This window comes from Phytohabitans rumicis (assembly GCF_011764445.1).
Taxonomy (GTDB): Bacteria; Actinomycetota; Actinomycetes; order Mycobacteriales; family Micromonosporaceae; genus Phytohabitans; species Phytohabitans rumicis.
The window spans coordinates 5,156,265-5,271,607 of record NZ_BLPG01000001.1 but is presented as its reverse complement, the minus strand read 5'-3'; the positions used below and the strand labels follow the sequence as shown (position 1 = coordinate 5,271,607).

General features: G+C 71.2%; 98 protein-coding genes and 13 pseudogenes. 47 read left to right on the top strand and 64 right to left on the bottom strand.

The features are described 5' to 3' along the window. Window positions 1-68: 68 nt before the first annotated feature. From Prum_RS23870 to mca, 3 genes and pseudogenes are all read right to left on the bottom strand, one after another. A pseudogene (locus Prum_RS23870) lies at window positions 69-2,584 on the bottom strand (putative bifunctional diguanylate cyclase/phosphodiesterase). Window positions 2,585-2,851: 267 nt separating this feature from the next. Beyond that, window positions 2,852-3,097, bottom strand: coding sequence for a hypothetical protein (locus Prum_RS23865; RefSeq protein ID WP_173072762.1), 246 nt, complete (start codon window positions 3,095-3,097; stop codon window positions 2,852-2,854). 2 nt (window positions 3,098-3,099) lie between these two features. Beyond that, entirely contained in the window at window positions 3,100-3,984 is an 885-nt protein-coding gene (gene mca / locus Prum_RS23860; protein ID WP_173078514.1) for a mycothiol conjugate amidase Mca, read from the bottom strand. Window positions 3,985-4,105: 121 nt separating this feature from the next. Here mca and Prum_RS23855 point away from each other — a divergent pair, with 121 nt between their 5' ends. Then, on the top strand, window positions 4,106-4,537 hold the full coding sequence (locus Prum_RS23855; RefSeq protein WP_173078513.1) for a DUF4307 domain-containing protein: 432 nt from the start codon (window positions 4,106-4,108) through the stop codon (window positions 4,535-4,537). A 118-nt stretch (window positions 4,538-4,655) separates the two neighbouring features. Then, a complete protein-coding gene (gene greA / locus Prum_RS23850) occupies window positions 4,656-5,156 on the top strand; it encodes a transcription elongation factor GreA (protein ID WP_173078512.1) in 501 nt (166 codons plus the stop codon). Window positions 5,157-5,162: 6 nt separating this feature from the next. On the opposite strand, the gene ilvA is transcribed toward greA, so the two are convergent. The 4 genes and pseudogenes from ilvA to Prum_RS23830 form a co-directional block, all read right to left on the bottom strand. Next, window positions 5,163-6,374, bottom strand: a complete 1,212-nt coding sequence (ilvA, locus tag Prum_RS23845) for a threonine ammonia-lyase (protein WP_173078511.1) — start codon at window positions 6,372-6,374, stop codon at window positions 5,163-5,165. Continuing rightward, window positions 6,371-7,759, bottom strand: coding sequence for an amidase (locus Prum_RS23840; protein WP_371871257.1), 1,389 nt, complete (start codon window positions 7,757-7,759; stop codon window positions 6,371-6,373). The genes ilvA and Prum_RS23840 overlap by 4 nt, the downstream gene beginning before the upstream one ends. A gap of 24 nt (window positions 7,760-7,783) precedes the next feature. Then, window positions 7,784-8,922, bottom strand: a pseudogene (locus Prum_RS23835) (cystathionine gamma-synthase). Window positions 8,923-9,246: 324 nt separating this feature from the next. Beyond that, the gene (locus Prum_RS23830) at window positions 9,247-9,777 is read right to left on the bottom strand and encodes a M48 metallopeptidase family protein (protein ID WP_173078510.1); all 531 of its coding nucleotides are present in this window, start codon (window positions 9,775-9,777) and stop codon (window positions 9,247-9,249) included. 447 nt (window positions 9,778-10,224) lie between these two features. Here Prum_RS23830 and Prum_RS23825 point away from each other — a divergent pair, with 447 nt between their 5' ends. The 3 genes from Prum_RS23825 to Prum_RS23815 all read left to right on the top strand — a co-directional run bounded on the left by Prum_RS23825 (window position 10,225) and on the right by Prum_RS23815 (window position 12,995). Beyond that, window positions 10,225-10,389 (top strand): DUF5679 domain-containing protein, encoded by a 165-nt coding sequence (locus Prum_RS23825; RefSeq protein WP_173057968.1) that lies wholly within the window; start codon window positions 10,225-10,227, stop codon window positions 10,387-10,389. A 199-nt stretch (window positions 10,390-10,588) separates the two neighbouring features. Then, the gene (locus Prum_RS23820) at window positions 10,589-11,665 is read left to right on the top strand and encodes a TOMM precursor leader peptide-binding protein (RefSeq protein WP_173078509.1); all 1,077 of its coding nucleotides are present in this window, start codon (window positions 10,589-10,591) and stop codon (window positions 11,663-11,665) included. A gap of 10 nt (window positions 11,666-11,675) precedes the next feature. Continuing rightward, the gene (locus Prum_RS23815) at window positions 11,676-12,995 is read left to right on the top strand and encodes an ABC1 kinase family protein (RefSeq protein WP_173078508.1); all 1,320 of its coding nucleotides are present in this window, start codon (window positions 11,676-11,678) and stop codon (window positions 12,993-12,995) included. 234 nt (window positions 12,996-13,229) lie between these two features. Here Prum_RS23815 and Prum_RS23810 read toward each other — a convergent pair whose 3' ends face one another. From Prum_RS23810 to Prum_RS23800, 3 genes and pseudogenes are all read right to left on the bottom strand, one after another. Then, on the bottom strand, window positions 13,230-13,595 hold the full coding sequence (locus Prum_RS23810; RefSeq protein ID WP_173078507.1) for a WhiB family transcriptional regulator: 366 nt from the start codon (window positions 13,593-13,595) through the stop codon (window positions 13,230-13,232). Window positions 13,596-13,722: 127 nt separating this feature from the next. Further along, window positions 13,723-13,986, bottom strand: a complete 264-nt coding sequence (locus Prum_RS23805) for a hypothetical protein (protein ID WP_173078506.1) — start codon at window positions 13,984-13,986, stop codon at window positions 13,723-13,725. A gap of 143 nt (window positions 13,987-14,129) precedes the next feature. Next, window positions 14,130-16,234: pseudogene (locus Prum_RS23800) on the bottom strand (ATP-dependent DNA helicase UvrD2). A 75-nt stretch (window positions 16,235-16,309) separates the two neighbouring features. On the opposite strand from Prum_RS23800, the gene Prum_RS23795 reads away from it, so the two are divergent. From Prum_RS23795 to Prum_RS23785, 3 genes and pseudogenes are all read left to right on the top strand, one after another. Next, window positions 16,310-16,552: a mycoredoxin gene (locus tag Prum_RS23795; RefSeq protein WP_173078505.1), complete on the top strand. Its 243-nt coding sequence runs from the start codon at window positions 16,310-16,312 to the stop codon at window positions 16,550-16,552. A 148-nt stretch (window positions 16,553-16,700) separates the two neighbouring features. After that, window positions 16,701-17,665: pseudogene (locus tag Prum_RS23790) on the top strand (helix-turn-helix domain-containing protein). A gap of 38 nt (window positions 17,666-17,703) precedes the next feature. Further along, window positions 17,704-17,901: a DUF397 domain-containing protein gene (locus Prum_RS23785; protein WP_173078504.1), complete on the top strand. Its 198-nt coding sequence runs from the start codon at window positions 17,704-17,706 to the stop codon at window positions 17,899-17,901. A gap of 206 nt (window positions 17,902-18,107) precedes the next feature. Here the strand turns inward: Prum_RS23785 and nudC are convergent, their stop codons facing one another. From nudC to Prum_RS23765, 4 genes and pseudogenes are all read right to left on the bottom strand, one after another. Beyond that, the gene (gene nudC / locus Prum_RS23780; protein ID WP_173078503.1) at window positions 18,108-19,019 is read right to left on the bottom strand and encodes an NAD(+) diphosphatase; all 912 of its coding nucleotides are present in this window, start codon (window positions 19,017-19,019) and stop codon (window positions 18,108-18,110) included. Continuing rightward, complete coding sequence (locus Prum_RS23775) at window positions 19,016-20,323, bottom strand: M16 family metallopeptidase (RefSeq protein WP_173078502.1); 1,308 nt, start codon at window positions 20,321-20,323, stop codon at window positions 19,016-19,018. Before Prum_RS23775 ends, nudC begins: the two co-directional genes overlap by 4 nt. Beyond that, window positions 20,320-21,608 (bottom strand): annotated as a pseudogene (locus tag Prum_RS23770) (M16 family metallopeptidase). The gene Prum_RS23775 and the pseudogene Prum_RS23770 overlap by 4 nt, the downstream one beginning before the upstream one ends. Window positions 21,609-21,635: 27 nt before the next feature. Continuing rightward, window positions 21,636-22,439, bottom strand: coding sequence for a hypothetical protein (locus Prum_RS23765; protein WP_173078501.1), 804 nt, complete (start codon window positions 22,437-22,439; stop codon window positions 21,636-21,638). Window positions 22,440-22,553: 114 nt separating this feature from the next. Between Prum_RS23765 and Prum_RS23760 the strand changes: the two genes are divergently transcribed. From Prum_RS23760 to Prum_RS23740, 5 genes are read left to right on the top strand one after another with little or no spacing between them, the layout of a single operon-like run. Then, window positions 22,554-23,618, top strand: a complete 1,065-nt coding sequence (locus tag Prum_RS23760; protein ID WP_173078500.1) for an ABC transporter substrate-binding protein — start codon at window positions 22,554-22,556, stop codon at window positions 23,616-23,618. Continuing rightward, window positions 23,615-24,349, top strand: a complete 735-nt coding sequence (locus Prum_RS23755; RefSeq protein ID WP_246278050.1) for an ABC transporter ATP-binding protein — start codon at window positions 23,615-23,617, stop codon at window positions 24,347-24,349. Before Prum_RS23760 ends, Prum_RS23755 begins: the two co-directional genes overlap by 4 nt. A 30-nt stretch (window positions 24,350-24,379) precedes the next feature. Continuing rightward, window positions 24,380-25,261, top strand: a complete 882-nt coding sequence (locus Prum_RS23750) for an ABC transporter permease (RefSeq protein ID WP_173078499.1) — start codon at window positions 24,380-24,382, stop codon at window positions 25,259-25,261. 21 nt (window positions 25,262-25,282) lie between these two features. Next, window positions 25,283-25,702 (top strand): RrF2 family transcriptional regulator, encoded by a 420-nt coding sequence (locus Prum_RS23745; RefSeq protein WP_173078498.1) that lies wholly within the window; start codon window positions 25,283-25,285, stop codon window positions 25,700-25,702. Then, window positions 25,612-26,460 (top strand): sulfite exporter TauE/SafE family protein, encoded by an 849-nt coding sequence (locus Prum_RS23740; protein WP_173078497.1) that lies wholly within the window; start codon window positions 25,612-25,614, stop codon window positions 26,458-26,460. Before Prum_RS23745 ends, Prum_RS23740 begins: the two co-directional genes overlap by 91 nt. 8 nt (window positions 26,461-26,468) lie before the next feature. On the opposite strand, the gene Prum_RS23735 is transcribed toward Prum_RS23740, so the two are convergent. The 5 genes from Prum_RS23735 to Prum_RS23715 all read right to left on the bottom strand — a co-directional run bounded on the left by Prum_RS23735 (window position 26,469) and on the right by Prum_RS23715 (window position 30,419). After that, entirely contained in the window at window positions 26,469-26,987 is a 519-nt protein-coding gene (locus Prum_RS23735) for a helix-turn-helix transcriptional regulator (RefSeq protein WP_173078496.1), read from the bottom strand. 376 nt (window positions 26,988-27,363) lie between these two features. Continuing rightward, complete coding sequence (locus Prum_RS23730; protein ID WP_173078495.1) at window positions 27,364-28,215, bottom strand: hypothetical protein; 852 nt, start codon at window positions 28,213-28,215, stop codon at window positions 27,364-27,366. 25 nt (window positions 28,216-28,240) lie between these two features. After that, the gene (locus tag Prum_RS23725; protein ID WP_173078494.1) at window positions 28,241-28,444 is read right to left on the bottom strand and encodes a hypothetical protein; all 204 of its coding nucleotides are present in this window, start codon (window positions 28,442-28,444) and stop codon (window positions 28,241-28,243) included. Window positions 28,445-28,530: 86 nt separating this feature from the next. Beyond that, a complete protein-coding gene (locus Prum_RS23720; RefSeq protein WP_173078493.1) occupies window positions 28,531-29,832 on the bottom strand; it encodes an MFS transporter in 1,302 nt (433 codons plus the stop codon). Then, window positions 29,832-30,419 carry a winged helix-turn-helix domain-containing protein gene (locus tag Prum_RS23715; protein WP_173078492.1) on the bottom strand — a complete coding sequence of 196 codons (588 nt, stop codon included), beginning with the start codon at window positions 30,417-30,419 and terminating at the stop codon, window positions 29,832-29,834. Before Prum_RS23715 ends, Prum_RS23720 begins: the two co-directional genes overlap by 1 nt. A 582-nt stretch (window positions 30,420-31,001) precedes the next feature. Between Prum_RS23715 and Prum_RS23710 the strand changes: the two genes are divergently transcribed. Then, on the top strand, window positions 31,002-31,415 hold the full coding sequence (locus tag Prum_RS23710) for a pilus assembly protein CpaE (protein WP_173078491.1): 414 nt from the start codon (window positions 31,002-31,004) through the stop codon (window positions 31,413-31,415). Window positions 31,416-31,511: 96 nt separating this feature from the next. Here Prum_RS23710 and Prum_RS23705 read toward each other — a convergent pair whose 3' ends face one another. The 7 genes and pseudogenes from Prum_RS23705 to Prum_RS23675 form a co-directional block, all read right to left on the bottom strand. Next, a complete protein-coding gene (locus Prum_RS23705) occupies window positions 31,512-32,732 on the bottom strand; it encodes a winged helix DNA-binding domain-containing protein (RefSeq protein ID WP_218577310.1) in 1,221 nt (406 codons plus the stop codon). Beyond that, window positions 32,729-35,976 (bottom strand): annotated as a pseudogene (locus tag Prum_RS23700) (ATP-dependent helicase). The gene Prum_RS23705 and the pseudogene Prum_RS23700 overlap by 4 nt, the downstream one beginning before the upstream one ends. Further along, a complete protein-coding gene (locus Prum_RS23695) occupies window positions 35,973-38,765 on the bottom strand; it encodes an ATP-dependent helicase (protein WP_371871383.1) in 2,793 nt (930 codons plus the stop codon). Before Prum_RS23695 ends, Prum_RS23700 begins: the two are co-directional and overlap by 4 nt. A 280-nt stretch (window positions 38,766-39,045) precedes the next feature. Continuing rightward, window positions 39,046-39,318, bottom strand: a pseudogene (locus tag Prum_RS55155) (UvrD-helicase domain-containing protein); the annotation flags it as partial. 27 nt (window positions 39,319-39,345) lie between these two features. Then, complete coding sequence (locus tag Prum_RS23685; RefSeq protein WP_173078490.1) at window positions 39,346-39,804, bottom strand: lamin tail domain-containing protein; 459 nt, start codon at window positions 39,802-39,804, stop codon at window positions 39,346-39,348. A gap of 497 nt (window positions 39,805-40,301) precedes the next feature. After that, the gene (locus Prum_RS23680; RefSeq protein WP_173078489.1) at window positions 40,302-40,850 is read right to left on the bottom strand and encodes an LOG family protein; all 549 of its coding nucleotides are present in this window, start codon (window positions 40,848-40,850) and stop codon (window positions 40,302-40,304) included. 1 nt (window position 40,851) lies between these two features. After that, window positions 40,852-41,670 carry an LOG family protein gene (locus Prum_RS23675; protein WP_173078488.1) on the bottom strand — a complete coding sequence of 273 codons (819 nt, stop codon included), beginning with the start codon at window positions 41,668-41,670 and terminating at the stop codon, window positions 40,852-40,854. Between the two features lie 113 nt (window positions 41,671-41,783). Here Prum_RS23675 and Prum_RS23670 point away from each other — a divergent pair, with 113 nt between their 5' ends. Then, complete coding sequence (locus Prum_RS23670; RefSeq protein ID WP_173072760.1) at window positions 41,784-41,930, top strand: hypothetical protein; 147 nt, start codon at window positions 41,784-41,786, stop codon at window positions 41,928-41,930. Here Prum_RS23670 and dapE read toward each other — a convergent pair whose 3' ends face one another. Then, on the bottom strand, window positions 41,931-43,001 hold the full coding sequence (gene dapE, locus Prum_RS23665) for a succinyl-diaminopimelate desuccinylase (RefSeq protein WP_173078487.1): 1,071 nt from the start codon (window positions 42,999-43,001) through the stop codon (window positions 41,931-41,933). A gap of 23 nt (window positions 43,002-43,024) precedes the next feature. Between dapE and dapD the strand changes: the two are divergent. Beyond that, window positions 43,025-43,953: pseudogene (gene dapD / locus Prum_RS23660) on the top strand (2,3,4,5-tetrahydropyridine-2,6-dicarboxylate N-succinyltransferase). Between the two features lie 58 nt (window positions 43,954-44,011). Here dapD and Prum_RS23655 read toward each other — a convergent pair. The 5 genes and pseudogenes from Prum_RS23655 to fdxA all read right to left on the bottom strand — a co-directional run bounded on the left by Prum_RS23655 (window position 44,012) and on the right by fdxA (window position 52,177). After that, a complete protein-coding gene (locus Prum_RS23655; protein WP_173078486.1) occupies window positions 44,012-47,296 on the bottom strand; it encodes a S8 family serine peptidase in 3,285 nt (1,094 codons plus the stop codon). A 175-nt stretch (window positions 47,297-47,471) separates the two neighbouring features. Beyond that, window positions 47,472-50,285, bottom strand: a complete 2,814-nt coding sequence (locus Prum_RS23650) for a putative bifunctional diguanylate cyclase/phosphodiesterase (protein WP_173078485.1) — start codon at window positions 50,283-50,285, stop codon at window positions 47,472-47,474. Continuing rightward, a complete protein-coding gene (locus Prum_RS23645; protein ID WP_173078484.1) occupies window positions 50,285-50,536 on the bottom strand; it encodes a hypothetical protein in 252 nt (83 codons plus the stop codon). Before Prum_RS23645 ends, Prum_RS23650 begins: the two co-directional genes overlap by 1 nt. Window positions 50,537-50,757: 221 nt before the next feature. Next, window positions 50,758-51,855, bottom strand: a complete 1,098-nt coding sequence (gene dapC, locus Prum_RS23640; RefSeq protein WP_218577739.1) for a succinyldiaminopimelate transaminase — start codon at window positions 51,853-51,855, stop codon at window positions 50,758-50,760. Then, window positions 51,852-52,177: pseudogene (fdxA, locus tag Prum_RS23635) on the bottom strand (ferredoxin). Before fdxA ends, dapC begins: the two are co-directional and overlap by 4 nt. An 80-nt stretch (window positions 52,178-52,257) precedes the next feature. Between fdxA and Prum_RS23630 the strand changes: the two are divergent. Then, on the top strand, window positions 52,258-53,214 hold the full coding sequence (locus Prum_RS23630; RefSeq protein ID WP_173078483.1) for a GNAT family N-acetyltransferase: 957 nt from the start codon (window positions 52,258-52,260) through the stop codon (window positions 53,212-53,214). A gap of 161 nt (window positions 53,215-53,375) precedes the next feature. Here the strand turns inward: Prum_RS23630 and Prum_RS23625 are convergent, their stop codons facing one another. Genes Prum_RS23625 through mshB form a run of 3 tightly spaced genes read right to left on the bottom strand, consistent with a single transcriptional unit; the run spans window position 53,376 to window position 55,188 of the window. Continuing rightward, complete coding sequence (locus Prum_RS23625; protein ID WP_173078482.1) at window positions 53,376-53,840, bottom strand: hypothetical protein; 465 nt, start codon at window positions 53,838-53,840, stop codon at window positions 53,376-53,378. 15 nt (window positions 53,841-53,855) lie between these two features. Next, window positions 53,856-54,326 carry a hypothetical protein gene (locus Prum_RS23620; RefSeq protein ID WP_246278049.1) on the bottom strand — a complete coding sequence of 157 codons (471 nt, stop codon included), beginning with the start codon at window positions 54,324-54,326 and terminating at the stop codon, window positions 53,856-53,858. Window positions 54,327-54,330: 4 nt separating this feature from the next. Next, window positions 54,331-55,188, bottom strand: a complete 858-nt coding sequence (gene mshB, locus Prum_RS23615) for an N-acetyl-1-D-myo-inositol-2-amino-2-deoxy-alpha-D-glucopyranoside deacetylase (protein WP_173084085.1) — start codon at window positions 55,186-55,188, stop codon at window positions 54,331-54,333. A gap of 124 nt (window positions 55,189-55,312) precedes the next feature. Between mshB and Prum_RS23610 the strand changes: the two genes are divergently transcribed. Further along, complete coding sequence (locus tag Prum_RS23610) at window positions 55,313-57,424, top strand: S9 family peptidase (RefSeq protein WP_173078480.1); 2,112 nt, start codon at window positions 55,313-55,315, stop codon at window positions 57,422-57,424. A gap of 96 nt (window positions 57,425-57,520) precedes the next feature. Here Prum_RS23610 and Prum_RS23605 read toward each other — a convergent pair whose 3' ends face one another. From Prum_RS23605 to Prum_RS23585, 5 genes are all read right to left on the bottom strand, one after another. Further along, window positions 57,521-59,137, bottom strand: a complete 1,617-nt coding sequence (locus Prum_RS23605) for an ABC transporter substrate-binding protein (protein WP_246278048.1) — start codon at window positions 59,135-59,137, stop codon at window positions 57,521-57,523. A gap of 171 nt (window positions 59,138-59,308) precedes the next feature. Continuing rightward, complete coding sequence (locus Prum_RS23600) at window positions 59,309-60,295, bottom strand: ABC transporter permease (RefSeq protein WP_173078478.1); 987 nt, start codon at window positions 60,293-60,295, stop codon at window positions 59,309-59,311. Between the two features lie 7 nt (window positions 60,296-60,302). Next, window positions 60,303-61,250 carry an ABC transporter permease gene (locus Prum_RS23595; RefSeq protein WP_246278047.1) on the bottom strand — a complete coding sequence of 316 codons (948 nt, stop codon included), beginning with the start codon at window positions 61,248-61,250 and terminating at the stop codon, window positions 60,303-60,305. Further along, window positions 61,234-62,205, bottom strand: coding sequence for an ABC transporter ATP-binding protein (locus tag Prum_RS23590; protein ID WP_173078477.1), 972 nt, complete (start codon window positions 62,203-62,205; stop codon window positions 61,234-61,236). The genes Prum_RS23595 and Prum_RS23590 overlap by 17 nt, the downstream gene beginning before the upstream one ends. After that, window positions 62,195-63,190 carry an ABC transporter ATP-binding protein gene (locus Prum_RS23585; protein WP_173078476.1) on the bottom strand — a complete coding sequence of 332 codons (996 nt, stop codon included), beginning with the start codon at window positions 63,188-63,190 and terminating at the stop codon, window positions 62,195-62,197. Before Prum_RS23585 ends, Prum_RS23590 begins: the two co-directional genes overlap by 11 nt. Window positions 63,191-63,288: 98 nt before the next feature. On the opposite strand from Prum_RS23585, the gene Prum_RS23580 reads away from it, so the two are divergent. The 8 genes from Prum_RS23580 to Prum_RS23545 all read left to right on the top strand — a co-directional run bounded on the left by Prum_RS23580 (window position 63,289) and on the right by Prum_RS23545 (window position 72,620). Next, window positions 63,289-64,344 (top strand): carcinine hydrolase/isopenicillin-N N-acyltransferase family protein, encoded by a 1,056-nt coding sequence (locus Prum_RS23580; RefSeq protein WP_173078475.1) that lies wholly within the window; start codon window positions 63,289-63,291, stop codon window positions 64,342-64,344. A gap of 80 nt (window positions 64,345-64,424) precedes the next feature. Then, window positions 64,425-65,861 carry a TldD/PmbA family protein gene (locus Prum_RS23575; RefSeq protein ID WP_173078474.1) on the top strand — a complete coding sequence of 479 codons (1,437 nt, stop codon included), beginning with the start codon at window positions 64,425-64,427 and terminating at the stop codon, window positions 65,859-65,861. Beyond that, window positions 65,858-67,219, top strand: coding sequence for a TldD/PmbA family protein (locus Prum_RS23570; RefSeq protein WP_173078473.1), 1,362 nt, complete (start codon window positions 65,858-65,860; stop codon window positions 67,217-67,219). Before Prum_RS23575 ends, Prum_RS23570 begins: the two co-directional genes overlap by 4 nt. 86 nt (window positions 67,220-67,305) lie before the next feature. Then, window positions 67,306-67,884, top strand: a complete 579-nt coding sequence (locus Prum_RS23565; RefSeq protein ID WP_173078472.1) for a hypothetical protein — start codon at window positions 67,306-67,308, stop codon at window positions 67,882-67,884. Window positions 67,885-68,024: 140 nt separating this feature from the next. After that, window positions 68,025-68,831 (top strand): succinate dehydrogenase subunit SdhC, encoded by an 807-nt coding sequence (sdhC, locus tag Prum_RS23560; RefSeq protein ID WP_173078471.1) that lies wholly within the window; start codon window positions 68,025-68,027, stop codon window positions 68,829-68,831. A 10-nt stretch (window positions 68,832-68,841) separates the two neighbouring features. Further along, complete coding sequence (locus tag Prum_RS23555) at window positions 68,842-70,728, top strand: fumarate reductase/succinate dehydrogenase flavoprotein subunit (protein ID WP_173078470.1); 1,887 nt, start codon at window positions 68,842-68,844, stop codon at window positions 70,726-70,728. Then, entirely contained in the window at window positions 70,728-71,690 is a 963-nt protein-coding gene (locus Prum_RS23550; protein WP_173078469.1) for a succinate dehydrogenase/fumarate reductase iron-sulfur subunit, read from the top strand. Before Prum_RS23555 ends, Prum_RS23550 begins: the two co-directional genes overlap by 1 nt. Before the next feature lie 135 nt (window positions 71,691-71,825). Beyond that, on the top strand, window positions 71,826-72,620 hold the full coding sequence (locus Prum_RS23545; RefSeq protein WP_173078468.1) for a GH12 family glycosyl hydrolase domain-containing protein: 795 nt from the start codon (window positions 71,826-71,828) through the stop codon (window positions 72,618-72,620). Here Prum_RS23545 and Prum_RS23540 read toward each other — a convergent pair. Beyond that, window positions 72,562-72,972, bottom strand: coding sequence for a (deoxy)nucleoside triphosphate pyrophosphohydrolase (locus Prum_RS23540; protein WP_173084083.1), 411 nt, complete (start codon window positions 72,970-72,972; stop codon window positions 72,562-72,564). The genes Prum_RS23545 and Prum_RS23540 overlap by 59 nt on opposite strands. Before the next feature lie 202 nt (window positions 72,973-73,174). Here Prum_RS23540 and Prum_RS23535 point away from each other — a divergent pair, with 202 nt between their 5' ends. Further along, window positions 73,175-73,495: a 4a-hydroxytetrahydrobiopterin dehydratase gene (locus tag Prum_RS23535; RefSeq protein ID WP_371871382.1), complete on the top strand. Its 321-nt coding sequence runs from the start codon at window positions 73,175-73,177 to the stop codon at window positions 73,493-73,495. A gap of 11 nt (window positions 73,496-73,506) precedes the next feature. On the opposite strand, the gene ychF is transcribed toward Prum_RS23535, so the two are convergent. Beyond that, complete coding sequence (ychF, locus tag Prum_RS23530) at window positions 73,507-74,592, bottom strand: redox-regulated ATPase YchF (protein ID WP_173078467.1); 1,086 nt, start codon at window positions 74,590-74,592, stop codon at window positions 73,507-73,509. 98 nt (window positions 74,593-74,690) lie between these two features. Here ychF and Prum_RS23525 point away from each other — a divergent pair, with 98 nt between their 5' ends. The 5 genes from Prum_RS23525 to valS all read left to right on the top strand — a co-directional run bounded on the left by Prum_RS23525 (window position 74,691) and on the right by valS (window position 82,873). After that, window positions 74,691-76,145 carry a DNA-3-methyladenine glycosylase 2 family protein gene (locus Prum_RS23525; protein ID WP_173078466.1) on the top strand — a complete coding sequence of 485 codons (1,455 nt, stop codon included), beginning with the start codon at window positions 74,691-74,693 and terminating at the stop codon, window positions 76,143-76,145. Further along, window positions 76,142-76,642, top strand: coding sequence for a methylated-DNA--[protein]-cysteine S-methyltransferase (locus tag Prum_RS23520; RefSeq protein ID WP_371871255.1), 501 nt, complete (start codon window positions 76,142-76,144; stop codon window positions 76,640-76,642). The genes Prum_RS23525 and Prum_RS23520 overlap by 4 nt, the downstream gene beginning before the upstream one ends. A 110-nt stretch (window positions 76,643-76,752) precedes the next feature. Further along, the gene (locus Prum_RS23515; RefSeq protein ID WP_173078465.1) at window positions 76,753-78,435 is read left to right on the top strand and encodes an ABC transporter ATP-binding protein; all 1,683 of its coding nucleotides are present in this window, start codon (window positions 76,753-76,755) and stop codon (window positions 78,433-78,435) included. Further along, on the top strand, window positions 78,416-80,248 hold the full coding sequence (locus Prum_RS23510; protein WP_173078464.1) for an ABC transporter ATP-binding protein: 1,833 nt from the start codon (window positions 78,416-78,418) through the stop codon (window positions 80,246-80,248). The genes Prum_RS23515 and Prum_RS23510 overlap by 20 nt, the downstream gene beginning before the upstream one ends. A 39-nt stretch (window positions 80,249-80,287) precedes the next feature. Continuing rightward, complete coding sequence (gene valS, locus Prum_RS23505) at window positions 80,288-82,873, top strand: valine--tRNA ligase (RefSeq protein WP_173078463.1); 2,586 nt, start codon at window positions 80,288-80,290, stop codon at window positions 82,871-82,873. 31 nt (window positions 82,874-82,904) lie between these two features. On the opposite strand, the gene Prum_RS23500 is transcribed toward valS, so the two are convergent. After that, a complete protein-coding gene (locus Prum_RS23500) occupies window positions 82,905-83,549 on the bottom strand; it encodes a hypothetical protein (RefSeq protein ID WP_173078462.1) in 645 nt (214 codons plus the stop codon). A gap of 68 nt (window positions 83,550-83,617) precedes the next feature. Then, entirely contained in the window at window positions 83,618-84,397 is a 780-nt protein-coding gene (locus Prum_RS23495) for a hypothetical protein (RefSeq protein ID WP_173078461.1), read from the bottom strand. 54 nt (window positions 84,398-84,451) lie between these two features. On the opposite strand from Prum_RS23495, the pseudogene Prum_RS23490 reads away from it, so the two are divergent. After that, window positions 84,452-85,590, top strand: a pseudogene (locus tag Prum_RS23490) (DNA recombination protein RmuC). Here Prum_RS23490 and Prum_RS23485 read toward each other — a convergent pair. Continuing rightward, window positions 85,587-86,552 carry a 4-hydroxy-3-methylbut-2-enyl diphosphate reductase gene (locus tag Prum_RS23485; protein WP_173078460.1) on the bottom strand — a complete coding sequence of 322 codons (966 nt, stop codon included), beginning with the start codon at window positions 86,550-86,552 and terminating at the stop codon, window positions 85,587-85,589. The pseudogene Prum_RS23490 and the gene Prum_RS23485 sit on opposite strands and share 4 nt — an antisense overlap. Window positions 86,553-86,608: 56 nt before the next feature. On the opposite strand from Prum_RS23485, the gene xseA reads away from it, so the two are divergent. Together xseA and Prum_RS23475 are read left to right on the top strand one after the other, a co-directional pair. After that, window positions 86,609-87,841 (top strand): exodeoxyribonuclease VII large subunit, encoded by a 1,233-nt coding sequence (gene xseA, locus Prum_RS23480; protein WP_173078459.1) that lies wholly within the window; start codon window positions 86,609-86,611, stop codon window positions 87,839-87,841. 132 nt (window positions 87,842-87,973) lie between these two features. Next, window positions 87,974-88,186, top strand: a complete 213-nt coding sequence (locus Prum_RS23475; protein WP_173078458.1) for an exodeoxyribonuclease VII small subunit — start codon at window positions 87,974-87,976, stop codon at window positions 88,184-88,186. Between the two features lie 208 nt (window positions 88,187-88,394). Here Prum_RS23475 and Prum_RS23470 read toward each other — a convergent pair whose 3' ends face one another. After that, entirely contained in the window at window positions 88,395-88,934 is a 540-nt protein-coding gene (locus Prum_RS23470; RefSeq protein WP_246278046.1) for a DUF4245 domain-containing protein, read from the bottom strand. A gap of 102 nt (window positions 88,935-89,036) precedes the next feature. Here Prum_RS23470 and glpX point away from each other — a divergent pair, with 102 nt between their 5' ends. Further along, complete coding sequence (gene glpX / locus Prum_RS23465) at window positions 89,037-90,062, top strand: class II fructose-bisphosphatase (protein WP_173078457.1); 1,026 nt, start codon at window positions 89,037-89,039, stop codon at window positions 90,060-90,062. 148 nt (window positions 90,063-90,210) lie between these two features. Here glpX and Prum_RS23460 read toward each other — a convergent pair whose 3' ends face one another. From Prum_RS23460 to Prum_RS23420, 9 genes and pseudogenes are all read right to left on the bottom strand, one after another. After that, a complete protein-coding gene (locus tag Prum_RS23460) occupies window positions 90,211-90,930 on the bottom strand; it encodes a LytR/AlgR family response regulator transcription factor (RefSeq protein ID WP_173078456.1) in 720 nt (239 codons plus the stop codon). After that, window positions 90,927-91,982: a sensor histidine kinase gene (locus tag Prum_RS23455; protein WP_173078455.1), complete on the bottom strand. Its 1,056-nt coding sequence runs from the start codon at window positions 91,980-91,982 to the stop codon at window positions 90,927-90,929. Before Prum_RS23455 ends, Prum_RS23460 begins: the two co-directional genes overlap by 4 nt. A gap of 5 nt (window positions 91,983-91,987) precedes the next feature. Further along, window positions 91,988-92,956, bottom strand: a complete 969-nt coding sequence (locus tag Prum_RS23450; RefSeq protein WP_173078454.1) for an NAD(P)/FAD-dependent oxidoreductase — start codon at window positions 92,954-92,956, stop codon at window positions 91,988-91,990. Between the two features lie 84 nt (window positions 92,957-93,040). Further along, entirely contained in the window at window positions 93,041-93,700 is a 660-nt protein-coding gene (locus Prum_RS23445) for a rhomboid family intramembrane serine protease (RefSeq protein ID WP_246278045.1), read from the bottom strand. Between the two features lie 16 nt (window positions 93,701-93,716). Beyond that, window positions 93,717-94,514, bottom strand: coding sequence for a serine protease (locus Prum_RS23440; protein WP_173078453.1), 798 nt, complete (start codon window positions 94,512-94,514; stop codon window positions 93,717-93,719). Between the two features lie 75 nt (window positions 94,515-94,589). Then, window positions 94,590-95,272, bottom strand: a pseudogene (locus Prum_RS23435) (aggregation-promoting factor C-terminal-like domain-containing protein). Window positions 95,273-95,487: 215 nt separating this feature from the next. After that, a complete protein-coding gene (gene phoH2 / locus Prum_RS23430; protein WP_173084071.1) occupies window positions 95,488-96,831 on the bottom strand; it encodes an RNA 5'-3' helicase PhoH2 in 1,344 nt (447 codons plus the stop codon). Between the two features lie 360 nt (window positions 96,832-97,191). After that, window positions 97,192-97,494 carry a hypothetical protein gene (locus Prum_RS23425; RefSeq protein WP_173078452.1) on the bottom strand — a complete coding sequence of 101 codons (303 nt, stop codon included), beginning with the start codon at window positions 97,492-97,494 and terminating at the stop codon, window positions 97,192-97,194. Then, window positions 97,491-97,817, bottom strand: coding sequence for a hypothetical protein (locus Prum_RS23420; protein ID WP_173078451.1), 327 nt, complete (start codon window positions 97,815-97,817; stop codon window positions 97,491-97,493). Before Prum_RS23420 ends, Prum_RS23425 begins: the two co-directional genes overlap by 4 nt. Before the next feature lie 243 nt (window positions 97,818-98,060). On the opposite strand from Prum_RS23420, the gene Prum_RS23415 reads away from it, so the two are divergent. The 3 genes from Prum_RS23415 to otsB all read left to right on the top strand — a co-directional run bounded on the left by Prum_RS23415 (window position 98,061) and on the right by otsB (window position 99,939). Beyond that, on the top strand, window positions 98,061-98,501 hold the full coding sequence (locus Prum_RS23415) for a helix-turn-helix domain-containing protein (RefSeq protein WP_173078450.1): 441 nt from the start codon (window positions 98,061-98,063) through the stop codon (window positions 98,499-98,501). Between the two features lie 168 nt (window positions 98,502-98,669). Beyond that, entirely contained in the window at window positions 98,670-99,038 is a 369-nt protein-coding gene (locus Prum_RS23410) for a hypothetical protein (RefSeq protein WP_173078449.1), read from the top strand. Between the two features lie 64 nt (window positions 99,039-99,102). After that, window positions 99,103-99,939 carry a trehalose-phosphatase gene (gene otsB / locus Prum_RS23405; protein ID WP_173078448.1) on the top strand — a complete coding sequence of 279 codons (837 nt, stop codon included), beginning with the start codon at window positions 99,103-99,105 and terminating at the stop codon, window positions 99,937-99,939. Between the two features lie 183 nt (window positions 99,940-100,122). Here the strand turns inward: otsB and Prum_RS23400 are convergent, their stop codons facing one another. The 3 genes from Prum_RS23400 to Prum_RS23390 form a co-directional block, all read right to left on the bottom strand. Further along, complete coding sequence (locus tag Prum_RS23400) at window positions 100,123-100,893, bottom strand: isoprenyl transferase (RefSeq protein ID WP_173078447.1); 771 nt, start codon at window positions 100,891-100,893, stop codon at window positions 100,123-100,125. 33 nt (window positions 100,894-100,926) lie between these two features. Next, a complete protein-coding gene (locus tag Prum_RS23395; RefSeq protein ID WP_173078446.1) occupies window positions 100,927-102,033 on the bottom strand; it encodes a geranylgeranyl reductase family protein in 1,107 nt (368 codons plus the stop codon). A 68-nt stretch (window positions 102,034-102,101) separates the two neighbouring features. Then, window positions 102,102-103,934 carry a phosphoenolpyruvate carboxykinase (GTP) gene (locus Prum_RS23390; RefSeq protein ID WP_173078445.1) on the bottom strand — a complete coding sequence of 611 codons (1,833 nt, stop codon included), beginning with the start codon at window positions 103,932-103,934 and terminating at the stop codon, window positions 102,102-102,104. A gap of 324 nt (window positions 103,935-104,258) precedes the next feature. On the opposite strand from Prum_RS23390, the gene Prum_RS23385 reads away from it, so the two are divergent. The 4 genes from Prum_RS23385 (at window position 104,259) to Prum_RS23370 (ending at window position 106,607) form a co-directional block, all read left to right on the top strand. After that, the gene (locus Prum_RS23385; protein ID WP_246278044.1) at window positions 104,259-104,819 is read left to right on the top strand and encodes an RNA polymerase sigma factor; all 561 of its coding nucleotides are present in this window, start codon (window positions 104,259-104,261) and stop codon (window positions 104,817-104,819) included. Next, window positions 104,816-105,379, top strand: a complete 564-nt coding sequence (locus Prum_RS23380; RefSeq protein ID WP_173078443.1) for a GtrA family protein — start codon at window positions 104,816-104,818, stop codon at window positions 105,377-105,379. Before Prum_RS23385 ends, Prum_RS23380 begins: the two co-directional genes overlap by 4 nt. A gap of 71 nt (window positions 105,380-105,450) precedes the next feature. Further along, on the top strand, window positions 105,451-106,101 hold the full coding sequence (locus Prum_RS23375; RefSeq protein ID WP_173078442.1) for a GtrA family protein: 651 nt from the start codon (window positions 105,451-105,453) through the stop codon (window positions 106,099-106,101). 8 nt (window positions 106,102-106,109) lie between these two features. After that, a complete protein-coding gene (locus tag Prum_RS23370) occupies window positions 106,110-106,607 on the top strand; it encodes a MaoC/PaaZ C-terminal domain-containing protein (RefSeq protein ID WP_173078441.1) in 498 nt (165 codons plus the stop codon). Window positions 106,608-106,610: 3 nt separating this feature from the next. Here the strand turns inward: Prum_RS23370 and Prum_RS23365 are convergent, their stop codons facing one another. From Prum_RS23365 to Prum_RS23355, 3 genes are read right to left on the bottom strand one after another with little or no spacing between them, the layout of a single operon-like run. After that, on the bottom strand, window positions 106,611-107,168 hold the full coding sequence (locus tag Prum_RS23365; protein WP_173078440.1) for a PH domain-containing protein: 558 nt from the start codon (window positions 107,166-107,168) through the stop codon (window positions 106,611-106,613). A gap of 44 nt (window positions 107,169-107,212) precedes the next feature. Continuing rightward, a complete protein-coding gene (locus tag Prum_RS23360) occupies window positions 107,213-108,067 on the bottom strand; it encodes a biotin--[acetyl-CoA-carboxylase] ligase (protein ID WP_173078439.1) in 855 nt (284 codons plus the stop codon). Window positions 108,068-108,076: 9 nt separating this feature from the next. Further along, window positions 108,077-108,256 carry a hypothetical protein gene (locus Prum_RS23355; RefSeq protein ID WP_173078438.1) on the bottom strand — a complete coding sequence of 60 codons (180 nt, stop codon included), beginning with the start codon at window positions 108,254-108,256 and terminating at the stop codon, window positions 108,077-108,079. Between the two features lie 61 nt (window positions 108,257-108,317). On the opposite strand from Prum_RS23355, the gene Prum_RS23350 reads away from it, so the two are divergent. Continuing rightward, entirely contained in the window at window positions 108,318-109,931 is a 1,614-nt protein-coding gene (locus Prum_RS23350) for an acyl-CoA carboxylase subunit beta (RefSeq protein WP_173078437.1), read from the top strand. Here the strand turns inward: Prum_RS23350 and Prum_RS23345 are convergent. From Prum_RS23345 to Prum_RS55150, 3 genes and pseudogenes are all read right to left on the bottom strand, one after another. Then, the gene (locus Prum_RS23345) at window positions 109,926-110,648 is read right to left on the bottom strand and encodes a M50 family metallopeptidase (RefSeq protein ID WP_173078436.1); all 723 of its coding nucleotides are present in this window, start codon (window positions 110,646-110,648) and stop codon (window positions 109,926-109,928) included. The genes Prum_RS23350 and Prum_RS23345 overlap by 6 nt on opposite strands. A gap of 126 nt (window positions 110,649-110,774) precedes the next feature. Beyond that, window positions 110,775-111,674, bottom strand: coding sequence for a hypothetical protein (locus tag Prum_RS23340; protein ID WP_173078435.1), 900 nt, complete (start codon window positions 111,672-111,674; stop codon window positions 110,775-110,777). Window positions 111,675-111,973: 299 nt separating this feature from the next. Beyond that, a pseudogene (locus Prum_RS55150) lies at window positions 111,974-113,740 on the bottom strand (serine/threonine-protein kinase). Between the two features lie 22 nt (window positions 113,741-113,762). Here Prum_RS55150 and Prum_RS51770 point away from each other — a divergent pair. From Prum_RS51770 to Prum_RS23320, 3 genes and pseudogenes are all read left to right on the top strand, one after another. After that, window positions 113,763-113,960, top strand: a pseudogene (locus Prum_RS51770) (acyl-CoA carboxylase subunit epsilon); the annotation flags it as partial. A 61-nt stretch (window positions 113,961-114,021) separates the two neighbouring features. Then, window positions 114,022-114,426: a hypothetical protein gene (locus tag Prum_RS51765; protein ID WP_246278720.1), complete on the top strand. Its 405-nt coding sequence runs from the start codon at window positions 114,022-114,024 to the stop codon at window positions 114,424-114,426. A 2-nt stretch (window positions 114,427-114,428) separates the two neighbouring features. After that, window positions 114,429-115,019 (top strand): hypothetical protein, encoded by a 591-nt coding sequence (locus tag Prum_RS23320; RefSeq protein WP_173078432.1) that lies wholly within the window; start codon window positions 114,429-114,431, stop codon window positions 115,017-115,019. The last annotated feature ends 324 nt before the right edge of the window (window positions 115,020-115,343 follow it).

Here is a 115,343-nt window from a genome sequence, read left to right as displayed (position 1 = left end):
CCCTTGATCGACGCGGAAGTCCTTGATCGATGCGCGCAGGAGGCGGGAGAGGTCGGAGGTGCGCCGGGTTAGGAGGCGCCGTCGGCGCGGAGGGGTAGATCTGGGCCTGGGCCGAGTCGAGCAGGGACCGCAGCACCGCCGCGATCTTGTCGGCGGGCATGGGCTTGAAGAAGTGGTAGCCCTGGGCGGCGCTGCATCCGAGCGCCGCGAGGGCGGCCCGCTGGTCCGCCGTCTCCACGCCCTCGGCCACCACGCGCAGGCCGAGCTGGTGTCCAAGCGCCACGGTGGTGTGCACGATCGCCGCCGCCGCGTGCGAGTCGGCCATCGTACGGACGAAGGACCGGTCGATCTTGACCTCGTCGACCGTGACCCGGGTCAGGAACGTGAACGAGGAGAACCCGGTGCCGAAGTCGTCGACGGACAGCTGTACGCCCAGGTCGCGGAGCGCGGCGAGCACCTCGTCGATCACCTCGAGCTCGCTGAGCACCACGGTCTCGGTGATCTCCAAGACCAGCCGCCGGGCAGGTACGCGGTGCCGGCGCAGCAGCTCGGCGATGTCGGCCGGCAAGTGGGGATCAAGCAAACTGCGGGCCGAGAGGTTGACCGAGATCGGCACGTCCAGGCCCTGGTTGGCCCACTCGGAGGCCACAAACAGCGCCTGGTCGACCACGTACCGGGTGAAGCGCGCCAGCAGGTCGCTGCCCTCGACCGCGCGGACGAAGTCGCCCGGGGTGAGCGTGCCGCGCCGGGGGTGGCGCCAGCGGATCAGCGCCTCGACGCCGGTCGGCGCGCCGGTGCTCAGGTCGACGGCGGGCTGGAGCGCGAGGACGAGCTGGTCGTCGGTGTCGAGCGCCTCGTGCAGCTCGGCGATCAGGGCGAGCCGGTCGGTGCTGGCCTCGTCCTTGGCGCTGTCGTACCAGGCGAGGTTGCCGCCGCCCTCCTTCGCCTGGTACATGGCGTTTTCGGCGCGGCGTACCAGCTCGGCCATGTCGGCGGAGCCGGCCGGCGCGACGACCACGCCGATCGACGCCTCGACCGACATCAGTACGCCGGCCACCTCGGTCGGGGTCGCCAGCCGCTCGATGATCTCGCGGGCCCGGCGCAGCGCCACCGGCATCGGCGACGACCGGTCGCCACCGTCTCCCAGCTCGGTCACCAGCAGCGCGAACTCGTCGCCGTCGAGCCGCGCCAACAGCTCGCCGTCTTCGGTCAGCGCACCCAGCCGGGCCGCCGTCGCCTGCAACAGCTCGTCGCCGGCGGCGTGGCCGAGGGTGTCGTTGACCTCCTTGAAGTGGTCGATGTCGAGCAGCAGCAGGGCGACCGGCGTCTCGCGCTCCACCCGGCGCAGCGCGGCGTCACCCTTGAAGAGCAGCGCGGTGCGGTTGACCAGCTTGGTCAGCGGGTCGTGGACCGCCTCGTACGTCGAGCGGTCCGTCAGGATCTGGAGCTGGCGGTGCGTCGCGGCGTCGTGCAGGGCGGACGCCAGCGCGTCGGCGAAGGCGGAGAGCGCCATCTGGTCGCGGGTGCCCGGCTCGACCGACCGCGGGAACCGCACCCGCAGCTCGCCGACCAGCACCCCGGCGACCGCCAGCGAGCGGACCCCGGCCTGCTCGCCGCCGTCCGACTCGGCGCGCGCCGGGGGCTCGCTGAGGTCGGTCTCGGCGAGCGGCCCTACCGAGTCGCGGTGGTAACGCCGGCGGATCCCGTCGGGGCGCTGCACGTCGACCTCGACACGCTCGGCACCGAAAAGGGCCAGCGCCCCGCTGACCCCCGCCGCCGCCACCGCGCGCTCGTCAAGCCGATTGAGCTCCTTGGTGGCCCCCGCGAACCGCTCCCACAGGCGCCGCTCCTCGTCGGCGCGGAGCCGGTGGCCGTACGTCTGCTGGAGCAGCCAGAGCACCGGGGGCAGGAGCAGCAGCCAGCGCAGATCCCGGTCGATCATCGTGACGACGACCAGCCCCACGAACACGTTGCCCACGAACATCAGCAGCTTGCCGCGCAGGGCGCGCAGGAAAAGCGGGCCCAGCGGGCGGCCCTGTCGCAGCGACAGCGTCAGCGCCGCGAGCCATCCGGTCACCAGGAGGTACGTCAGGGAGCCGAGCGCCAGCGCGCCGGCCAGGATCGGGGTGAGCCGGGCCTCGAACGGGTCACCGACCATCGTGGTGACGCTGACCGCGACCGCCACGGCGGCGGTGAGCGAGCCGGCGATGTGGACTATCTCCAACGACGTACGCCGGTCGGAGAAGACCGACAGCAGGACCCAGGCCGCCAGGGCGCCGGCGAAGGTCGCGGCCGGGAGCCACGCGGCAGGCGCCAGGTAGAGCCCGATGATCAACGCGGCCTCGCCCCAGGAGACGCTGACCGTGCCCGCCGCCACCCGGAAGCGCAGCCGGGCCAGCTGGGCCACGGCGAGCACGCCGGTGGCGATGCCGAGCCGGGCCAGCGGCGACAGCTGATCGTCGGCGGGCACGGCGGCCGGCTGGAACAGGCCGACGACCGCGGCCGAGAGCGCCGCCAGGAGTACGACGAGGGTAAGCACGCGGACCCGGCCCGGAGTGGCGCCGAACCCACGCGGGCCCGTCACGGGTATCCTCCAACCGCCGCCGGCCGGAAGATCACGGCGGACCGGGGGGACAAGCTCGACCGGAGCAAAAGGGAGAAACCGCAGCGAGTATGCATCTGCGCCCCCTTCAGCCCGCGGCCCTTGGGGACAATGGCCCCCCGGCGAGGCTAAGCCAAACCGGTTAGCCGCAACAGGGGGTGCCGGGTCGGTTTCGCCATGAACTGGCAACACCCGCCAACAAAGGCGGCCGATCCGGACACTGGGAGCGCTCTACGCCTAACAACACGGTCAGGCGTGGTCCCCGCGATCTGTCGGATCTTGGACAGTTTCCCGGGACTCAGGAGTCGAGCCCTCTGGATCTTGCCCCGGAAACTTGCCGGGGAGCCGCCGGAGGCGAGTGTTCATGTTGCGGATGAGCAAGACCGTCGCGATCCCCAGCAGCACGATGATGAAGAGCCCCATCGGCCCGGCCAGGCCACCGGAGCGGGTGTCGCCGAAGTTGTTCTCCGCGAGCACCTGTGCAGCCGTGAACATAACTACACCGTACGCCCGGCCTCCCGCACGCCCGCGAAGAGGTCGGTCTCCGGAAGCGAGCCGTCGACCAGCGACCTGGCGAGCTCGAAGTCCTCGGTCGGCCAGACCTTCCGCTGCACGTCCAGCGGCGCCCGAAACCACGGCCCGTCCGGGTCGACCTGCGTGGCGTGCGCCCGCAAAGCGTCGTCGCGCACCGCGAAATAGTCCGCGCACTCGACCCGCGTCGTGATCCGGTGCCCCATGTCGGTGCCCTCGTCGGTCCAGCTGTTGAGCATCTCCTCGTACGGCGATTCGAGGCCGGCGGCGACCATGCCCTCGTGCAGAGCCCGGAACTTCGCCCGGGTGAACGAGTGCTGGTAGTAGAGCTTGAGCGGCTGCCACGGTTCGCCCAGCCCGGGGTACTGCTCGGCGTCGGCGGCCCCGTCGAACGCCACCACGCTGATCTTGTGGCACATGATGTGGTCGGGGTGCGGGTAGCCGCCGTTCTCGTCGTACGTCAGCACGACGTGCGGCCGGAACTCCCGGATCAGCCGCACCAGCGGGCCGGCGGCGGCCTGCACGTCCTGGAGCGCGAAGCAGCCATCCGGCAGCGGCGGCAGCGGGTCGCCCTCGGGTAGCCCGGAGTCGACATACCCCAACCACGCCTGGTCGACGCCCAGGATCGCCCGGGCCGCGGCCATCTCCGCCTTGCGGATCTCCGCGATGTTGTCCCAGACGTCCGGGCGGTCCATCTTCGGGTTGAGCACGCTGCCGCGCTCCCCACCCGTACACGTCGCGACCAAGACCTGGACGCCGTCGGCCGCGTATTTGGCCATGGTCGCCGCGCCCTTGCTGGACTCGTCATCGGGATGGGCGTGGACCGCCATCAGACGAAGCTGCTCTGCCACGTAAAAATCTCCCCCGCCACCTGCCGGACCTCGAAATCGCGCCGGCTGCGAAGATGGTTACCGAACGGACTAAGCCATTCTGGCCGATGGCTACGACAACAACCGTAGGAGACCGCGCCCGGTGACCGAGACGCACGCCACAACCACGCCCGGCGCGCCGGTGTTCCCGCCCGGCCGCTACGGCCGCCGGCGGGCCCCGCACCGCCGCCGCCCATGGGTGTTGGCGCTGCTCGTCGTCGGGGCCCTGGCCGCCGGCGGCGCGCTGGCCGCGCGCCTCTACAGCCAGTACGGCGACCCGACGTACGACGCGCAGGTGCTCACCTACACCGACATCACCGACGCCCAGGTCGTCATCGAGTTCCGGGTGAACGTCCCGGCCGGCGAGGAGGCCATCTGCGTCCTGCGGGCCCGGTCCCGGGACGGTGCGGAGGTCGGCAAGCAGGAGGTCCGGGTGTCGGCGGCACCCGGCGAGACCCGGCCGGTACGGACGCAAACGCTGGCCACAAGCGCCCGCCCGGTGAGTGGCGAAGTGCTCCGTTGTCGGGCCGCTTAGACCGAAAAGGCTGATCCGGTTCAGTCCCGCAAAACTCGGTTAATTTCCGTGGTGTCGTCCGCTGGTAAGTTGGTAGTTCTACCTTGTTCGCCCATTAGCCCCACGGAGGAGATCGTCTGTGTCCAGCACCGACCGCGAGGCGCCCGCCACCTGGCTGTCTCAGGACGCGTACGACCGCCTGCAGGCCGAGCTCAACGAGCTGATCGCGGCCCGTCCGGCGATGGCCGCCGAAATCAACGCGCGGCGTGAAGAGGGCGACCTGCGCGAGAATGGCGGCTATCACGCCGCCCGCGAAGAGCAGGGAAAGGCCGAAATGCGGATCCGGCAACTCCAGGAGTTGCTGCGCACCGCGCAGGTGGGCGAGGCGCCCAACGCCGACAAGGTCGCGCCCGGCACCGTCGTCACGATCCACTTTGACGACGACACGGACGACACCGAGACGTTCCTGCTCGGGTCGCGCGAGATCGCCGCCACCACAGACCTGACCGTCTACAGCCCCGAATCCGCCCTCGGCCAGGCAATTCTCGGCGCCGGCACCGGGCAGACGGTCACCTACACCGCGCCGAGCGGCGCCGACATCAAGGTCACGGTGGTGGGCTTCGAGCCGTACGGCGGCTAGGGCGCCTTAAGGGAAACGCACGGGGTAACCGCTGGCCCGTAGCGCCTCGACGAGTTTGTCGGAGTGCTCCGGGCCGCGCGTCTCGATGGACAGCGCCACCTCGACCTCGCCCAGCCGCAGGCGCGGGTTCTGCCGGGTGTGCAGGACGTCGATGACGTTCACGCGGTGCTCGGCGATCTGCGCCAGCAGCAGCGCGAGCTGGCCCGGCCGGTCCGGGCAGCGCACGGTGAAGCGCAGGTAGCGACCGGCTGCCGTGAGCCCGTGCTCGATCACCCGAAGCAGCAGGAGCGGGTCGATGTTTCCGCCGGACAGCACCGCGACGACCGGCGGCTCGACCCGTACCGCGCCGGACATCAGCGCCGCCACGCCCACCGCCCCGGCCGGCTCGACCACCAGCTTGCACCGCTCCAGCAGCATCAGCAGCGCCCGCGAGATGTCTTCGTCGGTGACCGTCACGACGTCGTCGACCAGCTTGCTGACGTGCGCGAACGTGATGTCGCCCGGGCAGCCGACGGCGATCCCGTCCGCGATCGTGCTCAGCTCCGGCAGCCGGACCGGCGAGCCGGCCGCCAGCGACGGCGGATAGGCCGCGGCGCCCGTCGCCTGCACCCCGATCACGCGTACGTCGGGCCGGATCGCCTTCGCGGCGACCGCGATCCCGGACAGCAGCCCGCCGCCGCCCAGCCCGGCGACGATCGTCCGCACGTCCGGGCACTGCTCCAGGATCTCCAACGCGACGGTGCCCTGCCCCGCTATCACGTCCGGGTGGTCGAACGGGTGGATCAGCACCGCACCGGTCCGCTCCGCGAACTCCTTCGCCGCGACCAGCGAGTCGTCCACTGTGTTCCCGGCGAACTCGATGTGGGCGCCGTACCCCTTGGTGGCCGACACCTTCGGGATGGGCGCGCCCACCGGCATGAACACGGTCGACGCGGCGCCGAGCAGGCCGGCGGCGAGCGCCACCCCCTGGGCGTGGTTGCCGGCGCTGGCGGCGACCACGCCGCGGGCGCGCTCCTCGGGCGAGAGCCGGGCGATGCGCACGTAGGCGCCGCGGACCTTGTAGGAGCCGGCGCGCTGGAGGTTTTCGCACTTGAGCCACGCTGGGCCGCCGAGCGCCGCGGACAGCGGGCGCGACGGCTCCAGCGGGGTGGTGCGCACGACGTCGCCGAGCAGCTCCCGGGCCGCCTGGACGTCGGCGAGACTTAGCAGGTCACTCACTGGTCGATCGTCGCACCCGCACGGGGCCAGGTCGGAGCGTGTCGCCGCCACGGTGCCGCCATCTCGAACTGCCCCGCGACCGCGAGCTGCAGCAGCTCCGACCCGGGCGGGCCGACCAGCTGCACGCACACCGGCAGCCCGTCCGGGCGCAGCCCCACCGGCACGACCAGGGCGGGCAGGCCGGCGATGTTCCACGGCGCGGCGTACGGGGCGTACCGGATATTGGCGATCATGTTCGCCCGCCAGGACCGGCGCGACCAGCCGTCCGCGCGCGGCGGCACGCTCGCCAGCGCGGGCGTGAGCATCAGGTCGACGCCGTGGTCGCTGAAGAAGCCGATCGACCGCTCGCGCCACGCCGTGCGGTCGGCCTCCCGGACGTACCCGCGGCGTAGTGCCCACGCGCCGAGCGCGACGTGCCGGCGGCTGCGCGGCTGCAGCGTGGCCCGGTCGAGGCCGGCGGCCTCGGCGTCGCGGCACGCGGCCGCGAACCACGTGGCCAGGCCGCGCAGCCCCAGCGACGTCGGATAGACCGGGTCCGCGGCCACGGCGTCATGGCCCGCGGCCACCAGCAGCCGCGACGCCGCTGCGACAGCGTCGCGGTTGGGCTTGTCCAACCGCGTTCCGAGTACGGGGGACCGCAGTGACACCGCGACCTTGAGGCGCTGGGGCTCGACCAGCTTTTCCGGGCGGCGACCGGCGAGCACCGCCAACCCGACGGCGGCGTCGGCGACGGTGGTGGCGAGGATGCCCTGCTCGGTGAGGCCGTACCAGTCGTCGGCGCCGAGCTGGCACGGCACCACGCCCCGGCCCGGCTTGATCCCGACCAGGCCGCAGCAGGCGGCCGGGATGCGGATCGAGCCGAGCCCGTCGTTGCCGTGCGCGAACGGCACCATGCCGGACGCGACCGCCGCCGCCGCGCCGCCCGACGACCCGCCCGGCGTGCGGTCGGTGCGCCACGGGTTGCGGGTCGCGGCGGTCTCGTCGTCCGTCGTCGCCCACAGCCCCAGCTCGGGCATGCGCGTCACGCCGACGACGACCGCGCCCGCACCGCGCAGCCGGCGTACGACCTCGTGGTCCTCCTCGGCGACCGGGCCGCGGGCCGCTGCCGAGCCGTTCCACGTCGGTACGCCGGCGAGCGCGGTGTTCTCCTTGACCGCGACCGGCACGCCGGCCAGCGGCAGGTTGGCCAGGTCCTCTTCCTCGTCGACCTTTTCCGCCTCGACGATCGCCTCGCCCCCGCGCACCACGCGGAACGCGGACAGCACGGGATCAGCGGCCGCGATGTGATCGAGGTGGTCGGCCACGACCTGCGTCGCGGACGTGTCGCCGCGGCGTACGGCGCGGGCGATCTGCTTGGCGGTCGCGCCGACCCACGTCTCCTGCACGGCCCCTCCTGCGTCTATTTCGGATCAGCCGAGAGCCTGCTCCAGATCCGCGAGTAGGTCGTCGGCCGTCTCGATGCCGACAGACAGTCGCACGAGATCCGAGGGAACTTCAAGCGGCGAGCCGGCGGCGCTCGCGTGTGTCATCTGACCGGGGTGCTCGATCAGGGATTCCACCCCGCCGAGCGACTCGGCGAGCGTGAAGAGCTTCGCCCGGTTGCAGATCTCCACGGCGTGCTGCTCCCCGCCCGCGGCGGCGAACGACACCATCCCGCCGAACCGGCGCATCTGCTTCGCCGCGGTCTCGTGGCCGGGGTGTTCGGGCAGGCCCGGGTAGTAGACCCGGCGCACCTTCGGGTGGCTGTGCAGGTACGCCGCGATCCGCTCGGCGTTGTCGCAGTGCCGGTCCATGCGTACGCCGAGGGTGCGCACCCCGCGCATGGTCAGCCAGGCGTCGAACGGGCCGGCGATGGCGCCCATGGCGTTCTGGTGGAACTTGAGCTCGTCACCGAGGCCCGGGTCGGCGACGACGAGCGCCCCGCCGATCACGTCCGAGTGGCCACCGACGTACTTGGTGGTGGAGTGGACGACCACGTCGGCGCCCAGGGCGAGCGGCTGCTGCAGGTACGGCGACGCGAACGTGTTGTCGACGACGAGCAGCGCCCGCTTCTCCCGGGCCAGCCCGGCCAGCCCCGCGATGTCGGCGATGTTGAGCAGCGGGTTGGTCGGCGTCTCCACCCAGATGATCTTCGTCTGGTCGGTGACCGCCTGGCGGACAGCGTCGACGTCCGAGATCCGCGCCGCCGTCCAACTCAGCCCCCAGCGCTCGGCGACCTTGGCGAACAGCCGGTACGTCCCGCCGTACGCGTCGTCGGGGATCACTACGTGGTCGCCCGGCCGGCACACCGTACGCACGACGGTGTCCTCGGCGGCCAGCCCTGACGCGAACGCCAGCCCGCGGCGCCCCCTTCGAGGGCGGCGAGGCACTCCTGCAGGGCGTCCCGGGTGGGGTTGCCCGAACGGGCGTACTCATACCCCTCCCGCGGCGCCCCGACGGCGTCCTGCGCGAAGGTGCTGGTCTGGAAGATCGGCGGAATGACGGCACCGGTCCGCGCCTCAGGCTCCTGGCCGGCGTGGATGGCGAGCGTCTCAAACCCGTACGTCATTACGCCGAGGCTAGTCCCCCACACCCCCACTCGCCCTGCCCCGCGCCGAGACCCCGCCGATCGGCCCCCTCCCCGCCGATCAACGCCTCGCCCGCCGATCAAGGCCCTGCCCGCCGATCAAGGCCCTGCCCGCCGATCAAGGGCAAACGGCCGTGCTTTGATCTCCAATCCACGACCATCTGCCCTTGATCGACGCAAAAGTCCTTGATCGACGCGGGCCAAGAGCGCGGCCCGGCGCGCGGTCGGACCGCGCGGCAGGCGCGGGCGGCCCCAGCGCGGGCGGATGGGGTGAGTGAGCGGTAACGGGGCGGCCGGGAGGGCGGCTCAGTCGGCCAGGACGACGCCGGTGGCGGCGGCGATGCCCTCCAGGTAGCCGCGGGCGCGCTCGGCCTTCGGGTAGCGGCACACAAGCTCCCAGAAGCGGGCGTTGTGGCTCGGCACCACGAGGTGGGTGAGCTCGTGCAACAGCACGTAGTCGATCACCCAGTCGGGCATCTCCTGGATGCGGTGCGAGATCCTGATCGTGCGGTCGGCCGGGGTGCAGGAGCCCCAGCGGCCGCTCTGGTTGGTCACCCAGCGCACGCTGGCGGGGACGACGATCCGGGTGTGCTCGGCGAGGTAGCGGCCGATCAGCCGGCGGGCCCGGACCAGCAGCTCGTCGTCGGAGCGGCTGAGCCGCTCCTCGCGGGCGGCGAGCCGGGCGAGCATCTTGTCGACCCACTCGGTCTCTTCGGCCCGGGAGAACTGGTCGGGGATGAGGACGACCACGCGCTCGCCGTCGCGATACGCGGACACCGTGCGTCGCCGGCGCTGGCTGCGCCGTACCTCGACGACTGGCTTGCGCGCCCCAGCCATTACTGGCCCGCGCAGCCCCGGGCAACGTTCACGATGGCACGCTAATGCGTACGTGCCAGGTGGCCGCAAGAGCCAACACGGCGGGGTGCGCCGGAAACCTTCTCTTTAGTGGCTTTATGTCCAGAAAATTTCTTCCCCGAGAGGGCTCCCCCGCTACCGAAGGTGATCATTTAGGGGTCCTAACAAGCGTTACTTCTGACCGGTTCCTCCGGCGTGTCCCGGCGAACCTGACTTATCCGGTAGATTCCGGCATGCACACTCACGTCGTCGGCTTCCTCACAATGTCGACGCGTCGTTGACATGGAACTGCCCGGACCTGGGTAGGGTCCGGCGGGAGCGGCGGTCACACGCGTGGCCGCGGAGGAGTCTCAAAGCCGGCGTCTGCGGGCGTCGACCGGGGGACGCGCCGGATTCTCGAACCGGCACATGAGTACGAGGAGGGGCACCGTGGCCACCAAGACCCAGACCTACAACGGCTACTGCGTCAAGTGCAAGGAGAAGCGGGACTTCGAGGGCACCGTCGAGGTGTCGAAGACCGGGATGAACATGGCAAAGGGGAAGTGTCCCGTCTGCGGCACGACGGTCAACCGGATCCTCGGCAAGGCCAAGTAACGCGACGCTATGGCGAGGGGGCGGCCGGTTTCGGCCGCCCCCTCGCCGTTTGACGCCCGGTGATGTCCAGCCGCCGACACCCGCGCGACCCACGCTGTGGATAACCCACCAAAGGCTGTGGATAACCCTGGGTGGGGCGGTATTCACCTGTGGACAACGAACGACGGAACGCAAGGCAACGGTGACAGCGTGTCATTCCATGACGGCCATCCCGCGCCCCACGCTCCTGCCCGGCCTGCACCGCCTCTGGCGTGACCGGCACACCCTCCAGCTCGGCCTCGACCCGGCTCGGGCGGTGTTGCTGGAGGTGGCCAACCCCAGCGCCGTACGGCTGCTCGACCTCCTCGACGGGACCCGACCCGAGCGGGCGGTCATCGACCACGCTCCCAAGATCGGCGTCACCCGCGAGGACGCCCGGCTCCTGCTGGAGACCCTCCGCGCCGCGGGCCTGATCGTCAGCGGGCACAGCCTGCTGCCGGCCACCCTCCCCGAGCCGGTACGCCGGCGGCTGTCGGCCGAGGCGGCCGCCCTCGCCCTGCGCGGCACCGACGTGCCCGCCACGCCGGCCCAGATCCTGCGCCGCCGGGCCGCGGCGCGGGTGCTGGTCGCGGGGCGCAGCCGGCTGGCGGCGCCGCTCGCCGTCACGCTGGCCCAGGCCGGCGTGGGCCACGTGCAGCCCGCGCTGACCGGGCTGGTCGACCCGGTGGACGCCGCGGGCGTACCGCTGGTCGCCAGCGACGTACGGCGTACCCGCACCGCGGCGGTGATCGACGCGATCGAGCGCAGCGCCCCTGGCACGGAGACCCGCCCGATCCCGCGCGGCCGGGCGTCGCTGGTCGTCCAGGCCGGCTCCGACCGTCCCGCCGCGCTCCTGGCGGCCGGCTTCGCCCAGCGGCGGCAGGCCCACCTCCTGATCGGCGTACGGGACGGCGTGGCGGTGGTGGGCCCCCTCGTACGCCCCGGCGGCGCGCCCTGCCTGAACTGCCTGGAGCTGCACCGCCAGGATCGCGACCCGCAGTGGCCGGCCCTAGCCGCCCAGCTCGCCGGCGAGGGGCAGCCGGAGCCGTGCAGCGCGCCGACCCTGCTGGCCGCGGCGGCGTACGCGGCCGGTGAGGCCCTGGTCTACCTCGACGGGCAGGAGCCGGACACGCTCGGCGCGGCGATCGAAATCAGTGCACCCGGCCGGCTGCGTCGCCGCGCCTGGCCACCCCATCCGGCGTGCGGATGTGCGCGATCCCGAACATTCACAGCCGTCAGATCCTCGGGGCGTCGGTAACAATGATCCGGTGACCGATATCCCGCGCCGGGCAGTTACCCGGACCGCCAGGCTCGCCGCACTGCCGCTCGGGTTCGCCGGGCGGACCGTCCTCGGCCTGGGCAAGCGGGTCACCGGGCTCGCCTCCGAAGTCATCTCCGCCGATATCCAGCAGCGCACGGCCGAGCAGCTTTTCAGCGTGTTGGGCCAGCTCAAGGGCGGCGCGATGAAGTTCGGCCAGGCGCTGTCGGTGTTCGAGGCGGCGCTGCCGGACGAGCTGGCCGGGCCGTACCGGCAGGCGCTGACCAAGCTGCAGGAGGCCGCGCCGCCGCTGCCGGCCGCCAGCGTGCACAAGGTCCTGGCCGCCCAGCTCGGCGGGGACTGGCGGGCGAAGTTCCTGGAGTTCGACGACACCCCCGCCGCGGCCGCCAGCATCGGGCAGGTGCACCGGGCGGTCTGGAAGAAGGGCCGCCGGCCGGTCGCGGTGAAGGTGCAGTACCCCGGCGCGGGCGATGCCCTGATCTCCGACCTCAAGCAGCTTTCCCGGCTGGGCAGCATGTTCCGGGTGATCCAACCGGGTCTCGACATCAAGCCGCTGCTCGCCGAGCTGCGCGACCGGATCACCGAAGAGCTGGACTACGAGCTGGAGGCCGAGTCCCAGCGCGCCTTCGCGAAGGCGTACGCGGACGACGACGAGATCTTCGTGCCGGACGTGGTCGCCGCCGCCCCGCGGGTGCTGGTCACCGACTGGGTGGACGGCACACCGCTCTCCAAGATCATTAGTGACGGTACCGAGGACGAGCGCGACCAGGCCGGGCGGTTGATGGCCACGCTGCACTTCTCGGCGCCGGAACGGGTGGGTCTGCTGCACGCCGACCCGCATCCGGGCAACTTCCGGCTGCTGGCGGACGGCCGCCTGGGCGTGATCGACTTCGGCGCGGTGGCGAGGCTGCCCGGGGGCCACCCGGAGCCGGTCGGCCGGCTGGCCCGGCTCGCGCTCGCCGGCGACGCCGAGGGAGTGCTGGCCGGACTCCGGGACGAGGGCTTCATCAAGCTGGACGACGCCATCGACGCGCAGGCCGTGCTGGACTTCCTGCTGCCGATGCTGGCACCGCTGGCCGAGGAGGAGTTTCGCTTCACCCGGCCCTGGCTGCGGGCGGAGGCGGCCCGGCTGGGCAGCCCGAAGAGCCCGGCCTACCAGCTCAGCCGGCATCTCAACCTGCCGCCGAGCTACCTGCTCATCCATCGGGTGACGCTCGGGTCGATCGGCGTCCTGTGCCAGCTCAACGCCAGGGCGCCGTACCGCGCGATCGTGGAGAGGTGGCTACCGGGGTTCGCCCCGGTCCCCTGACGAGGACCGGGGCGACATTTCCCTAGGTAGCGGGCTTATTGCGTGCCCAGCTCGCGGGCCGCCTGGCGGCGGGCCTGCATCGCGATGCGGTGGGCGGATCGGGTTGCCTCAGAGCTCGTGGTCGTGCCGGCCTGAGGCCGACGCATTCGAGCCCGGGACAACGCTTCGTGGAGTAGCTGATGCATTTCGGTTGCTCCAATTCGGGAAGGTACGTGTGCGCTGATCGGGTTCATGTCAGGCCGCCAGCCGGACCGTGTTGCGCGACTCGGCGAGCCCGTTGGCCGCCATCCGCGCCTCGACCTCGACCCGCAGGGCCGCGTCCCGGGCGACGTCCTCCTTGCGCGGACGGCCGCGGGGCCGCTTGCGCGGAACGACCGCGCCACGCTCGAAGATCTCGCCGCCCCAGACACCCCAGGGCTCGGCCCGCTCGACCGCACCGGCCAGGCACTCGACGCGCAGCGGGCAGTCCCCGCACAGCGACTTGGCCAGCTCCAGCTCGGTCGGCGACTCCGAGAACCACAGGTCTGGGTCGAACTTCCGACAGGGCAGGTTCGCCTCCAGCTCGACGCGGTCGTCGAGTGGGGCCAACGCCAGACTCATCTCCCGGTCACCTCTCTCTCGCTCGTTGCTTCTTCTGCTTGTGGCGGCAGCTTGTGGCGGAAATGACAGAGGCCGCGGATCCCGGTTACGGGTTCCGCGGCCTCGAGGTGAGCCGGTGGTCTGTTTGTCAGACCGGCCTTCCTCGAGGTGGAACACCGCGAACATCCCGCTTCGTCTTGTCGACGGCCGAAACGTCCTTAACCGCGAACCCACTGATCCCGTAGTCGCCGTCGATCCACGCCTCGGTCTGGGCCGGCTGCGCGGCCTGGACCTGGTGCACCTGCGGAAGCTGCGGGAAGCCGGGAGCCATCAGGCCGAGGGCCCAGGCTCCGGACACCGGAGCGCAGACAGCAGGCAGCGCCGACGGTCGCGTGATCAGATTGATCCTCACCGGGCCCACCTCCTGCCTGTCTCGTCGTCAGATCGGTCTCGGTGTCTCTCTCGCCCACCTCGCGAGCAGCGTTAACGCCGCCGCGCGCGTGGTGTGTTCTGAGGCTATGCCTCAGCCCGGGGCGAGGGCAAACGGTTTTACGGCTATGTTGCGGAACTTTTTTCCGGCGCAAGATCATCAACGGTCGCGCCCCCCACCAGGGCGATGACGGCGTCGCCGTACAGGCCGAGCTTGCGCGGGCCGATCCCGGCGATCGCGAGCAGCTCGTCGGGCCGGGTCGGCTGGCGCTCCGCCAGTGCGGTCAGCGTGGCATCGGTAAAGACCACGTACGCAGGGACTTTTTGCGCCGCGGCCACCCGAACCCGCCACGCGCTCAGCCGCGCCAGGAGGTCTTCGTCCAAATCGGACGGACAGGTCGGGCAGCGGCCCAACTTGCGGTCCGCGCCCGCCAACAACGTCGCTCCACACACCCGGCAGGAAACCACCTGGGTACGACGACGGTCGGCTTTACGACTCAGTCCCGCCACCCCGCCGCGGTCCCCGCCACCCCGCTCGAACTGCGGCAGAAACCGACATGGCCGCCGCACCCGGCCGCCCGGCGAGCGGGCCTGGCTGTATGACAACCACAGCCACTGCCTGGCCCTCGTCACGCCGACGTAGAGCAGCCGCCGCTCCTCTTCCAGCGCCTCGGCCGTCCGGGCGTACGTCGTCGGGAGCGTGCCGTCGGACAGACCCACCACGAATACGGCATCCCACTCCAGGCCCTTCGCGGAGTGAAGTGAGGCGAGCGTCACACCCTCCATCGTGGGCGCGTACTGCTGGGCCGCCCGCCGCTGCAACTCCTCGATAAACCCGGCGAGCGACCGGTCCGCGTACTCCTCAGCGAGAGTGACCAGTGCAGCGAGCGCCTCCCAGCGCTCGCGTGCGGCGCCGCCCGATGGGGTTTGTCGGGTTGCCAGCCGGTTGCGGTGAGCGCCTCCGCGACGGCCGGCACCAGCGGCGCGTCTTCCGGCGTCGACCGGGTCGCCGCCCGCAGCGCCACGATGGCCTGCCGGATCTCGACCCGGTCGAAGAATCGCGCGGCGCCCTGTACCACGTACGGCACTTCGGCGTCGGCCAGCGCCTCCTCGTACGCCTCGGATTGGGCGTTGGTGCGGAACAGCACCGCGATCTCGCGCGCCGGTGTGCCCGCCGCGATCAACTGCTTGCACCGGGCGGCGACGCCGGCCGCCTCGGCCGGCTCGTCGGCGAAGATCCGCAGATCGGGCTCGGGCCCGGCCGGGCGCTGCCCGACGAGCTCCAGCCGCAGCCGCGCCTCGGCGCCCCGGGCCTGCCGGATGACCGCGTTGGCGAGGCCCACCACCTGCGGCGTCGAGCGGTAGTCGCGGACCAGGCGGACCACCACCGCCCCGCGCCGCAGGCGGGGAAAGTCGATCAGGTAGCCCGAGGTGGCCCCGGTGAACGAGTAGATCGTCTGGCTGGCGTCCCCGACCACGGTCAGGTCGTCGCGGCCGCCGAGCCAGGCGTCGAGCAGGCGCTGCTGCAACGGGTTGACGTCCTGGTACTCGTCGACCACGAAGTGCCGGTACTGCGCGCGGATCTGCTCGGCGACGTCCGGGTGCTCCTCGATGCCCCACACGGCGGCGCGCAGCATGTCTTCGAAGTCGATCACGCCGTTGGAGCGCTTGACCTGCTCGTACGCGGCGAAGACGGCCGCCACCTTGGCCGGCTCGTACGGCGGCTCGCGCGTCGCCTTGGCCGCGGCCACCGCGTACTCGGACGGCTCGATCAGCGACGACTTGGCCCACTCGATCTCGCTGGCCAGGTCGCGGGCGGCGGTGCGGTCGGCCCGTACGCCGGCGCGCGCGGCCGCGAGCGTGACCAGCCGGGCCTTGCTCTCCAGCAGTTCGGGCATGGCCCGGCCCTCGAGCAGCCGGGCGGCGAAGTAGCGGACCTGGCGCAGCGCGGCGGCGTGGAACGTGCGGGCCTGCACCCCGCCCACGCCGAGCGCGGCGAGCCGGGCGCGCATCTCGGCGGCGGCCCGCGCGGTGAACGTCACGGCGAGCACGTGCCGGGCCACGATCTGCTCGGTGAGCGCCCGGTAGGCGATCCGGTGCGTGATCGCCCGCGTCTTGCCGGTGCCGGCGCCGGCCAGGATGCAGACCGGTCCGGCCGGCGCGGTCACCGCGGTGCTCTGCTCCGGATCGAGCCCGGCCAGCACCCGATCCGCTGCTGAGTTACCCGCCACAGCTAGGAATCATGGCACCCACCACCGACGTTGCCCCGCATGGTGACACCCCCACCGACGAAAGGACCACCCAACATGCTCACGATGTACTCCACGACGTGGTGCGGCTACTGCCACCGGCTCAAGTCGCAACTGGATCGGGAAAGCATCGGGTACGTCGTGGTCGACATCGAGCAGGACCTGATCGCCGCGGAGTACGTGATGAGCGTCAATGGCGGCAACCAGACGGTCCCGACCGTCCGATTTCCGGACGGGTCCGCGATGACGAACCCGTCTATCGTCGAGGTCAAGAACCGCTTGGCCGCGATCACGACCTGATCCTGGGCGAGTCGCGGACGACTCGCGGGGCAGCCCCAAACCTTTTGCGAAACACGCCCACGGTCGAGAACATCATCGGGTCACAATCGGTCCAGACTTCTGGTTCGCCACGACCGAGGAATGCACGACCGAGGGAGGGAGGATTGGGGTGCCTCCTGCGCCTAGTCCGATGGTGCGCCGCCGGCGGCTCGGCGCCGAGTTGCGCCGGCTGCGCGAGGCCGCCGGCCTGACCGGCGACCAGGTCATCGCGCGGGTCGGATGGGCATCGGCGTCCAAGCTGTCCCGCCTGGAAAACGGCCGTAGCCGTCCCGATCTGGGCGACGTGCTCGACCTGCTCGACCTGTACGACGTCACCGGGAGCACCCGCGAGGACCTGATCGCGGTCACCCGGGACGCCGGCAACACCCGGGGCTGGCTGCGGTCGTACCCGGTGATGACCCAGCGCCAGCGCGGCTACGCCGAGCTGGAGGCCGGCTGCGCCGAGATCTTCGAGTACGGCCCGGTGATCCTGCCGGGCCTGCTCCAGACCGCTGAATACACGCGGGTACGGCTGCTGTCCTCGCGCGAGCTGATCCCCCGGAGGACGCCGAAGACCCGGAGACGGAGATCGCCGCCCGAGCCGCCCGCCAGTCCACGCTGAGCCGCGACGCCGACGCCGCCCGATACGAGGCGGTGCTCGAAGAGGCCGCGCTCGGTCCCCGGGGCGGCCCGCCCGAGGTGATGGCCGGGCAGCTGCATCACCTGTCCCGCCTCGGCGAGCTGCCCAACGTCACCCTGTGGGTGCTGCCGGCCCAGGCCAAGGTCTCCGACTGGTACCTGCCGGAGACCGCGTTCTCGATCTATCGTTTCGCCGACCCGGACGACCCCGACGCCGTCGCGGTGGAAGCCCTCGCCGCCGACCTGATCCTCACCGAGGAGGCCATGCTCGCGCGGTACGTGCGAGTCTTCGACTGGCTCCGCGAGGCCGCGCTCTCCCCGGACGCCTCCCTGGCCTGGATCACCGAGGCGGCCACCGCCCTCGGCCCACCCCCCGACGTTGGGGCGGTACCGCTGCCGCCCTCATCGACGCCCCCGGTTCAGCGCCGGCGCCGCACCCAGCAGCGCTCGTCGTAGAGGACGGACGTACCGCCCAAACCGATTGGAGTCGCGTCATGGAGGCAGGCCCACACATCCATTGGAAGACCAGTTCGCGCAGCCAGAACACGAATTGCGTCGAAGTGGCGGACAGCGGCTCAACAGTGGCAATGCGGGACAGCAAGGACCGCGGCGGGCCGATCCTGATCTTCGCGAAAGAACGATGGCTAGACTTCGTCGCGGGTGCTAAAGACGGCGAATTTGATTTAAACTGACCGAATGTCTTGCCGTGCAGGCGGAATTCGGCAAACATTAGATGGAACTTCCACGCGTGGATATTCCTCAGGATGGGCACCAGCTGACACCGTCGTGACCGGCTTCGGCTCCCCCGCCGCGTTGCTCGCCTCTCGCCGGCCACGACGGCATCGGTCTCGGTTCGTGGCCGCCGCGGCAACGACGGTCGCGGACCGAGACCAAAACCTCAGCCCAGCCAGCGTTTGATCAGGTACAGCGCGATCGACGACGGCGGCGGCAGGCCGACCCGTGCGTCGTCGCCGGCGTCCACCACCTCGCCCGCCAGCACGGCCGCCACCTCGCGCCGGGTAAACCAGCGCGCGTCGGCGATCTCGGTCGGGTCGACGCGTACCGGCTGGCTCGCGTCGGCCTGCGCGGTGAAGCCCAGCATCAGCGAGCCCGGAAACGGCCATGCCTGGCTGCCCTCGTACTCGATCCGCTGGACCGCGACGCCGACCTCCTCGGCCACCTCCCGGACCACCGCGGCCTCCGCGGACTCCCCGGGCTCGACGTAGCCCGCCAGGCAGGAGAACCGGCGCACCGGCTGGCCACTGCCCCAGGCCGCGTTGTTGCCCAGCAGGCACCGGCCCTCGGGGCCGGAGACGCCGTCGTGCACCAGCACGATCATGGCGGGATCGGTCCGCGGCCAGGTCTGCGTCCCGCCCTCGTCGACCCGCGTCCAGCCCGCCTCGTCCACCGTCGTGGGCCGGCCCGTCGTCGAGGAGTACGGGTGACCGGCGTGCCAGTGCGCCAGCGCGATCGCCGTGGTGAACAGGCCCGCGTCCCGGTCGCTGAGCCGGTGACCCACCAGGCGCAGGTCGACCGCCCGGGTGCCCGGCTGCTCGCCGAGCGGCGCGTCGACGGCGAAGATGGGCGTCCCGTCCGGCTCCACGCCGAGGAAGAGCCGGTCGCCCGCGGGCGCCTCCTTCGCCTCCAGCAACACCAGCTCGTTGCCGTCGTCGACGAGCGCCTTGCCGCCCCCGACGGTGTCCACGACCAGCACCCGCGCCCGCGTCCACGCCGCCGCCAGCCACTCCGGATCCCGGCGCCGGTGCGCCGCCCGGTCCAGCGTCGTACGAGCGAGCGGCGGGAGACTCACGCTTTGTCGACCGCTGTCAGGGCGCGCAACGGGGACTCGATCTTCTCGGCGTCGCCCAGCACCACCGTGATCGCCCGGCTGGGCGCGAGGTAGCGGGCGGCCGCCGCGGCCACGTCGTCGCGGGTGGCGCCGGCCAGCCGGGCGGCGTGCTCGGCGAGGAAGCCGAGGCGCAGCCCGAACCCCGCGTACGTGCTGGCCAGCCCGGCCAGCCCGGCCTGCGTGGACATGCCGAGCTGGAGCGTGCCGAGCGCGTACTGGCGGGCCTGCTCCAGCTCGTCCTCCTTGGGCGGGAGCGACGCCAGCCGGCCCAGCTCGTAGTACGTCTCCAGCAGCGCCGGCCCGGTCACCGCGGTGGCCACCTCGGCGGCGGCCACGAACGCCGAGCCGGCCTCGGCGTGCTCGATCAGCGAGTGCGGCCCGTACGTGTAGCCCTTGTCCTCGCGGATGTTCTCCACCCAGCGGGAGGAGAAGTAGCCGCCGAACAGCAGGTTGGCCAGTTGCAGCGCGGCGTGGTCCTCGTGCGTACGCCCGACCGCCGGCAGCGCCAGCCGCAGCGAGGACTGCACCGCCCCGGGCCGGTCGACCAGCACCAGCGGGCCGGGCTCCAGTTCCGGCGTGCGCGGCAGGTCGGCCTGCTTGCCGCCGCCGTTCCAGGTGCCCAGCGCGCGCTCGGCCGCGTCCAGCGCCTTGTCCGGCGTGATGTCGCCGACGAGCACCAGCGTCGCGCCGGCCGGGTGGAGGCGCTCGGCGTGCAGCGCCCGCACCTGGGCCGGCCGCACCGCCCGCACCTGCTCGACCTCGGGCGTCTGTACGGCGTACGGGTGCTTGCCGTACATCCGCTTGAGCAGCGCGACGCGGGCTAGGTGGGACGGCTGGCTCTGGGCGACCTGGATCCGGTCGATCAGCCGGTCGCGCTCGGTGGTGACCTCCTCCACCGGGTACGCCGCACCGGTCAGCACCTCGGCGAGCAGCTCCAGGATCCGGTCCAGCCCGGTGACCAGCCCGTTGCCGGAGACCATCAGCCGGTCCGGGTCGACCCCGGCGGACAGCCCGCCGCCGACCTTCTGCAGCTCGGCGGCGATCTCCACCGTGGACAGTTCGGCGGTGCCGGAGAAGAGCGTCTGGGACAGCAGCGCGGCCCGCGACAGGTGGGTACGCGCGAACGGCACCCGCAGCCGCACCTCCACCAGCGGCACGGCCGGCCGGCGGATCGCGATGACGGTCAGCCCGTTGGGCAGCTTGCGCTCGACCTCTTTGGGCAGCTTCAGCTTCTTGGTGGGGCCGAGATCGGGAAGTGCCTTCACCGGTTGCCTCCCGCGATGACCTCGACCGTGGCGCGGCGCTGCGGCACCAGCGTCGCCGCCGCCTTGCGGATCTGCTCCTCGGTGACCTCGCCGACCAACCGGGGCAGGTCGTTGAGCAGTTCCGGCGTGCCGCGCTGCTGCTCGAGCACCGCCATTCGCAGCGCCCGGCCGAGCGCCGCGTCGGTGTCGCGCAGCAGGTGGGTGGCCATCCGCGCCTGGGTACGGGCCAGCTCGCCGTCGGCCAGGCCCTCGGTGGCCATCTTGTCCAGCTCCTCGTCGACCGTGCGCAGCACCTTGTCGACGTCGCCGCCGGGCGGCAGGTGGGCCTGGAGCAGCAGCGCCGTGGGGTCGCGCACCTCCCACGGCTCGCCCATGAAGCCCAGGTAGCCGCCGACGCTGGTCACCGTCCGGTCGCGCAGCACCAGCCGCTCCACGAGGCGGGACGCGTCGCCGTCGGTGAGCACCTCGGCCAGTACGACGTACGGCAGGTAGGCGGCGAAGTCGTCGAGCGGGTCCGGCACCCGCCACGCGCTCGCCACGGCGGGCAGCGGCGCCAGCGGATCCTCGTACGACTCCCGGCGCTCGCCGGTCAGGTCCGGCTCGGCGAAGGCCGGCCGCGCCGGCGCCGGACGCGCGGGCACGTCGCCGAAGTGCCGCTCGACCAGCGCGGTCGTCTCGGCCACGTCCAGGTCGCCGGCCACCGTCAGGACGGCGTTGCCGCTTGCGTAGTAGCGCTGGAAGAACTCGGCCGCGTCCGCGACCGTGGCGCTCTCCAGGTCGTCGAACGACCCGTACCCGTCATGGGCGTTGGGGAACGTGTCGAACATGACCGGCGGCAGCTTCAGCCAGGGAAACCCGCCGTACGGCCGGTTGAGCACGTTGACCCGGATCTCCTCCTTGACCACGTCGACCTGGTTGCGCAGGTTCTCCTCGGTCAGCCGAGGGCCGCGCATCCGGTCGGCCTCCAGGAAGAGCGCCCGCTCGAGCGCGTTGCTCGGCAGCGTCTCGTAGTAGTCCGTGTAGTCCAGGTGGGTCGAGCCGTTGAACGTGCCCCCGAGCCCTGGACGTGCCGGAAGTGTGCCAGCTTCTCCAGGTTTTCCGATCCCTGAAACATCAGGTGCTCGAAGAGGTGGGCAAATCCCGTTCGGCCCTCCGGCTCGGACCGGATACCGACGTCATAGACGACCGCCACACCGATCACCGGCGCGCTGCGGTCCGGCGCGAGCACCACCCGCAGGCCGTTGTCGAGCGTCAGCCGCTCGACCGGATACTTCGTCGCTGGAATCCTGGATCTCCGCGCCACACGGCGACACTAGCGCGTCACCTGCCCAAGCCGCCCCAGAGGCTCGGCCGGCGTCCCAGTCCGCAGGCAGCCGATCGCCACGGCCGCCGCGCCGGCGAGTTGGAGGGCCGCCGGCACCGCCGGGTGCGCGGCCGGCCCGGCCCCCGCCACCATGAGGCCCGTCGTGTAGAAGACACCGTCGGGGCTGAAGCGGATCTGGTCGAGCGCGGTACCGACCTCGGACAGCGCCGCCAGCCCGATCAGCACCGCGCCGGCGGCTGCCACGGGACGCGGCGACCGCCCAGCCGCGACGACCGCGAGCACGGCCAGCGCCGTCGCCGGCAGGGCCACCGCCACGCGCGACGCGCCGCCGCCCCGGCTCCACACCTCCAGCACCGCGTAACCGGCGGCCACCGCCGCGCCCACCGCCGCGACGATCACGCCCCATCGGGTACGGCGTCCGCCCGGCTGCGCGAGCACGGCGATCGCCAGGAGGAGATACGCGAGCAGGAGCGGCGCCGAGTCCCGCAGGATCTCCAGCGGGGCGGGCGACGGGGGCGGCGGCCCGTAGACGAAGTAGCCGGCGTCGGTGGTGCCGCCCGACGCGGCGAGCAGGTCGGCGGCGCCCAGCAGGCCGAGGATCAGCAGGCCGGCCGCCAGGGTCAGCCACACCGTGCGCGGAGCGCCCCGACCGGCGAGGACGGCGTACCCGCAGAGCGCGGCCCAGGCCAGCACCCCGGCCGAGGGAAGCAGCGGCGATCTGAAGAGCTCACCGGCGACGTGGGCCGTACCGAAGACACCGACCGCGATCAGGAACCCGCCATGGATCGACACGGACGTATGGTGCCAGGCCGTGATTCTCACCATCCGAACAACCCCTTGACCCACATGTTCGATCTAACCCATGATTCCTATCAATCAGATAGGTTAAACTTGGATTGGATCTCGATGAAACGGCTTCCGTACTACCGGCTGCGAACCCTCGCGACCGTCGCGGTGATCGCTACCGCGACCCTCGGTGCCGCCGCGGCGTGCGGCGACGACAGTGACAGCGGCTCGGGTAGCTCCGGGCCCGTGACGCTGCGGCTCGGCTACTTCCCCAACATCACCCACGCCCCCGCGATCGTCGGGGTGGAGAAGGGCATCTTCGCCGAGAAGCTCGGCAGCAACGTCAAGCTCGAGACCAAGACCTTCAACGCCGGCCCGGCGGCGGTCGAGGCGATCTTCTCGGGCGCGCTCGACGCGACGTACATCGGTCCCAACCCGACGGTCAACGCGTTCTCCAAGTCCAAGGGCGAGGCGGTGCGCGTCATCTCCGGCGCGGCCTCCGGCGGCGTCGCGCTGGTGGTCAAGCCCGAGATCAACAGCGTCGAGGACCTCAGGGGCAAGAAGATCGCCACCCCGCAGCTCGGCAACACGCAGGACGTCGCGATCCGGTACTGGCTCAAGGAGAAGGGCCTGGCCACCACCAAGGAGGGTGGCGGCGACGTCAGCATCGTCCCGCAGGAGAACGCGCAGACGATCGAGACGTTCACCAGCGGCGCGATCCAGGGCGCGTGGGTGCCGGAGCCGTTCGTGTCCCGGCTGGTCAACGCCGGCGGCAAGGTGCTCGTCGACGAGCGCGACCTGTGGCCGGACGGCAAGTTCGTCATCACCAACCTGATCGTCAGCAAGAAGTTCCTCGACGCGCACCCGGACGTGGTGCAGAAGCTGGTCGACGGCCAGGTCGCGGCGAACGACTTCGTGAACCAGAAGCCCGACGAGACCCAGCAGGCCATCTCGGACCACATCGGCAAGCTCACCGGCAAGCCGCTGGACCTCAAGCTGATCAAGCAGGCGTGGCCGACGCTGACGTTCCTCAACGACCCGATCGCGACCTCGCTCAAGGCCGGGCTGGACCACGCCGTCGCGGTCGGCCTGACCGAACCGGTCGACCTCAACGGGTTGTACGACCTGAAGTACCTCAACACGGCCCTCAAGGCCGCCGGCGAACCCGAGGTAACTCAACCATGACGTCTGCAACGACGTTGCCGAAGAGCGCGACCGGCTCGGTCGCGCTCTCCGGCGTCACCAAGGTGTACGGCCGTGGCCAGCACGCCGTACTGGCCCTCGACCAGGTGTCGCTGACCGTGGCGCCCGGCGAGTTCGTGTGTCTGGTCGGCGCGTCCGGCTGTGGCAAGAGCACGCTGCTCAACCTCGTCGCCGGCCTCGACACGATCAGCGGCGGGACGGTGGACGTCGGCGGCGTGAACCCGGCGCTGATGTTTCAGGAGCCCGCCCTCTTCCCGTGGCTGACCGTCGGCGCCAACGTGGAGCTGCCGCTGAAGCTGGCCGGCCTCCCCCGCGCCGAACGCCGCGACCGGGTGGCCGAGCTGCTCAAGGTCGTCCACCTCACCGAGTTCGCCCGGCGCCAGCCGCACGAGCTGTCCGGCGGCATGCGGCAGCGGGTCGCGCTCGCCCGCACGCTGGCCCTGGACACGCCGGTGCTGCTGATGGACGAGCCGTTCGGCGCGCTGGACGCCATGACCCGCGACATCCTGCACGACGAGTTGGAACGGATCTGGACCGAGCGCAAGCTGACCGTCCTCTTCGTGACGCACAACGTGCGCGAGGCGGCCCGGCTGGCCGACCGGATCGTGCTCCTGTCCAGCCGGCCCGGCCGGATCATCTACGAGACCCGGGTCGACGTGCCCCGCCCCGCCGGATCGACTCCCCCGAGGTGTCGTCCATCGCGGCGCAGGTGACCGACCGACTGCGTACGGAGGTGGGCCGCCATGGCCAATGATCTGCTCGCCGCCAAGGCGGAGGCCAAGACGCTCTCCGGCCTCGACGCGCTGGAGATCGCCTCGCAGCAGAAGGTGACGACCCGCGCCGGCCGGATCTGGGCCAACCTCTGGCCGAAGTTCGCCGCCATCGGATTGGTCATCCTCGTCTGGCAGATCCTCGTGTGGTTCGAGTGGAAGCCGACGTACTCGCTCCCGTCGCCCGCCATGGTCTTCGGCGATCTGGGCGAGTACGTCACCCAGGAGGCGTTCTGGAGCGGCCTCGCCACCACCGGCCGCCGGGCCGCTGTGGGCTTCGGCGCCGCGCTCACCATCGGGCTCCTGCTCGGCCTCGCGGTCGCCCGCATCCGGATCCTGCGGGCCGCCATCGGCTCCATGATCACTGCGATGCAGACCATGCCGTCGATCGCCTGGTTCCCACTCGCGATCCTGCTCTTCCAGCTCAGCGAGCAGGCGATCTTCTTCGTGGTGGTGCTCGGCGCCGCGCCGTCCATCGCCAACGGGGTGATCTACGGGCTGGACTACATCCCGCCGCTGCTGCTGCGCGCCGGCCGCAACGTCGGCGCCCGTGGTCTCAGCCTCTACCGGTACGTCATCGTGCCGGCCGCGCTGCCGGCGATCATCGCGGGACTCAAGCAGGGCTGGGCGTTCGCCTGGCGCAGCCTGATGGCGGGCGAACTGCTGGTCGTGATCGCAAGCAAGACCTCGATCGGCTTCCAGCTCACCGCCGCGCGGGAACTGGCCGACGCGGAGCGGCTGATGTCCATCATGATCGAGATCCTGGTGCTCGGCATCCTCGTGGACGCCGCGTTCGGTGCGGCAGACCGGGCGGTACGGCGCCGCTGGGGCGTGCTCGACCGGGCCAATTCGTGAGGACTCCTGGGGAGGTTTCCGGTGTACGTCTCGGCCCGCAGTGACTACGCCGTCCGCGCGATGCTCGCGATCGCCGCGGACGGCAACAATGACCTGGTCAAGGCGGCCTCGCTCGCCGCGACCCAGGACATCCCGCTCAGCTTCCTGCAGGGCATCCTGCTCGACCTGCGCCGGGCCGGCCTGCTGCACAGCCACCGCGGCGTCGAGGGCGGGTACGCCCTGTCCCGGCCCGCCGCCGACATCACCATCGGCGACGTGCTCCGCGCGGTGAGCGGGTCGCTGACGACGGTACGTGGGCTGCCGGCCGACTACGCCACGTACCACGGGGTGGCGACCGGGCTGCGCGACGTGTGGCTCGCCGTGCACTCGGCCATCGAGGACGTCGTCGATCAGACCAGCCTCGCCGACCTGCTGGCCACGCCGCGGAGCGTCGCGCGCTGAACGGCGCGGATCTGGCGCTGGCCGCCCTACTGGGCGCGCTGGCGGCGGCCGTCGGCACCCCGACCGGCGTCTCCGGCGGCCTGCTCCTGCTGCCCGTGCTGCTCACCGTCTTCGGGCAGGGTGGCACCGTGGCCAGCGCCACCAACCTGCTCTACAACGCCGTGTCGACGCCGGCCGGGATCGCCCGCCATCCGCACATCGACTGGCGGCTCACCCGTACGCTCGCCGGCTCCGCCGTACCGGCCGCGGTCGGCGGGGCCCTGGTCAACGTCTTTCTGCTCGGCGACTCGCCGGCCTTCCGGCTGCTGGTCGCCGCCCTGCTGCTGGTGGTCGCCGCCACCCTGGCGCTGCCCCGCCCGGCACGGTCGGCCGGGCTACGCGGGACCACCCTCCTGTACGTCGTCGGGGCCGCCAGCGGAGCGCTGGGCGGCTTCTACGGGCTGGGCGGGGCCGTGCTCGCCGCCCCGGCGACGCTGCTGCTGACCGGCTGGCCGGTGGCCCGCGTCTCCGGTGCCGCCCTGGTCACCACGCTGACCGTCTCGGTGACCGGGCTTGCCACGTACGCCGCCCTGGACCTGGCCGGCCACACCGCCGTGACCACCCCGAACTGGCCCCTCGGCCTGGCCCTCGGAGCGGGAGGCGTGGCCGGCGGCTACCTCGGCGCCCGCCTCGCCGGACGCCTGCCGGATCGCCTGCTGCGCGTGGGATTGGCGACGCTCGTCTCCGCCGGCGCCCTCCGCCTCGTGCTGGTGACGTGACCGTCTAGCTAGACGGAGAGCAGGTCGGTCAACGCGGACATATGTGGCACGTGCTCCCGGTGCAGCCTCGTCTGGAGCACGAGGTTGGCGACCACAAAGACCAGGTCCACCTTGGGCAGATCGATGTCGAGGTGATCGCGGAGCCACGGCGCCACCTCGCTCCACCGGTAGAAAACCGTGCCCTCCCGAGCCGGGTTGACGGGAGCCGGAAATCCACCGGGACCGCGCGTGCCGGCCGCGTAGCGCCGCACCGCCTCGCGGCTGCGACCGATCCGGTCGGCGATGTCCGCCAGCGTCAGTAGATCCTGGTCGAGCAGCCGGCGGGCGGTGACACCGATGGAGTCGAGGTCGCGCACGGCCGAGGCGATCGCGTCCGCCGCCATCGGTGCGCTGCGGTCGAAGTCGGCGACGGGCAACCCGTCCTCGACGCCAAACGTCACGTCGTCGCAGCCGGTGTCGAACAGCGTCGCCAACTCCTCATCCGACGGTCGGCGGTCAAGAATCAGCGTGAACGTATGCACGGGCATGACGGCCCCTCCGCTATGACGCCTCCCGCCGGTCGGCCGGCTCCGGGTGAATGTGGTCCCGGATGAAGCGGTCGAGCTGCTTCGCGTGTGTGCCCGGGTCCCTCGGTGTCGAGTAGCCATCGCGACTGGCCTGACATGGTATGCACACCAACTCTCCCCAGCGATGGCCGCGGTGGATCTCACGTACCGTAAGGCTGGCCGTCTGTCCACGGCGCAACGCATCGGCGATCTCTTTCTTCGGGTGCCGTCCCGGGCTGACCATGTACGACTCCTGCGTCGGCAGATCTGATCATGGCGGTCGCTCCCTCCACAGCGTGGTGCAATAGTACACCGCACCCGGTGCACAAGTACACCACCAGTGCGGCACGCGAGGATCTCAGGCGGGGCGGACGGAGTCCAGGACCTCGTCGACCACGTAGTCGAACTGGCGGTGCGTGCCGGGGATCGACACGTACAGCACCGCCGCGGTCGGCTTGCCCACGTCGATGACCGCGACCCCGGCCAGCTCGTCGGTGGCCTTGAGCCCGGATCGGTCGAAGTGCAGCCGGAACACCGTGACCCACGCCGGCCGTCCGCCAAGGACGGTGCGCTCGTCGCGGTGCAGGTCCATTGTGGTCGGCTGCGGGTAGTACTCGGCGCGTACGTCGGCCGCGACTTGCCGGCCCACGCACTCCAGGTTGATCGCCACGGCGTCGTTGTCGGCGGCCGGGACGGCGGCGGACAGGATCGAGGCGTGGTAGGTACCACCGCTGTAGATCTCGGTGACGAAATGCTGCCCGGCCTTGTACGGCACCTGGAGCGTGCCGGCGTTCCACACGGTGCGCCACGGCTCCCACGGTGCGCCGTACGCCGCGTACGAGATGCCGGCCTCGGTGTCGACCGTGCGCGCGCCGCTGGGCGGTGGGCCCGGGTCGACCGGCTGCGGCTCCACCGTCGAGGTCGGCGCCGGGCACGCTCGGGCCAGCGGCGGCCGTACGTCTGAAGGGCCGGCCGGTTTGCTCCCGAACGGGTCGGGGTTGCCGGACAGCGTCATCACCAGCACCAGGACGAGACCGATCAGCAGCATGCCGCCCGCCGCACCGGCGTACCACAGCAGCCGGCGCCGCTCCTGGCCCGGCTCCCGCGGCGGCGTCACCGGGGCCGGCGCGCCCGGTGGCGGCAGCACCGGCGTGCCGGCCTTGGTCACCATGCCCGCACCCCACGGCCGCGGATCAGTGTTGGCAGGCATGCTCTCCAGTGAACACCACGCCGGCTCAGCCCGCGTCGACGGCCACGCCCCCGGTGTCGCTGCCGGGCAGTGCCGGAGCGTGCATCTCGACCACCTGCGTGCCACCGGCGTCCGCGGGCGTGGCGTACCACGGCGCGAACGCGGCGATCACCGCGAGTAGCAGGCCGACCAGAGCGAGCGCCAGCACGACGAGGAACTCACGTACCACTCCGGTCCCGGCTTCGGTCATGATCAGCCTCACCCCAATCCCCCCATAGGACAGGATCCGGCAAGGCGCGTCTCGATACAGTCGCCCATCGGACGCAAACGGGTGAACTACTGGCGTCCCGCGGCGACCACCTCGGTGGGCGGGACGGCGACGGGGAGCCGGCTCGCCCGCTGCGCACCCACCGTGACCAGGGCCGCGACCGTCAGAGCCAGGGTGGCGGCCACCCAGCCGTACGCGTAACCGGCCCACGCGGCCAGCCAGGACACCCCGAGCGAACCGACGAACCCGCCCAACTGCAACGCCAGCGACGCGACCGAGACCAGCGTGGCCCGCTCCCCCGCGCCCACCCGGTTGTGCAGCGCCTCGGCCGCGAGCGGGCCAGACGGTCCAGCCAGGACGTACGTGGCGAGGTAGGCCACCGCGGCCAGCGCGAACCCGCCGACGCCGGCCGCGGACAGCGCCAGCGCGCCGAGCGCCACTGTGGACAGTCCAGTCCCGATCGCCGCGACCGAGAGCGGCTCCGACGAACGGATGCGGCACAGCGCCGGCGCCGCCGCCGACCCGGCCGCCGTGCCGAGAAACGCGCCGGCGGCCAGCAACCCGTACGCCGTGGCGCCGCGTTCGGCTCCGCCGAGCAGGTCGGCGAACTGCAGAGGTGACAGGGTCTCCAGCGTGTTGATGGCCAACCCGACCGCGGCGGTGCGCACGACCAGCCGGCGGATCACCGGGTCGCGGCCGGCGAGGCGTACCCCGTGAGCGATCTGGCCGGGCACGGCCCGCGCCGCCGCACGGGCACTGCCCGCCGCGGACCTGCGGGTTTCCGTCATGAGCGCGGCGTGCGCGACCAGGCTGACGGCCGCGACGGCGGCGGCTGCCAGCGCGGGTACGGAGAACGGCGTGAGCACGCCGTCGCCGCGCAGGCCGCCGAAGAACTGCGGAACGGCGCCACCCACGATCGCGAAGAGCCCGAGCCCCAGGCACTCCACCGCCCAACCCCACGAGATCCCCGTACGCAGCGAGGCGGTGCTGTCGGCGGCGCGGACCGTGTCGACGTACCAGGCTTCGACCGGGCCGGAGCCCAGCGCCCGGCCGATGGCCGACGCCACCGAGACCAGCGCGAAATGCCACCACACCTGGGCGAACGCCGCGATCAGCGGCGACGCGACCAGGAAGACCGAGGCGAGCAGCATGGTGCGGCGCCGGCCGAGCTGGTCGGCGAGGCCGCCGGTGGGCAGCTCGAGCGCGACCACGAGACCGGAGTAGAGGGCCATGAGCAGGCCGATGGTCGGCAGGTCGATGCCGCGGGCGGCGAAGAGCAGCACCTGCACCGGAAGGACCAGGCCGACGGAGGACCAGCGCAGTCCGGTGAGTACGAGGTAGCGGAACTGGGCCTGCTTAACGGTGATCATTACAGCGGCGATTCTTCGAAGGCGAGCAGCTGCTGGTAGACGGCCACGTGCCGGACCGGCTCGCCGGGCTCGGCCGGCGGCGGGTCGGTGCGGTAGCGGTCGTAGACGGCCATCAGCTCGGCGTCCAGCGCGCCGAGCTGGGACGGCGTGAGGCGCAGCAGGTTGTCGAAGATGCCGCCGGTCGAGTGCCAGCGCGGGTCGAGGCGCTCCTCGCTGGCGAACCAGCGCTGGAACTCGTCGACCGCCTTGAGAATCTGGCGGCGCTCCAGGGCGTCGCTGATCTGCCGCCACTCCGGATCGTCGGTCAGCTCGGCGCGCCGCCAACTCGTGACGACGTGCGCGGCCCGCCACCGCTTGTCGCGCCGGTTGGGCTGGTCCGGGTCCTCCTCGACGAACCCGTACCGCGCGAGCTGCCGCAGGTGGTAACTGGTCGAGCCGCTCGACTCGTCGAGCCGCCGCCCCAACTCGGAGGCGGTGGCGGGCCCTTCGTAGCGGAGCAACCCCAGGATCTTCGACCGGATCGGGTGCGCGACGGCCCGCAGCGTCTCGGTGTCCCGCACGTTCGGCTCGTAGTACGGCTCCTTCACACCCTCACCCTACGACCCCAAAGACTTTTTTGCAAAACTCTCTTTGCAATCGCTCCCCCCACGCCTCGCCTCCCCACGCCGTGCCTCGCCGTGCCTCGCCTCGCCGCGCCGATCAAGGGCTCTCCCCGTCGATCAAGGGCATATGGTCGTGCTTTGATCTCTAAACCACGACCGTTTGCCCTTGATCGACGCGTAAGTCCTTGATCGGCGAGGGAGCCGGAGCGCGGTTGGCCGGGCACGGACCGGGAGGCAAGACGGCCCGGCCCGGCGAACGCGGACTGAGGCGCGCAGTGGCCGGCCGTTCGGTCCAGGCACACAGCCGGGCCACCCTCAGGTCCGGTGCGCTCCACGGCGAACGCCCACGACAGACTCACGACCCCCGTCGATCAAGGAATTCCCCGTCGATCAAGGACAAATGGTCGCGGAAAAGAGATCAAACCACGACCGTTTGCCCTTGATCGACGCAGAAAGAGGGGCTGCGAGCGGGACCGGCGCAGAAAGAGGGGCGCCCAGCGGGATCGGCGTAGAGGGGGAGCGCGGAGCGTGGCTCAGGGCGGGGACGGTGGGTGGGACCATGGGACGGTGATTTCGCTCGATCAGGCTGGCCGGCTGCGGGAGGCTGGGCTGGCGTGGAAGCCGGCCGCCGGGGACCGGTTCGCCATCCCGGACCGCGACCTGGACGACGACGTGTTCGTGCTCAGCAACATGACCATCGAGGTGCACGAGCTGCCCGAGGGACAGATCATCGGGTTCAACGGCACCACCGAGTGGGCGCTTGACGACGTGGAGAAGGACGAGGCGGTTTGGCTGCCGCGCGAGGACCAGCTCCGCGAGCTCCTGGGCGGCACGTTTCGCCGGCTGGACCGGACCCCCGGCGGTTACCAGGTGACGATCGAGCTGCTCGGCTCCACGTACGACTTCGACGCCGCCGAGCCGGCCGAGGCGTACGGGGAGGCCCTGCTCCACCTCGTCAAAAGTGTCGGTGGGCCCATCTAGAATTCGTACATGCGTACGAACAGCGGGGACAACGACTGGTCCAGGTTCGCTTCGTCGGGAGTGCCCCGGCGCTGGTAGGCGCCGTGGCACTCCCTCCTAGGAAACCAACTCACGCTCCAACGGGGTCCGGAAGCGCGGGGTAACCCGCACCGGCCCGATCCACTCGGTCAGCCGGCCGGCGGTCGCGTCCACCGCGGCCGCCGTGTCGGCGCCGACGTCCTCCAGCAGCCGGTAGACGACCTCGCCGTCGGGCCGTTGCGCCCAGCCGCCGACGATGCGGCCGTCGCTCCACACGGTCGGGCCGACGTTGCCGGACCGGTCGAAGAGCACCTGCCCGTGCGGCCCGAGATACCAGGAGCGGTCCGACCAGCCCATCGGCGTGGGGTCGAGCGCGGGCAGGAAGGCGACCCAGGGATCGACAGGAGAGATCGGCGCCACGTCGTCGGGCAGCACCAGCCCGGTGCCGCTCTCCGTCTCGACCTCGACCGGCTTGATCGCGGCCAGCGCCTGCTTGACGTGGCCGACGGTCCATCCGGTCCACCACTTGATCTCGGCCGGCGTGCCGGGGCCGAACGCGCCGAGCCAGCGCCGGACCAGCTCGGCTCGGGCCACGTCCGCTTCTACCGAGGCCATCCCGCCCGGCAGCCACGACTCCACCGGCGACCAGCGGTACTGGCTGCTGACCCAGGTGCCACGCGGCCGCCCGCGCACGATCCGGCCCTCGGCGGCGAGCAGGAAGAGCACCCACGTGGTGATGTTGGCGCGCCGCTCGTAGTTCTTGCCCTCGGCCATCAGCACCTGCGTGCGCAGCCGCGGCTCGTCGGCCGACAGCTCCGCGCCGGTGGCCTCGCCCCGGGCGGCGAGCACCCGCGCGGTGCCCTCCTCGACCTCCTTGAGCCAGCCGCCGTCGCCGACGCCGGCCTTGACGATGATCTGCGTGTACGTCCGGCGCTGCACCGCCGCGATCGCGTCGGTGGTGGACGCCTGGATCACCGGCGCCAGCTCGGTCGGCACCACGAAGATCGTCCGGCGCATGCCGAGCATCCGGATCAGCGATCGGTCCTCGTACAGGGCGCGCTCGATCGCCTCGACCGTCGCGGGGGCGGTGCGGGCCCACACGGACAGGAACACCGACGCCGGGTCGGTGGAGTGCAGGGCCACGACGCCCTCGGTCGCCGCCGCCGGGGTCGCCGCCCGCGCGGCCGGGCCAGGTGATGGCGTACGGCGAGCCGGGCCCGCCGCTGCGCGTTGTCGATGCGAATCATGGGTCACCTTCCAGTTCCGCTGGGAGCCGGGGTCGCTCACGACGGCGCTCAACCGGAGTTCCGCTCAAGGCTCTCCACGGGTACGGCGCTCAGCAGCGCGGTCAGCCCCGCCGCGTCGAGCAGGTCGGCGGGGCGCACGGTCACACCCTCGCGCACGTAGTGGAACGCGGCCCGCACGTGCTCGACCGGCACCCCGGTCAGCTCCGCCCACGCCACCCGGTACGCGGCGAGCTGCACCGCGGCGGCGGTCGCCTCCACACCGGACGGTTGGCGGCCGGTCTTCCAGTCGACCACGTCGTACCGCCGGCCCGGGTCGGCGAAGACCGCGTCCATCCGCCCTCGTACGACCACGCCGGCGATCACCGTGGCGAACGGCACCTCGACCTCGACCGGCGTACGGTCTGCCCACTCGCTGGCCAGGAACCGCTCCTGCAGCTCGGCGAGCGCATCGTCGGGTGCCGCGTCCTCGTCGGCGGCGCCGGGCAACTCGTCGACGTCGAGCAGCCGCTCGGCGCCGAAGCGCTGCTCCAGCCACAGGTGAAACGCGGTGCCCCGGCGGGAGTACGGGTCGGGGCGGGCCGGCATCGGGCGGCGCAGCGACCGGGCCAGCGACTGCGGGTCGCGGCGCAGCGTGACGAGCTGCGACACGGACAGGTGGCCGGGCAGGGCGATCCGCTTCGGCCCGTCGTGCCGGGCCTGGCGGTCCCGCTCGGCGAGCAGCATGTCGACCTCGTGCCGCCAAGCCGTGTCATCCGACGAAGAAGGGGCGGCCATCATCCCGCGTACCAGTGCCGCCGCCTCGGTGATCGCGGGGCGCCGCGGACCCAGCGGATCGGCGGGCCACTCCGCGGTGGCCACCACCTCGGTCGTGGGGTTGCCGGCGTCCGGCAGCGGCTCGGGCTCCCACGCCACCACGGCACCGCTGCCCGCCAGGCACTGGTCGCGGATCTCGGTGAGGAAGACGGACGGCCCGCGCGGCTTCTTCACCCCCTCGCCCCACCAGTACCCGGAGCACAGCAGCAGCCGGCGCGGGCGGGTGACCGCCACGTACGCCAGGCGCCGCTCCTCCCGCTCGTCGTGCGCGGCCCAGTCCTCGGCGAACGCCTCCACCGCCTGCGCCACCCCGCGCTGATCTTCGGCGTCGTCGAGCACGAGGTGGGGCAGCCCGTCCGCGTCGCCGCGCAGCGGGAACGGCAGCACGCCCAGCCCTTTCAGGTAGTGGTCGGAGGCGCGCACCGGCCCCGGCCACACGCCCCGCGTCAGGCCGGCGACCGCGACCACATCCCACTCCAGGCCCTTGGCCGCGTGGGCGGTGAGGATCTGCACCGCGCCCTCGACCACGTCGACTTCGCCCGGGGAGAGCCCGCGCTCCTCGTCTTCGGCCGCGGCGAGGAACGCCAGGAAGCCGCCCAGCGTGCCGCCGTCGGTGTCGCGCGCGAACCGGGCCGCCACGTCACCCAGCGCGTCGAGGTGCCCGCGGGCGAGCCCGGCGTCGGCGCCGGCGCGCACGGCCACCTCGACGTCGAGGCCGGTGGTGCGCTCCACGTCCGCGATGAGGTCGGGCAGGGCTGGTCGAGCCGGTGCCGCAGGAGGGCCAGCTCCCGTCCGTACGCCCGCAGCCGCGCGTACCCCTCCGCCGAGTACGACGGCGCGGGCCCCGGGTCGGCCAGCGCTTCCACCAGGCTGGACTCGTCCAGCCGGTCGGGCACGATCTCCGGCTCCTCCGGCACCGGCGCCAACCCCCGGCGGGCGGCCGCGATGGCCCGCGACCGCCGGTAGAGGGCGACCAGGTCGCGCGGGCCGATCCGCCAGCGGGCGCCGGTCAGCAGCCGCAGCAGCGACGCGCCGTCGGTCGGGTCGGCGAGCACCCGCAGCGTGCAGACGACGTCGCGTACCTCCGGGGTGTCCAGCAGGCCGCCGAGGCCGACCACCTCGACCGGCACCCCGCGCTCGCGCAGCGCCGCCTCGATCGCCGGGATCTGGCTGCGCAGCCGCACCAGCACGGCGCTGGTCGGCCGCTGCTCGATCGGGACCTGCTCGGGCAGGGCATCCGGCAGGTCCGCCGCGACCAGCCACGCCTTGACCATGCTGTCCGCGATCCAGGCCGCCTCGTCCGCGTACGTCTCCAGCAGTGCACAGTGGACGGCGGCGCCCCCGATGCGGGCGTCCACGCGGGCGGCTGCGGTGAGCTCGGCGACCCGCGCCCCGGCGGCCCGCAGCGGCGTGGACAGCGCGTTGGCCACGCCCAGCACTTCGGGCCGGTTGCGCCAGCTAGTGGTGAGAGTGCGCTCGGCCGCGCCGCCGAACTCGGCCGGAAAGCGGTCGAGCGTGCCCGCGCTCGCCCCGCGCCAGCCGTAGATGGACTGGCACGGGTCGCCGACCGCCGCCACCGGATGCCCCTGCCCGAACAGTGACCTCAGCAGCACGACCTGGGCATGGCTGGTGTCCTGGTACTCGTCGAGCAGCACCACCTTGAAGCGCTCCCGCTCGATCGCGCCGACCTCGGGATGGTCGCGGGCGACCCGGGCCGCGCGGGCCATCTGGTCGCCGAAGTCCATCGCCTCGTAGTCGTTCTTGCGCACCTCGTACGCCCGTACCAGCGGCAGCAGCTTCAACCGCACCTGCTGGCGGGCCAGCGCGTCCCGCACCGCCGCGGCGACCTTGCCCGGCCGGGACTGCACGTCGGCGAAGAACCGGCCGGTCCACGCCGCCAGCTCGTCGGTGGTGACCAGGTGCTCGGCCATGTCGCCGGCCAGCGCCAGCACCGCGTCGGTCACAGTGGACGGTGCGAAGTGGACGTCCGTCATGTCGCCGGTGTAGTTGCGCACCAGCAGGTCGACGATCTGCCACCGGGACGCCTCGGTGAGCAGCCGCGCGGACGGCTCGTATCCGGCGCGCAGGCCGTGCTCCACGACGATGCGGGCCGCGTACGAGTGGTAGGTGGCCACGGTGGGCTCGCCGGCCAGCAGCTCCTCGCGGCCGAGCCGGCGGACCAGCTGGCCGAGCCGGGTGCGCACCCGGTGGGCCAGCTCGCCGGCCGCCTTGCGGGTGAACGTGAGGCCCAGCACCTGCTCGGGGCTGGCATATCCGTTGGCGACCAGCCACAGCACCCGCGCCGCCATCGTCTCGGTCTTGCCCGACCCGGCGCCGGCCACCACGAGCAGCGGCTCCACCGGCGCCGAGATGATCGCGGCCTGCTCCGGCGTCGGCGGGTGCAGCCGCAGCATCGAGGCCAGCTCGTGCGGCGTGTACCGCGGCCCGGCCTCGGCGTGGGCCGTGGAAAACAGCTCGATCATGGCTCGACCACCTGCCGGCCCTTGCCAGAGATCGGGCAGCTACTGCGCACCGGGCACACCCGGCAACGGGAGTTGGCCACCGCGTGGAAGGTCGAGGCCGCCATCGTCTCGGCGGTACGCCGTACCAGTGCGCCGGCCCAGCCCGGCTCCTCGCCCTCGCCGACGGCGGCCTGGGCCTGCTCCTTGGCCTCCTTCGCGGTGGTGCCGAGCTGCACCAGCGACGCCCCGCCGGTCTCGTCGCCGTGCTCGGCGAACGCCCCCGCCTCGACCGCCGCCTGGTACGCCCCGAGCTGCGGATGCTCGGCGAGCTCCGCCTCGGTGACCGACGTGGTCTTGCCGGTCTTGAGGTCGACGACGACGAGCCGGCCGTCGGCGTCCAGCTCCAGCCGGTCGACCCGGCCGGTCAGGTCGACCGGGCGCAGCGGGTCGGCCAGCCGCACCGCGAACTCGTGCTCGATCGCGAGCAGCCGCCGCGGGTTGGTCGCCAGCCAGCGCAGCAGCTTGTCGACCATCGCCTCGGCGCGGGCCCGCTCGGCGCCGGCCATCCACTGGGCGGCCAGCTCGATCGCGTCGAACCGCCCCGCGATGTACTCCAGCAGCTGCCCCCGGTCGACCGTGGCGTCTTCGGCGAGCATCGCCGCGGCGTGCACGAGGTTGCCCACGCCCTGCGCCGCGCTGGCCGGCGGGCTGCCGCCGTGCCGCTCCAGCAGCCAGCGCAGGCTGCACCGCAGCGCACTCTCCATCGTGGACGGCGTTACCTTGACCGGCTCGCCCTCGTCGACCAGCGGCCGGTCGTCGGACAGCTCGCGCAGGCCCCACCAGTCGTTCGGGTGCGCGCCGGGCACGCCCGCGAGGGCCAGCCGGGCCAGCTCGGCCGCCGCCGCGCGCTTGCGCTCCGCGGGCGAGGCCGGGTCGGTCACCGCGGTACGCAGCTCGGCCACCAACGCGGGCAGCGTCAGCGCGCGGGGCAGCCGCCCGACGGGCAACTCGTCGGCGTCCTCATCGGACTCGGACACCGGCATCAGCTCGTGCAGGAACCGGCTCGGCTGCTCCTCGTGGTCGCTGCCGCCCACCGCCGCGGACGCGACCGCGGTCACCAGCAGCCGCCGCCGCGCCCGGGTGGTGGCCACGTAGAACAGCCGCCGCTCCTCGTCGAGCAGCGCCGACGTCTGGCCCACCAGCGACGCGGCGACGCCGGCCGCGTCGGCCCGGCCGGCGAGCACGTCGACCAGGCGCTCCGAGCCGAGCAGGCTGCCACGCAGGCGCAGATCGGGCCAGATCCCTTCCTGTACGCCGGCGACCACCACGACGTCCCACTCCAGGCCCTTGGCGGCGTGGGCGGTCAGCAGCCGTACGGCCTCGCCGCGGTCGGCGCTCGGCGCGATCGAGTCGGCCGGCAGCTCCTGGCCGAAGACGTGGTCGAGGAAGATCTCGGTCCGCGCGCCGGGGAGCCGGTCGACGAAGCGCGCCGCGGTGTCGAAGAGCGCCACGACCGCGTCGAGGTCGCGGTCGGCCGCCACGCCCCGCCACTGCAGGCCCCGCTCCTCACCGGCGTCGCCGACCGGCCCGCCGCGGGCGGTCAGGCCGTACCACCGCTCGGCCAGCCCACTGGCCCGCCACACCGCCCACAGCACGTCTTCCACCGTCGCGCCGGGATTCGCCGCCGCCTCCTTCGCGGTGGCGATGAGGGCCGCGATGGCCTTCGCGGGCGCGGCCCAGCGGCGCTCGACCGCGGCCAGCTCCGCCGGATCGCGCAGCGCGTCGACCAGCAGCTCACCGGATGGGCGCGGGTCGCCACCGGCCAGCGCGAGCGCCCGCAGCCCCTGACGCAGCCGGCGCTCGCCGAGCGGGTCCGCCCCGCCCAGCGGCGAGTGCAGCAGCGAGACCGCCGCCTCCTCGTCCAGCCGGTCCGGCTCCAGCGCACAGCGCAGGAGCAGCAGCAGCGGCGCCACCGCCGGCTGCAGGTGCAGCGGCAGATCTTCGGCCTGGGTCACCGTCGGCACGCCGGCCGCGTGCAACGCCCGCTGCAACGACGCGAGCTGCAAGACCGTCGACCGCACGAGTACGGCCATGCGCGACCACGGCACCCCGTCCAGCAGATGGGCCTGGCGGAGCACGTGTGCGACGTACCCGGACTCGCTGGTGCCGGTCCGGAAGGTCCGCACCTCGACGGCGCTGGTGACCTCGGCGGCCGGGGTCTGTGCGCGGTGGCCGGCCGGCCCGCGCAGCCGGCGTGCGACGCGCCCGGTCGCGGCGAGCAGCTCGCCGCCGGTGCGGTAGTTGGTGTGCAGGTTGACGGCTGGCGCGACCGCGCCCGAGGCGGTACGGAAGCGGTGCGTGAACGTGCCGACGGCGGTCGGGTCGGCGCCGCGGAACGCGTACGTCGACGAGTCCGGGTCGGCGAACGCCACCACCCGCTTGCCGCCACCGGCCACAAGGGACAGCAGCCCCATCTGGGCCGGGTCGGTGTCGGCCAGCTCGTCGACGTAGACGTGCTCCAGCCGGCGCCGCTCCTGCGCCAGCAGCTCCGGATCGTCGCTGAGCAGCCCGGCGGCGGCGCGGACCAGCTCGGCGTTGTCGTAGGCCACCGAGCCCCGGGTGGTGGCGTCGCGCAGGGCCAGCACCGCGACGTACTCGTGCAGGAAGCGCGCGGCGGCCCGCCAGTCGGCGCGGCCCAGCCGGTCGCCCAGCCGGGCCAGCTCGGCCGGGCTGACCCCGCGCTCGGCGGCGCGCAGCAGCAGGTCGCGCAGCTGCCCGGCGAACGCCCGCGTGGGTAGCGCCGGCCGCAGCCCCGGCGGCCAGTCGTCGTCCGCGGCCTGCAGCAGCTCGCGGATGACCAGATCCTGCTCGGGCCCGGTGAGCAGCCGGGCGAGGGCTCACCACGCTCGGCGGCCGCGCGGCGGAGCAGACCGAAGGCGTACGCGTGGAAGGTGCGCACGAGCGGCTCGTGCACGACGCGGCCGTTACCGCTCTGCCAGCTGGCGGTCGCTCCGCTCCCGCTCGGCCCTCGGGCCGGCTCGGTCCGGACTCGTCGCTTCGCTTATCGTCTCGGACCGAGCCGGCCCGAGGGCCGGCCACCCGCGCCTCGATCCGGTGGCGCAGCGCGGTTGCGGAGCGCCGCCCGAACGTGAGCACCAGGATCCGCTCCGGATCGGTGCCCTCGTCGACGCGGGCGGCGACCGCCTCGACCAGCGTGTCCGTCTTACCGGTGCCGGGACCGCCGATGACCAGCAGCGGCCCGTCGGTGTGCCCGATGACGTGCCGCTGCAAGGGGTCGTCGAGTCGCTCCGGCGCGGCGTCGGCCGGCCGGCGGACCAGCCGGTACGCCTGCACGCCGCCCATCACACCACGCCCGTACGACGACCGCGGTCAGCAGCCCACCCAGGAGCGTCCCTTCTTGTACGCCCAGGCGCAGGAGTCGACCTGCTTGCCGGCGGCGTTGCGCAGGTAGGCGGTGTCCCCGTTGTTGTTCCAGATGTACGCCTTGCTGCCCCAGTAGCGGTTCTTGGCGTCGTTCTTGCCGGAACCGGTGTGCAGCCAGATCCGGCCGCCCTTCGCGGCGATCGTGACGCTGCCGAACTTGTACACGTGCCCGGCCTTGTCCCGGATCGTGTACCCGTTGAGGTTCACCGCTTTGGCACCGGTGTTGACGAGCGAGACCCACTCGGCGTTGAGGCTCGCGTTGGTGCGGTTGTCCGTGCCGGGCGAGTCGTACTGCGCGCCGTGGAAGCGCAGGCTCGGCGTGGCCGCGCTGGCCGGCGCCACGCCCGCGAGCGAGAGGGCCGCGCCGAACAGCGCCGCCGCCAGGATCCCAACCGTCTTCTTCACGTGCCCCTCCATCGTGTTTTCCGATGCCCGTGGGTGGCGACCGGAGCACAGATTGTGTCCACAGTCGGGGGTGCGGCGTGTCCGGAATCACGAGGCGTGTCGGGTCAAATCCCGCCGATGATCGGCGCCCCACCGACCCGTCCGGCCCGCCACGGGCCGCCGCGCGGCCGCCCGCCACGTCCGCCCGGCCCGCCACGGGCCTCCGCGCGGCGCTCCGCGGGCCGCGCGCTCCGCGGGCCGCGCGCTCCGCGGGCCGCGCGCTGCGCGCGCCTGCGCGGCGCGTCGATCAAGGACTCTCTCGCCGATCAAGGGCATACGGTCGTGGATCGGAGATCAAAGCACGGCCATATGCCCTTGATCGACGCGCAATCCCTTGATCGACGCGCCGCGCAGGCGCGCGGGCCACGCGGGGCGCGCGGACAGCGGGCGCGCGGACAGCGGGCGCGCGGACAGCGGGCGCGCGGACAGCGGGCGCGCGGACAGCGGGCGCGCGGGCGTCAGTGGGCGACGCGGGACTCGACGGCGTCCAGGGCGGCGGGTACGGAGTCGGCGACGATCAGCAGGTCGAGGGCGTCCGAGCGGGCGAACGACGTACGGGCCAGACCACCCAGCCAGTCGACCAGGCCGGCGTAGAAGCCGTCCGCGTCGACGAGCACGATGGGCTTGCGGTGCATGCCCAGCATCCCGGTCGTCCACACCTCGAAGAGCTCGTCGAGCGTGCCCAGTCCGCCGGGCAGGGTGATGAACGCGTCCGACTTCTCGATCATCAGGGCCTTGCGGCTGAGCATGCCGTCGGTGACCACCAGCTCGTCCGCGTCGGTGTCGGCGATCTCGCGGTCGACCAGGGTCTGCGGCATCACCCCGAGGGTGAACGCGCCGCCGGCCCGGGCACCCTCGGCGACCGCGCCCATCATCCCGACGCGACCGCCGCCGGAGACCAGGGTGTGCCCGCGCCGGGCGATCTCCCGGCCGGTCTCGTGGGCCAGGTCCAGCCAGCGCTGGTCCAGCGTGCGCGAGGAGGCGCAGAAGACGCAGATCGCGGCCACGTCAGCGCCCCGTCTCGGGGGACGAGGAAGACTGGGCGGACGACTTGAGGGCCTCCTGCTCCGCGGCCAGCGCGGCGTCGGCCTGCACGATGTGCCGCACGGCCTCGTCGACGTCGTCGGTGACCAGCATCAGTTCGAGGTCGGCCGGGCCGATCTTGCTTTCGGCCGCCATCGTCTCGCGCAGCCAGGCCAGCAGGCCGCGCCAGTACGCCGACCCCATGAGTACGACCGGGAACCGGGTGACCTTGCCGGTCTGCACCAGCGTGAGCGCCTCGAAGAGCTCGTCCATCGTCCCGAAGCCGCCGGGCAGTACGACGAACGCCTGCGCGTACTTGACGAACATGGTCTTGCGGGCGAAGAAGTAGCGGAAGTCGATGCCCATGTCGACCCACTCGTTGATGCCCTGCTCGAACGGCAGCTCGATGCCGAGCCCCACCGACAGCCCGCCGGCCTCGTTGGCGCCCTTGTTGGCCGCCTCCATCACGCCTGGCCCGCCGCCGGTGATCACGGCGTACCCGGCGTGCGCGAGGGCGGCGCCGAGCCGCTCCGCCATCTCGCACTCGGGGCTGTCCACCTTGCTGCGGGCCGAACCGAAGACACTGACCGCGGGCGGCAGATCCGCCAGCGTGTCGAACCCCTCGACGAACTCGGACAGGATCCGCAGTGCCCGCCACGCGTCCTTCGTCTTCCACTCCGCCCGCTGCCGGGAGTCGAGCAACCGCTCGTCAGCCGTACTCCCCGGGATCGCTTCGCGACGCAGCGTGACCGCCCCACGGTGACGCTCGGGACCTGGAATGCGGCCGCGGTTTATGTGGTTCATGGAATCAACCGTAGTGCGGGGCTACTCCTGAGATGGAGGCAACCAAACCGGCGCGTCATGCGTCTTAGATTTCACATACTGGGTATACACGGAGCGGGGAGGGGACGACCGTGATGACCCGAAACGAGATGATCCGCCAGCGTCGGCAGATGCAGCGCCGGATCCGCGAGGTGGTGGCCGAGCGAAGGATGGCCGCCAACCAGGGCGACAACGCCACGCTCGCACCGCGGCGCGAGCCGCAGACCGGCACGGCGGCCTAGCTAGGAGGCCAACCAGCGGTGCAGGGTCGCCGCACCGTCGCGGATCTTCCCGATCTCCACATGCTCGTCGGGGGCGTGGGCGAGGTTGGGATCGCCGGGGCCAAAGTTGAGCGCCGGGATGCCCATGGCGGCAAACCGGGACACATCAGTCCAACCCAGCTTGGCCACCGGCGCCTCGCCGACGGCGGCCAGGAATTCGCGGGCGGGTGGGGCGGTGAGGCCCGGCAGGGCGCCGCCCGCCGAGTCGGTCACCTCGATCTCGAAGCCGGCGAAGATCTCCCGTACGTGGGCGTGCGCCTCGGCCTCGCTCCGGTCGGGTGCGAAGCGGTAGTTGACATCCACCTCGCACCGGTCGGGGATGACGTTGCCGGCGACCCCGCCGTTGATGCGCACCGCGTTGAGCCCTTCGCGGTACGTGCAACCGTCGATCGTGACCGTGCGCGGCTCGTACGCCTTCAGCCTGTTGAGCACCTCGCCCGCGGCGTGGATCGCGTTGACGCCCCGCCACGAGCGCGCCGAGTGGGCCCGCCGGCCGGTCGAGACGACCCGCGCCCGCATGGTGCCCTGGCAGCCCGCCTCCACCACCCCGTACGTCGGTTCGAGCAACAGCGCGAAGTCCGCCGCCAGCCACTCCGGGTGGGCCGCCGCGACCAGGTAGAGCCCGTTGTACTGGGCCTCGATCTCCTCGGCCTCGTAGAAGAAGTACGTCACGTCGAACCGCGGCTGCGGCACCGTCACGGCCAGGTGCAGGGCGAACGCGACCCCCGACTTCATGTCCGCGGTGCCGCACCCGAAGATCAGGTCGTCCTGGATGGTGGCCGGGAAGTTGTCGTTGTGCGGCACCGTGTCGAGGTGTCCGGCGAGCACGACGCGCTCGCTGCGGCCGACGTCGGTACGCGCCATGACCGTGTTGCCGTACCGCTGGACGGACAGGTGCGGCGCGGCCTGGAGCACCTCCTCCACGCAGTCCGCGATCTCCTTCTCGTTGAGAGAGACCGACTCGATGTCGACCAGCGCGCGGGTGAGCGCCACCGGGTCGGCCATAACCTCGGGGGTCAGCGGGTTCGCCATGCCAGGCACGGTACCTTTTCGTCATGCAGAGTTTGCCGGCCTGGGGCCTCGGACTTGCCACCGTGACGACCGATGACCAGGTGCTGGACGCCTGGTATCCGGCCGGCAAGCTCGGGCTGGGGGTCGCCCCGGCCGACGAGGTGCCCGTCACGGTCGTCGGCGAACGGTCGCTCCCGCTCCTGCGTACCGTCGCCGTGCGCACCGAGATCGGGTCGCTGGAGGACCCGCCCAAGGACGCCGCCGACGCGTACCTGCGGCTGCACCTGCTCTCGCACCGCCAGGTGCGGCCGGGCGACATCAACCTCGACGGCGTCTTCGGCGTCCTGGCCAACGTCGCCTGGACCTCGGCCGGGCCGTGCCCGCCGGACTGGGTCGACGAGCTGCGCCTCATCGAGCGCTCCCGGGCCGGCACCTGACCATCTACGGCATCGACAAGTTCCCGCGCATGGTCGACTACGTGGTGCCGGGCGGGGTGCGGATCGCCGACGCCGACCGGGTCCGCCTCGGCGCCCACCTGGCGGCCGGCACGACGGTTATGCACGAGGGCTTCGTGAACTTCAACGCCGGCACGCTCGGCGCCTCGATGGTCGAGGGCCGGATCAGCGCGGGCGTCGTCGTCGGCGACGGGTCCGACGTGGGCGGCGGCGCATCCATCATGGGTACGCTCTCCGGCGGCGGCAGGGAGCGCATCCAGATCGGCGAGCGGTGCCTGATCGGCGCGAACGCCGGCATCGGCATCTCGCTCGGCGACGACTGCGTGGTCGAGGCCGGCTGCTACGTGACCGCCGGCTCCAAGATCACTCTCCCGACCGGCGAGATCGTCAAGGCGGCGGCCCTGTCCGGCCGGTCCGGCCTGCTCTTCCTGCGCAACTCGGTGACCGGCGCCCTGGAGGCCCGCCCCCGGCGAGGCACCGGCGTAGAACTGAACGCCGCCCTACACGCCAACGACTGAGGCGTTAGGAAGGGCCCCTTGTTATTCAAAAAGCGATAACAAGGGGCCCTTCCTTGCATCACTTCAGGCGGTACGCGTGGATGACGGTCTGGGTGACCGTGTTGCCTAGCGTGTCCCGGGCAGCCGCCCGCAGCGACACGAAGCCGCCACCGCGCGGGTGCTTCACCTTGGCGACCCAGCCGTCCTTGGTCTTTCGCAAGGACGCCTTCTGCCAGGTCTTACCGTCGTCGTACGAGACCTCGACGGTCAGCGTCTTCACGCGGCCGCCCGGCGCGCCCGGCTGCCGCTGGACGGTCACCGGGATCTCGTACGCCTTGCCGGCCGGAGCCGCGTTGTTGACGTCCAACCTCGGCGCGAACCGCACCACGGAGACCGGCAACTTGGCGAACCGCTCCCCGCCGACGTGCGCGGACCGGAACGTCCACACGCCGCTGACCTTGGTGGTCAGGTCGCCGACGCTGCGCGTGTCCGCCGCCTCCAACCGGTAGACGGCCTGGCCCGGCGGCACCTCGAAAGCGCCACAGGCCGAGCACTCGAACTCGCCGACCAGCTTGCCGTTGCGGTACAGCGCGGTGCGCGACGTGTCGGTCAACGAGTAACCCTGGTGGCCGGCCCGGTCGCCGTAGAACGACATGTCCACGTAGATCTGGTCACCCTGCCGACTGACCCACTGGAAGTCCCAGCGCGGCGTCCCGAGCACCGGGCCGAACGGTCCGGTGTTCCACGCGTCCCGGTGGACCGTGCCCGCCCGGTACGCCACGGGCGTCTGCACGAGCACCGCCTGCGCATTCAGCCAGCCCTCTTCGTCCACGACGCCGAACCACATCTCGGGCGCCCACTTGACGCCCTTCGTGCTGAAGTACTCGGTCCGGCGACCGGGGAGGTCGGTGGGGAGGACGATCGCCGACGCGCCCAGGTTCTCGGACAACTCCGGGAAGATGAAGCGTTCGGCGGTCAGCCCGGCCGGTGCGACCCCGAACTCCTGGCGCACGGTGGCCAGGTCTCGGGCCTGGTAGTGCTTGGTGTATCCGGTCGGCAGCCGCCCGGGGAAGCTCTCCGCCACGCCGTAGAAGTACGGAGAGTCGGCGAAGCTGCCCTCCGCGTCCGGCTTGGCCCACTGGCTCGCCACGTACGAGACGAACTCGCTCGCCGGCGGTGCCGCGCCGATCTGCGCCGTGGTCACCTGGTCCCAGGCGTCCGCCCACACCCCGATGCTGAAGCTCCAGCCGTAGGAGGTGAAGTGGACGAACGAGATGTCGATCAGCGCCGGCACGGCCGACCGCTCCGGGATCGTGGTCAGCACCGGCTTGCCCTGGCGCGCGTCCAGCGTGACCGCGGTGTCCTTGGTCACGTTGACCAGGGGCTGCACCACCAGCGTGGTCTCGAAATCGTCCTCGCCGCGCCGCGTGTCGAGGAACGCCGAGAGGCTGTACCGCCCCTTCGGCACGCGCCGGGTGGCGGTGCCCTCCTCGTTGAACACGTCGCCGAGGTAGAACGAGTCGAGGCCGATGATCAGGCCCAGGTAGCGCTCCGGCGTGGCGCCGTTGCGGTCCAGGTACGTGACCGTGACGTTGTAGCTCTCGACCTCCTTGTTGACGCCCAGCGCGGTCTGCACCACGCTCGACCCGCCGGTGGCGACCAGCTGGCCCGAGTAGAGCCCGTCCGGCCCGGCCACCCGGGTGTTGGCGGTGACGGTCACCTGTGCCTGGCCGCCGGCCGGCACGGTGATTTGCGTGGCGCTCGGGGTGAACATCCCGGCCGGCGCGGGCGCGCCGTCCGGCCCGTTGATGGCGACCCCCAGGTCCAGCGTCACGGCCGCCGTGCCGCCGTTGCGGTAGGTGACGGTCCGGGCGATCGGCTCGTCGTCATTGTGCGGCCACAGCGGCCGTCCAAAGGAGACACCGACCGGATCGGTGGTCACCGTCTGCGTGATAGCGCGAGCCACGTCGACGCGGCCAGCACCTTGCTGGTACGCCGTGAGCGACGGATTCGGCTTCGCCGCTGCCGTCAGCGTGGCCTTGAGCTGACCCGCCTTCCAGTCCGGGTGCTGCTCGGCGAGCAGGGCGACCGCGCCGACCACGTGCGGCGTGGCCATCGAGGTGCCGGACGCCGAGACGTACTGGCCGTCAACCGTTTCGCCCATCTCGGTGCCGGCCGCCTTCGCCGCGACGATGTCGACGCCGGGCGCGGTGATGTCGGGCTTCATCCCGTCGTCGCCGACCCGCGGGCCGCGGCTGGAGAACTCCGCCAACTCGTCGGACTTGTCGACCGCGCCGACCGTGAGCGCCGCGTCAGCGCTGCCCGGCGAGTCGATCGTCCCATCGCCGGAACCACTGTTGCCCGCGGCGATCACGAAGAGCGTGCCGGTCTCGGCGGTCAGCCTGTCGACCGCCTCCTCCAGCGGGTCGATCTCCGGGGTGTCTCCGCCGCCGAGGCTGAGGTTGATGGCCGTGGCGTGCTTTTCCGCGGCGGCCCACTCCATGCCGGCCAGGATCGCGGACTCGGTGCAGAAGGTGGACTCGCACACCTTGCCGCTCAGCAGCGTGGCGTCAGGCGCCACACCCTTGTACTTGCCACCGGACGCCGCGCCGCTGCCGGCGATCGTCGAGGCGACGTGCGTGCCGTGGCCGATGATGTCCCGGTTCTCCGGGTCCTCGGTGAAGTTGCGCGACTCGGCCACCTTGCCGGCCAGGTCGGGATGCGTCGTGTCGATGCCGGTGTCCAGCACCGCGACGGTGATGCCCTCGCCCGTGTAACCGGCCTGCCACGCGGCCGGGGCGCCGATCTGCGGCACGCTCTTGTCCAGCGAGACCCGGCGCTTGCCGTCCAGCCAGATCTTCTTGACGCTGGTCTGCGCGGTCACGGCCGCCCAGATCTCGGCGGCCCGGTCCTTCTTGGCGGCGAGCGCCGCGCCACCGACCGGCGCCAGCTGGCGGGTGACCTTCGCACCCGCGGCGGACAGCGTCGCACCGGCCCGCTGGGCGGCGGCACCCTGTCCATACTGGACGATCAGCGGCAGGCTGTCGCGGACCGCGTCGTGGTAACCGGCCCGGATCAGCCCCCGTACGTCAAAGAGGCGCTTGTCCAGCTTTCCGGCCTGCACGAGCGGCTGGGCGTCAGCCGGGATCACATACAGCGCGTCGCGGCTGCGGTAGGTGGCGAACCGTACCCCTTGGCGGTTTTTCCCCGGCCGCACCGCGACGGAGTCGGCGTCGGCCGACGCGAGCAGGATCTGGTCGCCGGTCAGCAGCGTCACCGCGATGCCCCGGCTGCCTGTCGCGGTGCCCGCCGATGCGGCGTCCGCGCCCGGTGCCGCCCAGCCAGCCTGGGCCGTGCCGAGCACGAGTCCAGTGGCGAGAGCGGTGGCTAATAACTTCCCTCGGAGTTGCAACGCAACCTCCTCTACTGGCGTCTATATAGACGCCGGCCCCGTTCGAATGGGACCAGCATTGCATACCGAGTATGTATCCCGCAGCCCCAAACCAGACACTGAAGTTTTCGGGAAGTCGACAAGGGACTCAGTTGATCGCGGCGACCTCGGCACCAGCGGTGTCGCGCTCAAAGCGCAGCCAACCGTCGATGTCGTCGGGGTCGAGGGGGTGCGAGTAGAGGTATCCCTGGCCGTACGGGCAACGGATGTCGCGCAGCAGGTCGCGGTCGGCCGCGGTCTCGATGCCCTCGGCGACGACGTCCAGGCTGAGGGTCTGGGCGAGCCGCACGATGCCGTCCACAATGGCCTGTTGCCGGGCGGACGACGCCACGGTGGCGGTGAACGACTTGTCGATCTTCAGAATGTCGATCGGCACCTGTTGCAGATAGCTGAGCGAGGAAAAGCCGGTGCCGAAGTCGTCGATGGCGATCCGCACGCCCAGCTCACGCAGGCCGGTCAGGTCGAGCCACACCTGCTCGTCGTCGCGCAGCAGCAGCCGTTCGGTGATCTCCAGCACGAGCCGGGTCGGCGCCAGGTTGGCCGCGAGCAACTCCTTGCGGACGTTCTCCACGAAGCCGGGCGCCCGGAACTGGCGGGCGGACACGTTGACGCTGACGTACGGCGTGCCGGGCCACCGGGTGGCCGCGGCGATCGCCTGCTGCAGCACCCAGTCCCCGATCGGCTCGATGAGACCGGTCTCCTCGGCGACGTCGATGAACTCGTCCGGCGAGACCAGCCCGAGCGTCGGGTGGCGCCAGCGCACCAGCGCCTCGAAGCCCACCGTCGCATCGCTTTCCACCCCCACGATCGGCTGGTACGCCACCGTGAAGTCGAGGTCGGCGACCGCCTGCTCCAGCGCGGCGCGCAGCTCGATCCGCTGGAGCACCGCCGCGTGTACGGCGGGCTGGTAGCGCCGCCAGCGACCCTTGCCCGCGCCCTTGGCCAGCCGCAGTGCCAGGTCGGCCTGGCGCAGCAGATCGTCCGGGCCGGACGCGTCGGCGGTCGTGGCCAGCCCGACGCTCGCCAGGGCGCTCACCACCGTGTCGCCGAGCCGGAACGACTGGGTCAGCGCCGCCACCACCGCGGCGGCGATCTGCTCGGCCGCGGTGGGATCGGCGACCTCGTCGAGGATCGCGCCGAACTCGTCGCCGCCCACCCGCGCCACGGTGGCCTGCTCGCCCAGCACCTGGGCCAGCGTGGCCGAGATCCGCTGGCCCACCGCGGTCAGCAGCTCGTCGCCGACGGTGTGGCCGGAGGTGTCGTTGACCATCGTGAAGTCGTCGATGTCCACCAGCAGGACCGCGGCGCACCCGCCGCCCACCGCCGCCTGCCGGGCCGCCTCGTCGACGCGGTCCCGGAAGAGGGCGCGGTTGGGCAGGCCGGTGAGCGCGTCGTGCAGGGCCTGGTGGCTGAGCTGCCGCTCCAGCTGGCGGCGCGCGGTCACGTCGCGCATGGTGATCACGAGCCCGCGTACGGCCCGGTCGCGGCGCAGGTCGAGGCAGCTCACCTCGACGTGCACCGGGCGGCCGTCCGGGTGCTGCAGGCTCCACTGTGTCCAGTCGGTGGGCTCCAGTTGGGCGGAGCGCGCGAGGTCCAGCGTCTGCCGTACGGCGGCCCGGTCGTCCGGGTGGATGGCCGCCGACAGCGTCGTGCACTGCGCCGGGTCGACGCCGAGCACGGTCGCGGTGGACGGGCTGGCGTACCGGACGCGGTCGTCGTCGCCCAGGATGAGGATCACGTCGGTGGTGCTCTGTACGAGCGACCGGAAGTACGCCTCGCTGTCCCGCCGGTTGACCTCGTCGCTGAGCCCGATCCGCTCCAGCGCCAGGGCGGCCTGGCCGGCGAGCACCTCCAGCGAGTCGCGCAGCCCGCCCAGCACCCCGGCCTCGGCGGCCACCAGCAGCGCGCCGACCCGGGGCGCCCCGCCGACCGGTGAGTCGAGCACGAGTGGACAGAGCACAGTGGACTCGAACCCGCCGAGCTGCTCGGCCAGGGCCGGGTGCAGCATGCGTACCCGAAGAATCCTGGTCTTGCGCGCGGCGGCCGCGCCCCGGGCCCCGTGCGGCAGGACGGACGGCACCACGGTCGGGCCCCAGATGCTGACCGCCGTGGCGGGCACGCCATCCGCGTGGTGCACGGCGAACACCACCCGGTAGCCGGTGCCCGGCGGGATGAGCCTGGCGACCGCGGCCCGGACCGCCCGGTTGACCTCGGGCGCGTCGGTGGCGGAGACGAGCGCGGCGCACGCCTCCCGCATGCCCCGCTCGCGCGCGACCACCTGCCGGTGCGCCTGGATCGAGTCGGTCAGCCGGCTCAGCACGATGCAGAACACGACCCCGGACGACACCGCGATGATCGCGCCGTCCCGGATCTCGCCGCTCATCGCCTGGATGAGCAGCACCGCGGGCGGGATCATCGACGCCACGCCGAGCAGCACCAGCCAGCCGCGGTTGACCTCGCCGCGCCGGTCGTCCGCGGGCGCGGTCAGGCCGCGCATCGACGGGTGCAGGGCGGCGGCGCCCCAGGCGGCATAGAAGACCAGCCAGCCGATGTCGACCGGGCTGCCGTTCTGCCAGCTTCCGTTGATCGTGGTCAGGCCGTACAGGATGTCCGCGGTGAGCATCCCGGCCGCGCCGACGGACAGGAAGACCACTGCGGTCGTCCGCTGGTACGTCGCCAGCAGCCGCACGTTCGTCGCGAGGATCAGCAGGTTGCCCAGCGCGTACGCGCCGAGCACCGACTTCTCGAACGAGGTGAGATCCGGTGCGGCCATGTCCGGACCGAGGAGGAAGACCCACGACAGCAGCGCACCGGCGGACACGACCACCAGCAGATCCAGCAGGCCGGCCCGGTCGCGAATCGTATGGCTGGCCCGGGTGAATCCCCAGTATCCGGCGATCATCAGGGAAAGACGCTCAGATAAAGAACGTTGGACAGGAATGGCGTGGACTCACCGCCGCTCGCGTTGAATACGAGATCCCCGGCCGTGAAAATGGCGATGCCGATGGCGAGAAACCACCACGGGTGCCGCCGCATCGGCAGGTGCCGGTGCACGCCCCACAGGATGGCCGCGACGCTGCTCACGCCGACCGCTGCCCAGAAATACAGGTGCAGACCCGGCGCGACGAAGGCGCCTACCCCGAGGCTGGCCATCCATGCCCCGTAGTAGGTCAACGTCCGTCGGGCCGACACGGCCTCCCCTTACTCTCGGCAGGGTTGGTTCTACCAGCCGGCTGTCCGGATTGCCATCGCCCGTGGCGCCCAGTTCCACGCCAACATCCGCCGAATCCCCGCCAACATCCGCCGATCAAGGACATATGGTCGTGGATGGATCTCTAAAGCACGACCATATGCCCTTGATCGGCGGGAAATCCCTAGATCGCGAGGCGTTCCACGGCGGCCGCGACGCGCTCATCCGTCGCGGTCAACGCCACCCGTACGTGTCGCTCGCCGGCCGGCCCGTAGACCGCCCCGGGCGCCACCAGGATGCCCCGCGCCGCGAACCAGTCCACCGTGGACCAGCAGTCCTCGCCGCGGGTGGCCCACAGGTACAGCCCGGCCGCCGAGTGCTCGATCTCGAAGCCGGCCTTCGCCAGCGCGGGCCGCAGCAGGTCGCGGCGGGCGGCGTAAAGAGCCCGCTGCGCCGCGGCGTGCGACTCGTCGGCCAGCGCGGCCACCATGGCGGCCTGCACCGGGGCGGGCACCATCATGCCGGCGTGCTTGCGTACGGCCAACAGCTCCGCCACCAGCGCCGGGTCGCCGGCCACGAACCCGGCCCGGTAGCCGGCCAGGTTGGACCGCTTGGAGAGCGAGTGCACCGCCAGTACGCCGTCGTACCGGCCGCCGTTGACCTCCGCCGACAGCACCGACACCGGCGACTCTTCCCAGCCGAGCGTGAGGTAGCACTCGTCGCTGGCCACCACGGCGCCCCGCTCGCGCGCCCAGTCGACGACCTTGCGCAGGTGCGCGGTCGGCAGCACCCGGCCGGTCGGGTTGGACGGCGAGTTGACCCAGACCAGCCGTACCCGGCTGCTGGGCCCCACGGCCGTGAGGGAGTCGCTGCGGATCACGGCCGCGCCGGCCAGCCGCACGCCCACCTCGTACGTGGGGTAGCAGACGGTCGGGATGACCACCTGGTCGCCCGGGCCGAGGCCGAGCAGCGTCGGCAGCCAGGCGACCAGCTCCTTCGAGCCGATGGTGGGCAGCACGCCGAGCCCGTGCGGGAGCGCCCCGCACTCCCGGACGGCCCAGTCGGCCAGGGCCGTCCGCAGCGCCGGCGTGCCGGCCGTCAGCGGATAGCCGGGCGAGTCCGCCGCGCCAGCCAGCGCGGCACGGATCGCCGTCGGCACCGGATCGACCGGGGTGCCGACGGACAGATCGACGATGCCGTCAGCGTGCTGGGCGGCGACCCGCTTGGCGGGCTCCAGCAGGTCCCACGGAAAGTCGGGCAGCCCTGAGGAGACCGGGCTCAGTGCTCGGTCTCCCGCGGCGGCTGGGCGGCGACGAACGTCGCGTCCTTCTCCAGCTTGCCGACCTTGGAGGCGCCGCCGGGGAACCGAGGTCCTCGAAGAACTCGTAGTTGGCTCCGGTGTAGTCCTTCCACTGCTCAGGGACGTCGTCCTCATAGAAGATCGCTTCTACCGGACAAACCGGCTCACAGGCCCCACAGTCAACGCACTCATCGGGGTGGATGTACAGCATCCGGTTGCCCTCGTAGATGCAGTCGACCGGGCATTCCTCGATGCACGCCTTGTCGAGCAGGTCCACGCACGGCTCGGCGATGATGTAGGTCACGGGTCTTCCTCTCCGCAAGCCACGCCGCTCTTCACTAGCGACGCTTGCAGCCTAGTATCTCGCCGGAGAGGGGGTGGAAAGTGCTCCGGCAGCAGGATGTGGGACACCGCGTCGTCGTGCGGCGAATTGTAGGTGTTCGCAATAATCGTCCCCTATACACCGACGCGCTCGGCGAGCTGGTCGAGATCACCGAGACGGATCTCACGCTGGCGACGGCGAAGGGCCCGCTGCGCGTACCACTGGATGAGATCCATCGGGCGAAGCGGGTGCCGCCCCGGCGGCGGCCGAACGCCGCGGACGTCATCGCCCTCGAACTCGCGGCCAACGAGGCGTGGCCGGCGCCCGTGCAGGACCACCTGGGCGGCTGGCTGCTGCGGGCCGCCGACGGCTGGACCGGCCGGGGCAACTCCGCGCTGCCGATCGGCGACCCCGACCGCCCCTTGGAGGCCGCCATCGACGCGGTCGAGCGGTGGTACGTCGAGCACGGACTGCGCCCCCTCATCAACACGCCGCTGCCGCTGGCCACCCCGGTCGGCGCCTCCCTCGACGCCCGCGGCTGGAGCGCCCGCCCGCTCACCCTGGTCCAGACCGCGCCGCTGCGCGCGATCGTCGACGCCGTGCCGCCGCGCGCCAAGGTCCAGCTCGCCCACGCGCCCTCCGACGACTGGCTCGCCATCGCCGCGGGCCGGAAGGGCGGTCTGCCGGCCGCCGCCCGACACATCCTCACCGCCGTGCGCCAGCTCCGCTTCGCGCACGTGTACGACGAGAACGGGCGCCTGCTCGCGATCGCCCGCGGCACGGTGACCGGGGAAGGGCAGTGGCTCTGCCTCGCGTTGATCGAGGTGGTCCCCGAAGCCCAGCGCGGCGGCCTGGCCCAGCAGGTGATCGCCGCACTCGCCCGGTGGGCGTCCGAGGCGGGCGCGACCCGGGCGTTCCTCCAGGTCGAGGAGCGCAACACAGCAGCCAACGCGCTCTACTCGAAGCTCGGCTTCACCACCCACCACAGTTACCTAACCCGCGAAGCCCCCCTCCCCTAGCCCCTCACCCGCTCCGCGCGCGCTCCCCGCGCGCTCGGCGCGGCGCGGCTCGGCGCGCTCCGCGCGTCGATCAAGGACTTCCCCGTCGATCAAGGGCAAACGGCCGTGCTTCGATCTCCAAACCACGACCGTATGCCCTTGATCGACGCAGAAATCCTTGATCAACGGCGGACTGGGCGGCGGGGCTTGGCCAGCTTGGTCTCGGCGTACCGCTTCAGCGACTGCGACCGGTAGTCCAGCCCGAGCGCGACCAGGAGCAAATAGCCGACCAGTGACCCGCCGATCGCGAAGCCGCCGTACAGCCAGACCTGGGAGAAGAACTCCCCCGCGCCGCCGGCGAACGGCGTGTCGCCGCTGATGAACGGGCCGACGAAGATGGTCAGCAGCATCGCGGCCAGGGCGGCGGCGCCGATGTCGGCGATCCAGCGCGCGGTCGGATGGCGGCGCCCCCAGATGAACGCCATCGTCGCCAGGATCAGCCCGATGACGACGAACATCCCCAGTGAGATCCGGTCCTGGGCCTCGGTCTTGTTGTCGAACCCGACGCGGGCCACCAGGCGGGCCGCCACGTTAACCGCGAACAGCACACCCGCGAGCACGCCAATCGGCAGCCAACGGTCCTTCATGCCGCTAGAGAGTAGTCAGACACGGCGCGTAGACGCGAGCATCAATCGGAAACCGATCACGGCAAACGCGATCGACCCCGCGAAGATCATGGTGAGGCCCACCCAGCTGTTGGCGTCCACCACCGCGTTGCCCTGCGGCCCGACCAGCAGGAGGTCGCCCTCGGTGGTACGCCCGGAGGCCACCATCATCAGCACGATCCAGCACGCGGCGGGCAGCGCGATCGCCCACTTCCGCCCGACCGTGGCGTACGCGAACCAGCCGAGCAGCATGTTGAGCACCACCGCGGCCACGACCGACACGCCGATCAGGTAGCCGCCGACGCGTACCTGGGCGAGCATCAGCTCCAGGACGCCGGTGGCCAGGGCCGCGATCACCGCGATGATCCCGCCGGCCACCCGGAGGGCCACGTCGGCCACCTTGTCGAACGGGGATGGTGGCGCCGGCTCCGTCACCGGCTCCACTTCGAGCGGGCTCTGCAGGCTCATCACGTTAGACCGGCGAGGAAGGTGCGAGACCGGCGAAGATGTCGTTTTCCCAGCCGTACGGGCCGACGCCGGGTCCCTTCTCGCCGACCGCCAGCGTGTAGTACTCGACGCCCATGAACTCGCTGCCGAAGTTGCCGGCGATCGAGTAGAGCCAGGAGGACTCCGGGATCTGGGAGGCGTGTGCCCGCATGGCCTCGACCTTGGCCTCGTGGTGGTCGGTGCCGTCGATCCGTGCCGCGATCTGCTCGTCCGGCGTGCCGAACGGGAAGTCCTCGACGCGTTCGATGCCGGCGAACGGGTTGTCCGTCGACTGCGCGAAGGCGTTGATGCCGGCCTCCAGCACGCTCTTCGGCATCGCCGTCCAGTAGATCTTCGCCGGGCCGAAGCCCTCGGCCGTGGCCAGCTCGGCGGCCCGCATGGCGACCCGGTGCGACTGGATGTGGTCGGGGTGCCCGTAGAAGCCGTTCTCGTCGTACGTGATCACGACCTGGGGGCGGACCTCGCGCATGATCTCCAGCAGGAAGCCGGCGGCCTCGTCCACGTCGGCCTGCCAGAAGCAGCGCGGGTGCTTGTTGGTCTCCAGGCCCATCATGCCGGAGTCGCGGTACCTGCCGGCGCCGCCGAGGAAGCGGTGGTCGGACACGCCCAGCGCGGCGCAAGCGGCCTCCAGCTCGGCGAGCCGGTAGCCGCCGAGCTGGTCGGCCTCGCCCGCCGCGAGCAGGGCCAGCTCGGGCACGTGGATCTCACCCTCTTCGCCGAGGGTGCAGGTCACCAGCGTGATCTGCGCGCCTTCGGCGGCGTAGTGAGCCATAGTCGCGCCGGTGCCCACCGTCTCGTCGTCCGGGTGGGCGTGGACCAGCATGAGTCGTCGTGCCACGGCCGCCACTCTACGCGCAGCGTCCGGATAGTCAGTTAGATCACCACGTTCCGGGCAACACGCCGTACGCGGTCGGGCGTATCGGTGTGCCGGAATTACGATCCGGTGTGTGGAGTACCCGGAGCTGGCCGCTCGTACCCGGAGGTTCACCCGTGGCGCGCCGCGGGCCGTAAGCGTCGCGAGTGACGGCTCGCGGGTGATCTTCCTGCGGTCGGCCGGTCCAGAGGACCCGGCCGACGCCCTGTGGGTGCTCGATGTCGAGACGGCCGCCGAGCGGCTGGTCGCCGACCCGGCCACGCTGCTCACCGACGAGGGCGACCTGCCCGCCGAGGAGCGCGCGCTCCGCGAGCGGCTGCGGCTGTCCGCCGGCGGCATCGGCTCGTACGCGACGGACCCGGCCGGCAAGGTGGCCACCTTCCCGCTCGGCGGGCGGCTCTTCCGGGCCGACCTCGCGACCGGCGACGTGGCGCAGCTGGCCACGGCCGGCCCGGTGGTCGACCCGCGCCCCGACCCGGCCGGCCGGCGGATCGCGTACGTGACCTCGGGCAACCTGCACGTCATCCACGCGGACGGCACGGACGCGCTGCTCGCCGGCGAGGGCGGCGACGTGACCTGGGGCCTGGCCGAGTTCATCGCGGCGGAGGAGCTGTCCCGGTTCCGGGGCTACTGGTGGGCGCCGGACGGGCGCTCGATCCTGGCCGCCCGGGTCGACGAGTCCCGGGTGCCGCGCTGGCACCTGCACGACCCGGCGCGCCCGGAGGCGGCGCCGACCAGCGTGGCGTACCCCTATGCCGGCGCCGAGAACGCCGAGGTCACGCTGCACCTGCTCGATCTCGACGGCGGCTGGGTCGACGTGCACTGGGACCGGGAGACCTACCCCTACCTGGTGTCGGTGCACTGGGCCGAGGGCGGACCGTTGATCACCGTGCTGCGCCGGCTGCAGCAGCACGGACTGGTGCTGTCGGTCGACCCGCGCACCGGCGAGACCCAGGTGCACGCCGAGCTGGCCGACCCGCGCTGGGTCGAGCCGGTCGCCGGCACGCCGAGCCACCTGCCCGACGGCCGGGTCCTGGTCGGCGGCGAGCTGGCCCACGACGGGTACGACGCGCGCTGCCTCTTCGCCGACGGCACCCTGCTCACGCCGCCGTCGCTGTACGTGCGGCGGGTGGTCGGGCGGATGTCCGCCGCCGCCGGCGCCGGCTCGCCCGACCTGCTGGTCGAGGCCAGCGAGGCCGAGCCGAGCGAGCAACACCTCTTCCGGGTACGCACAGCGATCGGCGCCGGCGGGGCGGAGATCCGGCCGCTGACCACCGCGCCCGGGTGGCACACCGGCGCGGTCGGCGGCGACGTCCTGGCGGTTGGCTCGGCCTCGCTGGACCGGGCCGGCACCCAGTGGACGGTGTGGCGGGCCGGCAAGCAGGTGGCCACGATCGAGTCGCTGGCCGCCCGGCCGCCGTACTCCCCGCGGCCGCTGCTGGAGCGGGTGGCCGACCGGCGCCTGCCCGCGGCGGTGCTCTACCCGCGCAACCACGTGACCGGGCGCCGGCTGCCGGTGCTGCTGGACGTGTACGGCGGTCCGGGCCACCAGGAGGTGCTGGCCGCCCGGTCCCGCTGGCTGGAACGGCAGTGGTGGGCCGACGCCGGGTTCGCGGTGGTCACGGTCGACAACCGGGGTACGCCGGGCGTGGCCCCCTCGTTCGAGAAGGTGATCCACCGGCGGGTCGCCGACGTGGTGCTCACCGACCAGATCGACGCGCTGGGCGCGCTGGCCGGCAAGCACCCCGACCTCGACCTGGACCGGGTGGCGATCCGCGGCTGGTCGTTCGGGGGGTGGCTGGCCGGGCTCGCGGTGCTGCGCCGGCCGGACCTGTTCCGTTGCGGGGTGGCCGGCGCGCCGGTGACCGACTGGCGGCTGTACGACACCGCGTACACCGAGCGCTACCTGGGCCTGCCGGACGACAACAGCGACGTGTACGCGCACCATTCGCTCATCGAACTGGCCCGCGAGCCGGCCAAGGACGCCCGGCCGCTGCTGCTGATCCACGGCCTCGTCGACGACAACGTGGTGGCCGCCCACACGCTGCGCCTGTCGGCCGCGATGCTGGCCGCGGGCCGCCCGCACTCGGTGATCCCGCTGACCGGGGCGACCCACATGGCCGCGGGCGGCGTGGCCGAGCAACTGCTCCGCCTGGAACTGGACTTCGTCCGCCGCCACGTCTGAGCTGCAAGGAAGGGCACCTTGTTAACGCTTTCTGCATAGGAAGGGCCCCTTGCTAACCGCGGGGTTAACAAGGGGCCCTTCCTTGCAGGTGTACGCCTACGACTTCACGTACGCGTTGACCAGTGCGGGGTAGCCGAACACGCTGGAGATGAAGACGCCGCCCGCCTTGGAGCCGGTCAGGTAGTACGCCACCTCCACGAACAGCGGCACGGCCGGCGCGAGCTCCTTCATGATGCGCTCGTCCAGCTTGGGCCACTCCGACGCCTGCGCCGACGGGTCCATCGCCAGCACCCGGTCGAACTCGGTGTTGATCGCGTCGTTGTTGATGTACGACGTGTTGCTGTTGCCCTCAGCCTTGATCGAGCGGCCGTCGAAGAGCACCGGCAGGATCGCCGCACCGCTGGGCCAGTCCGCGGCCCACTGGTCCAGCCACAGGTCCCAGGCGTTGTCCTTCTTCTTGGTCTCGTCGAGCTTCGAGTCGGCCGGGATCGTCTTCACCGTGATCTTGAAGCCGGCCTTCTCCAGGTTGCCCTTGAGCTGGGTGGCCAACTCGGGGGAGTCGTCGCCGATCGCGAGCACCAGCTCCGGCGTCTTGCCGGCGAGCACCTCCTTGGCCTTCTCCGGGTTGCCGGTCGCGCCGGCCGGGTACGCGTCGTACTGCTTGTACCCGATGGTGGCCGGCGGCAGCAGCGTGGTCAGCGGGGTCGCGACCGTCGAGCCGCCGTACGCCTTGATGAAGCCCTCGCGGTCGATCGCGTAGTTCAGCGCCTGGCGTACGGCGAGGTCGGTGACCCGCTGGGTGTTGATGGTGAGCCGCCAGGCCGAGGGCGTCGGGGACGTGATCGAGCGGGACTTGAGCGCCGCGTCGCCGGCGACCCGGGACACCAGCCCGGCCGGTACGCCGTTCCAGGCCAGCGCGGCCTGGTCGGCGCCGCTGTCGGCGATCACGCGGTTGGCGCCCGCGTCCGGGTCCGGCCCGAACGACCAGACGATCTTCTCCGGGTACTGGTGGCGCACCGGGTCGGTGGCCGGGTCCCAGTGCTCGTTGCGCTCCATGACCAGCTCGACGCCGGGCGTGTGCTTCGTGATCTTGTACGGCCCGGAGGCGAACGGCTGGTTGTCGAGGTTGACGCCGGTGTCCTTGGCGGGCGGCAGCGGCGCGCTCGACGGCAGCGAGAGCGCGAACGGCAGGTCGCAGTGCGCCTTGGCGAACTCGAACCGGATCGTGTTGGCGTCCGGCGTGGTCAGGCCGGGCGGCAGCGACGTCTTGTTGGCCTTGAAGTCCCACTTGGTGTCGTAGTCGCCGCTGTCGGCGAGCCACTCCTGGACGTACGTCGGGCCACCGGTGAGGTCGGGGTCGAACGAGCGCGCGATGCCGTACGCGATCTCCTTGGACGTGATGGGGCTGCCGTCCTCGAACTTCACGTTGCTCTTGATCTTGAATTCCCAGGTCTTGCAGTCGTTGTTGACGTTGGTGCCGGGGGTCTGGGCCAGGTCGCCGACCAGCGTCAGGTTGCCCTTGCCGTCGTCCTTCCACGTGGTCAACGACCGGGCGTAGAGCGGGGCGTTCATCAGACCGGCGAACGAGTACACCCGCTGCGGGTCCAGGTGCGAAATCTTGCTCTCGCGGATGATCGTGAACGTGCCACCCTTGGTCGCGCCGGGCACCTCGGTGGCCGGGCCGAGCGAGTCCTTCGGGTCGGTGGCGATCACGCCAGTCGCGGTACGGTTCTGGTCAACCGCGGGGCCTTCTTCCTTGGTCTCACTGCAGGCGCCCACTGCCAAAAGCAATGCAAGAGCGGCTGCCACTCTTGGTCGCATCTCGAACCTCCCATAGGTGCAGTGAAGGAAACCTACAGCAACAACGTCACCGTACGGTAAAATTCACCGGAGCCGTACGCGCGGATCGATGGCCGCGTAGAGCAGGTCGACCACGATGTTGGCCAGCACGACGAAGACCGCGGAGATCAAGACGGTCGCCATGATCATCGGCAGGTCACCGTCCGTCACCGCGTCCACCGCCGTACGCCCGAGCCCGCGCAGGCCGAACGTGATCTCCGTGATCACGGTGCCGCCGAGCGCGGCGCCCACGTCGAGGCCGGCGATCGTCACCAGCGGCGTGATCGCGGCGCGCAGCGCGTGCCGGCCGTAGACCGTGCGCTTGGGCACGCCCTTCGCCCGCGCCGTGCGGACGAAGTCCTCCGACAGCGTCTCCAGCATCTGCGCCCGCGCCAGCCGGGCGTAGATCGCCGAGAACAGGAACGCCAGCGCCACCCACGCCAGCACCATCCCGGAGGCCCAGTCGAGTGGATCGTCGAAGATGGACGTGTAGTGCGGATTGGGCAAGATCTTGAGCTGGTAGACGAAGACGATCAGCAGGATCGCGCCGACGAAGTACAGCTGCATCGACGCCCCGGTGAGCGAAAAGCCGATCGCCAGCCGGTCGAGGACGGTCCCGCGTTTCAGGGCGGACACCATGCCCAGGCCCACGCCGAGCACCAGCCACAGGATCGTCGCCGGCAGCACGACGCTCAGCGTCACCGGCAGCACCCGGGCCAGCGTGTCCGTGACCGCCTCGCTGTTGACGTACGAGTAGCCGAGGCAGGGCGCGTCGCATCGGCCACCCTGGGAGCTGCCGAGGTCACGCCCGGCGACGATGCCCTTCATGTACGCCGCGTACTGCTCGATCTTCGGGTCGCGCAGGCCCAGTTCCTGGCGTACCCGCTCCAGGCGCTCCGGGTTGCAGTTCTTCGGGCACATGCCGGTGACCGGGTCCTTCGGCAGCGCGAAGAACATCAGGAAGCTGAGCACGCTGACCGCGAAGAGGGTGAGCGCGGCGGAGAGCAGCCGCTTGACCAGGAACCGAAACATGGCGCCCCTACCGGGAGGATCTCGGGTCGAGCGCGTCGCGAAGCGCGTCACCGAAGAGGTTGAAGGCGAGCACCAGGACGAAGATTGCGACGCCGGGGAAGAACACGAACGCCGGATCGCCCTGCAGGTACTTGATGCTCTCGAAGATCATCGCCCCGAAGTCCGGCGTCGGGTCGGTGATGCCGATGCCCAGGAAGGACAGCGCCGCCTCCCCGGTGACGTACGCCGGCACCGCCAGCGAAAACGACACCAGGATGGGCGCCCAGATGTTCGGCAGCAGCTGCCGGAAGAGCATGTGCCCGAGGCCGGCGCCGCTCGCCTTGGCCGCCTCGACGAACTCCCGCTCGCGCAGCGAGATCACCTGTCCCCGGACCAGCCGGGCGGTGCTCGTCCAGCCGAACGCCGCGAAGATCGCGATCACCACCACCACCCGGAACCAGGTCGGCGTCTCCTCCCGCGGGCCGTAGAAGCGCAGCACCACGGTCGGCATCACGGCGAGCGCGAAGATGAGGAACGGCATCGCGAGCGCCAGATCGGTGACCCAGCTGATCACCGCGTCGACCCAGCCGCCGAGGTAACCGGCGACGATGCCGGCCGTGATGCCGATCGCGGACGTCACCAGGGCCGCGGCCAGCGCGATGGACAGTGAGGTCCGGATGCCGTAGATCAGCCGGATGAAGATGTCTCGCCCCAGCCGGGGCTCCAGCCCGAACCAGTGCTCGCCGGAGATCCCGCCCCCGTAGCCGAGCGGCAGGCCGTCGCTGTTGCGCAGCTTGTCCTGGAACTGCTGGTAGGGCCCGACCCCGTAGGCCATCTCGATCAGCGGCGCGGCCAGCGCGACGAGCAAGAAGAACAGCAGCACCGCGCCGCTGACCATCGCGACCCGGTCGCGCTTCAGCCGGACCCAGGCGAGCTGCCCGGGAGACCGCCCGACGAGCTCAGGCGTGAGACTCAACGGTTACCACCTCCGGGCTCTTCTCCGGGAAGTGACAGGCCACGCCCTCGGTCAGCGCCGGCTCCGTCGTGGCACAGACCTCCTGCGCCTTCCAGCACCGCGTGCGGAACCGGCAGCCGGACGGCGGGTCGAGCGGGGTCGGCACATCGCCGGTCAGCCTTATCCGCCCGGCAGCCGGGCCGAGGGCATTCACATCGGGTACGGCGGAGAGCAGTGCCCGGGTATACGGATGGCGCGGCTCTTCGTAGATCTCGGCCCGGTCACCGATCTCCACGATCTTGCCCAGGTACATCACTGCCACCCGCTGGCAGAAGTGGCGGACCACCGCCAGGTCGTGGGCGATGAACACGAACGCCAGGCCGAGGTCGCGCTGCAGCCCGCGGAGCAGGTTGATCACCTGGGCCTGGATCGACACGTCCAGCGCGGACACCGGCTCGTCGGCCACGATCAGCTTCGGCCGCAGCGCCAAGGCCCGGGCGATCCCGATCCGTTGCCGCTGCCCGCCGGAGAACTCGTGCGGATACCGGTTGTAGTGCTCGGGGTTGAGCCCGACCAGCTCCAGCAGTTCCTGCACCCGCTTCTTCACGCCGCCCGGCGGCCGTACGCCGTTGACCTCGATCGGCATCGCCACGATCCGCCCGACGGTGTGCCGCGGGTTCAGCGAGGCGTACGGGTCCTGGAAGATGATCTGCAGGTCCTGCCGCAGCGGCCGCATCGCCCGGCGCCCGAGGTGCGTGATGTCCCGGCCCTCGAACACGATCTTTCCGGCGCTGGGCTCCAGCAGGCGTACCAGCATCCGGCCGGTCGTGGTCTTGCCGCAGCCGGACTCCCCGACCAGGCCGAGCGTCTCCCCCGCCTCGACCGCGAAGTCGAGCCCGTCGACCGCCCGTACGGCGCCGCGCCGGACCGGGAAGTGCTTCGTCAACCCCTCCACCCGCAGCAGTTCACTGGGCACGGCTGGCCTCCGGGTGGTGACAGGCGACCATCAGACGTTCGACATCTCTCAGCTCGGGCACCTGGGTGAAGCAGTCCCCGCTCGCGTGCCGGCAACGCGGGTGGAACGCGCACCCCGGCGGGAGGTTGATCAGGCTGGGCGGGTTGCCAGGGATCGGGACCAGGTCCGCACCGGCGTCGCCGTGCACGGTGGGCACGCTGGCGAGCAACCCCCAGGTGTACGGGTGTTGGGGCGCCCGCAGCACCTGCTCCACGCCGCCATGCTCGACCGCCCGCCCGCCGTACATGACGAGGACCTCGTCGGCGACCTGGCTGACCACGCCCAGGTCGTGCGTGATCAGGATGATCGCCGAGTTGAACTCCTTCTGCAGATCGCCGAGCAGGTCCAGGATCTGCGCCTGCACGGTGACGTCGAGCGCGGTGGTCGGCTCGTCCGCGATCAGCAGGTCGGGGTCGTTGACCAGGGCCATCGCGATCATCGCGCGCTGCCGCATGCCGCCGGAGAACTCGTGCGGGTACTGGTCGGCACGCTTCGCCGGCTGCGGGATGCCGACCCGGTCGAGCATCTCGATCGTCCGCTTGCGGGCCTCGCCCCGGCCCGCCCGCGGGTGGTGGATCCGGTACGCCTCCGCGATCTGCCGGCCCACCGAGTAGTACGGGTGCAGGGCCGACAGCGGATCCTGAAAGATCATGGCCATGTCCCGGCCGCGCAGCCGGCGTACCTCCTCATCCGGACGGCCGGCGATGTCGCGGCCGCCGACGAGGATCTGCCCGGTGATGGTCGTGCGCTTCGGATCGTGCAGGCCCAGTACGGCCAGGCTGGTGACGCTCTTGCCGGAGCCCGACTCGCCGACGATGCCGAGGGTGCGGCCGCGCTCGACCGCGAAGGACACCCCGTCCACCGCCCGCACCACGCCGTCCTCGGTCGCGAACCGCACGCGCAGATCACGCACCTGCAGGTACGGGTCGTCACCGGGTCGCTGCACGAAACCTCCCTCGCTCGTAGATAACTTACAACGAGCTGCCGAAGGTGAAAATAAGCTACAGAGACGGTCCTGTCACCTGCCGTGGCTACGGTAGTGGAATGGCGACCCCGCGCTCTACCCGGTGGGGAGGCGCCCTCGCGGCCGGACTGCTGGCGCTGGCGGGGTGCCAGGGCGCCGCGCCAGCACCCCGGACCGACGCGCTCACGTTCCACACGCTCACCTACCGGCCCAACGCCGACCAGGCCGATCGGGCGCTCGACAGCCTGCGGCGGCTCGACGACCACCCGCTCTACCAGCTCACATACGACGGCCCGGCGCCCCGCCTCGCCCCGGCGGACGCCACCCCGCAGGTCATCGCCATGCCGGCGGGCCGCCGCGCGTTCGCCTGCACCGTCTTCCTCGCCGGCGGCGACCCCGGCCACCCGGTGCTCGGGCGCAACTTCGACTGGGACTACAACCCGGCGCTCGTGCTCGTCTCCCGCCCGCCGGACGCGTACGACTCGATATCGCTGGTCGACCTGTCGTACCTGGGGTTCGACCACGCCCGACTGGCCAAGCTGGACGATCCGACCTGGCGGCGCGACCTGCTGCTGGCGCCGACCCTGCCGTTCGACGGGATGAACGAGCACGGCCTGGCCATCGGCATGGCCCAGGTCGACGGCCAGGCCGAGGTACGCCCCGGCGCCCCGACCGTCGGCTCGCTGGCCATCATCCGGCTCGCCCTGGACACCACGAAGACGGTCGACGAGGCGGTCCGGCTCTTCCAGACGTACACCCTGGACTGGAGCGGCGCCCCGTCCCTGCACTACCTGATCGCCGACGCGACCGGCGCGTCCGCGGTGATCGAGTTCGCCACCGGCACGATGACCGTGACCCGCGGCGACGGGCGCTGGCAGCTCATGACCAACTTCAACCTGAGCACGTCGGACCCGGCGACCCGGCAAGCCGACTGGCGCTACCGCACCGGCTCAGCCGAGCTGACCGCCGCACACGGCAAGCTCGACCCCGGCGGGGCGATGGACCTGCTGCGCACCCTGCGCCAGGGCCACACCCAATGGTCCGTCGTGTACGACCTGCGCGCCGGCACGGCCGCGATCGCCACCGCCCAGCGCTACGACAAAATCCACCACACCCCCCTCCTCCCCACCCGCTGATCATGAAGTTGTCGCCGAGGGGAGCGCTCCCTCCGGCGACAACTTCATGATCACCTGACGGGGACCGATAGGGTCGGATCATGACCCACTTCGACGTGGCGACCGCCGCGGTGCAGGCGGCGTTGGACGCCGGAGCCCGGTACGCCGACGCCCGCGTGATGCACCGCCGGTACGAGTCGATGTCCGCCCGCAACGGGGAAGTCGAGGAGCTGACGCAGAGCGAGGACGCCGGCATAGGCGTACGGGCGCTCGTCGGCGGAAGTTGGGGCTTCTACGCCGTACCCGATCTGTCGGACGCCGCGGCGCGCGCTGCCGGCGGCCGGGCCACGAAGACCGCGGCGGCCAGCGCGCGGGTGCCGGGGCCCGCCGCGGACCTCGTGCCGGTCGGCGCCGGGGCGGGTTCGTGGGCCTCGCCCTGCGAGGTCGACCCGCTGTCGGTGCCGCTGTCGGACAAGGGTGACCTGCTGGTGCACCTGACGAAGACGATGCGCGAGCACGGCGCCGACGTCGCCGAGGGCATGTACCAGATCTGGGACACCGAGAAGTGGTTCGTGTCCAGCGAGGGCCACCGGATCGACCAGCACATCCGGGAGTGTGGTGGCGGCATCTCCTCGACCGCGATCGGCGACGGCGAGGTGCAGCGGCGCAGCTATCCGGCCCACCGCGGGCAGTACGGCACCCGGGGCTGGGAGCTGGTCGAGGCGCTGGACCTGGGCGCGCACGCGGCCCGTACTGCGCAGGAGGCGCGCGCGCTGCTCACCGCGCCGCTGTGCCCGGCCGGGGAGACCACGCTGATCCTCGGTGGCGAGCAGATGGCGCTGCAGATCCACGAGTCGGTCGGGCACGCGATCGAGCTGGACCGGATCCTCGGTTGGGAGGCCGCGTTCGCCGGCACCTCCTGGCTGGACCTCGACCAGCTCGGCAGCCTCCACTATGGATCCAAGCTGATGAACATCACCATCGACCCGACGATCCCGGGCGCGCTGGGCAGCTTCGGCTTCGACGACGAGGGTACGCCGGCGGCGCGGCGCGACGCGGTGCGCGAGGGCCGCTGGGTGGGGGTGCTCGCGGGGCGCGACTCCGCCACCGTCGCCGGCCTCGACTACGCCGGCAGCGTCCGCGCCGACGGCTGGGCGCGGCTGCCGATGGTACGGATGACGAACGTCGGTCTGGAGCCCGGACCGCACACGCTCGACGAGATGATCGCCGCGACCGACGACGGCATCTTCATGGACACCAACCGGTCCTGGTCGATCGACGACAAGCGGCTGAACTTCCAGTTCGGCACCGAGATCGCCTGGGAGATCAAGAACGGCCGGCAGGGGCGGATGCTGCGCAACCCGACGTACACCGGGATCGGGCCCACCTTCTGGCGCTCGATGGACATGCTGTCCTCCGAGATCGTCTCGTGGGGCACGCCGAACTGCGGCAAGGGTCAGCCCGGCCAGGTCGGCCACACCGGGCATCCGGCAGCGCCGGCCCGGTTCCAGGGGGTACGAGTAGGGGTGCGGGGATGAGTCTGGAACTGGCCACTCGGGTGCTGGGCTACGTGGGGCCGGGCGTCGAGGCGGAGGTCTTCGTCGGCCACACCGCGCTGGCGCTGACCCGCTTCGCCAACTCGTTCATCCACCAGAACGTCGCCGACGCCACCACCGCCGTACGGCTGCGCCTGCACGCCGACGGGCGCACCGCGACCGGCTCGACCACGGTGACCACCGACGAGGGCCTGCGCGGGCTGGTGGCCCGGACGCTTGCGGCGGCCCGGCTGCTGCCGCCCGACCCGGGCTGGTCCGGACTGGCGCCGCCCGCGCCGCTGGCCGGCGAGGGCAACTGGGACGAGGCCACCGCGCAAGCCGCGCCGGACGCGCGGGCGGATCAGGTACGGGCGTTCGTGGACGCCGCCGGCGGGCTGGAGACGGCCGGGTACTGCCGGACGCTGCACTGGTCCGGGGCGTTCGCCAACTCGGCCGGGCAGGCGATCAGCGGCCACACCGCCGAGGTCGCCATGGACGGCATCGCCCGGCTGGACGGCGCCGACGGGGTGGCCCGGATGGCGACCGGCCGGCTCTCCGAAGTGGACGGTGCGGTCCTCGGTGCCCGGGCGGCGGCGAAGGCCCGGGCCAGCGCCGGCGCGGTGGAACTGCCGCCGGGACGGTACGAGGTGGTGCTGGAGGCTCCGGCGGTGGCCGACCTGCTCGGCAACTTCGCGCTGTACGGCTTCAACGGCAAGGCGTACAACGAGCGGCAGTCGTTCGCGGAGCCGGGTGCGGAGCAGTTCGACGCGGCGGTGACGCTCGTCGACGACACGCTGGGGGTCACCGGCATCGGGCTGCCGTTCGACGCGGAGGGTACGCCGAAGAGCCGGGTGACCCTCGTGGACGCGGGCGTGACCGCCGCGCTGGCGCACGACCGCCGTACGGCGGCCGAGGCCGGTGCCCGGTCGACCGGGCACGCCGTGCCGGGTGGCGGGGCGTTCGGCGCGCTGCCGACCGCCGTACGGCTGGAGCCCGTCGCCGCCGGCGCCGAGGCGGCAGCGGGTGCGGTGGTCGATCCGGCGGCCGCCGCGCTGGTGGCCGGGGTCGAACGCGGGCTGCTCGTCACCGACCTCTGGTACACCCGGGTGCTCGACCCCAAGAGCCTGGTGGTGACCGGCCTGACCCGCAACGGCGTGTGGCTGATCGAGGACGGCGAGATCACCACGCCGGTGCGGAACTTCCGGTTCACCCAGTCGTACCCGCAGGCGCTGGCGCCCGGTGCGGTGCTGGGCGTGGGCGCCCGGACCACGACGCTGCCGGACAGCTGGGGCATGTCGTGGTGCACCACGCCCGCGCTGCGCCTGGCGTCCTGGAACTTCACCGGCGGCGCCTCCGGCTGAGATGCAAGGAAGGGCACCTTGTTATCGCTTTTTGCATAACAAGGGGCCCCTCCTAACACGTGGCGTGGCGGTGCTTGACTAGCGGTGTGACGGACGACGACGCGCCCACCTCCGCGGAGACGCCCCCGGCCAAGGCCGCCCCTCCCAGCAAGCGGCGGCGGTACTTCGCCATCTTCGGCGGGGCGGCCGCGCTGCTGGTCGTCGCGGTCTGCGTCGGCGGGATCGCGCTGATCAACGCGGTCGACGGCGTGGTCGACCGCGCCGAGGACAACGAGCGCGGGGTGGCCCGCACCGACTCCGCCTGCCTGGAACTGGAGCGGCGGCTCAACCGGCTCACGCCGCCCGGTGCCGCCGCCGACGCGCGCGCCCGGGCCACCGCCGTACGCAACGAGAACGCGGCGGTCCGGCCCTTCCTCACCGAACTGGACCAGCTCCCCGGCGACCGGGACGAGCACCGCCGGGACTGGATCGAGGCGTGGCGGCAGCTCGTCGACGCGCGCACCGCGTACGCCGACGCGCTGGACCGGCAGGCGGGCGGCGGCGAGCCGGCGTTCTTCGTCGCGCCGCAGGGTCAGCGCGGCAAGCCGGTCGTGGAACGCCTGGTGGACGCGGGTCCGGACTCGTGCGACGGCTCGGTACGCCGGCTGGCCGGCCCGGACCTGTAGACCTGTGTCGTACTGCACATCGGCCCGGGTTCCGTAACCGGGTTGACACAGGAAAGACTCCCTTGCGCGGCGCCGATCACTCGCGGCGTAACGTGTAGCACCGAAACCGCGCGGATGCGCCGTTAGGGAGACATAAAGACATGACGACTACGGCAACGAGGCCGGGGCGATCGCGCCCGCGCGCCGCGATCGCGGCGAAGACGCTACGCACCGACCGATGGTGGCTGGCTCCACTCGTCACCTTCGTCGGGCTGGGTGCGTGGGTCAGCTACGCGACGGTCCGGGTGTTCATGCACGACTTCTACTGGGTCGACAAGTATCACTACCTGACCCCGTTCTATTCGCCGTGCATCACCGACCGGTGCATCCCGGAGGCTTCCCACTTCGGCACCTTCCTGCCGGGCTGGTGGATCGTCCCGGAGGCGGCGCTCAGCCTCCCATTCCTGCTGCTGTTCCGGTTGACCTGCTACTACTACCGCAAGGCGTACTACCGGTCCTTCTGGATGTCGCCGCCGGCGTGCGCGGTGCCGGACGGGCACAAGACCTACAGCGGCGAGACGCGGTTTCCCCTCATCTTCCAGAACGCCCACCGGTACGCCTTCTACGCGGCCGGCGTCATCTCGCTCATCAACACGTACGACGCGGTCCTCGCGTTCCACAGCCCCGACGGCTTCGGCTTCGGGCTGGGCAACGTGATCCTGGTCGGCAACGTGGTGATGCTCTGGGCGTACACGCTGTCCTGCCACTCCTGCCGGCACATCGCCGGTGGCCGGCTCAAGCACTTCTCCAAGCACCCGCTGCGCTACCGCTTCTGGACGTTCGTGTCCAAGCTGAACGTCCGGCACATGGCGCTCGCGTGGATCACGCTCGGCACCCTGGCCCTGACCGACTTCTACATCATGGCCCTGTCGGCTGGCTGGTTCGCCGACCTGCGGTTCATCAACTGAGGCGCCCGACATGACAACGAGAATCGAACGACACCACTACGACGTCGTCGTCATCGGCGCCGGCGGGGCCGGGCTGCGCGCGGCGATCGAGGCCCGGCTGGCCGGCAAGAAGACGGCGATCATCTCCAAGTCCCTCTTCGGCAAGGCCCACACGGTCATGGCCGAGGGCGGCGCGGCGGCAGCCATGGGCAACGCCAACAGCCGCGACAACTGGATGGTGCACTTCCGGGACACCATGCGCGGCGGGAAGTTCCTGAACAACTACCGCATGGCCGAGCTGCACGCGAAGGAGTCGCCGAGCCGGATCTGGGAGCTGGAGACGTACGGCGCGCTGTTCGACCGTACGAAGGACGGCAAGATCTCCCAGCGGAACTTCGGCGGCCACGAGTACCCGCGGCTGGCGCACGTCGGCGACCGCACCGGCCTGGAGCTGATCCGCACGCTGCAGCAGAAGATCGTGTCGCTGCAGCAGGAGGACTTCGCGGAGACCGGCAGCTACGACTCCCGGATCCGGGTGTTCGCCGAGACCACGATCACCGAGCTGCTGCTGGACGGCGACCGGGTCGCCGGGGCGTTCGGCTACTACCGCGAGTCCGGCGAGTTCGTGCTCTTCGACGCGCCCGCGATCGTCCTCGCCACGGGCGGGGTCGGCCGGTCCTACAAGGTCACGTCGAACTCCTGGGAGTACACCGGCGACGGCCACGCGCTCGCCCTCCGGGCCGGCGCCACGCTGATCAACATGGAGTTCCTCCAGTTCCACCCGACCGGCATGGTCTGGCCGCCCTCGGTGAAGGGCATCCTGGTCACCGAGTCGGTCCGCGGCGACGGCGGAGTCCTGAAGAACTCCGAGGGCAAGCGGTTCATGTTCAACTACGTCCCCGACGTCTTCCGCAAGCAGTACGCGGAGACCGAGGAGGAGGCGGACCGCTGGTACACCGACCCGGACAACAACCGGCGCCCGCCCGAGCTGCTGCCCCGTGACGAGGTGGCCCGCGCCATCAACAGCGAGGTCAAGGCCGGCCGGGGCTCCCCCGCCGGCGGCGTCTTCCTGGACGTGTCGACCCGGCTGCCGGCCGCCGAGATCACCAAGCGGCTGCCGTCGATGTACCACCAGTTCAAGGAGCTGGCCGGCGTCGACATCACCAAGGAGCCGATGGAGGTCGGGCCCACCTGCCACTACGTGATGGGCGGCGTCGAGGTCGACCCGGACACCGCCGCCGCGGCGGGCACCGTGCAGGGCCTCTTCGCGGCCGGCGAGGTGTCCGGCGGCATGCACGGGTCCAACCGGCTGGGCGGCAACTCGTTGAGCGACCTGCTGGTGTTCGGCAAGCGGGCCGGCGAGCACGCGGCGGCGTACACGGATGCGCTGTCCGCCCGCCCGAAGATCGCGACGGGCGACGTGGAGGCCGCAGTGGAGGCGGCGCTGGCGCCGCTGGAGCGCGACGGCGGCGAGAACCCCTACACGCTGCAGCAGGACCTGCAGGCGGTGATGGGCGACCTGGTCGGCATCATCCGGCGCAAGGGCGAGCTGGAAGAGTCCCTCATCCGCCTCGCCGAGCTGCGCGAGCGCGTGGGCAAGGTCAGCTCGGCCGGCGGTCGGCGCTACAACCCCGGCTGGCACCTGGCCATCGACCTGCGCAACATGCTCGTCGTCTCGGAGTGCACCGCCCGCGCGGCGCTGGAGCGGGAGGAGTCGCGCGGTGGCCACACCCGCGAGGACTTCCCGGCCATGCGGCCAGACTGGCGCCAGGTCAACCTGGTCTGCTCGCTCGACGGCGACAAGGTACGGCTTGAGCACAAGCCGCTGCCGAAGATGCGGCCGGAGCTGCTCGCGCTCTTCGACCGGACCGAACTGGGCAAGTACCTGACCGAAGAAGAGCTCGGGGAGATCGACTGATGGGCGCCAAGCGTCAATTCAAGGTCTGGCGGGGTGACGAGACCGGCGGCGACCTGCAGGACTACCAGGTCGAGGTCAACGAGGGCGAGGTGGTCCTCGACGTCATCCACCGGCTCCAGGCCACCGAGGCGCCCGATCTGGCCTGCCGCTGGAACTGCAAGGCCGGCAAGTGCGGCTCCTGCTCGATGGAGATCAACGGCATGCCCCGCCTGGGCTGCATGACCCGGATGTCCTCCTTCGAGGAGAACGAGACGGTCACCGTCACGCCGCTGCGGGCGTTCCCGGTGATCCGTGACCTGGTCACGGACGTGTCCTTCAACTACGAGAAGGCGCGCCAGACGCCGTCGTTCGCCCCGCCCGCCGGGGTGGCGCCGGGCGAGTACCGGATGCAGCAGGTCGACGTCGAGCGCTCGCAGGAGTTCCGCAAGTGCATCGAGTGCTTCCTCTGCCAGAACACCTGCCACGTGGTCCGCGACCACGAGGAGAACAAGAAGGCGTTCGCCGGGCCGCGCTTCTTCATCCGGGCGGCCGAGCTGGACATGCACCCGCTCGACGCGCGGGAGGACCGCAAGGAGTACGCCCAGGCGTCCATGGGCATGGGGTACTGCAACATCACCAAGTGCTGCACCGAGGTGTGCCCCGAGCACATCAAGATCACTGACAATGCGATCATTCCCATGAAGGAACGCGTCGTCGACCGCCGGTACGACCCGCTCGTCTGGCTCGGCCGGAAGATCTTCCGCCGGGACCAGATCGAGGCGGGCACCCCCGGGGTCGACGCAGTCAGCAAGGAGCACGAAGTGGGGCAGGGCGTCAACTGGCACCGGGAAGTGCCGCAGCCGCAGACCGCGGCGGTCGGCGACGACGGCAGGTTGCCGATCAGCGAAATCACGTTCGACAAGGCCGGTGGGCCGTCGCCGTTCGGCGACGACCTGACGTTCCCGCTGCCCCCGAGGGCCTGAACTACGCCCACCCCGAGCGCGACTAAACCACCTCTTCGTGATCAGGGCGTCCCTCACGTCGTTCCAGCGACTTGAGGGACGCCCTGATCACGGTTGGGGGCCACGCGCCCGGAGATCGACGGGTATCGTCGCCGGGTGCGTCGAATCCGCGTCATCATCACCGCCCTCAGCGCGCTGAGCGCTGCTGGCGCGGTCGCCGCGGCCACGCAGGTCACCTCCCTGGCGCCGCCCGACCGCACCGAGATCTGCGGCGGCACGGGCAGTGCGACCGCCGGGCGGTACGCCGTGATGAACAACGTCTGGGGCGCGACGACCGCCCAGTGCCTCACCGTCGACGACGAGACCGGCGCGTTCGAGGTGTCCAGCGCCGACCACGGCAACGAGGCCAACGTCGCGGCGTACCCGATGATCTACGCCGGCTGCCACTGGGGCCGCTGTACGGCGGACAGCGGCATGCCCGTACGCGTCGACCGGATCCGCCGGGCCACCAGCGACTGGACGTTCGGGCGCGAGGGCGTCAGCGGCGCCTGGGACGCGACGTACGACCTGTGGTTCCACACCACCGCCGACGTCGACCGCAGCCCCGACGGCGCCGAGCTGATGATCTGGCTGGACCACACCGGCGCCGCGGACCCGGGCGGCACGGTGGTCGCCAGGGACGTCGCGATCGCGGGTGCGACCTGGGACGTCTGGTACGCCCGCTGGGCCTGGCACCACGTCGCGTACGTCCGGACCAGCCCGACCTCGTCCGTGCGCGGCCTCGACCTGCACGCGTTCATCCGGGAGGCCGTCGGGCGGGGCTACGTCGACGACCGGTGGCACCTGTCCGGCGTCGAGGCCGGCTTCGAGCTGCGCCGGGGTGGGGTGGGGCTCAGGTCGGAGGAGTTCTCGGTGACGGTGGAGTCAGCAGGAGCGGGCCGAGGGCCGTGACGATCGGGGCGTCGGCGGGCAGCCACTGGACGCTGTCGAGCTGGTCCGCGGCGAGCCAGCGCAGCTCGGCGTGTTCGAGTGCCTGGGGCTGCTCGCCGTCGAGGAGCCGCGCGGCAAACACCCGCAGCACCGCGCGCCCGTGCCCGAGCAGGACGTCCCCGCCGACCCGGTCGCCGACCGCGACCCGTACGCCCAACTCCTCCTCGCACTCCCGGATCAGGGCCTCGACGTCGGTCTCGCCCGGCTCGACCTTCCCGCCGGGAAACTCCCACATTCCAGCCATCTCGGGTGGATCAGCTCGCGCACATGCCAAAACCCGTCCCTCTACGATGATCGCGGCACCGACGATGATCCTTTGGTTAATCCGTTCGGACTGCACGGCCGACCAGCCTTCCAGATCAAGAAAGAATTCGGGTGCCGGAGCCGTCCTGTAGGGCACCAGAAGACGGAAATGTGGGCGTGGACACACCAGCCGGTTAGCGGCAAGACTGGGGGCACCGTACGGTGACGAGATGGCGACGATTTGGCCACAAGCCGGCAACGACGCCTTGGAGGTGTGGCATATGCGTGCTCTGTGGGGAAGCAGGGCCGGTCGTGACTACCTCAGCGATGCCCTGACCCTGCTGGCTGGCTGGACCCGGGAGGGTCGGCAGATCAAGCGCACGCTGGTAATCGATGATTCACAACACGCTGCACTCACCGAGCGTATCAAGGTGGTTGCCGATGCGTTACACCTGCAACCGGAGATCCGCCGCCTCGACGGGCGCACCCAGATCCGGCTCAGCCCCCGCGATGGCGACACGATCACCGAGGGCGAAGTGACGCTCGCCGCGCGCATCGAGGACGCGTACCGCACGGTCACCAGCGCCGGGTAACCGGCCGCAAGCTAGACGTTGAAGCGGAACTCCACGACGTCGCCGTCCTGCATGACGTACTCCTTGCCCTCCATGCGCACCCGGCCCGCCGCCTTGGCCGCGGCCATCGCCCCGGCCGCGAACAGGTCGTCGTAGGAGACGATCTCGGCCTTGATGAACCCGCGCTGGAAGTCGGAGTGGATCACACCGGCGGCCTCGGGGGCGGTCGCTCCGACCGGGATCGTCCAGGCCCGCGCCTCCTTCGGCCCCGCCGTGAGGTACGTCTGCAGCCCGAGCGTGCGGAACCCGACCCGGATGAGCTGGTACAGCCCGGGTTCCGGCTGACCGATCGACTCCAGCAGCTCGCGGGCCTCGTCCTCGGGCAGGTCGATCAGCTCGGACTCCACCTTGGCGTCCATGAAGACCGCCTCGGCGGGCGCCACGAGGGCGCGCAGCTCGTCCAGGAACGCGGCGTTCGCCAGTTCCTCCTCGTCGACGTTGAAAACGTACAGGAACGGCTTGCCGGTGAGCAGGTGCAGCTCGCGCAGGTCGGCCACGTCGATGCCGGCGGCCTTCGCGCCGGCGTAGAGCGTGGTGCCCTCGTTCAGCAGCTTGGCCGCGGCCGCCGCGGCGGCGGCGACGGGCGCCCGGTCCTTGCGGAGCTTGGCCTCCTTCTCCAGCCGGGGCAGCGCCTTGTCCAGCGTCTGCAGGTCGGCCAGGAGCAGCTCGGTGTTGATCGTCTCGATGTCGTCGGCCGGCGAGACCTTGCCGTCGACGTGTACGACGTTCGGGTCGGAGAACGCGCGGACGACCTGGCAGATGGCGCTCGCGTCGCGGATGTTGGCGAGGAACGCGTTGCCCCGGCCCTGGCCCTTGGAGGCGCCCCGGACCAGCCCGGCGATGTCCACGAACGACACCGGCGCGTGGATGACCTTCTGCGAGTCGAAGATCTCGGCGAGCTTGTCCAGCCGCGGGTCGGGCAGGCCGACGACGCCGACGTTGGGCTCGATCGTCGCGAACGGGTAGTTCGCCGCGAGCACGTCATTTTTGGTCAGCGCGTTGAAGAGCGTGCTTTTGCCGACGTTGGGCAGGCCGACGATGCCGATGGTGAGACTCACGAGCCGCCAGTCTACGCGGGCGTTCTGGACCGGACGATGGCACGGTCATGTCCGAAAACCGCGAGCAATCGAGGTGGGCGCGGGGCACGATCGATGGCGTGGAACTGGATTTCGAACGGTGTTACCGGGCCGTCGACAGCCGAGACTCGCGGTTCGACGGGTGGTTCTTCACCGCTGTCACGTCGACCGGCATCTACTGCCGGCCGTCGTGCCCCGCCGTCACGCCGAAGGCGGAGAACGTGCGGTTCTACCCGTCCGCCGCGGCGGCGCAGCGGGCCGGGTTCCGGGCCTGCCGGCGGTGCCGCCCCGACGCGGCCCCCGGCTCACCGGAGTGGGACGTACGCGCCGACGTCGTGGGCCGCGCGATGCGGCTCATCGGCGACGGCGTCGTCGACCGCGACGGAGTCCCCGGGCTCGCCAGTCGGCTCGGCTACACCGAGCGCCACCTGCACCGCATGCTCACCGCCGAGCTGGGCGCGGGCCCGCTCGCGCTCGCCCGGGCGCAGCGGGCCCAGACCGCGCGCATCCTGATCGAGACGACCGAGCTGGGCCTCGCGGAGATCGCGTTCGCGGCCGGGTTCGGCAGCGTGCGGCAGTTCAACGACACGATCCGCGAGATCTTCGGGTCGGCGCCGTCCGAGCTGCGTAAGCCGAGCCGGAAGCGGCACGCCGAGCCGGGGGCGATCAATCTGCGCCTGGCGTACCGGCCGCCGCTGCACGCCGAGTCGCTGCTGGAGTTCCTGGCGCTGCGGGCGATCCCGGGCGTCGAGGAGGCGGACGGCGGGACGTACCGGCGGGCGCTGCGGTTGCCGCACGGCGCGGCAACCGTCGTGCTGACGCCCATGCCGGAGTACGTCGCCGCGAGCCTGCGCCTGTCCGACGTACGCGACCTGGCCCCCGCCGTCGCCCGCTGCCGCCGCCTGCTGGACCTCGACGCCGACCCGGTCGCGGTGGACGCCGCCCTGTCCGAGGACGATGCCCTGGCGGCCGTGGTGGCGAAGGAACCGGGCGTCCGCGTCCCGAGGTCGGTGGACGGCTGGGAAATGGCCGTCCGCGCGATCGTCGGCCAGCAGATCTCCGTCCCCGCGGCGCGCAAGGTCCTCCACCACCTGGTTGATCATGAAGTTATCCCCCCGGAGAGCGCCTCCACGGAGCGACAGGTTCATGATCAACAGCTGCGGGCGTTCCCGAGCGCGGCCGAGGTGGCGGGGATGGCGGATGGCGCGTTCCGGATGCCCGGCGCGCGGCGAGGCACCATCCGGGCGCTGGCCACCGCGGTGGCCTCCGGCGAGTTGGGCCTCGACCCTGGCGTGGATCGGGACGACGCGGTCGCGAAGCTCATGGCCGTCCCCGGGATCGGGGCCTGGACGGCCAGCTATGTGGCCATGCGGGCGATCGGCGACCCGGACGCCTTCCTCCCCACCGACCTGGGCGTACGCCGGGGCGCGAAGGCGCTCGGCCTGCCCGACCAACCGAAGGCGCTCGACGCGCACGCGGCCCAGTGGGCGCCGTGGCGGTCGTACGCCCTGATCAGACTCTGGAGAGCAGCGTGAACAGCGCGACCATCGAGACACCCATCGGCCCCTTCACGGTCATCGCGAGCGACGAGAACGCCGTGCGCGCCGCCGGCTTCACCACCGATGTGGGGCGGCTGCTGGCCCTCGTACACCCGGAGCTGCGGGCGGAACCGCGACCGCGACCGGACCTCGGGCCCGTCACCGCCGCGTTGCTGTCCTATCTGGACGGTGACCTGGCGGCGATCGATGACGTGGCGGTCGAGCAGCGCACCGGCGGGCCCTTCCTCGCGCACGCCTGGGAGACGCTCCGGCAGGTCAAGCCCGGCCATCCGGTGACCTACACGGGCTTCGCCGAGCTGGCCGGCCGGCCCACCGCCACCCGGGCGGCCGCCAGCGCCTGCGCGCGCAACGCGGTGGCGCTGTTCGTGCCGTGCCACCGCGTGGTGGGCACGGACGGGACGCTGCGCGGTTACCGGTGGGGCCTGAGCACCAAGAAGTGGCTTCTGGCACACGAGGGGACAACTAGCTCGTAAACGTCGGACGTAACGGTTACCGTCACTGTGTGCACTATGACGGTTACCGACGCCATCCAGTGCACAATTTGTGGCGCATCCGCCGTTATGTCCGGCCTTATCTCGCCCAGATGGTGTGGCTGGTGCTGGCGGCGTTCGCGGCGACCGGCGCGAGCATAGCGGTCCCGCTGGTCGTCGCGCGGGTCGTCGACGGCCCGATCGCCGACCGCGACCCGGCCGGGCTCTTCGGCCTCGGCGCGCTCGCGGCGGTGTTCGGGCTCATCGAGGCCGGCCTCATCTTCATCCGGCGGTGGACCCAGGCGGCGTCCGCGGTCGGCATGGAGACCACGATCCGCAACGAGGTCTACGCCCACCTCCAGCGGCTGCAGATCGGCTTCCACGACCAGTGGCAGTCCGGCCAGTTGCTGTCCCGGGTGACGGCCGACCTGTCGGTGATCCGGCGGTTCCTGTCGTTCGGGCTGGTGTTCCTGATCGTCAACACCGCCACATACCTCACCGTCGTCGCACTCCTGATCCACCTGCGCTGGCCGCTCGGGCTGCTCGTGGCGGCCAGCGCGCTCCCGCTCTTCGTGATGAGCCGGCGCTTCTCCCGGGCCTACATCGCCGCCTCCCGGCGCATGCAGGACGAGCTGGGCGACGTCGCCACCCTCGTGGAGGAGTCGGCGCAAGGGCTGCGCACCATCAAGGCGTTCGGGCGCCGGCCGTACATGGCGTCCCGGTTCGGCCGGGAGGCGCGGCAGCTGCATGACACCGCGATCGGCAAGGGCCGCCTGCTCGCGCTCAGCTCGGCCCGCTTCGACCTGGTGCCCAACCTGACGCTCGCGGTCGTGCTGGTCGCCGGCTCGGTCGCGGTCGCCCAGGGCCACATGACGCTCGGCGAGCTGGTCGCGTTCGTGTCGCTGCAGCTCATGCTGATCTGGCCGATCGAGTCGCTGGGCTGGATCATCGCGAACGCCCAGGAGGCGATGACCGCCGCCGACCGCATCTACGAGGTGCTCGACACCCCGCCGTCCATCGTGGACAGACCGGGAGCGGCCGCCGTGGCCGAGGCCCGCGGCCACGTGCGGTTCGAGGGCGTGTCCTTCACCTACCCGGGTACGACGACGCCGGTGCTGCGCCGCGTCGACCTGGACGTGCGACCGGGCGAGACCCTCGCCATCGTCGGCACCACCGGCTCCGGCAAGACGAGCCTGGTCTCGCTGATGCCCCGCCTCTACGACGTGACCACCGGACGGATCACGATCGACGGGCACGACATCCGCGACATCAGGCTCAGTTCGCTGCGCCGGCTCGTGGGCATGGCGTTCGAGGAGCCGACGCTCTTTTCCATGTCGGTACGGGAAAACCTCACCCTCGGCCGGCAGGAAACCACCGACGACGAGATCAACGAGGCGCTCCGGGTGGCGCAGGCCGACTTCGTCGACGAGCTGCCGTGGCGGCTGGAAACCCGGATCGGCGAGCAGGGACTGTCGCTGAGCGGCGGGCAGCGGCAGCGGCTGGCCCTGGCCCGCGCGGTCATCGGGCAGCCGCGGGTGCTCGTCCTGGACGATCCGCTGTCCGCGCTCGACGTGCACACCGAGGCGCTCGTCGAGGAGGCGCTGGCCCGGGTGCTGCGCGGCACCACCGCGCTGCTCGTCGTGCACCGACCGTCCACAGTGGCTCTTGCCGACCGGGTCGCGCTGCTGGCCGACGGCGAGATCGCGGCCGTGGGCACCCACTCCGAGCTGATGAGCAGCGTGCCGGCATACCGAGCGGCGCTGTCCGCCGAGGCGGATGATGTCGTCAGCCGATAGCTGGCGGGGCCGGGCGGCCGACGAGGCAGCCGATCAGACCATCGCCGAGACGGGTTCCGCCGTCCGCCTGCGCGCCCGCAGCCGGGTGCTGCTCGCCTCGCTGATCCGGCCGCACCGCAAGCCGCTCGCGTTCGCCATCGGGCTGCTGCTGTTGCAGAACGTCGCCGGCATGGCCGGGCCGTACCTGGTCATGCTCGGCATCGACAAGGGCATCCCGCCGCTGCACGACGACGACAACGCCGGCCCGCTGGTCGCGATCGCCGCCGCGTTCCTGGCCGCCGCGATCGCCGAATACCTCGGCAAGCGCGGTTTTCTCATCCTGTCCGCGCGGATCGGCCAGGCCGTCCTGCTCGACCTGCGCCAGCGGGTGTACGACCACTTCCAGCGCCTCTCGATCGGCTTCCACGAGCGATACACCTCCGGCCGGGTGGTGGCCCGGCTGACCAGCGACATGGACTCCATCGCCGAGCTCGTCGACGGCGGCATCGACGACCTGGTGCTGGCCGGGCTGTCCGTGCTGTCGGTGGCCGGCATCCTGCTCTGGCTCGACGCGCCGCTGGCCGCCGTCACGCTGCTCGCGTTCCCGTTCCTGCTGCTGCTGTCCCGCTGGTTCGCGCGCGCCTCGGCCCGCGCCTACCGCCGCACCCGCGAGGCCGTCGCGCTGGTGATCGTCCACTTCGTCGAGTCCCTGGGCGGCATCCGGGCCGTGCAGGCGTTCCGCCGGGAGCCGCGCAACCAGCACATCTTCGAGCACCTCAACGACGACTACCGCCGGGCCAACGTGCGCGCGTTCCGGCTCATCGCCACGTACTCCCCCGGCATCAAGGTGATCGGCAACCTCTCCATCGCGCTCGTCCTGACGTACGGCGGCTGGCAGGTGCTGAACGGGCACACCGAAATCGGCGTGCTCGCCGCGTTCCTGCTCTACCTGCGCCGGTTCTTCGAGCCGATGCAGGAGCTGAGCCAGTTCTACAACGCCCTGCAGTCCGCCACCGCCGCCCTGGAGAAGCTGTCCGGCGTACTCGATGAGCGGCCCGCCGTGCCCGAGCCCTCCTCGCCGGTGCCGCTGCCGGCGGGCGGTGGTGCCGTGTCGTTCGAGTGCGTCGCGTTTCACTACCGGGCCGACAAGCCGATCCTGCCGCCGCTCGACCTGCAGATCCCGGCCGGACAGACGGTCGCGCTGGTCGGCCCGACCGGCGCCGGCAAGTCGACCATCGCCAAGCTGCTCGCCCGCTTCTACGACCCCGTCGACGGCACCGTCACGCTCGACGGCGTCGACCTGCGCGAGGTCGCCGACCCCGACCTGCGCCGCGCCGTCGTGATGGTCACCCAGGAAAACCACCTATTCTCCGGCACCGTCGCCGACAACATCCGCTTCGGCCACCCCGGCGCCTCCGACGACGAGGTGGCCGAGGCCGCGCGCGCGATCGGCGCGCACGCCTTCATCGAGGCCCTGCCCCAGGGGTACGACACCGACGTACACCGCCGCGGCGGGCGCCTCTCCGCCGGGCAGCGCCAACTCGTCGCGTTCGCCCGCGCGTTCCTGGCCGACCCCACCGTGCTCATCCTCGACGAGGCCACGTCGTCGCTGGATGTGCCCAGCGAGCGGCTGGTACAGCGGGCGCTGCGCACCATCCTGCGCGAGCGCACCGCCCTGGTCATCGCCCATCGACTGTCCACAGTGGAGATCGCCGACCGGGTGCTCGTGCTGGAGGCCGGCCAGATCGTCGAGGACGGCTCACCCGAAGACCTGGTAGCCGGCGGCGGCCGCTACGCCGACCTGCACCGCCAATGGCGCGACTCCCTGGTATAGCGGATGCCGGCCACATGATCCGTACGTAGCATCGTCGGCATGATGGAGCTTCCCGAGCGCCCTTCCCTCGACGGGATCGAGGAGAGATGGGCCGCACGTTGGCAGGAGGAGGGCACGTACGCGTTCGATAGGTCTGCGAAGGACGTATTTTCGATCGACACTCCCCCGCCGACGGTATCGGGCGAGCTGCACATGGGGCACGTGTTCTCGTACACGCACACCGATATCGTGGCCCGCTTCCAGCGGATGCGCGGCAAGATGGTCTTCTATCCGATGGGCTGGGACGACAACGGGCTGCCCACCGAGCGCCGCGTGCAGAACGTGTACAAGGTGCGCTGCGACCCGTCCGTGCCGTACGACCCGGACTGGACGCCGTCCGGCGAGCCCGAGGTCATCTCCCGGCGCAACTTCGTCGAGCTGTGCGAGCGCCTGACCGTCGAGGACGAGCGGGCGTTCGAGGCGCTCTGGCGGCGGCTGGGCCTCTCGGTGGACTGGTCCCTGACGTACACGACGATTGGACGCCGCGCGCAGGCGGCGTCGCAGCGGGCCTTCCTGCGCAACCTGGCGCGGGGCGAGGCATATACCGCCGATGCGCCGACGCTGTGGGACGTGGGGTTCCAGACCGCGGTGGCCCAGGCCGAGTTGGAAGACCGGGAGCGGCCCGGGGCCTACCACCGGCTGCGCTTCGGCAGCCCGGAAGGCCCGGTCGAGATCGAGACCACCCGGCCCGAGCTGCTGCCGGCCTGTGTGGCGCTGGTCTGCCACCCCGCCGACTCCCGGTACGCCGGGCTGGTGGGCGGCACGGTCCGGACGCCGGTGTTCGGCGTGGACGTGCCCGTGCACGCGCACCCGCTCGCCGACCCGGACAAGGGCACCGGCATCGCGATGGTGTGTACGTTCGGCGATCTGGCCGACGTGACCTGGTGGCGGGAGCTGCAACTGGACACCCGCGTGGTGATCGGGCGGGACGGGCGGCTGCTGCCGGACCCGCCGGCGGGCGTGCCGGCCACGGTGTACGCGCCGCTGGCCGGGCTAACCGTCAAGGCCGCCCGGCGCGCTGTCATCGAGCTGCTCGGGGACGCCCTGGTGGGCGAGCCGCGGCCGATCACCCATCCGGTGAAGTTCTACGAGAACGGCGACCAGCCGCTGGAGATCGTCGGCACCCGGCAGTGGTATATCCGCAACGGTGGCCGGGACGCCGCACTGCGCGACGCCCTGCTGGCCCGCGGGCACGAGCTGCGCTGGGTGCCGGACCACATGCGCCACCGGTACGAGCACTGGGTGGCCGGGCTCACCGGCGACTGGCTGATCAGCCGGCAGCGCTTTTTCGGGGTGCCGATCCCTGTTTGGTACCGGCTCGACGACGCTGGCGAGCCGGACCACGACCACCCTCTCACACCCGCCGAGTCCCTACTACCGATTGACCCTTCTTCGGACATACCAGACGGATATGCGACCGAGGACCGGGATCGGCCGGGCGGTTTCACCGGCGACCCGGACGTCATGGACACCTGGGCGACTTCGTCGCTCTCCCCGCAGATCATCGGCGGCTGGGAGACCGATTCCGACCTGTTTGCCCGGGTGTTTCCGATGGATCTGCGTCCGCAGGGGCAGGAGATCATCCGTACCTGGCTCTTCTCCTCCGTGGTCCGCGCCCATCTGGAGCAGGGCGTGCTGCCCTGGCGGGTGACCGTGCAGTCCGGCTGGATCCTCGACCCGGACCGCAAGAAGATGTCCAAGTCCCGCGGAAACGTGGTGACCCCCATGGGGCTCCTGGAGGAGCACGGCTCGGACGCGGTCCGCTACTGGGCCGCGAACGGCCGGCCGGGCACCGACCTGGCGTTCGAGCCGAAGCAGATCAAGGTGGGCCGGCGGCTGGCCACGAAGCTGCTCAACGCGTCCAAGTTCGCGCTCGGGCTGGGCGCCGCGGACGCGCTGCGCGCGCCGGTCACCGAGCCGCTCGACCGCGCGATGCTCGCCGAACTGTCCAGCGTCCTACGCACCGCCACCACCGCCTTCGAGGGGTACGACCACACGGGTGCGCTGCAGGCGACGGAGGCGTTCTTCTGGACGTTCTGCGACGACTACATCGAGCTGGTCAAGGAGCGGGCATACGGGTCGGGCAGCCTGGCCTCGGGGCCGGCGGAGTCCGGAGCTTGGCGCGCAGCGACAAGCTCGGAGTCTGCCGGCCACCGGGGCCGAAGCGAGCGCAGCGAGCCATCCGGCAAAGCGGACTCGGCCCGAGCGGCCTTGGCGACCGCGCTGTCGGTGCAGTTGCGGCTGTTCGCGCCGTTCCTGCCGTACGTCACCGAGGAGATCTGGGCCTGGTGGCGGTACGGCTCGGTGCACCGCGCGCCGTGGCCGTCCCGGTACGAGCTGAACCCGGACGGCGACCCAGCCCTGCTCCGGGTGGCGAGCGCGGCGCTGACCCAGGTGCGCCGGGCCAAGTCCGAACGCCGGCTCTCGATGCGGGCCGACGTGCCGCTGGCCGAGGCGCTCGGCCCGGCGGCACAGCTCGACCAGCTGGCCCAGGTGGCGTCCGACTTCCGCGCCGCCGGGCGCATCGGGCGGCTGGACATGCTCCCCGACCGCACCCCCGAGCTGGTCATCGCCTGCGCGTTCTGAGTGGGCGCCCCGTCGTGTGCGGGGCGCCATCTCAGTACGGCCAGTCGCCGCGGAAGATGCGCAGGCCGATGAGGAAGACGAGCGCGGCCGGGAAGACCGCGAGCGCGATCGCCTGGACCCGGTACTCGATCCGGTGCCGGAGCAGCTCCAGGCCGTTCAGGACGATGATCACCGCGCCGGCCATCATGAAGCCGCCCCACCAGTTGGTCTCGCCGAAGTCGACGGCGTCCGCCTGCATGAGGAGGAAGGTCACGCCGAGCGCCGTACCGGCCAGGGCCAGGGTCGCGATCGTCCGGTGAAACGCGCGGGCCAGCGGGTGACCTGCGCGCCAGGCGTACGTGCCGGCCACGGCCACCGTCGGCAGGATGATCATCAGCGGCCAGCCCTTGTCCATCGCACCGAACATCAGCAGGGCACCGACCGTGAAGACGATCGCCCCCACCCACGCGATCAGGTAGCCGGTGAACGCCCGCCCACCACCGCGGGCGAGCAGTGGCGCGCCGGCCGCCGCGATGACCGCGCCGGGGATGAGCACGAAGCCGGCCCACCAGTGAAAGCGCCCGGTCGCCTGCGCGACCGTCGTCACCGTGGCGGCTCCCGCGGCGACCGCGGCAGCCGCCGTCCACCAGACGCGTGCCGGCCGTACCCCCACTGTCGTCTGTGTCTCTGCGCTCACGCTCACGACTCTGCCGCCCAGTGCGGCGAGTCACCATCCGGTTAGCCCTACTCTTCCCCTGGGGAAGGCTAGAAGTCTCCGCCGCCGAAGTCGCCACCGCCAAAGCCGGCGTCGCCCCCGAAGTCACCACCGCTGTAGTCACCGCCGCCGTCGCCGCCGGAGTCACCACCGCCGTCGCCACCACCGAAGTCGGCGCCGTCCTCGAAGCCCTCGGCGTAGCCGGAGTCGAAGCCGTACCCCGGGTCGGCGAAGGCCGGCGAGAAGAGCGCGTCGAAGATCAGCAGACCGCCGATCGCGCCCGCGGCGCCGGCCAGGGCCGGCTTCCACCAGGGCTGCGAGTACCAGCCGGCGGGCACCCTGCGCCCCTTCACCCGCCCGCCCGGGTAGTAGTACGGCGTATCGGTGCCGGGATTGGGCCCCGCCTTGAAGTGCTGGCCCTGCACGTCGACCTCGCGCTCCTTGGTGAGCTGCCCGGCGCCCTGCGCGGCGGCCAGCGGCGGGAGGTCGGGACCGGGGTCGAGGCCGAGCGCCACGCGGGCCGCGCGGGCGTACGCGAGCCCCTCCAGCGCGGTCTCCCGAGCCAGCGCGAACTGCCGCACCGTCCGGGCCTGTTCCAGCTGGCTGCCCGCGGCGGTGTACCGCTCGCCGGCGTCCACCAGCGACTGCTTCACGGCGGGTGCGTCGCCGTGCAGGTTCATGACCTGGCCGCCCAGCCGCTCGTACCACCGCTGCGCGTCGGCGCGGGCATCGGCCAGGTCCTGCGCCTGCCGCGCCGCACTCGTCCGCCGCCACCACAGCGCGCCGCCAACGAGCAGCGCCACGAGCAGGACCAGCAAAAACAGTTCCATGACTCAGACGGTACTCGCGCCGTTTCGTCGTACACGTTTGGCAAGCTCGCGGGCGTGGAGTTTTCGACGCTGGCCGTGGTGGTTGTCTGCCTTCTCGCCGGGGCGCGGTGGGCTGGCTTGCCGCGCGGGCCCGGGCCGGCGCGGAGCTGGCTCGGCTCGACGCGACACTGCGCGCGACCCGCGACGGCGAGGAGCGGTTGGAGCAGTCGATGCGGGCGCTGTCCTATGAGGCCACCGCGCAGTCGCAGGAGGCGGTCGCGCGCGCCGTCGCGCCGCTGCACGAGACGCTGCGCCGCTACGAGCAGCGGGTCGCCGAGCTGGAGCGGGAGCGCGTCGACGCGTACGCGGAGCTGCGCGAGCAGGTGCGGTCGATGTCGACCGTGTCGGGCGAGCTGCGCACCGAGACCAAGCAGCTGGTGGCGGCGCTGCGCGCGCCGCAGGTCCGCGGCCGGTGGGGCGAGCATCAGCTCCGGCGCATCGTCGAGGCGGCCGGGATGCTCGAGCACTGCGACTTCGCGGAGCAGGTCACGGCCGCGACGGACCATCAGGGGGTACGCCCCGACATGGTCGTCAAGCTCCATGGTGGACGGTCTGTTGTGGTCGATGCGAAGGCGCCGTTCGAGGCTTACCTGGCGGCCATGGAGGCGCGCGAGGAGCGGGGCCGCGACACCCACCTCGACGCGCACGCCCGGCACCTGCGCGGTCACGTGGACGCGTTGGCGGCAAAGACCTACTGGGCCGCGTTCGAGCAAACCCCCGATTTCGTGGTGCTTTTCGTGCCGGCCGACCCGTTCCTCGACGCGGCCCTGCAGCGCGACCCGACCCTGCTGGAGCACGCCTTCGCCCGCAACGTCGTGCTCGCCACGCCGGCCACGTTGATGGCGCTGCTGCGCACGGTGGCGTACGTCTGGCGCCAGGAGGCGTTGGCCCGCAACGCGGCGGCCGTGCATACCCTCGCCCGCGAGCTGTACGGCCGACTGTCCACATTGGGCGACCATGTGAGCAAGCTGGGTGGGGCGCTGGGTGGCGCGGTGACGGCGTACAACAAGGCGGTCGGTTCGCTGGAGGCGCGCGTGCTGGTCAGCGCCCGCAAGCTCGCCGAGCTGGGGGTGTCCGACGAGGAGCTGCCCGCGCCCGCGCAGGTCGAGCTGGCACCGCGCCAGCCGCAGGCGCCCGAGCTGGTGAGCGATTAGGTCTTTGCGGCGGCCTTCATGTCGCGCTTGAGCTCCTGCGGCAGCGAGAACGTCAGCCGCTCGTTGGCGGTGGTCACCTCTTCGACGTCGGCGAACCCGCGCGCCGCCAGGTAGTCGATCACCTGCATGACCAGCTCGTCCGGCACGCTCGCGCCCGAGGTAACGCCCACGGTGGTGGCGCCCGCCAGCCACTCGTCGGCGATCTCGCTGGCGTAGTCGACCAGGTAGCCGGCGCGCGCCCCGGCGTCGACGGCCACCTCGACCAGCCGTACGGAGTTGGACGAGTTGCGGGAGCCCACGACGATCACCACGTCGCAGTCCGGCGCGATCTCCTTGACGACGTGCTGCCGGTTTTGCGTGGCGTAGCAGATGTCGTCGCTCGGCGGCGACTGGAGCAGCGGCAGCCGCTGCCTGAGGCGGGCGACCGTCTCCATCGTCTCGTCGACCGAGAGCGTGGTCTGGGACAGCCAGACGACCTTGGACGGGTCACGCACGGTCACCCTGTCGACCCCGTCCGGACCGTCGACCAGCTGGATGTGCGCCGGCGCCTCGCCCGCCGTACCCACGACCTCCTCGTGACCCTCGTGGCCGATGAGCAGGATGTCGTAGTCGTCGGCGGCGAAGCGCTTGGCCTCCTGGTGAACCTTGGTCACCAGCGGGCAGGTCGCGTCGATCGCCTTGAGCGAACGGGCCTTGGCCTGCTCATATACCTCGGGCGCCACGCCGTGCGCCGAGAAGATCACGGTGGAGCCCTCGGGCACCTCTTCGTTTTCCTCCACGAAGATCGCGCCCTGCGCCTCCAGCGTCGAGACCACGTGCTTGTTGTGCACGATCTGCTTGCGGACGTAGATCGGCGGCCCGTAGAGCTTGAGCGCCTCCTCCACGGTCTGCACCGCCCGGTCGACGCCGGCACAGTAGCCCCGGGGCTTGGCCAGCAGTACGCGCTTGCGGGTCTCGGTCACCTAGCCATCGTACGTGGCTCCGCAGAGGTGGCCCGGCACACACATAGGCTGGCCCCGTGACACAGCCGGAGAGCCCCCGCAGTACGCCCGAGGAGCCGTGGCCGGTCCGGGTGGTCAGCCAGAAGATCGGCGCCTGGGTTGCCAAGCTCGGCTGGGTGTGGGTGGACGGGCAGGTCGCCCAGATCAGCCGGCGCCCCGGCGCGTCCACCGTCTTCCTCACGCTGCGTGACCCCTCGGCCGACCTGAGCCTGACCGTCACCACCAACCGTGACGTACTCGACCTTGGCGCACCCTCCCTGGAAGAGGGTGCCCGCGTCGTCCTGCACGCCAAACCGGAGTTCTACGCCGCCCGCGGCACCCTCAGCCTGCGCGCCGACGAGATCCGCCAGGTCGGCCTCGGCGAGCTGCTGGCCCGGCTGGAGAAGCTGAAGAAACTGCTCGCCGCCGAGGGCCTCTTCGCCCGCGAGCGCAAGCGCCGGCCCCCATTCCTGCCGTCCCGGATCGGGCTGATCACCGGCCGGTCCTCGGCCGCCGAGCGGGACGTGCTCACGAACGCGCGGCGGCGCTGGCCTGCGGTGGAGTTCCGGGTGATCAACGTGGCGGTGCAGGGGCCGACGGCCGTACCGCAGATGATCGACGCGCTGAAGGTGCTCGACGGCGACGACACGATCGACGTGATCATCTTGGCCCGCGGCGGCGGGAGCGTGGAAGACCTGCTGCCGTTCTCCGACGAGGCGCTGTGCCGGGCGGTCTTCGCCTGCCGTACGCCGGTGGTCAGCGCGATCGGCCACGAGACCGACACGCCGCTGGTCGACTACGTGGCCGACGTACGCGCCTCGACCCCCACCGACGCCGCCAAGCGGATCGTGCCCGACCTGGCCGAGGAGCTGCGCCTGATCGGGCTGGCCAGGCAGCGCCTGAACCGCGCCGTCACCGGCCTGCTCGACCGCGAGCAGCACCGGCTCGACGCGATCCGCACCCGCCCCGTCCTGGCCCGGCCGCACGTCATGATCGAGCAACGCGCCACGGAGGTGAGCGCGCTACGCGACCGGGCGGCGCGCTGCCTGGCCCACCGGCTCAGCACGGCCACGGGTGAGCTGCACCACACCCTCGCCCGCCTGCGCGCCCTGTCCCCGGCCGCGACCCTGCAACGCGGGTACGCCATCGTCCAGCGCGAGGACGGCCACGTGGTCCGGCGGGCAGCAGAGGTATCGGAAGGCGACCTCGTACACGTACGCCTGGCCGAGGGCGCACTCTCCGCTCGCGTGGCGCCGGCGACGCCTGAGTAGGGTCCCCTACGCGGCCGCCCGCCGCGATCAGTGACTGCGGGATCTACGTGAAGGCTTCCACGCCCCTACTCGCGGCGAAACACCCAACGGGGCGCCGTACTCACGCAAGGGGCGCGGGTAGGGTGATCGTCCATGGGTGAGCCGCAGATGAGCTACGAGCAGGCCCGCGCCGAGCTGGCTTCCGTGGTCGAGCGGCTGGAGGCCGGGGGCGGCTCGTTGGAGGAGTCGCTGGCGCTGTGGGAGCGCGGTGAGCAGCTCGCCGACGTCTGCCAGCGGTGGCTCGACGGCGCCCGCGCCCGCCTGGACGCCGCCCGCGCGGCCCGCGACGCCGAACCCGCGTCCTAGCCCGCCTCCCTGCTAGCCCTCCGTCCGCCTCTCCCTCCCTCGCCCGCGTCTCCCTGGCCGCGTCGATCAAGGCTTTCTACGTCGATCAAGGGCAAACGGTCGTGGATCGGAGATCAAAGCACAGCCATTCGCCCTTGATCGACGCAGAAAGCCTTGATCGGCGCGACGGGGCTTGGTCGGCGCGGCGGGCACTGATCGGGGCGGCGGGTTAGGTGACGGCGGTGGCCAAGATGCGGAGTTCGGTTTCCTCGGCGCTGCCTACGACGATCACGGTGCGGTCGGGTTGCAGGAGCACCAGCGCCTGCTCACCTGGGCGGGCGGTGTAGCGCTGCCAGCTCTGCCCCGCGATGTCGGTCGCCCCGCGCGGCTGGCCGCTCCCGGTCAGCTCCGCCGGCAGCAGCCGCTCGGCCGGTACGTCGCTCTGCACGAGTTGCACCCCGGCGCCCGACGGCGTGACGTACCCGATGCGCAGGACCTTGCCCCCGTCGGCGGTCTGGAATGTCGCGCTGATGGGCCGCCAGCCGTCGTCGAGCCCGGAGGGCTCGCTCACTGGGAACGCGCCCACGGAGCGCGCCTGGTCGAGGGCGGGCGCGGTGTCGACCTTGACCGGTTGGTCGCCGCCCTGCACGACGCGGTAGATCAGCACGATGATCAGGACCGGTACGAGAAGCACGGCCATCGACAGCACCATGTCGCGCGGGCGGCGCGTGTTGGTCGACGGCGGCGGTGCGACGGTCTGCTGATCCACGTAACCATCATCCCAGTACTCGCCCCGAACGGGCGTTCACCCCTCGATCATGACAGGATTTAGGCAAGCCAGCGCCCCGCAGCGTCGCGAGGAGGACCCGTCATGACCGAGGCTCGTATCCCGCAGGACCTCGACCGCAACCTCGCCCTGGACCTGGTCCGGGTCACCGAGGCCGCCGCGATGGCCGCCGGTCGCTGGGTCGGCCGCGGCGACAAGGAGGGCGGCGACGGGGCCGCAGTCGACGCCATGCGCAAGCTGATCAACTCGATCCAGATGCGCGGCGTGGTGGTCATCGGCGAGGGTGAGAAGGACAACGCCCCGATGCTCTTCAACGGCGAAGAGGTCGGCGACGGGACCGGACCCGAGGTGGACGTCGCCGTCGACCCCATCGACGGCACCACGCTGATGAGCAAGGGTATGCCGAACGCGCTCGCCGTACTGGCCGTGGCCGAGCGCGGCGCGATGTTCGACCCGAGCGCGGTCTTCTACATGGAAAAGCTCGCGGTCGGCCCCGACTGCGCGGACGTCATCGACATCAACGCCGGCGTGACGGAAAATCTGCGCCGCGTCGCGAAGGTCAAGAACTCCGGCGTCTCCGACGTGACGGTCTGCATCCTGGACCGCCCGCGGCACGAGCAACTGGTCCGGGAGGTACGCCAGGCCGGCGCCCGGATCCGCTTCATCTCCGACGGCGACATCGCCGGCGCCATCTCCGCCGCGAGCGAACAGTCCGATGTGGACGTGCTGGTCGGCGTCGGCGGTACGCCGGAAGGCATCACGGCCGCCTGCGCGCTCAAGTGCATGGGCGGCGCGATGCAGGCGAAGCTGTGGCCACGCGACGCCGCCGAACGGGAAAAGGCGCTCGCCGCGGGGCACGACCTCGACCGGGTGCTCACCACCGACGACCTGGTGACCGGCGACAACTGCTTCTTCGTCGCCACCGGCATCACCACCGGTGACCTGCTCAAGGGCGTGCGGTACCGGGCCGGCGGGGCGTTCACGCAGTCGATCGTCATGCGGTCCAAGAGCGGCACGATCCGGGTCATCGACTCGTACCACCGGTTGGAGAAGCTCGCCCGCTACTCGGCGGTCGACTTCGATGGCCGCCCGCTCGCCGAGCTGGCATAGGAGAAGCACACACCGATCGGGCCGGCGGCTGCCCTCGGCCGCCGGCCCGATCTCTCCCAAGTGCGTGCACCAGCAACGCTACGGGCGGGCCGGGTCGCATCGGGGCGCGATGGGACGAGCCGGCGGACGGCGCGGACGAACCGGAGCGTCAGCGGGACAGGCCGAGCGCCAGCCGCACCGGCTCGCGGAAGCTGCGACCGGTGATGAGCGCGGTGCCGCCGTCCAGCCGCAGCACGAATTCACCATGGTCGAGCGTCTCGATCTCGCGGACCCGGTCCAGCCGTACGACCAGCGATCGGTGCACGCGCAGGAACTGGTCCGGGTCGAGCCGCCCGGCCAGCCCGGTCAGGGTCTCCCGGACCAGGTAGGACTGGCTGCCGACGTACACCCGAACGTAGTTTCCCTCGGCGCGCAGGTAGTCGATGTGGTCCGTGTCGACGAGCCGGATGCGCCGTCCGACATCGACGGGCAGCCGCCGCAGCGGCCCGACCGCCGAAGGCGTGGCGTCCGGGAGCTGGTCGCGCACCCGGTCCAGGGCCGCCCACAGTCGTTCCCGGGCGAAGGGCTTCATCAGGTAGTCGACCGCGCGCACGTCGAAGGCCCGCACCGCGTGCTCGCTGAACGCCGTCACGAACACGATCGCCGGCGCGTGCTCACCGCCGAGGGCCTCCACGACGCCGAAGCCGTCGCCCTCCGGCATCTGCACGTCGAGGAACACCAGATCGGGCCTGGTCTTCTCGATGGCCGCCACGGCCGCGCGGGCCGTGCCGTACTCGCCGACAACCTCCACATCGGACCGTTCGGCGAGCAGGGACCGCAGGCGCCGGCGGGCCGGCGGTTCGTCGTCCACGATGAGGGTACGGATCATCGCCGGTCCCCTGTCCGGTACGGCACCGAAATGGTGGCGTCGACTCCCCCGCCGTCCCGCGGTGCGATGGTGAATTCGTGGCGGTCGCCGTAGAGCTGGCGCAGGCGGGCCCTCGTGTTGGCCAGCCCGATCCCATCGCGGAGCGCCCCGTGGGTCAGGCCGAGCCCGTCGTCCGCGACGCTCAGCTTGAGCCAGTCGCCCTGGCGGCCGGCGGTGAGCCACAGTGTGCCGGCCGCGGCCCGCGGCGACAGGCCGTGCCGGATCGCGTTTTCCACCAACGGTTGCAGGACGAGCGGCGGTACGAGCGCGCTCCGCGCCTCCGGCTCCACCTGCCAGGCCACCTTGAGCCGATCCTCGAACCGGGCCTGCTCGATGTCCAGATAGGACGCGAGTACCTCCAGCTCGGTGCGCAGCGGGACTTCCAGGCGGCCGTCGCTCTCCAGCGAGCGCCGCAACATGCCGGCCAGCCCGATGATCATCCGGTCGGCCTTGTCCGGGTCTTCCGGCACCAGGGCGGCGATCGTGTTCAGCGCGTTGAAGAGGAAGTGCGGCTGGAGTTGCGCGCGCAGCGCGGCCAGCTCGGCGCGGGCCAGTTGCCGCTCCCGCAGCCGGTGCGCGCGGGCGTAGTAGACCGCGTGGGCCGCCGCAAGGATGAGCACGTAGGTGAACACGTCGGTCTGCAGGTGGTACGCGAGCATCTCGCGCGTGGTCGCAAAGTCCAGCCACCAGCCCATCTTGGGTTTGAGCGCGGCGAGCGCGGCGGCGCGGGCCGCGATCGCCACGACGAGGCCGCCGAGCTGGACGGGGATCGCCCACCAGCGCGGGCCGCCGAGAGGAAACCGGTCGGCCAGCCACAGCGCGAACACCGTGATCGGCACCCAGGGCAGCGCGACGACAAGTTCGCCGTACAGCAGGTCCCATGTGGACGCAAAGTCACCGCTGACCCGCAGCGTCTGCTGGGTGCGCAGCGCACTGACCCACGTGAACGCCGTCCACCACGCGGTCGCCACCAGCGTCCACAGGAGATAGAGGCGCAGCCGCGGGGGAAGCATGCATGTCAGCCGGCGTCGGAGGAGTGGCCCGGGAAGAGGTGGGCCGACGGGTCGATCGCCACCGCGGCGTTGTTGACGGCGGTGGCCGCCTCGCCGAAGCCGGTCGCGATCAGCCGGACCTTGCCCGGGTACTCCGCGATGTCGCCGGCCGCGTACACTCGCGGGCGGTTCGTCGCCATGGTGCTGTCCACCAGGATGTGGCGCTTGTCCAGGTCCAGGCCCCACTCGGCGAGCGGGCCGAGATCCGCCGTGAAACCGAGTGCGGCGACCACCGTGTCGACGGGCACGGTCTCGGTGCCGCCGGCCTTGACGGTGATGTCGGCGGCGGTGATCCGGTCGCCGCCGTGGACCTTCGTGACCTCGGCGTTGACCACGATGCGTACCGGCAACTGCTGCACCCGGGCGACGGTCGAGGCGTGCGCGCGGAACTTTTCCCGGCGGTGCACGAGCGTCACGGACTTGGCCAGCGGCTCCAGCGCCAGCGCCCAGTCGAACGCCGAGTCGCCGCCGCCGACGATCAGCACGTCGTGGCCCTCAAGCTCGGCGAGCCGGGGCACGAAGTAGACCAGCCCGCCGCCCTCGAACACGTCCGCGGCGGGCAGCGGGCGGGGGCTGAAACTGCCCAGCCCACCGGTGATGATGACGGCCCCGCACAGGAGCTTGTCGCCACCGCCGAGCGACAGCACCGGCCGGTCATCCACGTAGGACAGCTCTTCGGCGCGAGCACCGAGGATGTACTCCGGGTTGAACGGCGCGGCCTGCTCGACCAGGTTGGCCACCAGGTCGCGCCCCTTGATCACCGGAAAGCCCGCGACATCGAAGATCGCCTTCTCCGGGTACATGGCGGTGACCTGCCCACCCGGCTCCGGAAGCGCGTCGATCAGCGCCACCGAGAGCCCGCGGAACCCGGCGTAGTACGCCGCGAAGAGACCGGTCGGTCCGGCACCCACTATCGCGACATCGATCTCGCGCATTCACTCACCGCCATCGTTTCGTCTGACGTGCAGGACCCGACGGTAGGCACACTCCCTCGTACGCGGCAAGGACCGTCTCACCGATCATGGCAAGGTGAACGTCGTACCCGCCGAGTAATCGTCGTAGCGCGGGTGCCGCCGGCGGAAGAGGATCGCGGCCACCAGCCCGCCCAGAAAGCCGAAGAGATGGCCCTGCCAGGACACCTGCGGATCGCCCGGCAGGATGCCGGCGAGCAGCTGCCAGCCGTAGAGCAGGCCGACGAGGACGACGACCCCCAGGTTCCACCAGCTCCGCTCCACCAGGCCGCGCATGAGCAGCAGGCCGAGGTACCCGAAGATGACCCCGCTGGCGCCCACGACCACCGTGTTGGGGCTGCCGGTGAACCACACCCCGAGGCCGCTCGCCAGGACGATGAAGATCGTGGCGTAGAGGAACCGGCGCCCGCCCGCGGCCAGCACGAACGTGCCCAGCAGGATCAGCGGCACGCTGTTGCTGTAGAGGTGGTCGAAGCCGTGGTGCAGGAACGGCGCGAAGAACACGCCGTCCAGGCCGTTGATGCGGCGCGGCACGATGCCACCGGCCGCGTCGAACGAGTTGTTGAGCCAGCCGTCGCACGCCTCGATGACGAAGAGCACCGGCACGATCGCGCACATCGCGACGAACGCCCGGCCGAGCGCGGCATAGAACGCCTCGGTGCCGAAGCGGTTCGGGTCACCGCTGGGAGTGGTGCCGTCGAAAGCCACGCCCCAGTATTGCCCGCTAGCTCAAGGCCCGGGTCTCCCGCTCGATCGCCTCAACGAACGCGGAAACCTGCGTGTAAACGCCCGGGTAGTCGCGGCGGGCGCAGCCGATCCCCCAGCTCACGATGCCGACCTGCACCCACTCGCCGGCGTCGTCGCGGTGGACCATCGGCCCGCCGGAGTCGCCCTGGCAGGCGTCGATGCCGCCACGCCGGGTGTCACCCGCGCACAGCATGTCGCGGGACACGAACTCGTAGCCGGCCTCGCGGTACGCCCGGCCACAGGCCCGGTCCGACACGTACGGCACGTCCACCGCGCGCAGGTAGCGCTGCTGGCTGGTCGCGCCCTCACGGGTCGCACCCCAACCCACGACGGTGAACGTGCCGCGGTCGTACGCGCTGTCGGCGGCGCGCGGGAGGAGGGGCAGGTCGAGCTCCTCGGCGAGCTGGATCAGCGCCCAGTCGTCACCTCGGGTGGCGTCGCGAAAGCCGGGGGCCCGCTTGACGTACGTCGACTTCACCCGGATCGCGTCCGGCGAGTGCTGGTCGACCGAGCCAGCGGTCACCGTGATGCTGCTGTCGAGGCCGGTGCCCTTGACGCAGTGGGCCGCCGTCAGGACGACCCGCGGGGCGGTGAGCGCACCGGCACAGCCCACCGAGAGGCGTACCGCCCACGGGAACTGGCCCGGCTCGGCGCGTACCCCTCCGACGATCTCGATCGGCGGCGCCGGCGCCGGATCGGCCTGGGCGGGTCCCGCCCAGGCCGATGTCACCGTCGCGGCCGCGACCAGCGCGGCGATCCACCGCCAAGCTCGCATGTGCGTTCCCCCGAAATGGACCAGTTTGCCCATTATGGGGTCATCCATGCCGCCGCGCGGCGAACGAAACGCCAGCTAGTACCAGCCCACGTCCTGGGAGTGCGCCCACGCCCCGCAGGGGTCGCCGTACCGGCCCTTGATGTAGCTCAGACCCCACTTGATCTGCGTCGCCGGGTTGGTCTCCCAGTCGTCCGCGACCGAGCTCATCTTGCTCGGGGCAGCGCCTGCGCGATGCCGTACGCACCGGACGACGAGTTGCGGGCCTTGTGGTTCCAGCCGCTTTCCTTCGTCCACAGCTTGTCCAGGCACGGGAACTGGTCGATCTTGAAGCCCGCGGCGATCATCAGCGCGCAGCCGGTCTTGCGGTTGCCGCTGAACTCGTTGCAAGACGCCGGAATCGGACCCGTGTACGGCTTCGCCGGGGTGTCGTCCTTCGCCTCGGCCGCCTCGCGCTTCTTGCGGCTGGCCGCCTCCTGCGCCTTGCGGGCCCGCTCGGCCTCCGCCTTGGCTGCCGCGGCCGCCTTCTCGGCGGCGATCCGCTCGGCCTCGCGCTGCTGAGCGCTGTCGGCCATGAACTCGCGGTGCCGATCCTTGAGGTACTGCAATTCCTCCTGGTCCGCGTCGAGGGCGAGCTGGGCGCTCACGCCTTGCTGCTGGATCTTCCGGTCCTGACCGAGGTATGCCCCGCCGGTAACGCCCACAAGGAGCAACATGACGGCGAGCGCTCGGAGTCCGAACCGGCTCCACAGCCGACTCACGAAGAGGTCCCTTCGTCGGGGCAAGGACACGGCGCGGAGAACCATCGGGGGTTCGATTGCTCCACGCCGTAGGCATCCAGCTCCACAGGGTTACCAGTGGTGCACGGGTGCCCGCAGGACACCATTGCGCACGGTGAGGCGGATGGGGAGGCGCAGGCCATCTTTGTGACCTGCGCCACGCCGTTTATCGGGGCGAATACGGACTTTTACCGCCGCTACCGCGGGATGTCCTCCAGCAAGTCGGTGACGACCTCCGCGATCGGTGACCGCTCGGAACGGGTCAACGTCACGTGCGCGAAGATCGGGTGCCCCTTGAGCGCCTCGATCACGGCAGTCACGCCATCGTGCCGGCCGACGCGCAGGTTATCGCGCTGAGCCACGTCGTGTGTCAGCACCACCCGCGACCCCTGGCCGATCCGGGACAACACCGTCAGGAGTACGCCGCGCTCCAGCGACTGCGCCTCGTCGACGATCACGTAGGCGTCGTGCAAACTCCGTCCACGGATGTGGGTCAGCGGCAGGACCTCGAGCAGGCCGCGGCCCATGACCTCTTCCATGACGTTTTCGTGGACGACCGCGCCAAGGGTGTCGAAGACAGCTTGGGCCCACGGCGACATCTTCTCCGCCTCGGAGCCGGGCAGGTAGCCCAACTCCTGGCCGCCGACGGCGTATAGCGGGCGGAAGACGATGACCTTCTTGTGCCGGCGCCGCTCCATCACGGCCTCCAGGCCGGCGCAGAGGGCGAGCGCGGACTTGCCCGTGCCGGCGCGACCGCCCAGCGAGACGATCCCGATCGACTCGTCCAGCAGCAGGTCGAGCGCGATTCGCTGCTCCGCCGAGCGCCCGCGCAACCCGAACGCCTCCCGGTCGCCGCGCACCAGCCGTACCGTCTTGTCGGGCAGCACCCGGCCGAGCCCGGAGCCGCGCGGCGAGTGCAGCACCAGGCCGGTGTGGCAGGGCAGCCCGGCCGCCTCGTCGACGTCCAGGGCTTCACCGGCGTACAGCTGGTTGACCTGGCCTTCGCCCAGCTCGAGGTCGGCCATGCCGGTCCACGTCGGGTCGCTGGCCTGGCCGTGCCGGTACTCGTCGGCGTGCAGGCCGACCGAGGCGGCCTTGACCCGCAGCGGCATGTCCTTGCTGACCAGCGTGACGTCGCGCCCCTCGGCCGCGAGGCCGAGGGCGACGGACAGGATCCGGGCGTCGTTCGACTCGTTCCGGAAGCCCTGCGGCAGGACGGACGGGTCGGCGTGGTTGAGCTCGACCCGCAGGGTGCCGCCCAGTTCGTTCACCGGGAGCGGGGCGTCCAGCCGGCCGTGCTTGATCCGCAGTTCGTCGAGCATGCGCAGGCACTGGCGGGCGAACCAGCCCAGCTCGGGATGGTGTCGCTTGCCCTCCAACTCGGAGATGACCACCAAGGGCAGGACCACTTCGTGCTCGACGAAGCGGTAGAACGCCGCCGGATCGGACAGCAACACCGACGTGTCCAGCACGTACGTCTTGTTGGCCGGCTCCGGTGCCGCTTGGCGGGGGACTTGGTACGGCGTGTTGTCACAGGCCATCTCCCGGCGAGCGTGCACCCGGACCGCCCGCGATCCGCCCACGTCCGGCGCCCGGAGACACGGGATCGGATGCGTGGTCCCGTGGCGGTAAACGCATGGTCCGGGCGGGCCGGATGGCTTGGGATGACCCCGCGCCATGCCTAGAAGCTAACTGGCAGATGCCTGCTTGGGCTAGTACAGGACGTTCGGCACGCCGTGTCTCACATATGGCGGCGCCGGCCCGTCCGACCGCCGGGCGGTTGGGACCCAGGGTCGGACGGACCGGCTGGGAGGGGCCGGTCAGGATGCGTGCCCCCTGCGCGCACCCCGACCGGCAAGACCGCCCACCACCGGTCTGGTGGGCGATCCCCCGGGGAGCCGTCACCCCACTCGGGTGGAGTGCCTTCCGCCGCTGGAAACGGCTCCCACGACTGAGGCGCTGGTGTACGTGGTTCCCTGCCGTACCACCACGGGCAACGGGGGTGGGGCCTCGATTACCGAGGCGGTCGCCTCCTGCGCCTCCCGGCGCCGCCGGTTCCACGCCCCGCGGTCGCCGTCGAAATAGCCTTGGCGGTACCCGAACCGGTACCCGACGCGATAGCTGAGCTGGCCGTGTAGCCGTCCGGCCGCATAGCTCGACGATCCCAGCAGAAGTACGAAAAACAGCGCGAAAAAGGGGCTCATGGATCCACCTCGGAGTCCAGCAGCCGGCTGATGTCCGTCATGCTCACCTCCTCGACGAGTTCGACGCTGATCCGGCAGCCGCCGAGCATCACCTCGGCGACCGAGGACCGTCGGATGTCGCCGCCGGCCTCGTACACCCGCACGCTCAGCTCCGGACAGCCCAGGTGGGTCCGCCAGGAGTCCCACTCGTGTCGATTGCCCACATTGAGCGAGATGTACCGCGACCCGCGGGCCAGGTAGAGCCGCCATGGGGCGCTTAGTCCGGCCGCCACCCCGTTAGCGATCAACCCAAAAGCCTCCGCCCGCGTCCCAACGTCGGTCATGCGTCCACCTCTGTCACGTCTACGTGACACGTTTGCGTACTATTCGTCCCAGACACGTGACAGAGAGTACGACGTCACATACGCGTGACAGCATCATCTTTTCGGATGATTAGTAACAGACCAAAGTCCACCTAGTCTAGCCATGTGTCACCCCTCGATAAGAAGCAAACACCCCTGTCACGCCCGCAGTACAACCACGTTCTACGGGCCGGAGGGCTGCCGAACGGGCCGTACCGTCACCCGGTGCCGGACAGCCCCCCTGGGCGAAAGATCGCTTTCGCCGCGTTCGTACGCAAGGCGCTTGAGGACGCGCGCACGACGCGCGCGTGGACCGGTTCCGAGGTCTCCCGCCGCACCGGCGTCTCCCGCCAAACCATCAACCGTTGGGTACGCGGCGAGTGGGCCAGCGACCCGGAAGCCGAACGGGTCGTCGCCTTCTGCGAAGGGCTTGGCATCAACCCGACCGTCGCGTTCGGCGTACTTGGCTGGGCCGACACCTCGCCGGCCCGCCCCACTCCCGCCGCGCCACCCATGGACCCGGACGTCGAAGCGCTGTTGCGCCGCCTCGTCGACCCCAACGTCTCCGACGCAGAGAAGTTCCATATCAGAGAGACGGTCCGCTACCTCGCGTACCGGCCATCCGTGCCGACAGAAACCCGCAAAGGGCGTAAACGGGCCAGCTAGGCACGCTAAGTCTCCAAATGGTGAAAGATCCCCGGTTTGCATGACCTAACTTCGCCCGCGAACGGTCACGGCAAGCTACCGTCCCCTTTCGTACTGCTTGGGCTCGTCGTCGGCGGGGGACGGGACAAGGCCGGAAACAGCCCTGCGGGACAAAGGGAGGGGTTTGCCATGCCCCTGAAATGGACTGCGGTCGTTGTCGCGACCGTCGCGGTCACGCTATGCGTAACCGCGAACATCCTTGTGGCGACGTTGTCCGGTCACCCGGTGCCGGTCGTCGTCAACCTCTTCGCGCTAGCGTGCGCGTCGGTGGCCAGCGTGACCGCGGTGATCGCGGAGTACTACCAGCGCCTCGACGACCGGCTCAGCGCGCTCACCGAATTCCTGGCTATGCGGCTTGCGGAACTCGACAACCACACCGGTGACCGGAACTCCGGGTTCGTCGAGGGCTACCTGCTCAGCCACAGCCAGGACGCCACAGTGGTCCCGCTGGGATCACGGGCGGTCGGCCGCCGCGCCATGACCGGACGCGACGACTGACCCTTACACCCACTTGTGCGCGAGCACGGCGCCGCCAGGTCAATCACCGGGTACGCTGACGCGCGTGCGGCCGAACGATGCGGGAAACGCGGCTAACCAACGCCCGTCCCGTCCCTTGACTCCCGACCAGGCGTGGCAGATCACCACCGCCCGAGCCGCGGAGTGCGTGCTCTTTTTCGACTTCGACGGCGTCGTGGCGCCCGTCGGTGATGACCCCAACGCGGTGCAGCCGGTACCCGAGGTCATGTCGGCCATCGCCGGCCTCACCGAGGTGGTACGCCGCGTCGCGGTCGTTTCCGCGCGCCCGGTCGACTTCCTGCGCGAACGGTTCGGCCACCTCCCCGAGGTCGACCTGTACGGCCTCTACGGCCTCGAGCACAGCCGGGGCGCCGGCGAGACGGTCACCGAGCCGGCCGCCCTGCCCTGGGTGCCCGCCATGGCCGAGCTGGCCGAACGCGCCCGCGAAGAGCTGCCCGAGGGCGCCCTCGTGGAGTACAAGCGGCTCTCCGTCGCCCTGCACTACCGTACGAACCCGCAGGTCGCCGGCGAGGTCGAGGCGTGGGGCCGGGCCGAGGCCGAGCGCCTCGGGCTGAAGGTGCAGACCGGCCGCATGGTGATCGAGCTCAAGCCGCCCGTCGACCGCGACAAGGGCATCGTGATCGGCGAGGTCGCCCGCACCGCCGGATGCGCCTGGTACTTCGGCGACGACGTCTCGGACATCAAGGCGTTCGACGCGCTGCGCGCCCTGGAGGCGTCCGACCCGCACTTCTTCGGCATCTGCGTCGCGGTGGCCAACCCGGAGACGGGTCAGGAGGTCGCCCGTGCGGCGGATCTCACACTCGACTCGCCCCAGGCGCTCGGCAAGTTCCTCGCCGAGGCCCTCCAAACCCTCCGCTCCTAACCCCGCCGCGCCCCTCTCTGCGCGTCTCTCCGCGCGTCGATCAAGGATTTCTACGCCGATCAAGGGCGAATGGTCGTGGATTGGAGATCAAAGCACGGCCGTTTGCCCTTGATCGACGCGCAAATCCTTGATCGACGCGTGGAGAGGCGGGCAGAGAGGGGCGCGGAGAGGGGGCGCGGCGGGTTAGGCGCCGTAGCGGCGTTGGCGTTGGCCGTAGGCGCGCAGCGCGCGGAGGAAGTCGATGTGGCGGAAGTCGGGCCAGTTCATGTCGCAGAAGTAGAACTCGGACTGTGCCGACTGCCACAGCAGGAAGCCGGACAGCCGCTGCTCCCCGCTCGTCCGGATGATCAGATCCGGGTCGGGCTGGCCGCGCGTGTAGAGGTGCTCGGCGATGTGCTCCACGTCCAGCACCTCGACCAGTTCCTCGATCGTGCCGCCGGCCTCGGCGTGCTCGCTCAGCAGCGAGCGCACCGCGTCGGCGATCTCGCGCCGGCCGCCGTAGCCGACCGCCAGGTTGACCTGTGCCCCACCGGTGCGCCCGATCGTGCGTTCCTGGGCCGCCTTGAGCGCGGTGGCCGTCCCGGTCGGCAGGATGTCGAGCGCGCCGACGACCCGGAGCTGCCACGGGTTGCCCTCTTCGGCCAACTCCGTGACCAGGTCTTCGATGATCTGCAGGAGGGGGTCCAACTCGCTGGCGGGCCGGCTCAGGTTGTCCGTCGCGAGCAGGTAGAGCGTCACGTGCCCGATGCCGGCCTGGTCACACCAGCCCAGCACATGCTTGATCTTGGCGGCTCCGACGCGGTGGCCGTCGTTGGGGTCGACGTACCCCATTTCCTTGGCCCATCGCCGGTTGCCGTCGCACATCACACCCACGTGGCTGGGCACCGGCTTGCCGGCCAGCTTTCCGGTCAGCCGCCGCTCGTACACCGAGTAGACAAGGCTCCGCAGATTCACCCTATGCAGAGTAGGGCTTACCGGACGGAACCACTACCGTGCTTCGAGCCCGATCATGGCCAATGTGCGCGCGTTGAGAAGCCCGTCACCGAGACCCAGCTCCACCAGCGCCGCGAACACCCGCGGGTCCCGGTCGGCGGCCCGGACCGCGCTGTCCACGATCCGCCGCCGCCCGCCCAGCCAGGCCGCCGCCCGGCTGTGCCGCAGGTGCCGGCCCAGGCGGCGGCGGAGCGCGTCGGCGTACCGCGCGGCCGCCCCGGCGCCGGACACCGCCGCCGCGCCGGCGAGCGCACCGGACAACACGGCATAGAAGATGCCCTCTCCGGTGAACGGGTTGATCAGCGACAATGCGTCCCCGGACAGGACGATCCGGCCGCGTCCGGGCGGCGGTCGCCGGGTGGACAGCGGCAGGTGGTGGGCACGCAGGCCGCCCACCGTGAGCGGATCCACACCCAGGAGGGCCGAAAGACGGTCCAACAGGTGGGCACGAGTCACCGGTTGGCCGCGCAGCACCTCGCCGTACCCGATGTTCGCCGACCCGTCCCCGATGGGGAACGACCACGCGTAGGCCGGCCAGCGCGCGGCGGACGTCAGGATCAGTTGCTCGACCGGTGCACGCGCCGGCGCGTACCCCCGGATGGCGATCGCGAGATGGCCGTCGGGGTTGGGCGCGAAGCCCAAGCCGCGGCGGACGACGGATCCGGCGCCATCGGCGCCGACCACGGCCCGCGCGGCGAAAGCGTCGTCGATCACCACCAGCTCGTCGCGTTCTTCAAGCCGGCGTACGACGTGCCGGCGCAACTCCGCGCCCGCGGTGACCGCCGCGGACACCAGCCGAGCGTCGAAGACCTTGCGCGGCACCGTGTACGCCGGGCGGGGCAGCGGCCGGGCCACCGCCCGGCCGCCCGGCCCCACGAGTCGTAACGCCGGCACGGGCGCGAACCCCTCCGCCGCGTCGGGCACACCCAGATCGGCCAGTACGTCCAAGGCGTGCGGGGCGATCCCGTCGCCGCACGCCTTGTCGCGTGGAAAGTCGGCCCGGTCCAGCAGGAGCACGCTCGCCCCGGCCCGCCGGGCGGCGAGGGCCGCGCTAGCCCCCGCCGGCCCCGCCCCCACGATGGCTACGTCGTAGACGCTCACCCGTCAACCCTCCCCGTGATCAAGGCGTCCCTCAAGTCGTCATAGCAACTTGAAGGACGCCCTGATCATTAAGAACCGAGGCGGGCGCGCAATGCGTCGAGTTCGGCCCAGAGGACGCCGGGGAGCTTGTCGCCGAACTGCTGGAACCACTCGGTGACCGCAGGGATCTCGGCCTTCCACTCCTCGACGTCGACGCGCAGCACCGCCTCGACGTCCTCCGGGGCCAGGTCCAGGCCGGTCAGGTCGAGCGCGTCCGGTGTCGGCACCTGGCCGATCGGCGTCTCCATCGCGCCGCCGCGCCCCTCCAGGCGTTCGACGATCCACTTGAGTACGCGGGAGTTCTCGCCGAAGCCGGGCCACAGGAAGCGGCCGTCCTCGCCGCGCCGGAACCAGTTGACGTAGAAAATCTTGGGCAGCTTGGCCGCATCACCATCGGCGCCCTTGCCCATCTCGATCCAGTGCCGGAAGTAGTCGCCGCCGTGGTACCCGATGAACGGCAGCATCGCCATCGGGTCGCGGCGCACCACGCCGACCTGGCCGACCGCGGCGGCCGTGGTCTCCGAGGAGAGCGTGGCGCCCATGTAGACGCCGTGCACCCAGTCGCGGGCCTCGGTGACCAGCGGGATCGTGGTCTTGCGGCGGCCGCCGAAGAGGATCGCGTCGATCGGCACGCCGCGCGGGTCGTGGTACTCGTCGGCGAGGATCGGGCACTGCGTGATCGGCGTGCAGAAGCGCGAGTTGGCGTGCGAGGACAGCTCGCCCGAGTCCGGCGTCCAGTCCCGGTCGTGCCAGTCGGTGAGGTGGGCCGGCGGCTCGCCCATGCCCTCCCACCAGATGTCGCCGTCGTCGGTGAGCGCCACGTTCGTGAAGACCGAGTTGCCCCGGTCCAGCGTGCGCATGGCGTTCGGGTTGGTCTTCCAGTCCGTGCCGGGGGCGACGCCGAACAGGCCGTACTCCGGGTTGGTGGCGTAGAGCCGGCCGTCGTCGCCGAACCGCATCCAGGCGATGTCGTCGCCGACCGTCTCCACCTTCCAGCCGGGGATGGTGGGCTGGAGCATGGCGAGGTTGGTCTTGCCGCACGCGGACGGGAACGCGCCGGCGACGTAGCGGACGGTGCCCTCGGGCGAGGTGAGCTTCAGGATCAGCATGTGCTCGGCGAGCCAGCCCTCGTCGCGCGCCATGACGCTGGCGATCCGCAGCGAGTAGCACTTCTTGCCCAGCAGCGAGTTGCCGCCGTAGCCCGAGCCGTACGACCAGATCTCGCGGGTCTCCGGGAAGTGTGAGATGTACTTCGTCTGGCTGCACGGCCAGGCCACGTCGGCCTGGCCAGGTTGGAGCGGGGCGCCGATCGAGTGCAGTGCCGGCACGTACGGGGCGTCGTCGCCCATCGCCTCCAGCACCGCGGTGCCCATCCGCGTCATGATCCGCATCGACGCCACGACGTACGGGCTGTCGGTCAGCTCCACGCCGAACATGGGCTCGGGCGCGTCCAGCGATCCCATGCAGAACGGGACGACGTACATGGTCCGGCCGCGCATGCACTCCCGGTAGAGCTCGGTCATCGTGCGCTTCATCTCGGCCGGGGCCATCCAGTTGTTGGTGGGTCCGGCGTCGGCCTCGTCGACCGAACAGATGAACGTGCGCTCCTCGACCCGGGCCACGTCGGAGGGGTCGGTACGGGCCCAGAAGGAGTTCGGCTTGCGGTCGGCGTTGAGCCGGACCAGCGTCCCGGCCTCGACCAGCTCGTCGGTGAGCCGCCGCCACTCGGCGTTCGAGCCGTCGCACCACACGACGCGATCGGGCGTGGTCAGCTCGGCGACCTCGCGCACCCAGGAGAGCAGCTTCTGATGATGGGTCGGGGCACTGTCGAGCCCCCGGACGGTAGCCGGAGGAGCTGTCATGACATGTCTCCTTTGGTCGACGCTGACCTGGAAATCTGGGATGCGCGGGACCAGGCGCGGCGAAGGTCCGTCGCGCCCGAAAAGCTGTCACCGGGATTTCAGCTCAGCGTAAGCCGAACCGCTGTGCGGGGCATCGCGGACGGTTGTGAAAATCTGCACAAGGTACGGCAGATCTGCACTCTGCCGACGTTTTTCGCGCTCCCACGCGCAGTTTCGCGCAAACCTTCCTGTGGGCACTTTGGACCCTACCCACCGCGCCCGTATTGCCCTAAGGTGCTGGTTAGTTCCTGGTACCGCCCGATTCATCCCCCAATGGAGGCGGCAGTGACGACCCAGGTCGAGTTGAGTGATGCGCATCTCCTGGCCGCCGTACGCGGTGGCGACGTCACGGCGTACGGCGCGCTCTACGTCCGGCACGCGGGCGCGGCCCGACGGCTGGCGTACACGCTGGTCCGGTGCCCGGCGGACGCGGACGACCTCGTGTCCGAGACGTTCGCGAAGGTGCTCGCGGTGTTACGCGCGGGGCGCGGGCCGGACGTGGCGTTCCGCGCCTACCTGCACACCACGCTGCGCCACGTCCGCTACGACCGGGCACGCCGGGACCAGCGGCTCGAGTTCACCGACGACCTCACCCGGTACGACCGGGGCGAGCCGCCGCCGGACCCGATCGTGGGGCAGTTGGAACGACTCCAGGCGGCCCGCGCGTTCGCCCAACTCCCCGAGCGGTGGCGCAGGGTGCTCTGGCACACCGAGGTGGAGGGTGAGCCGCTGGCCTCGGTCGCGCCGCGGCTGGGCCTCACTCCGGGCGGCGTGGCCGCGCTCGCTTTCCGCGCGCGGGAACGGCTTCGCCAGATCTACGAACGGGAGGCGGCCAGTGAAGGATGACCCCAGCCGGTACCCTCAAGGACGTGTCAGCGACCGTCACTGGGGAGCCTCCCGCATCTCCGGCCTCGCGACCGGGACTGTTGCGTCGGCTTTGGGAGCGTTTCGGTCACCTGGTCCATGAATTGGGCAAGTTCGGCACGGTGGGGGCCATCGCCTTCGGTGTCGACCTGGTGCTCTTCAACATCGCGCTCACCGTGCTCGACATGGAGTCGCTGACCGCCAAGGTCTTCTCCACCGCGATCGCCGCGACCGTCGCGTTTGTCGGCAACCGCTTCTGGACCTGGCGCCACCGGGCCCGTTCCAACCTCGGCCGCGAGTACGTGCTCTACTTCGTGCTCAACACCATCGGCCTCGGCTTCAGCCTCGCCACTCTGGCCATTTCCCACTACGTCCTGGGCAACATCTGGCCGGTATTCCAGAGCCCCGTGATCGATAACATTTCCGCAAACTTCGTGGGCACCGCTATGGGCACCACGTTCCGGTTTTGGTCGTACCGGCGCTGGGTATTTCTCAATCCCGATGCACAGGGCGTGCCCGCTGTAGTCACGGAGAGCAAGTAGCGGGCGTGACCTTCAGCAAACCTCCAGCCGGCCGCCGGCACGCGGTCGCCGAACTGTCGTAAGGTGGCCGAATGCGTCTTGTCCGCCTGCTTCCCGAGCGTTGGCAGAAATTCCTTCGAGAGGCGCTCAAATTCGGAGCGGTAGGCGGCGCCAACACCGTCCTTAACTACGCTCTGTTCAACGTTCTGGTGCTGACCGTCCTCGCGGATGGGCAACTGAAGGCGACCGTCATCGCCACCGTGGTGGCGACGACCTCGTCGTACTTCATGAACCGGCACTGGACGTTCCGCGACCGGACGAAGTCGGCGGTGCGGCGCGAATACACGCTGTTCTTCCTCTTCAACCTCGCCGGCCTGCTCATCGAGCTGGGCGTGCTCGCGGTGGCCAAGTACGGCATGGACATCAACGGACTGCTGGCACTCAACCTGGTCAAGACCGTCGGCCTGGTGCTGGGCATGACGTTCCGGTTCTGGTCCTACCGCACGTTCGTCTTCCGGCCGGTGCCGGCGGGCGCCGAGCACCCGCACCACTTCGACCCGGTGGCCGAGATCGTCGAGGCGATGGAGGAAGAGCCCACGTCGGCGACGGTGCCCGCGCAGGGACGCGACTTCGACCAGCTGACCGAGCCGCTTGAGGCCGAGCTGATCTCACCCATCGACGTCGAGCTGGACACCGAGTTCGCCGCGGAGCTGGACGCGGCCCGCCGCTCGACCACGCGCTGAGTCCGGCCGTGCGGTCGGGCACCGGCGCGGCAGCCGAGCTCTTCTTCGAAGACCTGGTGCCTGGACGCCGCTTCGACCTCGGTGTGACCACGGTGGACGGCGACGAAATGCTGGCGTTCGCCCAGCGGTACGACCCGCAGTGGTACCACGTCGACCCGGCGATGGCGGCGCAGAGCGAGTACGGCGAGCCGATCGCCAGCGGCTTCTACACGGTGAGCCTCTTCATGCGGGCGTACGTCGACCACGTGCTCGACCGGGCCGCCGCGGACATGTCACCCGGGCTGGAGGAGCTGCGCTGGCTCGCCGCCGTACGCGCCGGCGACAAGCTCGCCACCGAGCTGGAGGTGCTGGACCGCCGCCCGTCCGTGGCGAAGCCCGGCATCGGCACGGTCACCCTGCAGGGCACGATGGCCCGCCGGGAGCCCAACCAGGCTGTACCCGCACAGGAAGTACTCCGCATCCGCTTCCGCGGCTGGTTCTTCCTGCGCGGGCCGGCGGCCACGTAGAGGTCACTGCTGGGGCTGCTCCCGGGTCTCCTTCATGATCTCGCGCATCTCCTCGTCGCCGAGGCTGTGCTTGTCGTGATTGGTCTCGATCAGCTCGTAGAGGGTCGTCTGGACCTTCTCGACCTGGGGCATGTCGCGCAGGACCGACTGGCCACGCTCGCCGGCCGACTCGATGGTGAGCGTGCCGCAGCCGAGCAGCCGCTCGACGAACGTCTGGCTCATCGTGTGGTCGTTGACCCGGCCGAGCGGGATGTCCCGCCGGTCGCGGGAGAAGACGCCGTGCTGGAGGATCACCCGCTCGTTGGTGAACACGTGGTGCGTCGTACGCCATTGCAGGATCGGCCAGAGGGTCAGCCAGAGCACGATTACGAGCGCGACGGCGGCGACCACGTACGCCGTGATCGTGCCAGCACCGCCGGACGGCAGCAGGATCGCGGCCGCCACCACGCCGGCGAGGGCCAGCACCAGCACGAAGACGGGCCGGATCGCCTCCTTCCAATGCGGGTGCATGTGCAGCACGACGTGCTCGTCCTTGGTGAGCACGTCTTCTGGAAAGGCCACGCCAACCTCCTCATTCACATTTGTGACGGGCTGACGGTAGCGCCTTATCGCACGTGGAGCACGTCTCCGGCGGCGACAGAATGTTGAACTCCGCCGGCGTCCCGCACGACGAGCTGTCCGCCGGCGTCCACCGTGGCCGCCTCGCCGACCAACTCGGCGCCGGACGGTAGCTGGACCCGCACCGCGCGCCCCACCGTGCCGCAGTGGTGCAGGTACGCCTCGCGCAGGCCGGAATCCTCGGCGTCGCCACCGGCCCCGCGCCAGCGGCCGTACCAGTCGCCGAGCCCGCGCAGCAGCGCCCGCAGCAGCGGATCCCGGTCGGTCAGCGCGGCACCGGCCAGCCGGAGCGAGGTGGCCGGGCGGTCGGTGGGCAGTTCGTCCTCGCGGAGCGTCACGTTCAGACCGATGCCGACCACGACCGCGCCGACCCCGTTCGGCACGCCCTCGGCGAGGATGCCGGCGCACTTGAGGTCGCCCACCATCAGGTCGTTCGGCCACTTGAGGACCGCCGGCACCTCGGCCAGCCGGGTGACGGTCTCGACCAGGGCCACGCCGGCCAGCAGCGGCAGCCACCCGTACGCCGCTGGCGGCACCGCCGGCCAGTCCCGCTCCGCCACGGGTACGCCAGGGCGCAGCAGCACGCTGAGCGTGATCCCGGCGCGGGCGGGCGAGGTCCACGCCCGGTCCCGGCGCCCTCGCCCGGCGGTCTGCCGCTCGGCGACGACCACCAGGCCCTCCGGCTCGCCCGCACGGGCCGCGCCAGCGGCGTCGGCGTTGGTCGAGCCGGTCTCCGCCCGCAGGTCGAGCCGCGTCCACGGGCCGGCCTCGGTGACCAGCGCCCGGGACAGCAGGCGGGCGTTGAGCGGCGGCCGGTCCAGGTCGGTGTAGGGCGAACTCACCCGTCGAGCCTAATCGCGGATCTCGGAGACGTAGATGGTGCCGCGGTCGGCCGGTACGTAGATCGGCTGCGCGTCGTAGTCATGGTCGAGCTCCACCGGTGGCTCGTCGGGGATCCGGGGCCAGAGCGCGCGCCGCAGACCGAAGAGCACCGCCGCCCCGCTCAGCACCAGGGCGATACCAAACACCATCACGCTGCGTATAACGACGACTCCCACAAGTCGGCATCTCAGCGATCGTTACTATCCAGTAGTGACCACCCAGCAGAGTGCCACCGAAGTCAATATCCACACGACTGCCGGCAAGCTGGCCGACCTGGAGCGCCGGGTCGACGAGGCGGTGCACGCCGGGTCCACCCGCGGTGTGGAAAAGCAGCACGCCCGGGGCAAGAAGACCGCCCGCGAGCGGATCGCCATGCTGCTGGACGAGGGCTCCTTCGTGGAACTGGACGAGCTGGCCCGGCACCGATCGACCAACTTCGGGCTCGACAAGACCCGGCCGTACGGCGACGGGGTGGTCACCGGCTACGGCACCGTGGACGGCCGCCCGGTGTGCGTGTTCGCCCAGGACTTCACGGTCTTCGGCGGCTCGCTGGGCGAGGTCTTCGGCGAGAAGATCGTCAAGGTCATGGACCTGGCCATGAAGACCGGCTGCCCGGTCGTCGGCATCAACGACTCCGGCGGCGCCCGGATCCAGGAAGGCGTGGTCAGCCTCGGCCTCTACGGCGAGATCTTCTTCCGCAACGTGCGGGCCAGCGGCGTCATCCCGCAGATCTCCCTGGTCATGGGCCCGTGCGCGGGCGGCGCGGTCTACTCCCCCGCGGTCACCGACTTCACCGTGATGGTCGACCAGACCTCGCACATGTTCATCACCGGCCCGGACGTCATCAAGACCGTCACCGGCGAGGACGTGGGCTTCGAGGAGCTGGGCGGCGCGCGTACGCACAACACGCGGTCCGGCAACGCCCACTACCTCGGCACCGACGAGGAAGACGCCATCGAGTACGTCAAGGCGCTGCTGTCGTACCTGCCGTCGAACAACATGGACGACGCGCCGGCGTTCCCGGTCTCCTCCTCCCTGGACATCAGCGAGGACGACCTGGCCCTCGACACGCTGATCCCCGACTCAGCCAACCAGCCGTACGACATGCACCGGGTGATCGAGCACGTGCTCGACGACGGGGAGTTCCTCGAGGTGCACGCGCTCTACGCGCAGAACATCGTGGTCGGCTTCGGCCGGATCGAGGGGCAGCCGGTCGGCGTCGTCGCCAACCAGCCGATGCACTTCGCCGGCTGCCTCGACATCGCGGCGTCGGAGAAGGCGGCCCGCTTCGTGCGCACCTGCGACGCGTTCAACATCCCCGTACTGACCTTTGTGGACGTTCCCGGGTTCCTGCCCGGCACCGGTCAGGAGTGGGAAGGCATCATCCGGCGCGGCGCGAAGCTCATCTACGCGTACGCCGAGGCCACCGTCCCGAAGGTCACCGTCATCACCCGCAAGGCGTACGGCGGGGCGTACGACGTCATGGGCTCCAAGCACCTCGGCGCCGACCTCAACTTCGCCTGGCCGACCGCGCAGATCGCCGTGATGGGCGCCCAGGGCGCGGTCAACATCCTGCACCGCGCCACACTGTCCAATGCGGAGGATCCGGCCGCGCTGCGGGCCGAGCTGATCACGGAGTACGAGGACACGCTCGCCAACCCGTACATCGCGGCGGAGCGGGGGTACGTCGACGCGGTGATCCAGCCGTCCCAGACGCGGGTGCAGGTCGTCCGCGCGCTGCGGGCACTGCGTACCAAGCGGGAGACCCTGCCGCCGAAGAAGCACGGCAATATCCCCTTTGAGAAAAGCAGCATCCCCTCATAAGAAGGCGCTCCCCAGCAGGTACCCGCCGAGGGCCAGGGCGCCCAGGTTGACCACGCCGAAGAAGCCGACCCACACCAGGCCGGGCACGGCCGTGAGGCCGGCGAGCTGGTCGGCGTCCGAGTCGCGCAGCTGGCCGCGGGCGCGCAGCGTCTGCAGCTCGCCCACCGGCCGCACCCCGCCGAGCAACAGGAACCACACCCCGGCGTACGCAAAGACCGCCTGTACCTGCGCCGATGCGAACCACGAGACCGCGAACACCGCGCCCGTGGTGACCACAATGGACAGGATGCCGAACGCGTTGCGGATCAGCACGAGCATCGCCAGCAGGAGCAGGATGGCGATCCAGAGCAGCAGTGTGATGCGGTTGCCGGCGAGCAGCCACGCGCCGGCCAGCCCGATCAGCGACGGGGCGACATAGCCGCCGAGCAGCGTCAACGCCATCCCCAGCCCGGTCGGCCGGCCCGCCGACAGGGTCAGCCCGGACGTGTCCGAGTGCAGCCGGATGCCGCGCAGCTTGCGGCCGGTCAGCAGAGCCAGCAGGGCATGCCCGCCCTCGTGCGCGATGGTGATGGCGTTCCGCGCGATCCGCCAAGGCAGCCGGGTGAGCACCACGGCCAGCGCCGCCAGGCCGGTGAGCAGCACCAGCAACACCGGCGGGTCGGGCTGGGCCCCGACGAGCTTGTCCCAGATGTCCGTTACACCGTCAAGCGACATCACAGCCGGCGAGCCTAGCCCACCCGCCTATGAATCTCTGGTGTGGTCGTAGCGCCTCCCCAGGATCACGGCCACTCCACCATCCTTGGAGGAAACAACCGAGATCGCAACACGTACAGGGGAAATTCTTCACCAACTGGTCCGCACCGCCGCGAGTACGGCGTCGATGCGGCTGACCGCCGCGGCGTACCGGCCCGGGAAGCGCAGGTTGAGCTCGTGCACCAGGCGGGCCGCGTCCCGCACCTGCTCGACGCCCTCGTCCGGACGGCCCGCCGCGGACAGGTTCGTGGCCGAGTCGGCGAGCGCGGCGGCCAGTTGCTCGGCGTACTCCGGCGCGTCCTGCTCCACCAGCAGCCGGTAGATCCCGACGGCGACCGCGTCGGCGCTGGTCGCGGCGCCCCAGTCGCCCCGCCGGGCGTGCAGGCGGGAGAGCGTACGGGCCGCCAGCGCGTAGTAGCTGGCTCCGTCCACCGGCAGCCCGTCCCGCGCGTGCAGCTCCTCGTACCGGCCGACCGCCTCGGTGGCCGCGGAGATGGCCTGCTCCGGCTGGTCGTTGGCGTCGTGCGACGCGGCGAGCAGCGCCAGCGCCCGCGGGAGGCCGCGCTCCACGACGCCGTTCACCGGCAGCGACTCGTACGCGGCCACCGCTGACCGCTGGTACGCGACCGCCTCCTCCGCCCGGCCCAGCGCGGCGAGCGTGGTGCCCGCCCGGGTCAGCGCGTCGGCGTGCAACGGCTTGAAGGCGAGCCGGTCGAGGGGCACGAGCTGCTCGTACAGCCGGCACGACTCCAGGATCGCGACGAGCGCGGCCGGCCGGCGATCCATCCGGTTGAGCACCGTGGCGTGGTTGTAGAGGAGCGAGGCCAGCACCCGACCGTGCTGCGGGTCACCGGGCTCGGCGGCGGTGAGCTCGCGGCACATCTCGATCGCCCGCTCGCTGCTGCGCCGGGCCCGGTCCAGATGCCCGCTGCGGAACAGCTCCAACGCCTCCCCCATGAGCTGGGAGATCTCGTCCTCTTGAGGCATCATCCCGCCATGGTTGCGGAACGCAGCCATGACAGCAACCCATGGTTATCGATTGGCGACGTTCGGTTGCCGACGGACGTTGATCTGCGTCCGCCGTACCGGCCTTGGATGGTGGCGCCGCACGAGCTGCCAGGCCCCGAACCCCACTACGACCGCCGCGAGGGTCAACAGCACAACCGTGATGCCCAGGCTATAGAGCAGGAGCACCCCGGTGATGGCCCAGAGCGCGGCGGCCGGCTTCGTCGCATGCTGTCGGTAACTCACGAGCAATCACATACCCGACGCGACCCGCGTTCATGCCCCTAGCCGCGGGCCGGGCGGAAACTCTGCGTGATCAGGGCAAACTCGTCGAGGTTGTCGTTCCAGGTGGAGTCCAGCGTGGACCAGTAGATCGCGTACGCCTTGTCGGTCGCGGTGATGAAGCCGCGGTTGACCACGTGCAGCCGGTTGTTGTTGCGGCTCGTGTACGTCCACTCCCAGTCGGCGGCCTTGATGAAGTAGTCAACTGCGGCGATCTTCACCTGCTGGTAGTTGTTGTAGTCGCCGCGGCGATTCCGCTCCTGCTCCCGCCAGTCCGCCACCGGATCCGGCTTGGGCTCGTCGGTCTGGTCGATGCCCAGCACGCGCCCCTCGCCACCCTGCTCGCGGAAGAAGAGCATCCGGCCGTCGTAACTCGTCCGCCAGCCGTTGGGCACGGCGACCGAGAAGCCGGTGGAGTCCTGGTACATCCGCCAGCCCGCCGGCAACGTCACGCCCGTCGAGCCGGCGGATGGCGACTGGGTCGGCGCCGGCGCCGCGCTGGTCGGCGGGGCGCTCGTCGCGCCCGGCGCGCTACTCGCCTGCGACGGCGTCGACGCCGGCTGCGCCCCGTCGTCATCCTCACCCCCGCCCCCAGCACGGAAGCCAAAACCATCGCAAGCACCACAACAACCACCGCCCCGGCTGCAAGGAAGGGCACCTTGTTAACGCTTTTTGCATAGGAGGGGTCCCCTCCTAACACCTGCGGTGGGGGTGGAGGGGTGGGTGCGGGGGCGGGGGTGGTTCTTCTTCCGGGGGACTACCTCGGTCTTGCCCGGGACCACGGGGACGGCCTCGTCGACCGGTTCGCGCGGTGCGGGCACCAGCTTGGTGGCCGGCTCCGGCTCGGCGAGCACCGTCGTCGGCTTAGCGGCCTCGGGCGTCCCCTCTCGCCTTCCGGCGGCAGTGGGACGGCGTACCCCTTCCAGGAGAGAAAGATTGCCGCGCGGCCGGCGGCCGGCCGCGCGGCGCAAGAGGCGCTCGGCCTCGTCCGCCTTGATCCTGGATTCGGGATCCTTGCGCAACAGGCCGCTGAGCACCGCCTTCAGCGGGCCCGCGCGGCGCGGGACCGGCACCGGCTCGCTGGCGAGCGCGGTCAGCGTGCCGATGGCGGTGGGCCGCGCGTATGGCGACTGGCCCTCCGTCGCGGCGTAGAGCGTGGCCCCGAGCGACCACATGTCGGCTGCCGGCCCGGCGGTGCCCTCGCGGGCGCGCTCCGGCGCGATGTACGCCGGCGAGCCGAGCACCAGGCCGGTGCGCGTCACGTTGGGATCGCCGGGCACGGTCGCCAGCCCGAAGTCGGTGAGCACGACGCGGCCGTCGTCGGCGAGCAGGACGTTGCCGGGCTTGACATCGCGGTGCACAACCCCCGACCGGTGCGCGGCACGCAACGCACCGAGCACGCCGAGCCCGATATCCACGGCGCGCGCCGTCGTCACCGGCCCGTCGGAGGCGAGCACATCCTGCAGCGAACGGGACGGGACATACTCCATGACGATCCACGGGTCACCGTCCGTGCGCAGCACGTCGAAGATGCGCACCACGTTGGAGTGGTTGAGCCGGGCGATCGCGCGCGCCTCCCGCAGCGAACGCTCGCGCATTTCCTGGCGTTCTTCGGGCGTCAGGCCGGGCGGCGGCACCAGCTCCTTGATGGCGACGTCGCGGTGCAGGACCTCGTCGCGGGCCTTCCACACGCGTCCCATGCCGCCCTGACCGAGCGGCTCAAGGAGCCGGTAGCGGTCGGCGACGAGTTCGGGGGGTGTGTCAGACACCCGAGGACCTTACCCGGCGAACATGAGAGGGAATCGACCGGGCGCAGCGGCTGTGACGTACTGTGCTCACATGCCGGACTTTCGGGTGGTACGAGGCACACCGACGGCTGAGGAGCTCGCCGCCCTGGTAGGCGTCGTGATGTCCCGCCGTCGCGCCGACCCTCCACCGGTTGGCGCCCCCTCGCGGTGGGCCAGGTCGGCGCGTCCCGGGGTCCCCGGGGTTGGCGGGCATCGATTAGTCTTTAGTTCTTCATCGTGCCTTCTCTTGTTCGGGAGGTCCCATGGGACCGGCGGACGACAGAGGACCTGCCTGGCTGGGCGGATACGCGCAGATCGAGGCCGACATCTCCCGCATGGAAGAGTTCGCGGCCAAGCTGCGCACCGAAGTCCTAGACAACTATGTGCCGCATTTGTCCCATGTCACGGATGACATGGCCGTCGACCTGCCCGGACCGGCAGCGGCGTTCGAGGAGCTGACAAACTTTCTGCGGGTACACCGGGCGTCACAATTGAACACATCGGACCTGGTCTACTTCTACCAAGAGGCGACCTGGGGCCTCGCCGTCGCGGCCGCCGAGGTAAGCGCCCAGTACGGCGCCGTCGACGCGTTCACCGCCGCCCGCGCCACCGAAGTGGAGGCGGCACTCAACCGCACCGCCGCGGCCGCCCCGCCCACCGAGGTCTAACCATGACGTGGGAACGCAGTGGCGTACCGGGCGCCGGAACGAGTTGGGCCACGCGCGACGTGCCCGGCATGTGGCAGGCCATCGAAAACCAGCAAAGCGACGACCACTGGCGCCTCGTGTCCGGCTGGCGCAAGACGTACGAACTGACCTGGGCACATTTGCGCCGCCTGGAGACATACCGGGCGTCGCTCGTCGACGTCTGGCCACCCGACCGCAACGCCGCCGCGGCCGCGTACGTACGACGGCTCGACTTCCTGATCGAGAACGTGCGGCAGACGTACGAGGTGGCAGCCGCCAACTACACGACACTGTCGGCGACGGTGGGAGCGTTGGCCTCGGCGCGACTGGAGCTCAAACCGCTCTACGACGAGTACGTGGGAAAGGCCCAGGCGGCACGCGAGTACGAGGAGTTGGTGGCGTTCAGCAGTGGATCCGAGGGAGCTGCAGTGGTGGGCCCGGCACCAGTGACGCGGCAGGAGTTGGAGAGGCTGAACCAGAGGGCGCGCGCCATCATGTACTCGCTCAGCCACACCCTGGTCGAAGCCGAAGCCGCCATCAAACACCCCCGACGTACCAGTCGAGAACCGGCCTAGCTCCGGCCGACCCCGATGTATACGGCACAGGCCCTCGATCGACTTCCGACTCCTCCGGAGCGGTTGAGACTCCTCCTCTGGCTGGCGGGAGCAGCACCGTGGGCAGGCGCTCGCCAGCCCGCCCTTCTCTCGTTATCGTGCCTGCCGCCAGCCTCCAACCGCGTCCGACCGGACCTAGCCTCCGACCCCTCGAGCCTGACGTGCCTTTGCCTGGCACGGCCGGTAGCGGGCGCCCACGCCCGCTACCGACTGGCGGGGTCATTGGCGGCCCACCAAGTCTGGGTCCGACCCCTAATCCGCGGAAACCCGCTCGTGCCAACCCGA

Bases quoted from the DNA above. Each gene is read 5' to 3' on its own strand.
- Prum_RS23865 (WP_173072762.1), bottom strand. From the start codon at position 3,097: ATGTTCACGGCTGCACAGGTGCTCGCGGAGAACAACTTCGGCGACACC.
- Prum_RS23830 (WP_173078510.1), bottom strand. From the start codon at position 9,777: ATGGCTGGGGCGCGCAAGCCAGTCGTCGAGGTACGGCGCAGCCAGCGC.
- Prum_RS23820 (WP_173078509.1), top strand. From the start codon at position 10,589: ATGACGGCCATCCCGCGCCCCACGCTCCTGCCCGGCCTGCACCGCCTC.
- Prum_RS23810 (WP_173078507.1), bottom strand. From the start codon at position 13,595: ATGAGTCTGGCGTTGGCCCCACTCGACGACCGCGTCGAGCTGGAGGCG.
- Prum_RS23795 (WP_173078505.1), top strand. From the start codon at position 16,310: ATGCTCACGATGTACTCCACGACGTGGTGCGGCTACTGCCACCGGCTC.
- Prum_RS23785 (WP_173078504.1), top strand. From the start codon at position 17,704: ATGGAGGCAGGCCCACACATCCATTGGAAGACCAGTTCGCGCAGCCAG.
- Prum_RS23760 (WP_173078500.1), top strand. From the start codon at position 22,554: ATGAAACGGCTTCCGTACTACCGGCTGCGAACCCTCGCGACCGTCGCG.
- Prum_RS23755 (WP_246278050.1), top strand. From the start codon at position 23,615: ATGACGTCTGCAACGACGTTGCCGAAGAGCGCGACCGGCTCGGTCGCG.
- Prum_RS23750 (WP_173078499.1), top strand. From the start codon at position 24,380: ATGGCCAATGATCTGCTCGCCGCCAAGGCGGAGGCCAAGACGCTCTCC.
- Prum_RS23735 (WP_173078496.1), bottom strand. From the start codon at position 26,987: ATGCCCGTGCATACGTTCACGCTGATTCTTGACCGCCGACCGTCGGAT.
- Prum_RS23730 (WP_173078495.1), bottom strand. From the start codon at position 28,215: ATGCCTGCCAACACTGATCCGCGGCCGTGGGGTGCGGGCATGGTGACC.
- Prum_RS23725 (WP_173078494.1), bottom strand. From the start codon at position 28,444: ATGACCGAAGCCGGGACCGGAGTGGTACGTGAGTTCCTCGTCGTGCTG.
- Prum_RS23720 (WP_173078493.1), bottom strand. From the start codon at position 29,832: ATGATCACCGTTAAGCAGGCCCAGTTCCGCTACCTCGTACTCACCGGA.
- Prum_RS23675 (WP_173078488.1), bottom strand. From the start codon at position 41,670: ATGAACCACATAAACCGCGGCCGCATTCCAGGTCCCGAGCGTCACCGT.
- Prum_RS23670 (WP_173072760.1), top strand. From the start codon at position 41,784: ATGACCCGAAACGAGATGATCCGCCAGCGTCGGCAGATGCAGCGCCGG.
- dapE (WP_173078487.1), bottom strand. From the start codon at position 43,001: ATGGCGAACCCGCTGACCCCCGAGGTTATGGCCGACCCGGTGGCGCTC.
- Prum_RS23650 (WP_173078485.1), bottom strand. From the start codon at position 50,285: ATGATCGCCGGATACTGGGGATTCACCCGGGCCAGCCATACGATTCGC.
- Prum_RS23645 (WP_173078484.1), bottom strand. From the start codon at position 50,536: ATGGCCAGCCTCGGGGTAGGCGCCTTCGTCGCGCCGGGTCTGCACCTG.
- Prum_RS23625 (WP_173078482.1), bottom strand. From the start codon at position 53,840: ATGAAGGACCGTTGGCTGCCGATTGGCGTGCTCGCGGGTGTGCTGTTC.
- Prum_RS23620 (WP_246278049.1), bottom strand. From the start codon at position 54,326: ATGAGCCTGCAGAGCCCGCTCGAAGTGGAGCCGGTGACGGAGCCGGCG.
- mshB (WP_173084085.1), bottom strand. From the start codon at position 55,188: ATGCTGGTCCACGCCCACCCGGACGACGAGACGGTGGGCACCGGCGCG.
- Prum_RS23600 (WP_173078478.1), bottom strand. From the start codon at position 60,295: ATGTTTCGGTTCCTGGTCAAGCGGCTGCTCTCCGCCGCGCTCACCCTC.
- Prum_RS23580 (WP_173078475.1), top strand. From the start codon at position 63,289: ATGGCGACCCCGCGCTCTACCCGGTGGGGAGGCGCCCTCGCGGCCGGA.
- Prum_RS23575 (WP_173078474.1), top strand. From the start codon at position 64,425: ATGACCCACTTCGACGTGGCGACCGCCGCGGTGCAGGCGGCGTTGGAC.
- Prum_RS23570 (WP_173078473.1), top strand. From the start codon at position 65,858: ATGAGTCTGGAACTGGCCACTCGGGTGCTGGGCTACGTGGGGCCGGGC.
- sdhC (WP_173078471.1), top strand. From the start codon at position 68,025: ATGACGACTACGGCAACGAGGCCGGGGCGATCGCGCCCGCGCGCCGCG.
- Prum_RS23555 (WP_173078470.1), top strand. From the start codon at position 68,842: ATGACAACGAGAATCGAACGACACCACTACGACGTCGTCGTCATCGGC.
- Prum_RS23550 (WP_173078469.1), top strand. From the start codon at position 70,728: ATGGGCGCCAAGCGTCAATTCAAGGTCTGGCGGGGTGACGAGACCGGC.
- Prum_RS23515 (WP_173078465.1), top strand. From the start codon at position 76,753: ATGGTGTGGCTGGTGCTGGCGGCGTTCGCGGCGACCGGCGCGAGCATA.
- Prum_RS23510 (WP_173078464.1), top strand. From the start codon at position 78,416: ATGATGTCGTCAGCCGATAGCTGGCGGGGCCGGGCGGCCGACGAGGCA.
- valS (WP_173078463.1), top strand. From the start codon at position 80,288: ATGATGGAGCTTCCCGAGCGCCCTTCCCTCGACGGGATCGAGGAGAGA.
- Prum_RS23495 (WP_173078461.1), bottom strand. From the start codon at position 84,397: ATGGAACTGTTTTTGCTGGTCCTGCTCGTGGCGCTGCTCGTTGGCGGC.
- Prum_RS23475 (WP_173078458.1), top strand. From the start codon at position 87,974: ATGGGTGAGCCGCAGATGAGCTACGAGCAGGCCCGCGCCGAGCTGGCT.
- glpX (WP_173078457.1), top strand. From the start codon at position 89,037: ATGACCGAGGCTCGTATCCCGCAGGACCTCGACCGCAACCTCGCCCTG.
- Prum_RS23460 (WP_173078456.1), bottom strand. From the start codon at position 90,930: ATGATCCGTACCCTCATCGTGGACGACGAACCGCCGGCCCGCCGGCGC.
- Prum_RS23455 (WP_173078455.1), bottom strand. From the start codon at position 91,982: ATGCTTCCCCCGCGGCTGCGCCTCTATCTCCTGTGGACGCTGGTGGCG.
- Prum_RS23450 (WP_173078454.1), bottom strand. From the start codon at position 92,956: ATGCGCGAGATCGATGTCGCGATAGTGGGTGCCGGACCGACCGGTCTC.
- Prum_RS23440 (WP_173078453.1), bottom strand. From the start codon at position 94,514: ATGCGAGCTTGGCGGTGGATCGCCGCGCTGGTCGCGGCCGCGACGGTG.
- phoH2 (WP_173084071.1), bottom strand. From the start codon at position 96,831: ATGGCCTGTGACAACACGCCGTACCAAGTCCCCCGCCAAGCGGCACCG.
- Prum_RS23425 (WP_173078452.1), bottom strand. From the start codon at position 97,494: ATGAGCCCCTTTTTCGCGCTGTTTTTCGTACTTCTGCTGGGATCGTCG.
- Prum_RS23420 (WP_173078451.1), bottom strand. From the start codon at position 97,817: ATGACCGACGTTGGGACGCGGGCGGAGGCTTTTGGGTTGATCGCTAAC.
- Prum_RS23410 (WP_173078449.1), top strand. From the start codon at position 98,670: ATGCCCCTGAAATGGACTGCGGTCGTTGTCGCGACCGTCGCGGTCACG.
- Prum_RS23390 (WP_173078445.1), bottom strand. From the start codon at position 103,934: ATGACAGCTCCTCCGGCTACCGTCCGGGGGCTCGACAGTGCCCCGACC.
- Prum_RS23380 (WP_173078443.1), top strand. From the start codon at position 104,816: ATGACCCCAGCCGGTACCCTCAAGGACGTGTCAGCGACCGTCACTGGG.
- Prum_RS23375 (WP_173078442.1), top strand. From the start codon at position 105,451: ATGCGTCTTGTCCGCCTGCTTCCCGAGCGTTGGCAGAAATTCCTTCGA.
- Prum_RS23355 (WP_173078438.1), bottom strand. From the start codon at position 108,256: ATGGTGTTTGGTATCGCCCTGGTGCTGAGCGGGGCGGCGGTGCTCTTC.
- Prum_RS23340 (WP_173078435.1), bottom strand. From the start codon at position 111,674: ATGATGCCTCAAGAGGACGAGATCTCCCAGCTCATGGGGGAGGCGTTG.
- Prum_RS51765 (WP_246278720.1), top strand. From the start codon at position 114,022: ATGGGACCGGCGGACGACAGAGGACCTGCCTGGCTGGGCGGATACGCG.
- Prum_RS23320 (WP_173078432.1), top strand. From the start codon at position 114,429: ATGACGTGGGAACGCAGTGGCGTACCGGGCGCCGGAACGAGTTGGGCC.